The following is an 81,412-nucleotide window of genomic DNA, read 5'->3' on the forward strand; positions in this document are numbered from 1 at the left end:
GGTGGCCCTTGTCGTGGGCGAGTTACGACAGGACTCGCCGAGCACCTACATATGAGGTTGTACGGGGACCATCACGTGAGGGTGTACACCGATAAGGGTGTCAGAAAACGAAATTCGGCCGATTCCACAGCCCCGGCTTGCGCAACTTTCAAGGATTGTCCGATTCGGATTGCATCAGGAATGTCACCGGGGTGTAGAACCGGTTTAGCGCCGGGTAAGTGGCTTGTTTGCCATGCAATGCCAGTCGGAGCGTCGCCATACCAGTACAAAAGCTGAAGTGAATCGGGGTCAGCGATCGCGCGATACTCCGAGGGATCGGACAGCGACCGTGCAACCAGCGTATCCAGACCCGCGTTACGTCGATCGATGTGTTCAGTACCCTCCGAAGGACCAATATCCACAGACACTCCCCGAACAACCCGATGAGGTTCACCAGTAGGGCCGATGCCGTCGTGGAGAAAGTGTGCCGTGAACTGCATACGCCGATGTGCACCCGATGGACGGCATTCCACACCGACCTCTTGGAGCACAGTTCCCGGCCCACCGGAAACGAGCTGCGCCAGCACCGATGCTGTGGCGTCCCCAAGATCCAGCTTCGCCAAACCATCCGGAATCGGCCGACTCAGATCAACGCCGAGCTCAGCCCACGTCTGAGTCGCGCTCACGATCGGGCTGCGCCGGGCCACCCCTGAGGTCAAGTCCCACTCGAATGCCCACGCCGAGGGCCGATCACGCAGAGGAGCCAGACGATTAGCAACCTGAACCCACACGCCATGAACGCGACCAGACACATCGTCGGCAATCGGATCAACGCCAACCGTCCGCGAACCATGACTACACCGAACAGGGCTCCCATTTCGGCACACCTGCATGACAGCATCCAGTACGGCCTCGGAATCTCTACGCCAAGTATTTCGGTTGTCCTCATTCCTGGATATCTCGGAGTCGGACCCCGGTGTCATCGCGGGATCTCGTGGCGGGCCGAACCCCAGGGGAGGAAGAGGGAGTAAGCCGCTCAACAGCGGCAAGCGCCCGCATCAGCCGCGCGGGTGACCGCCTGCGGTCGCGTCGAAATGTCGCTATCTGTTGTCGGGCTGGTCTCGACCGGGCCGAGTTACGTCAGTGTGTACAACGCCTGGGGGCTGGCTGCGTAGGCGGTGTCGTAGTCGACCGCGGTCAATGCCTCGACGGACCCGGTTGCGGAACGCTTCTGCCAATCGGCGCCGTTGCGACTACGCCAGGCGTATCCGTCGGTGTCGATCCCCCACAGTGCATCGCCGGCACCGGCGAGCAATACCAAGTTCGGTGCGTCGAGGACAGGAGAGAATGTTCGGGCCGTGTCGGTGCTGTGCTGAAGTCCATCAGGTGTCACCGCCCATACTCCGGAGCTCGTAATCGCCAACGACGCCGCGGGCGCAGCGGCGCCGGGAGTCCAGGTGGAGCCGCTGTCGGCGGAGACGAGTAGACCGGTACTGCCATCGAATCCGACGAGGATGCGTCCATCGGCAGCCAGCGCGTGGAAGTCGACTTGTCCCTCCAGTGACCGATCCGACCACGACATTCCGCCGTCATTGCTGCTACGCAGTCCCAGTGGGTTCGCCGCCGTGCTGGATTCGCCGGGATGACCGGAGGTGAAGAGGGTATCGGTGGCCGGTACACCCGACAAACCCATGAAGTCATCGTCGGAAGAGCCGACCCTGGTCAGGTTTCCGGACGAACCGATGGCGAAGAGTCCTGTGTGGCTACCAGCGAGGACGGTGCCATCGGCGTTGACGTGCAATCCGTGCACATGAGCCAGTGAGGAGGTGAAGTCGACCACTGCCGGATCGGCCGCGCCGTCAGTCGCTGCCGGAGCGGAACATCCAACGAGGGACAGAGCTGCGATCAGAGACGGCAGCAGGATGCGGGAAAGCGAGATGGACATAAAGTGCGGTTCTCGTTCTGTCGATGAGGGCTCGGTGATGTAATCGCTTGAGCGTCAACGCCAAGTGATCTCCCGGTCAGGCGCGGTGAACATGACCGGATACGGCGGCTGAGGTGGACGTGACTGCTCGGGCGGTATGTGCGGGACGACGTAGACGCATCGACCTTCATCTCCATTCACTTAATCTCCAATCACTGAGGCGATGTACGAGCGCGGATCGTTCGGCGGCGAACAGCCGTGGCAGCGACATCGCACCGACGATCGGTATCGGCTGAGTGCGAACAATTCCGACACCTTCACCCGCCTCGCCGTGGCGAGCACTCAACTACTAACCAGCATAGTATTTCGGGCAGGTCAGGCCGAAGTGCCCATCCGGTTCGGTGTCATCGCAGATGCGCCGGTGCGTCGCCCGGGGTGATGCCGACGTGGACGTGGTCGCTGTGCACGTCGTCGGTGAAGAATCCTGGACGGTCACCGTTGAGGTCGGTCGGACCTCCGACCTCGGTTGCGCCCAGTAGGGCTGCCGCAGTGACGAATTCGGAGATCGTTGGGTTGTTGAAGGGATCGTCGACAACGCGCCGACCGTTGATTTCTCGGATGTCCACCGCTCGTCCCACTGCGTGGTTGGACAAGCGCGGGTGCGGGAAGACGGTCTGGATGTGACCGGTGTGCATCACCTGCACTGCGTAGGTGAATCGATCGGCAAGTCCGAGCATGATCTGGAGCACATTGTTGTTGATGCGTCCGGTTCCGATGTCGAGTCGTGCAGGCTCGGAGAGCGTGATGCGAGGGCTGCTCAGCACCGACGACGCAGCGGCGGTCAGTGGTACTGGGGACCCAAGAGAGGTCAAAGGGTTGATCTTTTCCACCGTCCAGGCCGCGCCAGCGGCGATGTCGCGCTTGAGCCGGATATCGAGTGCCATCTGCCGGGTCGTCTCAGCCGGCTGCGCGAGCGTGGGGCGTTGTAGGAGTTGGTCGAACAGCACGATCACTGCAGCACTCTCTGGACCGATTCCGGCGTACTGCGGATACACCACTCGCAGGGTGCTGGCGAGGGCCTCGTCGGGTTGAAGCAGTGCTGCCGTCGCCGCGACTTCGAGCGATACCCCTGCGGTGCGCAAGCTGTCGAGTACTCCTCCTCCCTCGCTCCAGCTGCCACCTGCTTCGAGGAAGCTCGTCGCTGCGCGTTTGATCTCGGGCATCACTTCGCCAGCTGTCGGCATCCACCGCCCCGGATTCACCGGGGCCGATGATCGACTGCTCGGTGCGCTCACGGCCGGGGACCGTGCGGGAGATGCGTTACTGCTCGGTGCGAGGCTGGGGGATTGTCTGTCGGCGGTGTTGATGGTGCAGCTGACTGTGAGCGGCAAAACCGCTGCGGCTGTGAGCAGTTGTCGACGGCTGACTGTGATGGCGTTTCCTTTCGTGCGCGGGGGTCTCAAGGGTGAGTGTCGTGGGTGATCACCGCGGCGGCGGTAGCGGCAGGCCGGGAATGTCGATACTGGGCGGCGCTGGCGTGGGCGTGCGGTCGGGGGCGGGGGAGCCGTCACTGATGTACAGCGTGATCAGCGATCCCGGGATCGCCGCGCCGGATGGGGATGTGCCGGTAGCGGTACCGCGAGCGCCCTGACCGGTGGTGGTGACGACGGTCACCTAGAATTCTGCTGCTTCCAATCTCGATGTGGCCGACGACTGGCTCATGCCGCTGACCTCAGGTACTTGGCCGTTGGCGGAGCCGCGGACGTATTTGTCGTCGACCGGTGGCAGCTCGATGGGGCCGAAGTTCGTGGCGATTGGGTCCATCGCGTCGTACCAGGTTCGTGCGGGTTCGTTACCGCCGTAGAGGTTCCCGGAGCTGCAGGGCCGCAGTGGGAAGGAGCAGATCTGGCCCGGTGTCGGTGAGTCACCGTAGGTGTAGACGGCGGCGGCGTAGCGGTTGGTGAAGCCGAGGAAGCCCGAGGATCGGTTGGATTCGGTAGTGCCGGTTTTCCCGGACATCGGCAGCGTCCAGCCCACGGACCCGGCCGCCGATGCCGAGGTTCCTCCGGGTTGGTCGTCCTTGCTCATCGCGTTGGCGAGTGTGTTGGCCAGGCCGGGTTCGACGACCTGCTCGCACGCTTGTTGTGTGACCGGTACAGCTACACCCTCGCGGTCGGAGATGGAGTCGATCGGGTTCGGCGGGCACCAAGTACCTCCCGAGGCGAGGGTAGCTGCGACGTTGGACAGCTCGAGCGGGTTGACCCAGGTAGGTCCGAGTGTGAACGAGCCGAGGCTTTGCTCTTTCTGGAGGTCGGCCATGCTCTGCTCGTCGAATCCAGACGAGCCGGGGAGGGTGTAGGAGCGAAGCCCTAGCCGCACTGCCATGTCGACTGTCGGTGTGACACCGACGGACTCGAGCAACTTCACGAACGCCGTGTTCGGTGATTGCGCCAGTGCGTCGGTGACCGTCAGCGCCGGTGGGTAGTTTCCGACGTTCTCCACGCAGTAAGCGCCCGCCGGGCAGTTACGCGCGCCGCCGTCGCCCAACCCCCTGACCTCGACGCGCCGGGGAACCTGCAGTGTGGCGTTGGTGCCGAGTCCGCGTTCCATCGCGGCGGCAGTGGTGAATATCTTGAAGATCGACCCGGCGCCGTTGCCTACGAGTGAATACGGTTGCGGCTGAACCGTTTCGTCGGCGTCGGCATCGAGTCCGTAGGTGCGACTACTGCCCATGGCGAGGATGCGGTGTTCGTCCTGTCCGGGTGCGACGACATTCATCACGGTGGCGACACCGTCGAGGTCGGGATCTGTGTTCGCGGTCAGTGCGGCCTGGGTCGAGTTCTGCACCGCCGGGTCGAGAGTCGTTTTGATCAGATAACCGCCCTCGTCGATCTGCTCGCGGCTGATACCGGCGTCCTCAAGATATTGGAGTGCGTAGTCGCAGAAGAACCCTCGATCACCGGCGGCGATGCATCCACGTGGGAGGGTGTTGGGCTCGGCCAGCACCCCCAATGGCTCGGATTTGGCGGCCTCGAATTCTGCGGCTCGGTTCGGGATGGTTTCGATCATGTTGTCCAAGACAAGGTTTCGGCGGCTTGTGACTCCCTCGACGTTGGTGTACGGGTTCAGTGCCGAACTGGACTGAACCATCCCTGCCAGCATCGCTGATTGCGTCGCCGTTAACTCGCTGGCATCGACACCGAAGTAGGTTTGCGCGGCGTCTTGGATGCCGAACGAGGCATTGCCGAACGGAACCAGGTTCAGATAGCGGGTCAATGTCTCGTCTTTGGTCAATTCTCTGTCCAAGGACAACGCCATTCGGATCTCGCGGATCTTGCGAGCCGGCGTGGTCTCGATCGCGGCACGCCGCTCGGCGTCGGTGTCAGCGACGACCAGTAATTGATAGTTCTTCACGTACTGCTGATCGAGTGTCGATGCGCCCTGCTCGACCTGCCCGCTGGTGGTGTTGGTCAAGAACGCTCGCAACGTTCCCTGCCAGTCCACGCCCTGGTGTTCTGCGAAGCGCCGGTCCTCGACGGAGACGATCGCAAGCTTCATCTCGTTGGAGATCTTCGCGCTCGGCACTTCGGAACGGCGTTGCTCGTATAGCCACGCGATCGGGTTGCCTGCCACGTCCGTCATCGTCGAGATGGCAGGAACTACGCCCTCGGCGAGTTCGCCGGAAACGTTGTCGTCGGTGTCAGCGGCGCGGTTCGAGACGTATCCCAGGCCACCGACGATGGGGAACAACACTCCTGCAAGCAGCACGCCTGCGAGCGCAGTGCATCCCACGAGTTCGAACACCGTTCGTCGGGTGCTTGACATCATCGTCTCGTTTCTGTCGACGGGGCAGTGCTCGCGGTCGTCCGGGTTGGTGGGACCGACAAGGGGAGCGGAGCACGGCCGCAGCGGCCGTCTAGCTCTCGCCGGTAGGTCTGCATGGTCCGGCCATCTCGATCGAGACGGTTTCCGCTTTTCTGCCATCCGAGGCGCTCGTAGAAGCCGCCTGCATTGTCGGCCACCCCGAGATCGGTGGACAGCTCGGCGCAACGTGCACCTGCCCGCGCAGAGTCGGATTCGAACCAGTCGAGCAACTGTGCACCCACTCCGATCCCTCGCACCCGTGGGCTCACCGCTATCGCAACGACGACGGCGACACTGTCGGCCGGGGGAGTCTCGGGTTCGCCGTTCGGCAGTGGGATGGGCCGAGCGCGCGCCACCGCTCTGCACCAGGGGCGAAGACGCGTACGAACGAACCGCATGGCGGTGCGCGGGCGGACTGCCATCGCCGCACCGGCGTGTGCAGCCAACGGCAGCACGGTCATCTTCTCGCGCAGTAGATCACCGATATGGGCATGGTGATCGAGGGTGCCGAGGAGGAATCCGACGACGGCGCCTTCGCTATCGGTTGCGACAAGAGCGATGGCGTGTCGTCGGTTGACGAAGCTGCGGTGCCACCGGCGCAGGAACCGTGCTCCCAGCTCGGGGAACAGGCCAATCGGTAGCTCGTCGAGGTGCAACTGCGCGCTCTGCGGTAGATCGTGCGGCCCGGCCTCGCGAAGGACGATCGCGACTCCGGGAGGAGGCGCGGCGGGGTTGGGATGAGGGAAACAAAGGTGCGGCGTAGACGATGAAACGTTGAAGAAGATATGCATGGCGTTGTCCTCGACGAGGCAGGCTCGCGCCCTCACCGCGGAGGCGGCGCGCGAGAAGAAAGGTGGACCGATCTGCGCAAACGCAGACCTCTCACACCCTCAGAAGGCATGCCGCGTCGAGCACGGACATCGGCGCAGGGGGAGAGACCGACCTCTCAGTTGGCGACGATCTCGATGCCTGTAGACCTCGAAGCTGGTGCAGTAGCACTGTCCATCCGGTCCGGCGCAGCAACATTGCCAGCCCTAGCGCAAGGATCGCCACCGCTATGTGGACGGACCCGATCAGGGATCCGTGATTGTCGTGATGACTGGACGCGCTACCGCCGATCCCCTCGTCCTGCTCCGGCGCCGACGTGTGCTCGATTTCCGGGACGCTCTCGATGACCGCAGCCAGCGGAGCGTGGCCGGGCTCTGCGGTGGTGTGTGCGACCTGCGACATCATCAGCACCGCCACTGCCGTGGCCGCCATGATGGACCAGAGCAGAATTCGGCGAATACACTCGCTCAACCGAATCGGACACACACGACGAAAATAGCAGATCCATGTCGCCGTCTACCCGCGCTAGCGACGAATACCGTGTGCGGTGACGCCTCCAGCGTTCCATGCGGGCCGCACCCTCAACTGCCAGGCATTGTTGGGTTCGACGTTGGCGCAGGGCCGTGGTGACCCAGAGGGCGGCGGGCCCGTCATCGAGCAGGTGCGCGGCGGCGCGATCCACGGTGACCAGTACATCCTCGTAGGCCAGTCGTAGTGGCGCTCGCTCATCGAGTTGGGACATCGCGACATCCTCGATCAACTGCAGAGGGAACCGCGCCGCTTCGTACTCGGCACGCAAAACAGCTAGTGCAAGTGTGCCTGATCTCACCGCACAGGTATTACTCCGCGGGATGAAACGCGTTTGGACGGCATGAGTAGAAGAACCGATCCGCGCCTACCGTGGGGCCGAAAGCGGCCTAAACCGAACCGCAGCCCGGCAGCGTTCCGGATGGACCAAGTACCACGTTTGTGGTTGCAGCACTTACCCTCTCGCCCAGGCGACTACCGCACACAACTGCACACGGCCCATCAACTACTATGTTGCATAGTAATTGAGATGCAATCGTCGAAAGGGTGTGGCGGTGTGACAGCTGATCAAACCCCGGCGCTCACATCGCAGGGACGGTTACGCAGAGCAATCGCTGCGGTGCGCAACAGGTGGCGGCAACTGACCTCGATGCGAACGGCACTGGTGCTGCTGTTTTTGCTCGCTATCGCAGCAATCCCAGGCGCCCTGCTGCCACAGCGCAATCTCAACACCCAGGCGGTTGATTCCTACATCGCAGCGCGCCCGGCTCTCGGGGCCGTCATGGACACGCTGGAATTGTTCGACGTATTCGGAAGCTTCTGGTTCACCGCCATCTACGTCCTACTGTTTGTGTCGTTGATCGGCTGCCTGACTCCCCGAATGATCGAACACGGTAAAGCCCTTCGCGCACAGCCAGTTCGCGTACCCCGAAACCTTTCGCGACTACCGCTTCATCATTCGGGCGCTCTCGCCGGTAGCCCGAAAACCGTCATCGACGACATCGCGCCCCACTTGAGAGGGTGGCGTACTGCCGTTAGGCCCGAGCCCGATGGGGCGCTCACCCTCTCCGCCGAGAAGGGCTATACCCGCGAAGCGGGAAACCTACTTTTTCATTTCTCGCTGATCGGTCTGCTCGCGGCCATCGCCATCGGCAAGCTCTTCGGTTACGAAGGATCGGTCATCGTCATCGCCGACAACGGGCCCGGTTTCTGCAACACCTCGCCCGCCATCTACGACTCCTTCCGGGCCGGCAACAGCACCGACGGAACCGGGCTGGAGCCGTTCTGCATCAGAGTCAAGGACTTCAACGCCGACTACCTTGAGAACGGCCAGGCAGAGATGTTCACCTCGAACATCTCCTACCAGTCCGCCGACGACATCGCCGCAGACACCTGGCGCGACTATCAACTCAAAGTCAACGAACCCCTCCGGCTCGGAGATGAACGCATCTACCTCACCGGCCACGGATACGCCCCGGAATTCACCGTGACCTTCCCCGACGGTCAGAGTCGAACCGAGGCCCTGCAGTTCCGGCCCGACGACGCCACCACGTTCCTGAGTAGCGGGGCGTTGCGTTTCGATCCACCCGGCGGGACCTATGCCACCGCCGATGAGCGACGCCGCGGCCAGATCGCCATCGAAGGCCTCTTCGCTCCCACTGCGCAATTCAACGGAACCCTGCTCTCCTCCCGCTTCCCGGACTTGGTCGATCCTGCTGTGGCAGTGGATATCTACAAAGGAGATACCGGCCTCGACACCGGCATACCCCAGTCGATCTTCTCCCTGGACCAGGAGATGATCAACCAGGGCCGACTTGTCAAGCAGGATCGGGTGAACCTGCGTCCCGGTGAATCGACGACCCTCACCGACGGCACCAACATTCGATTCAACGGCGCCAAGGAGTTCGCCAACCTGCAGGTCGGATACGACCCCGCACAGTTGTGGGTGCTCGTGTTCGCGATCACGATGATGACCGGACTGTTGGTCTCGCTGGTGATCAAGCGACGTCGAGTCTGGTTCCGTGTACTCCCGGCCGAAACAGGCCGATCGAGCGTGGAGATGGGCGGGCTCGCCCGTACCGATCACGCCGGATGGGGACCCGAATTCGAGACCCTCCGCACCGAAATCTGGACGCCGCGGACAAAGAACCACTCCGAGACCCTCGATACAGAAACGGTGTAGCGCCATGCCGATCGACGACAACCTCGCCCGCTGGAGCGACATCAGTTTCGAGACCGCCTTCGTGGTCTACCTTCTCGCCGCGATCCTGTTCATCGCACAACTCGCAACGACACGAACAGCGACTCTGAGCCGGGCCTCGAGTCTGCATCCGCAACTGATCGCAGCGACATCATCGACACCGGGATACGTGCCGGTCCCCGAGCGAAGAGCCCCGTCCGAACGCCTGGGCCGCACGGGACTCGCCCTGGTAATGCTCGCACTCACTTTGCATATCGGGTCGATCGTCCTGCGCGGGATCGCCACTGGCCGCCCGCCGTGGGGAAACATGTACGAATTCGTCTCCGTCACATGCGCGGCCGGCATACTTGCCGGACTGATCGTGCTGCGCTCGGAGCAACTGCGCACACTATGGTTGTTCGTCCTCGTGCCGACCTTGATCCTGCTCTTCATTGCCGGAACTGTGCTCTATGCCAACGCGGCGCCCGTCGTACCAGCCTTGCAGTCGTATTGGCTCCCCGTGCACGTCTCCGTCGTCTCGCTCGGCAGCGGGGTGTTCCTGATCTCCGGTGCAGCCAGCACATTGTTCCTGATCCGGATCCGATATCCCAACAACAACGCCGTCCCCGACAGCAGAGTGGGCCGGATCGTCGCTCGTCTCCCCTCGGCGCACTCGCTCGACGTGCTGGCGTACAAGACCACCATCTTCGCGTTTCCCCTGTTCGGAATCGGTGTCATCCTCGGCGCGATCTGGGCCGAGGCCGCGTGGGGTCGGTTCTGGGGCTGGGACCCGAAAGAGACGGTCTCATTCATCGCGTGGATCATCTACGCCGCGTACCTGCACGCCCGGGCCACCAGCGGGTGGCGTGACACCCGGGCCGCGTGGATCAACATCGCCGGATTCGTGGCCATGCTGTTCAACCTGTTCATCATCAACATGGTGGTCTCCGGACTGCATTCGTACGCGGGTTTGAACTGATGTCGCCTGCTAGCCGCCGCCCTGTGCTTCGGCGAGGTCATGCGGCACCGGTCGCGTCAATCCCGCGTCGACCCGGCCGGTGTTGCCGACCGGGTATCGACCGGACCAGGATCCAGGAGCCACGACCACGATCCGAATCAACTGACTGCCTCGTGTCCGTAGTGCATTCCGGAGAGGGAAGTCACAGTGCCCCGAGCTTCGTCACCGGCCAAGACTGGGGCATCGACCGCGTCACCGATCCCACGATGTTCGAGACATCGGCGCAGATCCGTACTGCAGCAAAGGCGTCGACTTCATGAGACTCGGCCGCCCTACGGGGGCTCGCACACGCGAACAGAGCAGTCTGCCCGCCACGGCAACGGCATCCATCCTTGCCGTTGTACTCCTGGTCTCCGGATGTTCCGCAGGCGCCGACGCCGTGCCCTCCGGAGGTAGCTTCGATTTCGTTGCACCCGGTGGTCAAACCGACATCGTCTACGATCCCCCCGAAACGCGCGGAACCATCGGTGAACTCGCCGGACCCGATCTGATGGAGGAAGGTAAGAACACCGCTCTGTCGGACTATGACGGCGAGGTGGTCGTGATCAATCTCTGGGGTCAGTGGTGCGGCCCCTGCCGCGGCGAAGCCGACGACCTCGAAGAGGTCTACGAAGCAACCCGCGAGCGCGGTGTGCAGTTCCTCGGTATCAATGTTCGAGATCCGCAGAAGGACAAAGCGCAGGACTTCGTTGTCGACAACAATGTCTCCTACGCCTCGATCTACGACCCCTCGATGCGGACGCTGATCGCCCTCGGCGGGAACTACCCGACCAGCGTGATTCCCTCGACGCTGGTACTCGATCGAGAGCACCGGGTGGCGGCAGTGTTCATGCGTGCCCTCCTCGCCGAAGACCTGCTCCCTGTCGTCGAACGGATAGCAGACGAATGACTGTTCTTCTTGCCCAAGGCGGCGTTGGCTCGACGTTCCAAAATCTGGCATCGAGCGGACCTCTGGTACTGGCGATCGCCGCATGTATGCTCGCCGGGCTGGTCTCGTTCGCGTCACCGTGCGTGGTGCCCCTGGTGCCGGGCTACCTGTCGTACCTGGCGGGCATCGCAGGTGCCGACGTGCCGTCGCTCGCCGCCGCCTCGACTGGTGAAGCACCGCCGAAGCTGGCAAGCCGCTGGCGCGTGGCAGGTGCAGCGGGGTTGTTCGTCGCCGGCTTCACCATCGTCTTCGTCCTCGCCACCGCCTCGATTTTCGGGGTCATCGGCACCCTGCGCATCAACGAACAGGTGCTTCAGCAGGTCGGCGGTGCCATCACGATCATCATGGGCTTGACGTTCATCGGGTTCATTCCCGCATTCCAACGCGACACTCGATTCGCGCCGCAAACCATCTCGTCTCTTGCTGGAGCGCCGCTGCTCGGTGGCGTGTTCGCGCTCGGCTGGACGCCGTGCCTTGGCCCCACGCTCGCCGGGGTGTTGTCCGTTGCCGCTGGCACTGAAGGCGCAACCGCAGCGCGCGGCGTCACTCTCATCGTCGCCTACTGTCTGGGACTCGGTCTACCGTTCGTGGTCCTCGCGTTCGGCTCGAGTTCGGCGATGCGCGGTGTCGGCTGGCTACGGCGGAACTCGCAGAGAATCAAAGTGGCAGGCGGAGTGATCATGATCGCCGTCGGTGTCGCCCTGCTGACGGGGGTGTGGGGTCTGTTCATTGCCTGGATACGCAATGAATTCGTCAGTTCGGTTGTATTACCCATCTGAGAAGGAAACCGAGCAGCCGCACGTGCAAGACCACGCCTCCCCAACTGCCAGTGCCGGTGGTATCGAACCCACTCTCTGTCGACGGCGCGCCCCCGCCGGGCCGCGATGACCCGATCCGAGAGCCGCCCCCTGTCCCTACCGCGGATCTGCGTGTCCCAAGGACCCCGCAGGCGGGTGCATCAGCAGGGGAGGGCATGTTTCCGGGGCCGTGTTGATCGGTGTGGCAGCTAAAAGGGCCAGGTCCTTCGAAACCGAAGGGCGGGGCTCGGTATTAGCCGAGCCCCGCCCTACGGTTGATAGTTCCCAGAATTGAGAGTTACTGGGCGAGCAAACTTTCCATTGTGGAGATTTCGCTCTGCTGCGCATCGATGATTGTGGAGGCAAGCTCCTTGGCATCAGCATTGGAGCCGTCGGCCAACTCGATCTGAGCCATCTCGATTGCCCCCTTGTGGTGCTCGATCATCATGGTGAGCCACATGGAGTCGAACTCCGCTCCGTTAGCGGCCGACAACATGTCCATGTCTTCCTGGCTCATCATGCCGGTCATGCCACCGCTCCCCATGTCCATACCGCCCATGTCCATTCCGCCCATGTCCATTCCGCCCATGTCGGCGGACGCTGCGGGCTGTCCCCATGCGGTGAGCAGGGCATTCATCTGCTCCATCTCCGGTGCTTGAGCTGCTTCGATGGCCTGGGCCAGCTCGATGACCTGAGCATTCTCGGTTCGGCCGTCGACAAGTGAAGCCATCTCCACCGCTTGTGCATGGTGGGGGTACATCCCTTCGACGAACGTGACATCGGCATCGTTGAATTCGGCCGATGCTTCGGCGGAATTCTCGGAGGACGACGAGGCCGGTGTATCGCTGCTCGACATGCCGGGCATGTTCATTTCGCCGTCGTTACTGCTGCAGCCAGCGAGAACTGCGGCGGCGACAGCGGAAGCCGCCGTTATCGCGATCGTGAAACGGGTAGATCGATTCGAACGCATAACAAACTCCTGAAATTATGGTGGGGTGGTTCGGATCGACAGGCACACTGACCCGTCGACATCTGTGTCTCACACAACGGTGAGTCACCTGTCAGATCCGAAGCACAGACAATTCGGAGAGAGTGAAAATGGTCCAGGGCGGCGGGTGCCCGGTTCGACGACGAACTGCCGACAGCCGCGCAGCGTGGACGAGAGAACCGGCGAAGCCCACAACGATTGCCCGTAAGACGGCCAACGCCGCGACAGCACCGATGATAGCCAGACACAGATGCATGACCGAGCTGTGATCGCCACAGCCGTTCCCGCAGTGTGCTGCGGAACCACTCTCCGATGCTGTCGCAGATGATGCTCCCGAATGCTCGTCGACGGCAGGTGGAGCGCTCACCGTCGAGGTCATCGAGTGTTCGCCGATACTCGTCGCCGTTGCGAACGACATCGGCGCAGAATGCATGAGAAGGACTCCGAACAGCACTATCGAAGCGCAAACAGCACCTAGGAGCCACTTCTGGTTCATAGGTTCCGTGGCTGAAGTCCTCACCGGTTCGATCTTACCGGTCTGCCACACGGGCATCCGGTCTCCTCGCAGTCGCGGCGTCCGGACCGTGGACATCGAATCAGGTGGCGATGGGCCGGTTGATTGCGGTCACTTCATCCCAGGGAACGGGCGCGACTTTGACGACGTCGCCGCCGGTGGGGGCGTTGACGTATTTCCCGTCGCCGATGTAGATCCCGATGTGTCCGATCGGTGAGTAGAGAGAGATGAAGTCACCCGGTTGCACTGATTCGCGGGAGACAGGTGTGCCCGCTCGTGCTTGGTCTGCGGCCACGCGTGGAACGGTCAGTCCCAGTTGTTTGTAGGCGAAGTAGATCAGTCCGGAGCAATCGAAGGACCCCGGCCCGGTAGCTCCCCAGGAATAGGGTTTGCCGAGTTGGTCGAGGGCGATGCGCATCGCCTCCGCTGATGTTCCACTCGCAGCCGAGACGGCGGCGGGTAGCTCGGAAGGATTCGTGGTGCCGGGGCTGACGATGGCAGCTCGATCCGCATCGGTGAGGGCGGCGAATTGGTCGGTGATTTTGGCGATCTGATCGGCCAGGTCGGTCTGGCGTTGCTCGAGGTCGCGTTGTGTACGTGCGGCGTCCGCCTCGGCTACCGCAGCGGACGCCTGTGCTTGCCGGGCTTGTTCGAGCTGGTCTCGCGCTTCGTCGTCGATCTGTGTCGAGTCGGCGAGTGCAGCGGCTCGATCGGCGAGGATCCGGTCCAACAACACCATCTGATCGAGTAGTTGCTGTGGGCTGTCCGCGACCAGAACGGCCCCGAGAGGGGACTGCGGTACACCTTTGTACGCGGCGTCGACAGCTGTGGCCAGTGCTCGACGGTTGGCAGATGCGGCCACTTCGGCTTCCCGAGCCGCCGCCGAGGTCTCGTGGGCGAATTGAACTGCGGTACTCAGTTCGCCGCGGCGACGATCGAGGGTGTCCTGCGCGGCGTACATGCTCTCGGTGAGAGTGAAGGCGGTCGCATTGAGTTCAGCGAGTTGTCGTACGGCTTCGGATGCGTTCACCGGGGGTGCAGCAGGGTCCGCCGAAGCTGGAGCATTTACCGAAAATGCCGCGGCAACAACGATGATCGAGGCGATCAGGGTAGCGCGGACACGCCGCGTCGGGCCTGAAAAAGAATGCACAGAAGAAATCCTCTGGGGTCGGTGTGGGTTCCCTGCGTCACCAGCGAAGGAAACGGAGCGCGGCGAGAGCCGCATGGGACTGTGTCCGGCCTCGCCGGTCACCATTGTCGGGTATCGGCAGTCGTAGACGGTTCCTCACGGTCGGCTGAGGCTCGCGTCGACGCTCGACGCCTGTGCCGTATGGGCGGCGAGTCGGCGTCGATTGACGCCGACTCACCGCACCTGCAAACTACTATCATTCATAGTAGATGGTGGGGTGGTATCCGCTGACCGGGAGAGGGATGACGACTGTGACGATGCGTGACTGGCCGGCGCGGCGTTGGGTGGCCGCGTTACTGGGCGCGACGGTGGCCGCGCTGGTCGTGGCGATCCCCACCGGGATCATCCACACTGCGTTCTACGTTCGAATGACCCCGGTGTTGTGGTGGAACTATCCGGTGTGGATTGCCACCGCAGTTCTCAGTGGCCTCATTCTTGCGACATACGTGAGCACTGGGCTGGCGTCGTCGGTTTCTTCCCGTGTAGGGGTCAGTGCGAATGCGTTGTCGTTGTTGGCAGTCGGATGTCCGATATGCAACAAACTGGTAGTGGTGGCGGTCGGGGTGAGCGGTGCTCTGGATCTATGGGCACCCGTGCAGCCCGTAATCGGAGTGATGTCGGTGGGGGTGATGGTGTGGGCTCTTCGACTGCGAATCCGCGGGGAACGCGCGTGCCCTACTTCTCGCGTAGGTCAGGAGTTCGGCAACTCCGCTGGCTTTGGCGGTGCAGGCGCAGCAAAATTGTAGGATTTCTCGCCACGTCCTATCCGCGGTCCGGCAGCAACAGACGACGAAGGCGACCGCTTCTCGATGCGCCATCTGCGGTGTTGGGCTGTGCCTGCGACACCGGCAGGCGGGCGTCGGCCAGCAATCCTGCCACCCCGGCGGCCACGCAGGCCGACGTCACCACTATCAATGCCGGATTCGTTCGCCCGGTCAAAGCGTCCCCGAACAGCACCGCGGCGATCGTACCGGGCAGAATCCCCACGACAGTGGCCGTCGTGTAGGGCAGCAGGCGCACCGCGGAGAGTCCGGAGCAGTAGTTGACCAGGGCGAACGGTGCCGGGGCAATGAGCCGTAAGGACCCGACGGCCAGCCACCCCCGCCGAGCCAACCGGGCATCGATGGACTTGACCGCAGGATTCGTCAGCCGCTCCTGCACCGCGGTGCGCCCGAGCGCGCGCACCAGCAGCAACGCCAGCACAGCGCTGACAGTTGTGGCGGCGATCGTGACGGCGACCCCGGTGGCGGGACCGAACAACAGTCCGGCGCTGAGGGTGAACACCGTGCGCGGTACCGGGGCAATCGTCAACACCGCCTGGGTCAGAAAGAACACCACCACGAACGACGGGCCCATCGACTCCGCCCACTCGCGCACCACAATGATCGACGGGCGGGGTACGAGGGCGGCAGCCACTGCCAGTATTGCCAGCGCTGCCACGGTGGCGAGGACTCGGCGATCGCGCAGAATCGCCGATACGGTTTCGGTCATGACGGTCTCTGCCTGCGCCGCCTCGCCGAGGTTTCCGACAAGCACGCGGGAGTGGACGGCGAGGAATGGCTTCGCACTGCCGGTGCTCAGGAGCGGACGAGCCGTGAGATCGCGTCGGTGGCCTCTTTGATCTTCGCGTCGGCTTGGGGACCGCCGGCGATGGCGGCGTCGACCACGCAGTGGCTGATGTGAGCTTCGAGCAGGCCCATGGCCACCGCCTGCAAGGCTTTGGTCATCGCCGAGACCTGGGTGAGGATGTCGATGCAGTACTTGTCTTCCTCGACCATGCGCTGCAGTCCTCGGGCCTGGCCTTCGATGCGCTTGAGGCGTTTGAGGTAGGCGTCCTTTTCGGTGATGTAGCCGTGCGCGGCGTGATCATGGCCGTCGGTCTCGGCGGGTGCCTGCGCGGCCGCGGGAGTGGCCATGGTGTCCTCCTGGAATCCGAGTGTCATGCCGAGCATCCTCGATTATGCCCGCCCGGGGTATGACGCGAGAGGGTCGGTCCGTCGAGTCGTCGCTGGGCCGCCGCCGCAGCGCACATCACCGCGCAGCGGGCCACCGCTCGGGTCGCCGGGTGCCGGGTGATCTGCACCAAGGTCGTTGTCACGAAGGACATGGCCCTCTCCTTTCGTAGGCTGCATCGGGGTTGTAGCGGTGGGGTGGGGTGGCGCGCCTGCATGCCACGCCCACCCCAGCCTTTTGGGTGCTTGTTCTACCCGCGCGGTTATCCGGTGAGGGACTTGAACCGGCGCAACCGCAAGCTGTTGCTGACCACGAACACCGACGAGAACGCCATCGCTGCACCGGCCAGCATCGGATTGAGCAGCCCGGCCGCAGCCAAGGGGAGGGCGGCCACGTTGTAGGCGAACGCCCAGAACAAGTTGCCCTTGATGGTGCCCAACGTTCGGCGGGACAGGCGGATAGCATCCGCTGCTGCGCGCAGATCACCGCGCACCAACGTCAGATCGCTGGCTTCGATCGCAACGTCGGTACCGGTGCCCATCGCCAGACCGAGGTCGGCCTGCGCCAACGCGGCGGCGTCGTTCACGCCGTCGCCGACCATCGCCACTACCTTGCCCTGCTCCTGCAGCCTTTTGACGACGTCCACCTTGTCTGCGGGCAGCACCTCCGCGATCACTTCGTGGATGCCGACCTGGTCGGCGATGGCACGCGCGGCGGCTGCGTTGTCGCCGGTGAGCATGATCGGCGTCAAACCCAGGCCCCGCAGCTGCTCGATCGCCTCGGCGGAGGTGGGTTTGACCGCGTCGGCGACGACCAGTACTCCGCGAGCCCGACCGTCCCAACCGACTGCGACGGCGGTCTTGCCCTCGGATTCGGCTGCACGCATCGCACTTTCGAGTTCGTCCGGCAGCTGCTGCGCCCGGTCGGCGAGGAGGCGGGCCCGTCCGACGATCATTGCGTGGTCGTCGACTATGCCCTGCACCCCGAGGCCTTCGATATTTATAAACTGCTCCACCGGTGGCAGGGCTCCGACCTTCTCGCGGGCACCTTTGGCGATGGCCTGGGCGATGGGGTGCTCGGACGAATCTTCGAGTGCACCGGCCAGGCGCAGCACCTGCGCGGTGTCCTCGCCGTCGGCGGTGATCACGTCGAGCAGAGTCATCTTGCCGGTGGTGACGGTGCCGGTCTTGTCGAGTACCACGGTGTCGACACGGCGGGTCGATTCGAGCACTTCGGGACCCTTGATCAGGATGCCGAGCTGAGCGCCGCGGCCGGTGCCGACCATCAGCGCGGTCGGGGTGGCCAGGCCGAGGGCACACGGGCAGGCGATGATCAGGACGGCGACGGCTGCGGTGAACGCGGCCGCGATCCCACCGCCGGTGCCGATCCAGAAGCCGAGTGTCGCCGCGGCAAGGGCGATCACGATCGGGACGAAGACTCCGGAGATCTTGTCGGCCAGACGCTGAGCTTGGGCTTTACCGGTCTGAGCGTCTTCGACGAGTTTCGCCATCTGTGCGAGCTGGGTGTCCGAGCCGATGCGGGTCGCCCGGACCACGATTCGGCCACCGACGTTGACCGTCGCGCCGACGACCAGATCATCGGGTCCTACCTCGACGGGCACGGATTCGCCGGTCAACATCGAATTGTCGACCGCGGAAGAGCCGTCGGCGACCACGCCGTCGGTGGCGATCTTCTCCCCGGGGCGGACGACGAACTCGTCACCGACGATGAGTTGATCGGTGGGGATGCGCTGTTCGACACCCTCGCGCAGGACGGAGACTTCCTTGGCACCGAGCTCGAGCAGGGCACGCAGGGCGGCACCGGCGCGTCGCTTGGAGCGTGCTTCGAAGTAGCGGCCGGCGAGGATGAAGGTGGTGACTCCGGCTGCGGCCTCGAGGTAGATGTTGCCGGCCCCGTCGGAGCGGGAGATGGTCAGCTCGAACGGGTGTGTCATGCCGGCCGTTCCGGCGGTGCCCCAGAACAGGGCATACAACGACCACCCCAGTGCTGCGATGGTGCCCATCGAGATCAGGGTGTCCATCGTTGAGGTGGCGTGCCGCAGATTGGTGAAGGCGGCCTTGTGGAACGGCCATGCCCCCCACACCACCACGGGTGCGGCGAGGGTCAGGGAAAGCCACTGCCAGTTGGTGAACTGCAGTACCGGAACCATGGCCATCGCGATCACCGGCACGCTGAGCACCAGCGATATGAGCAGGCGTTGGCGCAGCGAGGCGGTGGGGTCGATCTCGGCTGGCCCGGCCGCGTCGGGGTCGGTGGAGGAGGCGGCGGGCGCGGGGACCGTGGCGGTGTAGCCGGCCTGCTCGACGGTGCCCACGAGATCCTCGGTCGAGACATCACCGACGTAGTCGACGCGTGCTTTTTCGGTGGCGTAGTTCACCGTCGCGGTGACACCGTCGAGCTTGTTGAGCTTTTTCTCGATCCGGTTCGCGCAGGAGGCGCAGGTCATACCACTGATGTCGAGTTCGACCCGGCCGTCGGCGGTGGGGTGGTGCGTGACGGGATTCATCGTCGCTCCTCTCGGGGTGTGGTGGTGTGTCAGTGTCCGTGCCCGGCGGGCATCGGCTCCGAGGCGGCGGGCACCGCGGCGTATCTGCTGTCGGTGACCATCAATCCTCCAGGTCTCTGATTGGCGACGGGCCCGCCCGCAGTGGACACCGCGGCGGCGTCGTGAGTCGAGGTGTCGTGTGTGTCGGGTGGTGCGGCACCTTCGGGGCCGAAGGCGTCCCCGGCTCCGAAGGCGAGCCCGAAGACCGCGGCTAGGGCGATGGTGAATCCGACGAACTTCGATGATGCGTTCATCGTGCGAATCTCCTGTCCGGGTCTGGTGTCGATCAGGAGGCGAGCTGGTAGCCGGCCTCGTCGACTGCGTGGGCGATGGCCGTCTGCTCGATCGGGGTGTCCGAGTCGATATCGACTCGGCCGCTCGCGAGGTCGACATTCACGGCGGTCACACCGGGGATGCCGCTGATCTCCTCTCGGACCGAGGAGACGCAGTGCCCGCAGGTCATTCCGGTGACGGTGACGGTGGTGTTCATCGATGCCCTTCTTTCTTCGATTCGGAATGTGATCGAGGTCGTCGCGACCCACTTACAGATTTACCATACCCCCCTACGGTATGCAACGAGATGTGCCGCACCGGTGCTACGGCATGACCCTGGGCACTGACCGGAACACCGCCCTCGGATGCGGGAGCGGCACCCAGAATCGAACGTCGCACCAGAGCCTGCATCGGCGGGCGTCCTCGACTCCGGCTACTACGAACGCGGATTACGCGCGCGCAGAGATGCCCACAATCTTCTCGATGATGTCGCTTCCGTCCTTGCCGACGTCGAATCTCGTGCGGACAGAGTGTTCTTTGGGTGATGATCATCGTCATCGCCATACTGGCCACGATCATGCTCTTCGTATACGAGCGTTCGGCCATCACACCGGTAGTCGGTGCGCAGGCAATCCATTCGGCGTTCTGTCCTGGCTGCGGTCGGCGTCGCTGCGTTGACCGTACTGGCGTTCGACCTCGGGATGGGTGGTTGGATGCTGCTGCTGTACTACACCGAGACCATGCCACCGGCCACCGATGCTGCGTTCTGGATGCTCATGCAAATCGGTATCGTCCTCGGGGTGGTCACGGGTTACCCCGTCGTCCGTCGCCTCCAACGTCACCGCAGTACCCCCGCCTGAGGTGTGGGTGGCCCGCATTCGTGTGAATGCGGGCCACCGGTCGGTGGATAGTCGTGAACGGTGCCGCGTCGATACCCTCGTGTTCGGCAATCATCGTCGAGGTCTCGGGTGTGGGCAATGCAGGCCACTTCTCGGCGTGCACTGCCGCTAGCCGGTGGCCGGTACCTCGCCGCTTTCGGTCACCGTGGTCTCGGTGGGGGGTGGGGTGAGCCGGTCGGATCGATCGAGCGCATAGAGAGCGGCCACAGATGCCGCCCCGACCAGGGTCAGTATCGCCCAGATCAGTGCACCCAGATGCGCGTCGCTGAGAAGCCCGAAGACGGCTCCTGTACCCAGGTTGCCGAGCAGGATGCCGACCCCGACGATGGTGTTGTAGAACCCGTAATGGGTGGCCACCAGCTTCCCGCCCGACAGGGTCACCACCGTGTCCATCTCGAACGGAAACACCGCGGCGGTGCCGACCGCCAACAGTGCAGCGGTGAACACCAGGGCACCGGCGGCGGCCCACCCGCCCAGCGCGGCCGGGCTCGGCAGCACGATCAGCGGGAGGAACGCCAGCGCCATGATTGCCATACCGACCACCACGCTTCGCCCCGAACCCCACCTGCGGGACAACCAGGACGTGATCCGGAACTGCCCGGCGATCGCGACCACGCCGGAGACCACGAACAACGAGGTCACCAGAGCGGTGTCGGACCTGCCGTTACCGACTACCACCGCAGCCTGCAGCGGCAGCGCAAGATAGATCTGGAACGAAAGCACGTAGGATCCGATCATCGCCAGCGCGAACAGCACGAAGGGTCGGTTGGCCATCACCACCCGCCAGTCCTCGAGTACCGATGTCGTGGCCCCGGTCGTCTCGGCCCGGTGCGCGGGGAGCGTCCAAATCTGCACGATCGTCAGAACAGCAAAAATCGCGGCCGCTGCCAGTGAGGTGACTCGGAAGTCGAGGGTGGTCAGAGCGAGACCGATCAACGGGCCCAGCAGAATCCCGGCCTGATAGAACACGTTGAACACCGCGAACGCCTCGACCCGCCGTGGCCCTGCGTCGGCGGCCAGATACGCCCGCACGGCCGGGTTGAACAGCGCACCGGCGAACCCGGTCGCGGCCGAGGCGAGCAGGATCGCCGGCAGCGATTCCACGGCCGCGAGCAGTACGAAACCGGCAACTCGCAGCAGGCAGCCGGCGACGATCAGGGGTTTGTATCCGAGGCGGTCGGCGAGGGTGCCGCCGAGCAGGAACATCCCTTGCTGGGAGAAGTTCCGCATCCCCAGCACCAGCCCGACCGCCCACGCCGCCAGGCCCAGGGAACCGGCCAGATACCCGGCCAGGTACGGCATCAGCATGTAGAAACCGACGTTGATGGAGAACTGGTTGACCATCAACACCTGGCTGGGCCGGTCGAAGCTACGGAACTTGGTCAGAAAAGTTTTCATCGAACGCTCTCGGTGGGATCGACGACGGTGGGATCGACGACGGTGGCGCACCGCGTCCACGACGTCACAGTCTCATCGGTGGGGTGGGCGATGGTCGTCGGCTCGGTCGGCGGGTCAACGTCGAGCAGGCCGTGCTCGGTGCAGTAGTCGTCGTTGTAGATGGTGTCGAAGTAGCGCTGCGGTCCGTCGGGGAAGACGGCCGCGACCCGGGTCTCCGGCGGGCTGGTGCGAGCGATCCAGCCGGCCGCGAGGGCGACGGCCCCGACGCTCCAGCCGCCGCTGGCGTGGTGCGTCGCCGCCAGGGTGCGGCACGACCACACCGCTTCGTGCGGGGCCACCCAGTGCACCTCGTCGAAGGCGGGATAGTCGATGTTGTCGGGATAGATGCTCGAACCCAACCCGCGCATGAGCCGAGTGCTGGCGGGTTGCCCGAAGATCGTCGATCCGATGGTGTCGACACCGACCAGTTTCAGGTCGGGGCAGAACTGCCGGAGCACCCGGGCCACCCCGGCGGAGTGCCCTCCGGTGCCCACCGAGCAAACCAAGGTGTCGACGCGTCCGAGCTGGGCGATGAGTTCGTGAGCGAGCGACTCGTACGCCTCGACATTGTCCGGGTTGGTGTACTGATCCGGGCACCACGACCCTGGATGTGTATCGAGGAGCTCACGGACCTTCTCACGCCGGGCCTGCTGCCAGCCGCCGTCGGGGTGCGGTGTGGTGACCAGTTCGACGCGGGCACCGTACGCGGCGAGCATCCGGTGCACGATCGGTTCCAGTCCCGGGTCGGCGACGAGGGTGACGGGGTGGTGATGGGTGATCCCGGCCAGGGCCAGACCCAGGCCGAGGGTTCCGCTGGTGGATTCGATGATCATCGCGCCGGGAGCGAGGTCGCCGCGGGCCTTGGCTTTTTCGACCATGTGCAGCGCGGGGCGGTCTTTCATCCCACCGGGATTGCTGCCTTCGAGTTTCGCCCAGAAGCCGCGGCCGGAGTCCGCGAACGGTTCACCGATCCACAGAACGGGCGTGTTGCCGACCATTGTGCTCGGTTCCGGGCAGTTCTTGGCGGTCGCCAACATGTGGCCGGCGGAGGACGGTGGCACGAGTGTGGAGCGAACAGCACTGTTCATGATGAGTAGTCCCTGTATGTGATCTGCGAGGAGCGCAGTAAGTGAGTGATGGGCAGCACGAACTGGGCCATGAGAGGAGAAGTCCTCGGATGGCCCGCGGGCTGCTGATCAGCACCTGTTGATACAGAGTTCGTTCAAGACGGTTCGGCCGTGCCGGATCGGAATGGGTAGATCCGGTGGGGCTCGCGAAATGCGCGGGGCAGACATCGCCACCAACACCACAGCGAAGGCCATCGCTGCGACCGCGGCGATGGTCGATGGGCGGGGCGGGTTGTCGGATCGGGGCATTGCGATGACGGTGTTCGTATCGTGCGCCATGTGGGGCGATCCGTCGTCGATGTGCGCGTGGTTGGGGGAGAGTTCCGCGGCGGCCTGAGACGAGGACGAAACGATGTGTACGCCGTCGCTGTGATGGTCCTGTTCCCAGGCGATGCCGCATTGAGCGATGGTGTGAGCCAACAAATACAGGACAGCGGCGACTGCGATAACCGTCCGCAGGCGCGGCGGGCCCAGCGCAGAGATTCTCACAACGCCTCGACGGTAGCAGCCGGAAACTGGGTTGGCCCAAACCCATTCAGGGTGCCCCTGATGTGCCGCCGCCGAATCGGGCGGTCACACCGCCCGCCCGCAGGCACCACATGTTTCTGGTCACGTCGAACACGGCCAGGACGATCGGGGCGGTGATCATGATGGCCGCCAGAGCAGATGCACCCGCATATGTCGGCGTGCTGCGGCGCGGTAGAAGCCAGTCTCCATCCCGGGGTCCAGCACGCATCTTGTGCGAGCCGAGGGTGGTCCGTGCACCGGTCGATGCCCGGCCACGAAGGGCACCGCGAAGGACAAAGGGCACAGCGAAGGTGCGCGGTCGATATCCCGGGGTATGCATCGACGTCGCAGAGGCGCGGTGTCGGCGGGGGAGCCGGTCCGGGCTCACCGCTGTTACTACTATCGTGCATAGTAGTAACCGAGGGTGGTCAGGTGGCGCTATGCCGTACATGAGAAAAGAGCCATGCAGGCATGCTCGATATCGAGTCCAGCGCAACAACAGTGAACCGTCACCGACGAACCCGACGTCGCCGTGTGTTCACCGCGATAGCAGGCAGGTCATCGTGTGCGGTATCTGCTGGTGTGCTGTTGTACGCGGGCTTTCCACCTCGGTCGCTGTGGTTCCTCGCGCCGTTGGGTGTCGGGGTTCTTGTTCTCGTCATCCGCGGCCGTTCCATCCGGGCGGCATTCTTCTATGGGTATCTGTCGGGGCTTGCGTTCTTTCTGCCTCTGCTGCCCTGGGTGGGTGTCTACGTCGGTGCCCCGCCGTGGCTGGCGCTCGCGGCGATCCAAGCGATAGCAGTGGCACTGTTCTGCGCTGCAGCGGCCGCAGTGTCCGGGTTGCGCTTCGAAGCGCTGTGGATCGCCGCGATCTGGACCGCCACCGAAGGTCTGCGCGCACGGATTCCGTTCGGGGGATTTCCGTGGGGGAAACTAGCTTTCGCCCAAGCAGACGGCCCTCTGCTCTCGCTTGCCGCGTTCGCCGGTGCGCCCGGTGTATCTTTTGCAGTCGCAGTGATCGGCGCGGCACTGGCCAGTGTGGTCCGCCAGGTACGCTCGCCGACGTCGCGATTCGCAGTCGGGTCGGTGGCCACTGTGGTGATCGTGCCGGCTCTGGCTTTCGCGCTCACTCCCGCTGACGATGCAGGCGCAGCGCGTGCGACGGTCGCCGTTGTTCAAGGCAACGTTCCGCGGTCGGGTCTGGACTTCAACTCGCAACGTCGAGCAGTTCTCGACAATCACATCGAGCGAACAATGCAGCTCGGGGACGACATCACCGCCGGCAGGGTGCCCGCTCCCGACCTGGTGATCTGGCCGGAGAATGCATCCGATATCGACCCACTGCGCAACGCCGACGCCACTGCCGGGATCGACGCTGCAGCGCGGTCGGTCGGGGTGCCGATTCTGGTCGGAGCTGTGCTCGGTAACGACGACGGCACCTCGATGAATACCTCGATCGTGTGGGATCCGGTACTCGGACCGGGGGAGCGACACGACAAACGCAAACTTGTTCCTTTCGGAGAGTATCTCCCGATGCGATCTGTGATGACGAGGTTGTCCTCCTACGCCTCGCAGGCCGGTAACTTCGTTCCCGGGTCGGGCGACGGTGTCGTCGATATCGCCGGAATTCCGACGGCCGTCGCCACGTGTTACGAGGTCGCGTTCGATGACCTGGTCACTGAGTCCGTGCGTGCGGGGGCGCAGCTGATCACGGTCCCCACCAACAATGCGACGTTCGGGCGCACCGATATGACCTACCAGCAGTTGGCGATGTCGCGGCTGCGGGCGGTCGAGCACAACAGGACTGTTCTCGTTGCGGCGACCAGTGGGGTCAGTGCCGTCATCGACCCACAGGGGAAGGTCGCAGATCGTTCGGGCTTGTTCGCTGCGCAGACGTTGGTCGCTGATGTTGCCCTGGAAACGAGATCGACGTGGGCGACAAAGCTGGGACCGCTTCCGGAGTACGCCGCGGTCGTTCTTGCTGTCGTGGGGTGTGCTCTCGCATGGAGAAGGCAGCGTTCGCCGGCCGATGGTCTCCGACCGTCGACGTCCGGTGCTACCGCGCTGTGAGGCACGAAACCACTGCGGGGGACATCGAACTACTAACCATGATAGTAATTACCCCACTCGTCGTGTATCTTTTCGTTATCGCGTCGTGATCCGTTCGATACATCAGTGAGGTGCGCACGTCGATGATTACGCCTCGCTCCATTCGATTACCGAGGACTCTGCTGTGGCACAACACCGTATGACCCGCATGACCGACCGACGTCGACAGTTGTCGGACTGTGACGTGCAGGGAGTGGCGGTGACGCCGAGAGGGCGGCATCGCGCTCGGGCGCGCGCCACCGAGCGCCGCGGCAGTGTCGCTGTCGGTATTGCGGTGGCAGCGGGCGCTCTGGTCACGGCGGGTGCCCAATATGCGAGTCCCGCACAGGCGCAGGCAGTCCCCGTGCACGAAGCGACACCGATGCAGGACCCGGTGGCCGAATACTTGCCTCAGATCCTCGCCATACCGGAGATCTCCAATATCAACGATGCGATCGAGCGGTTGGCGAAGGGGCAACGAAGGGCAGAGGAGAGCGCTGCGCGTGATGCAGCGGCGCTGCGACCACTGTTCGTTCGTCCGGTCGCCGGGACCCTGACCTCGGATTTCGGTCCACGATGGGGGACTACGCACACCGGGCTCGACATCGCCAACGCTATCGGAACTCCCGTCTACGCGGCAGCCGACGCTACCGTGCTCGACTCCGGTCCTGCAGACGGTTTCGGCCTCTGGGTACGTCTTCAGCATGACGATGGAACGACAACGGTCTACGGGCACATCGATCAAACCTTGGTGACCGTGGGGCAACGAGTGCAAGCCGGTGAGCAGATCGCCACTGTCGGCAATCGTGGCCAATCGACCGGGCCTCACCTGCATTTCGAGGTCGTCGACGCGGCGGGGAGCAAGGTCGATCCTCAGGAGTGGCTCGCCTCTCGGGGTGTCGCGCTGTCCGACGCGGCTGTTCGGTCGTAGGCCCCCGTTTCACCTCTCGGGCTCGCAGTAGGTACGGCGAACTTACCGGAATGCGGGCGATCGTACTGCGCGCCCGCTGAACATGTCGAGGCACCGAGGGTTCAGGTCTGATGGTGAAAACGAGACCGCAGAGACGCATCCGAAGTCAGTGCAACAGTGCGGAATTCGTTCCCATCGGCGGGCCGTGCGGTCGAGGCTCGACTACGAGTCACGGTCCGAACCGGTGATGGTGGCTCCGCGTTCCGCGAGCCAAAGTCTGGGGTCGACCTTGTTGCCGGCGGGTGTGTCGACCTCGAAGTGCAGATGTGGACCGGTGGAGATACCCCGGTTTCCTACCGTCGCAATTTCTTCACCAGCAGTGACGCGTTGACCTACGGTCACGAGGTTGTCGTTGTTGTGCCCGTAGGTCGTTACGGTGCCGTCATCGTGGCGTATGCGCACCCAGAGTCCGAAGCCCTGGGCCGGTCCTGCGCTGATCACGTCGCCGTCCGCAACGGCGACGATCGGTGTACCGGTGGAGTTGGCGATGTCGATTCCTTGATGGGCGCGGCCGTCGCCGAAGGTCGAGGTCAACGTTCCTGTTGTCGGCGCACGATACTTTCCGTTGCTCGACCCTGTTGTGCCGGTAGGGGATTGCGGGGCGGCCGACGGATGATCGCCCGCCTCGGGTGTCGTGGTTTCGGGTGTCGTTGTTTCAGATGACGTGCCGGGTGCCGACGTTTCAGGCACAGTGGCGTCGGGTTCGAGCGCGGGCAGTTCGGGCGTCGACGGGTCGGCGGCCGACTCGGGGTCCTGAGTGTCCTGAGTGTCCTGAGTGTCCTGGGTGCCTTGGGCGGTCGGTTGTTCGGTCGAGGGCTCGGCGTTCGACCTGCCGGGTGGGACCGCCGCATGTCCGCGCGACGAGGTGTGCGGGGTGGCCGGATCGTGGGGAGTCTCGGCGGCCGCGAGTGTGGATGCAAGTGTGGCGACGTCCATCGACGACACCAGTCGGGGGAGAACTGTGGGGTCGATGTCGTCGATCGGCGCGAGACAGGGGATCAGTCGCGAAAGGGCTCCCGTTGGTCCGTCAGCTGTATCGGTGGCTCCGATCGTGCCCACGAGGCAGGAGACGATGCGGCTCTGTGGGCCGGCCAGGTCGTCGAGAGCGCCGTTGGCGCGAATCTCGCGTAGTGCGCCGACGACGAGATCGAGGACCTCCTGTTGGACGTGCGGGTCCGATTGGGCCTGCGCGGGGAAGGCAGGCGGCGGCGCAGCCGGATCGGCGTCCGGGGCTGCAGACGCCGTGGGTGCCAGCGCGAGGATGCCTCCCACGAACGCGGTACCGACGAGGATGCGAGTACCCCACCGAGTTCGGTGCGCCATGTACGAGGACGAGGGCAGAGGTCTCATGTCGGTGGTCCTCCTGGACGGCAACTGCATACCTGGCAGTAATTCAGGTCGCCTTCGAGTCAAGGCGACACGCCGCATCACTATTACACCCTTTCCGCACAAGCACCATCAGTCACAGTGAATTACATCGGTAACATTCGCACCCTGCGACCCATTTCGATCGTCGGGTTGTTTCTCGGGAGCCGAAGTTCATGTACGTAATATCTTCTGCGCCAGAAGGACTCGGCGTCGCTGGACGGCCTTCATCGTGCGCCTCGATGGGGACGGTCGTCTTCGGCGAACGGCCGGAGAGCTGTGTGCTGGCACTGTGAGGCCCGAGGGTGAAGGGGCCGCGAAAGCGTTGACGGCGTGCAGGATCCACGTTGCTACTATCGAAGATAGTAGATCGTGTAGTATGACGCTGACAGACCGGAAGACATCGTCGAGGTGAACGAGACAGAGGTGCAGGGTGCAGCGGGTGACGACACGCTGGTCCCTACTTGCGATCATCGTCATCGTGACAGTTGTTGGAGCGCTGGCATTGTGGTCTCGAGATCCCTCGACCCAGTCGGTGGGGTCCGCAGGATCGGCACCTCACGTCGAGGACGAGGATCTCCCGTCGGCAGTGATCGCTACCCGTGCTGCCCTCGAGCCGTGCCCGACCTCGTCGCCGGTTCCGTCCCCCGTAACTGGCGAGCTCGTCGGTACGTCCGCACGATGCTTGGGAACGTCGGACTTATCCGATCTGGGGACCTCCCTGGCTGGGCAACCCACATTGCTCAATGTCTGGGCGTCGTGGTGCGGTCCGTGTAGACAGGAGATTCCGGTTCTGGCCCAGTACGCCGCAGAACCGGATGCGGTTCGGGTCGTCGGTCTCAACGTCCAAGACGATGCCGATGCGGCATTGAGCCTGCTCACCGAGCTGGGAGTGCACTATCCCTCGTTCGATCAGGCCGACGCGGCGTTGCAGACACTTGACGCGCCCCCTGTCCTGCCCCTGAGTTTCTTGGTCCAGAGCGATGGAACGATCGAGCGCATCACCTCGACGCCGGTGTTCTACGACCCGAGTCAGGTGCGGGAGGCGGTAACAGCGCTTGTGCGCTGATCTCAGCACGAGCACGAGCACGAGCACCAGCACCAGCAACGCGGCGAGGATCGAACGCCCGCCGGCGGACGGACTTCTACAGAATTGGGAGATGTGTATGACCAGGCAGCGGGCAGGTGCGTTCTCGCTCACGCGCCGCAACTTTCTCGCGCTGAGCGCGGCCGGAACGAGTGCCGTCGTGTTGGCGGCATGCGGCAATGGCTCGTCCGCAGCGACAGTTGTCGGACCGGACTCCGATGTGGTGGGACAGGCCGAGGACGCGCGGCGCTCGGCCGTCGGCAGACAAGTCGATATTTCCTTGAGAGCTCAGTCGAGCACGATCGACCTCGGCGGAGTGCAGGTACAGACCTGGACTTTCGGCGACAGACTCCCCGGTGCCGAGATTCGCCTGAGCCGAGGTGATGTGTTGCGCGCACAGCTCGACAACCGCCTCGAGCAGGAGACGACGATCCATTGGCACGGAATCGCCTTGCGCAACGACATGGACGGAGTGCCGGGCCTGACTCAGCCGGCTGTGGCTTCCGGTGACTCGTTCGGCTACGACTTCACCGTGCCCGACGCGGGCACGTACTTCTTTCACCCTCACGTCGGTACCCAACTCGACAGAGGACTGTATGCACCGCTGATCGTCGAGGACCCCGCCGACGGCTCGGACTACGACCTCGAAGCCGTCCTGGTCCTGGACGACTGGCTCGACGGGGTAGCCGGCGACCCCGATCGAGAACTCGAACGGCTGCGCAGCGAGGGCATGTCGATGGGCGGCATGTCGATGAGCGCGCCCACCGCCCAGTCGCCTCTCGGTGGCGACACCGGCGACGTGAGCTACCCGTACTACCTGATCAACGGCAAGATCGCCGCCGACCCCATCGTGCTCGGCGGACGGCCGGGCCAGCGGCTGCGCCTGCGCATCATCAACGCAGCTGCCGACACGGCCTTCCGTTTCGCAGTGGGGGGGCATCCTCTCACTGTTACTCACAGCGACGGATTTCCGGTTCAGCCCGAGCAGGCGCAATGCTTGTTGATAGGGATGGGAGAGCGTTACGACGCAATCATCACCTTGCAGGACGGGGCGTTTCCGATTGTCGCCGCCGCGGAAGGTAAGGACGGGAGCGGGTTCGCTGTGTTGCGTACCGGGCCAGGCGCCGCGCCGCAGTCCTCAGTCCGGCCTGCCGAACTCTCTGCAGCCCCGGTGATGGCTGATCGACTGAGGTCGCTCGATACGGTCCGCTTGTCCGCACGCGAGCCGGATCGCACGTACGACATCGCTCTCGGGATGGAGATGGGCGGGTACACCTGGACGCTCAACGGTGAGACGTACGAGCAGCACACCCCCCTCGACGTTCGCGAAGGCGAAAGAGTACGACTTCGCTTCGTCAACGCCACCACGATGTTTCATCCCATGCATCTGCACGGACACACCTTCGAGGTTGTCAACGGTGCCGGATCAGGCCCCCGGAAGGACACCTCGCTGGTCTTGCCGAACCAAACTGTCGAAGTCGACTTCGACACCGACAATCCCGGCCAGTGGCTTCTGCACTGCCACAACCTCTATCACGGGGAAGCGGGAATGATGACATCGGTGTCCTACCTGGCGTGAGCCTACGGCCGCATTCGTATTCGAGGCATGCAAACCTCTCGGACCAGGGTGCTCGCTACCGAAGGATCACGTAGCTGGCTCGTTCGACGGGATAGAGTGAACACGCGCCTAGGAGGCACTCATGCAGGGTTTGGGAGAGCTCGAAGCTCTGGTGATGGACGTGGTGTGGAATACCAGCGCCGCAGTCCGGGTTCGTGATGTCATCGATCAACTCGAGGACGGTCGAGAACCGGCGTACACCACGATTCAGACGGTGCTCGACAATTTGCACCGTAAAGGCTGGGTACACCGACAACGCAACGGACGGGCATATTGGTACGAAGCCACCCGAAGCAGGGAAGAAGCCGCCTCCGACGCCTTGCGAATACTTCTCGAATCGACCGGCGACCCGACGAGCGTGCTGCTGCACTTCGCCCGCGGCGCTTCCGATGACGAATCGAAGGTGCTCACCCGCGGTCTGAAAGAGCGTCAGAGGTGACTGCCGTACTCCTGTGGGCCCTCGGTGGGCTGTTGGTTGCGGCTGCCGCGCCATTGCTGATGAGGTCGATGATCGACAGAGGTATCGATGCGCACGTCACGCTCTTGACGTGGTCGGCGCTCGTTGTGGGCACCTTGGTCAGCATTGCGGTACCGGTCGTGCTCAGTGCGATCCCCAGTCATGGGGGCGTGACGACCCTGGTCGACATCGCACACCAATGCTGGCTCGCCCTTCAGGGCGACATACCTGCCCGCGTCGAGGCCATCGTCGGGGTTGTCGGGATTGCGATGTTGGGCTGCGGCGCAGTCCGCTGGATCGTCCACCTGAGGCGCGCAGTGTGTGAGCGACGGCGAGTGTACGAGCGGCACATCGATCTGCTGCGCATCATCGCTGGAGGCGTCGGGTTTTCCGGTTCGAATCAACCCGCGTCGACCTTGTGGCTTCCGTTGGACAGTCCTCTCGCGTACAGCGTCGCGGGACGACCGGCGATGGTCGTGGCCAGCGAGGGGCTGCGTACGCAGTTGACGCCTGCTGAAGTCGAGGCGGTCCTCGCACACGAACGTGCACACATCGATGGCCGGCATCATCTGCTCGTAGGCATTGCCGAGTCGGTGGCCTATGCGTTTCCGTGGCTACCGATCATGCGAGCGTCACCTTCGCTCGTGCGCGCTCTGGTCGAACTCGACGCGGACGCCCGCGCAGCCCGCTCGCACGGACGAGACCCCGTGCGGCGCGCTCTGACTTCGCTGCGCCCGCACCCTGTTCCTCTGCCCGCCCTCGGTATGGTTTCCGATGCCACCGTTGTGCGGCTCGATCGTCTCGCCGTGGACCGAGTGATCCCGCATGCTCCCCTCCGGTGGGCGCGGGCGTTCGTAGCGTGCACCGCCGTTGCCCTGCCTGCGTTACCAGTAGTGGCCCTGCTGGGGGCCATGACGTTGGCATCCTGCGCGGTGGGATGAAATGCCCCGCGCGGCACTACAGATCACGGGAGCGAGTCCGCAATACTCGCCCCTCGGCTTTCGGGTGCGGGAAGCGATCATCATGAGACCGACGAGCGCGAGGACCATCGCCATCGGATAGCCGACCGCGAGATCCTGCCATCCGGCGCTCGGAAGAAACCGAAGCTGCCCGAGATGAATTACGACGTGGGTCGCACCGATCACGACACCCGCCATCAGGACCACCCAACCCGACCTTGACGGCGGCGCTCACGCTTGTACGCCTCGGTGTAGAGCGCCCGCGTCCTCCGACGACCGGCCGTCTCGTTCTTCGCCTGACATCGCGCGCTGCCAGCACGTCCATACGTTGTCGATCGTGAGCGAGTCGGCCGACGGAGCCGAACCACCGCCGAGGAGAAGGCAACCTGGGGCGAGGGCACGCCTGCGCTGGTAGCACTGAGCGGGACAGCATGCGCGAGAGGTTCTGATTCGGCGGTACGGGGAGGGGGCCCGTTCGACTCCGTTGCGCCCGGTGGCAAACCGATATCGACTACTTCCCGGCAGCAGCGGGAACCATCGGCGAATTGTCCGGTCCCGACCTGGTGAACCCCGAACAAGACGATCTCGGCATCCGATTTCATCGGACACGTTCTGGTGATCAACCTCCGGGGTCGGCACTGCGGAAGGTGATTGATCATTCTTCGATGGTTCGTCCGGTGTGTCGCCACGCGAGCATGCCGCCTTGTAGTTCGACGACATCGGTATAGCCGAGAGCGGCCAGGTCTTTCGCCGCGGTGGCGCTCATTGTCCCGGTACGGCAGTAGATCGCCAGCGGTGTGGTCCGGTCGGGCGGCAACGTCGCGGCCTGTTGTCGGATCTGGTCGAAGGGAAGACTCGAATCGGTTCCAGGGAGCTGGCCCTCGTTGGGGGTATGGACGTTGATCGTGACTCGGCCGGGATCGGCAATCGCGGCGGCGAAGTCAGCGGGATCGAGCAGTTCTGCCCGCGTAGCGACGGGCATCGACGCACTGGGCTCAGTGGCCTCGCCGCCGGTACATCCAGCGAGTGCAAGGACGAGGACAGTCAGTATCGATGCCGGACTACGGAGCGTCGATCGGGACACCGAATGCGGTGCCATCGCATCGAGGTGATCACCGAAAGGCACACGCATAAAAATACGTTCGGTGATCACGAGAGCACCTGCGACGCTGCGAGGACGCCGATGAGGACCGCGCAGCAGATGAGCGAGACAGTGAGTCGGCCTCGACGAGTGTGCGCGTCCACTCGAAACAGAAACAGGCCTTGCCGGACCAATGTGTATGCGGCAATACTCCCCAGGAAGACCAGCCCTCCGACGGGAAGGTCGACCTGAAGTACCGCGGCGAGCGCAACTCCCGCGATCAACAGGGCTGCAGCGGCCTCGTAGAGCTGAACCGGAATCCTCCTCGTCGCCAGGGTGCGATCGGACGAAAACAGGCCCCACCGAGATCGAGTCGGACGCCCCGAACAGCAGCCCGCCAAGAAGCATCCCGGACGACCGATCGCCATGCCGAGAAACAATCCCGGGGTGGTTGCATCCAGGACTGCGCCGACGTCCATACCCCCGAGTGCTCCGCCGATGACCAAGGTGCCGAGCGAAACGAGGAGGAAGCCTTGTATGCACGCTCCTGCGCGGATGAAAGTAGATATCGGTCGACGGTGCAAGATCAAGTACCAAACCTTGGCACCGATATATCCCAGAATGCAACTCAGAGCTGAAATTGCAACAGCAGCAGCAACATTGGCATCCATGCGTGAGAGCAGGAATCCCTGAACAATCAATGCAACCACCGCTCCCGCGGCTACCAACGCCGGCCAACTCCACACCCGCACAGCGGGACCGTATGTCAGTAGCGCAGTGCGCGCGGTGAGCACAGAGTTCTGCTGCCGTTCGCTACTGTCTGCGCCCCCGTCGATGCGTCGCGCACTCACCTCCCACTCCCCGCTGGCAATGCCCTGAATACGGGTGGTCGCGGCGAACCGGCCTCCAGCGGCAGGACGTGATTTCACGACCAGAGTCCGATCGAAACCGACCTTCTCGGTCGATGCATGGCCCTCGACTTCCACCCGCGATCCAGTGAAGCGAATCGCCACGTCGTGGCTGGGCTCGGCATCGGCCCCGCCGACACCCCAGTACGTCACCGCAAGCCCCAGCGGCTCGACCTGGGAAATCTCATCGGTACAACTGGTGGCTGGTGAGCGCTTGGGTGCGTAACTCTGCGGTGCGGGCGCAACAGCTTCAGGCGTGCGGGCACGTGGGCGCTCCGGCGGCGCTGCAGTATCGATCGTCGGATCTGCGGCCTGGGCCGACGCTCGCGGTGGGGTAGTGGAGGCCGGCGCGAAAGCCCGGGCGACAGTGGGATGGAGTGCACCGCTGCCGGGCGAGTGGCCCCTGCTTCGAAGATAATCGGCGGCGGCGACGCTGACCGCAGAATGTGGGGCCACCGCTGAGAGGGGATGCCTTGGCTGGGGCTCAGTACGTATGGCACCGGGGTGGGGAGCCGGTGGGCCGCCCCCGGATCGTGTCGCCGTGGTTCGTCGTTTGTGCGCTTTCGATCGCGACTTGCTGGATTTCTTTCCCACAGGTTGCCTCCATCATCGCCTGTCCGGGCGACGGCGTCTCGACAGCAGTCAACTACTATGCTCGATAGTAGCTGAACTACTAAGCGTTATAGTAGGAGCTGCGGGATGACCACACTCCGCAGGTCAGCAGGTGGCTGGTGCGAGAGTGAGGAGCAGCAATGATGAATATGGGCACCATGAGTGGCGGATGGACGATGATGGCAGGAATGGCCGCGTTCTGGCTGGTCGTGATCGCTCTGTTGATCTGGGGTGCGGTTCGGCTGATGTCCGCTCGCCCGCAATCGGGGGAGGACGCGCAGGAAATCCTCGATCGTAGATTCGCGGCCGGGGAGATAGATCGAGATTTCTATCGCGCAGCGGTCGCAGAATTGGCGACCGCTGCGCTGCGCAAGCGTGCCGACACTCGGTAAAGAGCAACTGCGGTGTGACGGGCAGGCATTTTCACCGCATGTGACCGAGTTTGCGGACTGGATATGTCGGTGCGCGCCGGCTGGCCGGTAGGGCAGGGCTCGCCCGGGGCCGGTGAGCGGCAACTGTCGGCGCGTTCGAAGGCGCACCGAAACGATCAGATCGAAAGTGGAACCGAACGTGAGTGATACACCCATCTACGACTTACTCAACGCTACATCGGCGTCGCCGCAGCCCCATGGTGAACGAGACAGTATCGCTCCACCGTCCGATCTGCGGCGTCAGCGATCGACCGAACGAGCAGTTCCGCGATCTTCGAGAGTCGACACGCGGGCTCGCCATGCGCGCCGTGACACGGCGTAATTCGCCCTGCCCTGCCTCCAGTCGGTGAGAAGACTCGTAACGGAAATCGCAGCGAACGCCGATGATCCACGCGCGTGTGCAGGTACGCCCGTCGCTGTAAGGCTCAGCTGTGCCGCGGATGCATGCGCCCCTTGACCGAATCGGTATTGACATCCATGCCCGTCCGTGAGCATGACAGCGACCGCGGGTGCACCTGGTGGCCAGCCGACTGGCGCTCACGCGTTGACAACACCCTGACGGTTCTTCCCAATGAGATCAGGAAGGGGTATGGTTCGACTTGATCGACATATACCCCTATGGGGTATATGTTGTCCGAGATGTCGAAAGCTACGCATGATCATCACGCACTGTCAGTTACGCCGGTATCGATGTACGGCCACTGTGAGCCGTCGGTCCGCAACGACGTCAACGCCGTGATCGGAATGGACACTGTCGCGTTATCGGCGGCGGCAGGGACATTCACGGTCACCAGTGCAGCCGCGCTCGTCCAGGCGCAGATCATTGTCGCCCTCGACGCCGAATACACAGCCGAACCAGAACCCACGAGTTCATGGGATGAATGGATATCGAACTCGATGGATGAGAGGACAGCACGATGAACGATCACACACACTCCGACGTCGACTCCGCGCGGACGGATCCGCCGAACAGACTGCAGCACAGCGGGCATGAAGAAGGACCCGAAATGCACACGGACGGGGCAGAGAAGGCGACTCCGCAGTCGGACCACGACACCGGCGGGCACAACGCAGAGCACGGCGGGCACACCGGTCACGGTGATCACGTCGGTATGTTTCGTCGCCTGTTCTGGGTCATGCTGGTCCTCGCCCTTCCGGTGATCGTTGCCTCGAACATGTTCGCGATGCTCCTCGGATACTCACTGCCCGACTCATCGTGGATCGCCTGGGTCTCCCCGGTGCTCGGAACGGTGATGTATGCCTGGGGCGGTTCCCCGTTCCTCTCCGGAGCAGTCAGCGAAATCCGTTCACGTGCACCGGGAATGATGCTGCTCATCGCCCTCGCGATCACCGTCGCATTCGTCGCGTCGATGGGAGCAAGCCTCGGCCTGCTCGATCATCAGCTCGACTTCTGGTGGGAACTGGCCCTGCTGATCGTGATCATGCTGCTCGGGCACTGGATCGAAATGCGATCCCTCGCGCAGACCACCTCCGCTCTGGACTCGTTGGCGGCGCTGCTTCCGGACACCGCCGAACGCGTCGACGGCGACGATGTGGTGCCGGTGCCCCCGTCCGAGCTGCAGCTCGGTGATGTCGTCGTCGTGCGCCCCGGCGGCCGCGTACCGGCGGACGGCACCATCGTCTCCGGATCGGCGAGCATGGACGAATCGATGATCACCGGCGAATCACGCACCGTCCGCCGCAGCGGCGGCGACCAAGTCGTCGCCGGCACTGTCGCCACCGACTCCGGTCTCCGCATCAAGGTCACCGCAGTAGGGGAGGACACCGCCCTCGCCGGCATCGGCCGCCTGGTCGCCGACGCCCAGAACTCGACCTCGCGCGCTCAGCGCATCGCGGACACCGCCGCTGGCTGGCTGTTCTGGTTCGCTCTCGGTGCCGCGATCATCACCGCTGCGGTGTGGACTCTGGCCGGGATGCCCGACGACGCCGTCATCCGCACCATCACCGTGCTGGTCATCGCCTGCCCGCACGCACTCGGACTGGCGATTCCGCTGGTGGTCTCCATCGCCACCGAACGCGCCGCCCGCGGCGGTGTTCTGGTCAAGGACCGGCTCGCACTCGAAACCATGCGCACGGTGGACACCGTGCTGTTCGACAAGACCGGGACCCTCACCAAGGGTGAACCCACCGTCACCGCAGTCGAGGTGACCGGCGGGCGCACCGCCGACAACGTTCTCGCGCTGGCCGCTGCCGCAGAAGCAGATTCCGAACATCCACTCGCCCGTGCCATCGTCGAGGCCGCACGCGCGCGGAACCTGACGGTCCCGGCTGCAGCCGGCTTTCAGTCGTCCCCCGCCGTCGGGGTCGCAGCCGACGTCGACGGCGTCCGGATCCAGGTCGGCGGGCCGGCACTGCTCGAGCAGGAACACGGATCCGAACTCGCTGTCGCCGACCGGTGGCGCGGGGACGGGGCGATCATCCTGCACGTCCTCGCCGACGGGGCCGTGATCGGTGCCCTCGCGCTCGCCGATGAGATCCGGTCCGAGTCACGCACTGCGGTAGACGCGCTGCACGCGCGAGGAATCGCGGTCGTGATGATCACCGGTGATGCCGACGCCGTCGCGAAGTCCGTCGCCACCGAGCTCGGTGTGGACCGCTACTTCGCCGGGGTGAAACCGGAAGACAAGTCGCACAACGTCGCTGAACTCCAGAGCGAAGGCCGTACGGTGGCGATGGTCGGCGACGGAGTCAACGACGCCCCGGCTCTGGCGCAGGCCGATGTCGGTATCGCGATCGGGGCCGGCACCGACGTCGCAATCGCATCGGCCGGAGTGATCCTCGCCAGCGACGACCCGAGGTCGGTGTTGTCGGTGATCGAACTCTCGCGCGCCTCGTACCGAAAGATGAAGCAAAACCTCTGGTGGGCAGCGGGATACAACCTCATCTCGGTTCCGCTCGCGGCAGGAGTGCTCGCGCCGGTCGGGTTCGTGCTGCCGATGTCGATCGGCGCGATCCTGATGTCGCTGTCGACGATCATCGTCGCTGCGAACGCACAATTACTGCGTCGACTCGACCTCACACCCGACACCATCACCGGAGCGGTGAACGAGGGGAGTTCCAACCCTCCGTCGCAGCGCACACCGTCACTGTGAGAGCTGATCTCGTACCGGGAACGCAGCCCTGACAATTGTGGAACGTTGATGGCCGCACCTTCTCCGCCGGAGAGGATGCGGCCATCGTTGTCTATAGCGGGCCGGGTCAGCCGAGCAGCCGCTGCATGGTGTCGATTTCCTGCTGCTGGGTGGCGACGATGGTGCGGGCCATCTCCAGGGCGTCAGGATTGGAACCGTCTGCGATTTCGGTGTTGGCCATCTCGATGGCGCCGGTGTGGTGGGCGATCATCATCGTCAACCACTGGCGGTCGAATTCCGGTCCCGACGCTGCCATCAACGCGTCCATGTCCTGAGCGGTCATCATGCCGCTGCCGGAGCTGTGGTCCATCCCGCCCATGTCACCCATGTCACCCATGTCACCCCTGTCCATGTCGGGCATGGGCTGGCCCCACTCGGTGAGCCAGGTGGTCATCTGGTCCATCTCGGGCTGTTGCGCGGCGGCGATCGCCGATGCCAGCGACAGCACCTCCGGGTTGTCGGTGCGGCCGTTCGCCATGTCGGCCATCTCGACTGCTTGGGCGTGATGCGGGTACATCATCTGCGCGAACATCACGTCGGCATCGTTGAACTCTGCGGACGCGCTTGCTTGGGCCGAGGACATCGGTGCCGAGGACATCGATCCCATCGCATGGCCGTCCATCGACGAATCGGCCGCGTTGTCGCTACAGCCGACGACGAGGAACGCGCTCGCGGCGGCAGCAGCGATCGAGGCAATGACTTTGGTACGCATGAGGAAACTCCTTGCAAGAGTGGGTAGTGCAGAGAATTGGATGTCGTTCGATCCGCCGACAGACACGCGTCTGCCGGGCTCCCTGTCACACTCGCAAGGTCACCGATCTGTCCAACTCCCATAACGTCCACGGCGGCGCACGCTCAAGCGTGGAGTCGGCCCGTCCAATGATCCGGTTCACCGATGTCGGCGCCAGGTCGAGGGCTGCGCTCATCGCCGGGACCGTCAGCGCGGGCCACGACACCGTCGTGCCGACGCAGGGATGCATCATCTGGTGCCCCGACGGGCAGTCATGTTCCCCGGTCATCACCGGAACCGTGGCGTCCGTGTGGGACGGTGCTGCGAACGAGGCATGGCCGCCGCTCATCGATGTGGACATCGAGCCGGTCACGGGCATCGACATCGGTGTCACCGAATGCATCAACAGGACACCGAACACCGTCAGTGCAATCAGTAAAGCTGCCGTCGGAGCTGTGCCCCGTCGACCGTGCCGATTCACTGAGTGCATGCGGCCGATGATACCAACATATACCCCCTGGGGGTACGCCTGTCTCGTCGCGTTCGGTCGTCGAAGCATTTCGTCATGTCTTCGAGGTGTCGAGTCCGAGATCTGTTGCGCGGTTGTAGTCGTCGTCGATGAGCACCACGCTGCGATGTTCCCGGTCGAGTAGTGAGGCCGCGATCGAGGCGCGATAGCCGGAGGCGCAGTGCACCCACACTTTGCCGTCGGGAACTTCTGCGAGTCGGTGTGGCAGTTCGTGGAGGGGAATGTTGATCGCACCGGGGATGTGGCCGTCCGCGTATTCGGACTGTTGACGGGTGTCGAGCACTGCAATGTCCGAGTCCTCTGCGGCGAGTCCGGCGAAGTCGGACACTTCGTAGGACCGTACGCGCCCGTCGCTGGCGAGCGAATGAATCTCTCCGACAGCGGAGCCGGAGGGGTGGTCGATGCCGATACGTGCCAACTCCCTTGTGGCCTCGTCGATTTGATCGGATGTGTCGCCGATCAAGGTCAGCGGCGCACCCCACTGGTAGAGCCAGCCGAGGTAGGTGACGAATGTCGTCGACAGCTCGAAGCCGAGGGAACCGTCGAGATGTCCGGCAGCGAAGGCGGTGCGTGCGCGGAGGTCGACGACCCATTGTCCGTCGTCGATGCGGCGGCGTAGTTCGTCGGGGTCGACGGGTTCTGGGGTGGACAGGTCGATCGGTGCGGGGCCTTCGGTGTTGATGACGCCCATGTGGGCGTAGTACGCGGGGTAGGCCGACAGTCCTGCGATCAACTCGTCGACGTAGGTTTGTTCGTCCTGGGTCAGCGCGGGATTGGACTGTTGCTGTTCACCGATGGTCGACGAGTCGCCGCTGGTGGGGGTCGCGGAGCAGAAGCTACCGAATCCGTGGGTGGGGTAGACCTCGACGTCGGCGGGGAGTTCGGCGGCGATTCGACGGACCGAGTGGAACTGGGCATGGGTGAGCTCGTCGGTGTGTTCGGAGCCGAGTAGGTCGGTGCGGCCGGTGGATCCGTAGAGCATCGAGCCGCCGGTGAAGATCGCGATCGGTTCGTCTCCGAGTTGCAGTACGTAGCTGACGTGATGATGTGTATGGCCCGGGGTGTGCATGACCTGAAACGTCGCCGATCCCGCGTCGACGACATCGCCGTCCCCCACTGCCCGTCGCTCGAATTCGACCGGGTCACCCTCGGGCACAACGTATTCGGCTCCGGTGGCGCGTGCGAGTTCGAGTCCGCCGGTGACGTAGTCGTTGTGGATGTGGGTTTCGAGTACGTGGGTGATCGCGGCGTTCTTCTCCGTAGCCAGTGCCAGGACGCGGTCGATGTCACGTTGGGGATCGATCACGACGGCGATGCCGTCGTGGCTGATCAGGTAGCTGCGGTCGCCGAGGCTCGACGTTTCGATGATGGCGATGTCTGGATCGGTGGTGCTCACGGGGTACTCCTACGGTGTAATCGGGTCGGCCTCGTTTCTGACGTGAAACGTCCTCGTTCAGGCCAGTGCGAGGAAGAGCTTTTCCAGTTCTGCTTCGGTCATGGGCTCTTTGTTGTCTGCGGTGTCGCCGGTCATGCATTCACGAAGGCCGGTGGCCACGATCTTGAATCCGGCTTTGTCGAGGGCGCGGGAGACGGCGGCGAGTTGAGTGACGACGTCTTTGCAGTCGCGTCCGTTCTCGATCATGCCGATCACACCGGCGAGTTGGCCGTGTGCGCGGCGCAGACGGTTGAGTACCAATGCGATGCTGTCTTCGTCGCCGATCATTGCGGTCTCCTGAGGGTGTGTGATGGTGGTAGTCCTTCCAGATTACCCCCGGGGGCATCGGTTCGGTGTGTGCAGTCGGTCATGAAAGAACGAGGGTGTCGACAAGTACATAGCCCGCGACGGCGAACACCAGGTAGGCGAACCACGTGCGCAGCTTGTCGGTGTCGATGCGTGTGCTCAGTTTTCCGGCGACCAGCGAGCCTGCGATCGCCGCACCGGCGAACGCGGCTGTCAGTGGCCAGTTCCCGCCGAGCCCGTCGGCCTGAGCGATCAGTCCGGCGGCGGAGTTGGCGACGATGACCACCAGCGACGTTCCGACAGCGACACTCATCTCGATTCCCAGCAACAGCACCAGAGCGGGGATGATCAGAAATCCTCCGCCGACGCCGAACAGTCCGGTGAGGACACCGACCCCGAACCCGGTCGGTATGGACCGTGGTGCGCATCGCCGCCAATCGATCCCGGAACTTCCTGTCTTGCAAGCGGTTCCGACATCGTCGGTGCTGCGCAGCATCCGCGCCCCGGCGATGATCATGACGATCGCGAAGCCGATCATCACTGCGGCCTCGGGCAGATGCCTGCCCAGGACGCTGCCGACCAGCGTGCCGACGATACCGGTGGCCGCGAAGATCGCCGCCAGTCGCCATTCGACGAGCTTCGCCCGCACCTTGGGGATGGCCCCGGTCGCCGAGGCGACACCGATCACCAGCAACGATGTCGGTATCGCCTCCGACAGGTCCATTCCCAGGGCGTAGACGAGAACCGGGACGGCGAGGATCGACCCGCCGCCTCCGAGGAGACCGAGCAGGATGCCGACGGCGACGCCGAGGACCAGTGCCAGCGTCAGGGTCATCAGCTGTGGGCTGCGTCCTGGCCACCGAGTGCGTCGATGGCGGCCTGGAGCTTGGTGGTGGCCTCGGCCGCGACGTCGGACAGTGCTGGCTCGCCGGTCGCTTGGACCATGATGTCGGGGTTCATCGCTTCGACAATGACCGATCCGGATGCGGAGGTGTCGGCGCGGACGACGACATTGCACGGCAACAGCAAGCCGATCTGGCGCATGACCCCGACGGCGCGGTGCGCGAGGGACGGATTGCAGGCACCGAGGATCAGATACTGCTCCATGTCCTCGCCGAGCTTGGCCTTCAACGTGGCCTGCATGTCGATTTCGGTGAGAACACCGAAGCCCTGATCTGCGAGGGAGGCTTTGACGGCGTCGACTGCGGTGTCGAAGTCGGTGTCGGTCAGAGTGGTCGAGAGTGCGATGTTCATAAGGGAAGTTCCTTTCGGTCGTCGAACTGCGGTGATCTGGGCCTACCCGATTCGGGGCTGGCGAATACTCGGCACGCCCACCCTGGTGAGAAGCGCGCTGGCCGGGCACCAGCCGACCGCTGCGTAAAGGGCGAGGTTCGCGGCAGCGAACGCGCTGAGCAGTCGCCACTGCGGTGCGTGGAGTTCGCCGAGGGCCAGGCCGGTGGCGGTGACGCCGGCGGCGAGGGCGGGGACGATACGTTCGATCGGCCAGCCCGCGAACGCGGACGAGCGAGTGGTGTTCGGATCGATCATGATTGCTCCGTTCGGGTTGTAAGGGTGGTCAGTGCGAGAAGCTGATCGAGGGCAACACCTTGCGCAGCCAGGCCGGTGACCACCATGCGGCGTGTCCGCTCAAACGCAGCAGGACCGGCAGCAGGATCAGCCTGATCAAGAAGGCGTCGAGCAGTACCGCGACGCCGAGGATGATGCCCATCTCCTTCGGTGGGAGCGGATCGGAGAGTGCGAAGGTGAAGAACACTGCGACCATGACCGCGGCGGCGGCGAAGATGACCCGGCCGGAGTGGGCGAGGCCGTCGACCTGAGCGGCTTTCGGGTCCCCGGTCTTCTCGTAGTGCTCTTTCGCGGTGGCGAGCAGGAACACTGTGTAGTCCATGGCGATGGCGAAGATCATCGCGAAGAAGAACACCGGACCCCAGCCGTCGAGGAAGCCTTGCGGGGTGAATCCGAGCAGTGATGCGCCGTGCCCGTCCTGGAAGATCAGCTTCGCGACCCCGAACGCTGCGGCGGTCGAGAGCAGACTGACTGCGGTGCCGAGGATCGCGATCAGCGGTGCTTGGAGGGCGACGAGCAGCAGGATGAAACCGAGCGCCAGAATGATACCGATCACCAGCGGTAGGTAGTCGTTCAGTGCTTGCTGCAGATCGAGGTTCTCCGCCGGGGCACCGCCGACCAACGCCGACTCCGGGAGTTCGGCGCGCAGGTCACCGAGGATGGTGCCCATTCTCTCGTCCGAGGGGTCAACGGTGGGAAGTGCTTGTAGCAGTGAGTAGTTTGAGCCGTCCGCGGCAGGCTGGGGCGGAGTGACCATCGAGATCCCGTCGACGGTACTGGCTGCCGTGGCGGTCGCGGCGGCATCCGCGGACGGGACGACGATCTGCAGTGCGCCGGGTGCGCCGGCACCGAACTGGGCCTGGACGAGCTCGTAACCCTGGCGAACCGGTGCGTCTTCGGGGACGACGGCGATCGAGGGCATCGCCACTTTCAGTCCGAGGACCGGAAGGGCCAGCGCAATGAGGATGCCGACGGAGACCAGAGCGAACGGCCAGGGGTGCTTGTGGAGCAGTTCACCCCAGGCTGCGAATTTCGGGGAGCGGTGCTGCTGGCGCTTGGCGTAGGGCAGGGAGGCGGCGTTGACCTTGGAACCGAGTGCACCCAGGGTTGCGGGGAGCAGGGTCATGGTGGCGATCAGCACGAAGGTCACGGCGAGCATGATGCCGACGGCCATGGTGCGCACCGCCGGTGCGGGAACGAGCAGGACGGCCGAGAGGCTCACCAAGACCGTCAGACCGGACAGGACCACGGCTTTGCCTGCGGTGTCCATGGTTTCGGCGACCGCGGCACGTGGATCGGCGTTGCGCAGTGCGTCGCGGAACCTGGCGACGATGAACAGGGCGTAGTCGATTCCGAGGGCGAGGGCGAACATCATCGCGAAGTTCATCGCCCACACCGAGATCGGCGTGACGCCGTTGAGCAGAACGAGTCCGCCTGCGGATGCGACCAGGCCGGCAACGGTGAGTAGCAGCGGCAATCCCGCGGCGACGAGGGAGCCGAACGCGAGCACCATGATCGCCAAAGTGACCGGCCAGGAGAACAATTCGGCCTGAATCATGGCGTCGTGGTTGGCCTTGTTGAAGTCCGACCACAGTGCGGAGGATCCGGTCGGGTAGACCTCGATGCCGTCGCCGGAGAGTTCGGTCAGCTCGCCCTTCACCTCGTCGACGGCCTTGACCATGTCGTCGGTACTCGCGTTTGCGCCGGCGATCAAGATGCCGGTGTGACCGTCGGGACTGATCGTCATGCCCGGCTGGGGGGCGATGACCTCACCGAAGCGAGTGTCACCGTCGAATACGGCCGCGACGTCGGTGAGTGTCTGCTGCATCGCTGCGTCTTCGATCGTGGCGGTGTCGGAGTGAACGACCACCTGCACTGCTGCAGAGGAATTGCCGCCGAAATGCTGCTGGGCGAGCTCGCGGACCTGGACGGATTCGGAACCGTTGGCCTGCCAGCCGGCCCCGGCCAAGGATGAGAACACCGATGGTGCAGCCGATCCCAGTGCAACGAGGGCGATCAGCCAGATGCCGAACACCCACCGGCGGCGGGCGACCATCGTGCTTCCCAGGCGGCCTAGTGCGCCGGGTGCCGGTGGCCGATGGCGGTCGTGGCGGCCGGTGGCCGCCGCGGTAGCGGGAACGGACATAGCATTCTCCTAAATACGGGTGGGGGTATATGACAAGGCCACGAAGGCCCAAAAGCTTCCTCGAAGACTTAAAGGTGAGGTGTCAGCGATGAAACAGGGAGTGAAAAAAGCCGGTGCGCCTAGCTGGATCGGGTGCCTCGCTCGACGAGCAGGTGCACTGCTGCGGCCGTGGGACATTCTTCATGACGCTGTCGATGTGGCGCCCGCAGCCGGCCCAGGTGGTCTTACCGCATGTCGGGCATGCGACGGGGTAGCACATGGCAATCCTTCCTGGCGGGGTGTACCTACTGTTGCATATACCTAGGGGGGTATGCAAGTACCCCTAGGGGTATAAATCATCGATGCGAGGGTGATGAATGGGAAGGTTCACCGCCGCGGGCGAAAGGGGAACGTTCGCATTTCGTGTAGGAAGACCGCGACTGCTCGAGACGGACTACAGGTCTACCTTTAACAGTGGCTGTATGACACCCACTTCTGAACAAGTGCAGCTGACTTCTGAAACTGACACGAGTGATGTCAGTTTCAGAGACTGGGCCGACTACCTGCTCGCTCGTTCCGAAGAGCAACAAGACGAATCATGAACGCCAAGCTGAAACAGTGAATGTGCACTTACACAACACATTCAAGGTCCTACCATCGAGCATTTCGACCAGGTTCGATCCGGGCATCGGGTCTCGACTACCTGTCCCTGTTTTCGGATACACCGACGAGTGGGCAGGTTACGTCGCCGGTGGCCCCCAAATGGGGTTGCGTCTACGATTCGGCGCTTGGGTAGGAAGCGACTGCTTCGACCTCGAACAGGATGTCGGGCATGGCCAAACCCGACACACCGATTACGGTCTGTGTCGGTGGCAGCTCCCCGCAGCTGTCATGGACAACACTTCCGATGATTCCGAGCTTCTCGAAATCCGGGCCGACGACGTAGGTTCTGAGTTGGACGATGTTGCTGTGGTCGAGCCCGTGCGAAGCCAGGGCCACGCCGAGGTTGGCGAATGCTTGTTTCACTTGGCCGGCGAAGTCGGCAGAGACGACCATGCCGTCCTTTCCGGATCCGTACTGACCGGAGACGAACACTAGGCCAGTACCGGCCGGCACTGCCGCAGTGTGACTGTAGCCGTAGGGAATTGGGTCGTGGAGCTCACTGGGGTTGATGACTGAGTGGGACATGGGTGTCACCCTTCTTGATCGCCGAGCGCCGGCGGGTTGCCGGAAGTTTCGTGGGTATCGACTTGGAGGACGTACGCCAACTGGGAGATGACTACGTCGCGGTAATTCGTTGCAGGAAGAGGCAGGTGGCCGAGTACCGTTGGGTACAGCACGCCGACGATGTTTGCCACTGCGACTTCGACGATGGACTCGACATCGAAGCGCGGGTCGAATTGACCGCTCTCCACTCCTCGACGAACAGCGTCCGCGAAGGGTTCTCGGTACTGGGTCGCCAATGCTGTGGCGTGCTGCCGGAGTTCGGTGTCGTGGGCGGCTGCCGTCCAGAATTCCATGAGCATCCGCCAGGTCGGAACATCCGTTGCAAGGCCACGGTCCACCATCGCCACCAGTTGTTTCCATGGGTCATCGAATTGCGCCGTGAATTCGCGCATGGCTTCAACGGCAACGGAAGTGGCGCGTTGGAAAGCTTCGATCAACATGTCCTCGCGAGATCCGAAGTAGCCCTGCAAGGTGCTTACTGCGATACCGGAGGCCTCGGAGATATCTGCGTACCTGGTGCCGCTGTATCCGCGGACCGCCATAGTCGATATCACCTGATCGAGCACGAGGAGACGCTTGGGGCCACCTGCTCGTCGGTTGCGCACTGCGGCTTCGCTCATAGCCATACCGTATCACAATACGGTATGGCTAGCCGGTTCAACATCCGCCTTCGATCACGTCCACCGCCGCAACGAGCCTCCGATTGACGTGACGGTGCGAATGGACGGGCTCGTACGGAACGGTTTCGCGCCCGCTGGCGGACGGCGGGCAGATCTGAAGATGCTTGGGCTACGGGGGCGTCCACCTCGGCTCGACGTCACCAAGGCTGGGCGAGCGGTGCCTAAACTGTTGTAACAGCCAAACCGGGGAGGAAGTGTCACCGTTTCCGAACACTGCAACTTTGAATATCGACACTCCGCCAGTCACGCGGATGGGCCAGCGAGCGGCGGGCCGACGGGGATCGACCCAGATGCTGACCACGACGTCCGCGGCCGTTCGATACGAGCGTCGAACACCATCAAAGTAGCTCTACCGGAGCGGGATCGACACATCTGGTCACTGTTCGAGGACTGGTGCACCGCCCACGATCACTTGGCACTACCGGCCCCACCAGAATCACTCGCGCAGTTCCTCCGTGCTCACCCTGCCGCGCCGGCAACCCAACGCCGCCGTATCGCGGTCATCGACGCCGCCCACCACCGGCACGCCCTACCGCCACCGGGACGCGCAGAGACCGTACGAGCTGCTCTCGACGAAGCCCGCACCACACGCCTGCACGGTCTCGCTGCCCTGACCGGCGGCATCATCGCCAGTCTGCCCGAATCCGGTTGGCCAGCTGCACTGTTCGCGCGCCGAGACGCACTGATCCTTACTCTGGCGTCGACCGGCCTGCCCTACACGCAGATTGCAGCCCTGCGGGTATGCGACATCACCGCCGACCTTGAGATCGATACCCTTCGCATAGAGACAGACGACGGCATCCGCACCAGCACCGCACAGGAACCCGGGGAAGCAGGCGCGTCCCCAAAGCGGGTGTATCGACGCTGGTGCGAGGTGTTGGGCCACCATGACCGCTATCCGAGCAACCGCATGCTCGCAGACGCCATCGACGCGGTGGCCGGCACTGCACTCACCGGATACGAGCAGTATCTTGATCCGGACGGTGAACAGCCACTGCTGACTCCGATAGACCGGTGGGGCCACACCCCGCTGCCCATGACCCCGCTCACCGCGCGTGCAATAGCCGACATCGTGCGACTGCACCTGGACGGGCGCGCACCTGACCACACACGCTCCCGGGTGAGGACACAGCTCTCAGACTCGTGCATCGCACCAGAGCCCGCATCGACGGTCGTACTCGACCCCGGCTACTACGAACGCGGAACACGCGCACGCAGAAACGCCCACGACCTTCTCGGAGACATCGATTCCACCCTCGCCGACGTCGAGGCTCGTGCGGATACCTTATTGGAGGATCTTCTCGAGTTCATCGGGTCAGAGACGGGTAGTGCCCTGACCGATCTCATCGAGTGACAAGCAGCTGCCCATGGCGAGTCCCCATCTCGATGTGGACGCGTGAAGACAGACGTGCGGTTGCCCACAGGTGCAGTCTTTCCAGCCACCTCTGCCTACGTCAGACTCGCGAACTTCGGGGGAGAAGACGTCGATGAATTAGTCCGACATCACCAACCATCGGTGCGTCATCGACACCCATACAGACATTCAGGGGGTTCGCCCGATCCGTTCACTGGTTCGACCGCGTCGTTTCTCTTTCGCATCCGACTACCGCATCATTCGGGTGGATCCGTTTGGACACGAGTGCGCCGGCGGAAATGTGCACCTCGTCCTCGAACGGATCAGCCATCTCAATCATCCCAGTTGTGGTCTCGCCGCACGGCCGGTGGGTGCTTCCATAACGAATGCGGTGACACCGGCGACGTACGCACAGTGTGTCCACTGGCCGAGCCGGCTCACCTGGCCTGAGCGTTGACCAGTAACCGGCCGTCGACGATTTCCACGACATCGTCCATGTCGGAGAGATGTGCGCGGTCGTGGGTGACCACCACCGTCGCAGTGCCGTTGGTGCGGGTCAGAGTGGTGATGAGATCGAGAATCGCCGCTCCGCGCTCGTGGTCGAGAGCGCTGGTGGGTTCGTCGACCAGCAGCACCGCGGGGTTGCTCATCAAGGCTCGAGCGATATTGACCCGCTGTCGTTGCCCACCGGAGAGTTGATGCGGCCTCTTGTGCGCGTGATCGCCGAGGCCAACAGCGTCGAGCAGCGTGAGCGCGTGCATTGCTGCGCCGCGGGGAGAGTGCCCATCGAGGTGGGCGATGACCTGCAGTTGCTCAACGGCGGACAACGACGGCAACAGATTGGGCTGTTGAAAGACCGTCCCGATCTTGGTGCGCCGCAATGTCGTCAATTGTCCGCGGGTCATTGCGACAGTGGATGTTCCGTCGATGACGACGCGTCCGGTATCGGGTGTGATCAAGGTGGCCGCCACGGCGAGCAAGCTGGATTTGCCGGAGCCGGACGGGCCGATGACGGCAGTCATCGTGCCTTTCTCGACGTGTAGGTCGACGCTGTCCAGCGCGGTCAGCCGGGCGTCGCCGTCGGGGTAAGTGAGGGTGATGTTGGTCAGATGCAGGCTCATCGTGCGCTCCAGAGTGCGGTGAGGGGGTCAACGGAGGTGATTCGGTTTATGGATAGTCCGGCGCCGACTGCGCCGAGGACGATAATGATCAGCGCGGGTAGCGCCACGGTGCCGATGTCGAGCACGAACGGCACGGTGCCGCCGACGAGTGCGCCCACTCCTGCGGCCAACCCCGTTCCGACGACGGTGCCGATGGTCAGCAGTACGACGGCTTGACCGAGCGCATCTCGAAGCAGATATGCGGTGGATGCTCCGAGAGCTTTGAGTACCGCGACGTCGCCGCTGCGCTGGATGGTCCACACGGTGAAGAACGCCCCGATGACAAGTGCAGAGATAGCGAAGAGGAAGGCGCGCATCAGTTGCAGCGAGCCGTTTTCCGAGCTGTAGGAGCCGACTGCGGACTTGGCGTCTGCGGTGGGCACCGTGTCGGTGCCGATCCGTTCGTCGGCCGCAGGGAGGTCGGCGTCGGCGACAGTGCTCAACCCGACCACTGTCGCTCGCAGCGGGCCGTCGGACGCTCCGCCGGACAGGGTCTGCCAGGCCTGCAAGTCCATGTAGATCACCGGGGTGTGGCTGTAGGAGGCGTCGCCGTCGACACCAGCGACCGTCAGCCGCTGTCCACCGAGGACGAAGTCTTCGCCGACTCCGACGTCGAGCTCGTCGGCGGCCGACGTAGACAGTACTGCGCTGCCGGTGCGGATTCGGTCCGATTCCGGTGCCAGAGTCGAGCCTGGCTGCACGCCGAACGCGGAGATCGAGGCGCTGCGCGGGCCGGCCTCGGCTTTGGTGGTCGTGATGCCGAGTGGTTCGGCTCGCTGAACTCCATCCACTTGTGCCCACTGCTGCCAGGTGGATTCGGTGACGGTGCTGTCGGTGAACGACACCGCCTTGCCCCCTGTCGGTGCCGAGAATGTCAGATGGTCAGCCGGCAGGTCGGTGATAGCCGACGTGCTTTCTCTGCCCAATCCTGCGGTGAGTCCGGACAACAGGCCGACCAACATGGTGATCAGCACGATGACGGTTCCCATCAGGGCGAACCGCCCTTTGGCGAATCGTAGGTCTCTCCAAGCGACGAACACGTCTTTTCTGCCTTTCTTGCAGACGACCGGATCAAGTACCCGGTGACTGAGTCCAACTCTCGCCGCTGCCTGGGTGCGGGGGCATCGACCGGGAGAGTGCATCCTGAGAGCCGGAAGGATCAGAGCCGGTTACACCTTTCGGCCGATGCCGGCCGAGTGCGAACCGCATAGCCTGGACACTGATATGGATCCGTCGTCGCTCACCCCTGTCATGCGCATCCTGCGCGGCTGCCTACATCTGTTGCTGGGGGCATTGCTGACGCTGTCGATCGTGCGTGCGGTCCAGGAGCGCGTACCGCACCTGATGGCGGTCGTCGTTCTTGCCGTGGTCCTGGGCGTGGTGTACGCGGTGGGCGCAACCTGGCCGAGAGTGCGTCACTCCGGGTCGATCGCCGCGGGATGGCTCGTGGCTGTCTGGGCGGTGTGGACGGCGTTGCTCGTGGTGAGCCCCGAGGCCGTGTACCTGGCGTTCCCGTTGTTCTTTCTCGAGCTCCATCTCCTGCAGACGAAGTGGGGCATGACGGCCGTTGTCGTCACGACCATCACGGCGATCGCTGGGTTCAGCTGGCATCAGAGAGGTTTCGCGGTCGGAGCGGTAATCGGACCCTCGCTCGGTGCCGCGGTCGCAATCGCGGTCGTACTCGGCTACCAGGCGCTCTATCGAGAGAGCGAACAGCGGCGCGCGCTCATCGAGGAGCTGACGGCTGCCCGCGGAGAACTGGCGGCGGCGGAACACGAGGCCGGGGTCCTCGCTGAACGTGAACGGCTGGCCCGTGAAATTCATGACACCCTGGCTCAGGGGTTGTCCAGCATCCATTTGTTGCTCCGCGCGGCCGAGCGCCTGCTCCCGGCGGGTTCCGACGAGGCGAACAGGCATGTCGTCCAGGCCCGAGAGACAGCGTCGAGCAACCTCGAAGAGGCCCGCCGCTTCGTTCGTGCGCTCACACCGCCGGATCTGGAGAACGGCTCACTTCCCTCGGCGTTGGAACGATTGTGCGCCCGCACTTCTACAGCTACCGGACTACCGGTCGACTGGCAGTTGTCGGGTGTTCCGGTACCTCTCCAGACAGCACACGAGGTTGCGTTGCTGCGCATCGCTCAGTCTGCTCTGGCGAATGCCACGCAGCATGCTGATGCCACCCGGGTGGCGGTCACCCTGAGCTACATGGACACCGAGGTGGCGCTCGACGTCGTCGATGATGGTGGGGGCTTCGATCCCGACACCGTCAGCACTGGGGATCGTGGTTTCGGGCTGCCCGGGATGAGGGCTCGCGCTGACTCACTGCGCGGCACCCTGGCGGTGGAATCGAAACCTGGCGAGGGCACAGCCATCGCCATCACTGTGCCGTTGGAGGTGCGAACATGATCCGCCTCCTCATGGCCGACGACCATCCGATAGTTCGCGCAGGATTGCGCGCGGTACTCGAGACCGAGCCGGACTTCGTGATCATCGCCGAAGCGACGACAGCCGAGCAGGCGATCGAACTGTCAGCCGAGCTCGAGGTCGACGTGGTGCTGATGGATCTGCAGTTCGGTCCCGGAATGCACGGCGTCGACGCCATCGCCCGCATTGCCGCCCTCCCCAGCGCACCGTATGTCCTGGTATTGACGACCTACGACACCGATGCCGACATTCTCGCTGCCATCGAAGCCGGCGCGGTGGGCTACCTCCTCAAAGACGCACCGCCCGATGATCTCTCTGCAGCGGTGCGCACGGCAGCAGCAGGAGGGTCGGCGCTCGCGCCTGCCGTCGCATCGCGGTTGATGGACCGGATGCGGACACCCGGCAGCACACTGACGTTGCGTGAGATCGAAGTGCTGCAGTTGGTGGCAGACGGACATTCCAACGTGCAGATCAGCCAGCAGCTGTTCCTGAGTCAGGCCACCGTCAAGTCCCATCTGGCCCACATCTACCCGAAATTGGGCGTCGACTCACGAACCTCGGCCGTGGCAGCAGCAACGTCCAGGGGCCTGATTCGGCCTGGGCAACAGCAACACTGACCCGGCACGCGTCAGTTCGGACCCGGCTCGCACACTTCGAGGTGGTCGTCGGGCGTACTTACAGCACCGTCATCGAAACATTGTTTCCCCCCGACTCCTTTGCGCGATACATGTGAGCATCCGCCGTTCTGGCCATTCGCACAATGGTCGAGGCCCCGATACCGGGCGACATCGAACTGACTGGGAGCACTGCTGCGCCGATGCTTGCTGTCACAGGTACCGGATCTGTCGGATGATACAACCCTGTTTTGACCAGATGGATCAATTCATGCAGATCGCATTCCGCGCCAGTGGACGCCACCAGAAATTCCTCGCCGCCCGTTCGTGCCACAACGCCTCGTCTACCTGCCAGTGCGGCCAAACGATTTGAAACCAGTTGAATGACCTCATCCCCACGGGCATGCCCATGATTGTCATTGACCCGTTTGAACTTATCTATATCGACTACGAGAACTACAAGAGAAAGCTGTTTTTCCTCGGCCTCCGCCCACAAATCGAGTAGTGCGTTGTCTGCGCCTCTCCTGTTGAAGACGCCAGTGAGGGGGTCGAGTGTCGACTGCCGGGCGTCGCGCGAGATCAGGGTCCACACAACTTGAGCGAATACCGGTGTGCCGTTGGTAGCCACGAGTACGGTGCATGTCGTAGCTAGAATCGTTGCTGGGTCCTCATTTTGACCAAGATATGCCAGATAGCCGAAAATTAGTGTAAAAACACTTGACCATGTGAGGTGCGCCGCCAGCCATCGCGGGCTCATGAGATATCCAACAAACGCCCCCGTCACCGAGAAGAGAACACACCCGGTCAAACGCCCGAAATCATCGTAGAAGGCCAGAACGGAGGTCAATCCTACGTCCCCGAAAATGGCGAACATAACAAAGACTTGTACCAGCCTTTTCCGACCATTGGGCAGAGGCAGCACCAGCCAGGCACCTGCAACCGCGACCTGAATTCCCAGCATCACGACAATCCAGGTTCTACCGCTCTCGCTCGTGGGACCATGGAAACTGAACAACATGACCGTCGAGATAAAAGCGATGGACAGAGTCCCCGCTGCGATGACCCCACCGAGAAGTCCGCGCAAATGACGGGTGGAGTGATGAAGTACTATCCAGTCGTAGTCGAACGGTTGCGTGAACCAGTCCGACAGTGCCGCGGAGGCTCGGCCGAAAGAGCTCTTGCGATGCCGACCCGACCGCGGTGGCTCACCGTAACGCTGCGACCGGATCGTATGCACCCATCCCCATTCCGTCGACCGTTGCCAGCTTCACTAGAAGGCCCAGTCCGGTCGATGCGCAACCCCGACTGCACAGGTGGAGCAAGGCTCTTACCCGCCTGTGCCGACCTCACAGCTACTTCAAGTTCGATGAAGCGGCTCGGCCCACAAAGCCGGAGTCATACCGTCATGTTCGTCTTACGCTTGTCGCGACCGGAACGCAGGTGGTTCGCCGGCGCAGAAACACAGACTTGTGATCTGTTGCGTAGGAATGGTAGCCATCCGGTCGAACAAGGTCCATAGCCTGCGCTGCTCAATTCTGAGGAAATGGACAGACATCGACGACGATGGTTTCCGATTGAACCAGCACAGGTTACGGGTGCAGGCGGAGTCAACAATCATCAGAGCCTGATCCACCCTCGCCGACGTCGAAATCCGTGCGACCGATTACTGGCGGATCTCCTGGCGCGCCATTTGGGTCGAAAGCGGACGGTGCATCGACACTGCCACTAAGTGACGTGCAGGTCAGAATCATGTGCACTTACGTGGCTCTTCCCAGATGACGGTGTAGGTCGGCCGGGCGCGTCGGTCCGCAGATAGACGTCGAGGTCTCCCGACGATGGAGGTTCCTACGCCATCCATCCGAAAGACCTCGACGTGTCCGACGCTACCCCGCCGGCCGGCTTCGGCCGCCCTGACCTGACCGCCTTCGCGGCTCATCCCAATCGACCCTGATCGGGTCTGCTGACCCCCTCGACGAGAACGCAGCGACATCACAGCCACCCAACCCCGACCGCCCGGGAAGCCGGGGCACGTCACATGGCCTGTGCTGCGGGCGTGTCGAGTGGGTCGTCCAGGGGCGACGCAGGAGAGTCGACGCGACGTGCTGAGAGGTGGTTCCAACCGAGCGCTAGGACACCGGCTACAGGCATGGCGATAGGTCAGGAACGGCGTCGCTCCCTGCGCAGGAGGGAGCGCAGAGTCTCGGCGTTCGCATAGCCGACCCGTAGCGCGATCTCGGCGGAGGTGAGGTCCGTGGTTGCTGAGAGGTGCCGCGCTCGTTCGATGCGAAGCCGTTGGACGAAGCCGAGCGGAGTGAGGTTGAGCGCCGCACGGACTCGTCGTTCGAGGGTGCGCCGGCTGGTGCCGAGCGACTGCGCGACGAAGGCGACGTTGAACGGTTCGTCCAGGCGGGCGCGCACGAAGCGTTCGAACTCGACGACGATCGGGTCCTCGTGCCGGAGATGTTCGTAGGCGACGAAGGCCGCCTGCGACGGACGCTCGTCGATGATGAGGAGCTTGGCGACATGTTGGGCCAGGTCGGGGCTGATCGATCGCACGAGTGAGAGCGCGAGGTCGATGTGGGCGAACGCGGCGCCGGCGGTGACGAGGTTCCCGTCGACCACGACCATGGTGTCGAGATCGAGGGCGACGGTCGGATAGCGCTTCAGGAACTCCGGCCCCAGGAACCAGCTGGTCGTCGCCCGCCGATGATGCATCCGTCCAGTCTCGGCGACGGCGAACACGCCGGTGCACGCCGCGGCGATCCGGGTGGTCGCGTCGTCGAGGCGCCCGAGTGAGGCGATGACCGAACGTGCATCTCGGCTCTGGAGGGCGTCGTTGGTAGCGGCGGCCGTGAGGGTTCCAAGCGCAGGGACGACGACCACGTCGAACTCTCCGGACTCCGACAGCGGGTGGTCTACCGACAGGGTCATCGATGCCGTCGTGGTCACTCGCCGTTTCGGTCCGAGGATGGCGAGTTCGATCGGGTCGATCCGCGGGTCGACATCGCCGCGGGCTCCGTCGGCCACCCGCACGATGTCGATGACCGACGCGACAGCCGAACCGAAGCAGCCGTCGATCGCGATCAGTCCGATACGCATGGCGCGAACAATAGCAATACTGTCGTATACGCCACTCCCCACCGGCCCTCGCTCGTCATACGCTGAACTCGCCCCACGAAGAACCCCGACTTCAAGGAGAACCCCTCATGTCCACACCCGCATCACTTCCGTATGCCTTCGTCGCCAAGATCGTCGCGGCCGATGGACAGCACGACGCGCTCGCCGATCTGCTCGCCGGCGCTGTCGCACTCGCCAACGAAGAAGTAGGAACGATTGTCTGGTTCGCGGCTAGGACCCACGCCGACACCTTCTGGATCTTCGATGCATTCCCCGACGAGGCCGCTCGCGACGCCCACGCCAACGGCGCCATCGTCGCAGCCCTGATGGCCAACCAGCACCTCCTCGGCGCAGCACCCGAGATCCTGGCGGCCGACGTCCTCGCGTCCAAGCTCCCGTAGTCCGCCAACGCACGAGACGATCGCGCCCCGCCGAGCCGTCGGACCCGACCGCCTCGACACCCGCACCACGTTGACGATCCCCGACGGGCCGATCACGAGGAGGCCAGGCAACACCAGGCGCAAGCCTGGAGCGGCACTGTTTCACCGGTGGTCATCGAGAGAGCCAGCGCGGCTCCATGGCAGCGCAACTGTGTCAACTTGCCCTCCGTCCCGCGAGGCGCCGTGGGCGGGGTCGTGGTTGCGATCCGTTGCCGTGACGGGAGACGCGTTGCGCGTCGCAGCGATGACGGGTCGTTGGCGTTCCGGGGCGTTGCGTTCGTGCGCGCCGCGCGTGCGGCATGGAGCATCTCGCTGCGCACACAACGATCGTTGCGCCGACGCACCGTTGACACCTCGCACGTCCAGGTCGCGACACAACGCCACGCTGCGTTGCCGAGCGGAGCGAGGCCTTTCGGCACACGGACAGGATGCCGGCCGCGAGCGCTCAGCCGGCGAGGGGTCCGTCGCAGAGGAGAGCGACGTCGGTGTCGGGCAGAGCCGTGAGGCCAGCGCATCGCGCGACCACCAGAACCGAACCGACGACCTAATCACGTCGGCTCTGCGTCTATCGCTTGATGCGCCCACTGGGTGAACGAGCCGCTGACCTGCACAAACGCCGAGCGTGGGGGACGCTGCCATCCGGTGGTGACCGACGACGACCGACCAGTACCGACCGTTTTACCGGAGTTTCACCGGAGCTCGCGGCGGCGTCGAAGCCGAGCAAGCTCCATTCTTTAGCTCACCGCGCCTTGCTCCTCGCCGGTCCCGTCGTCGTCGAAGACGTCTCTCAGGGCTCTTCCCAGATGAGGGTGTGGGTCGGCCGGGCGCGTCGGTCCGCAGATAGACGTCGAGGTCTCCCGACGATGGAGGTTCCTACGCCATCCATCCGAAAGACCTCGACCTGTCCGCCGCTACCCCGCCGGCCGGCTTCGGCCGCCCTTACCTGACCGCCTTCGCTCGACTCGACGGCCTCGGTCTGAGCGTGACCGGGCAACGACTTGAACCGGATCGTGCGGTCCTCGCGTGCCGCGTGGTGGAACCAGATCAGTGGTGCCGACGGTGCGGCAGCGAAGGCGCTGCTCGTGACACCGTGATCCGGCGGTTGGCCCACGAGCCGCTGGGCTGGCGACCGACCGTGCTGGAAGTTGTAGTGCGCCGCTACCGCTGTGCCGACTGCGGACACGTGTGGCGCCAAGACACCAGCGCCGCGGCGGAGCCACGCGCGAAGCTCTCGCGCACCGGGTTGCGGTGGGCGCTGGAAGGGATCGTGGTCGCACACCTCACCGTCGCCCGTGTCGCCGAGGGACTCGGGGTCGCGTGGGACACCGCCAACAACGCGGTCCTGGCCGAAGGCAATCGGCTGCTGATCAACGACCCCACGCGGTTCGAGGGCGTGAAGGTCATTGGCGTCGATGAGCACGTCTGGCGCCACACCAGGCGTGGCGACAAGTACGTCACCGTGATCATCGACCTCACCCCGGTCCGCGATGGCGCCGGCCCAGCAAGGCTGCTGGACATGGTCGAGGGCCGGTCGAAGGCGGCGTTCAAGACCTGGCTCGCCGACCGCGACGACGCCTTCCGTGACGCGGTCGAGGTGGTCGCGATGGACGGCTTCACCGGGTTCAAGACCGCCGCTGCGGAGGAGATCCCGGACGCGGTCACGGTGATGGATCCCTTCCACGTCGTGCGCCTGGCCGGTGACGCCCTCGACAGGTGTCGGCGCCGGGTCCAACTCGCGATCCACGGGCACCGTGGGTTCAGGGACGACCCGCTCTACAAGTCGCGGCGCACGCTGCACACCGGCGCGGACCTGCTTACCGACAAGCAGAGCGACAGGCTACGCGCGCTGTTCGTTGATGACGCTCACGTCGAGGTCGAGGCGACCTGGGGTGTCTACCAGCGCATGATCGCCGCCTATCGCCACGAGGACCGGCAACGTGGCCGCGAGCTCATGGAGAAGCTGATCACCGACCTCAGCGCCGGCGTCCCCAAGGTGCTCACCGAGCTCACCACCCTGGGCCGGACCCTGAAGAAGCGAGCCGCCGACGTGCTCGCCTACTTCGAACGACCCGGCACCAGCAACGGGCCGACCGAGGCGCTCAACGGACGGCTCGAACACCTGCGCGGCTCCGCACTCGGGTTCCGCAACCTGACCAACTACATCGCCCGAAGCCTGCTCGAGACCGGCGGATTCAGACCCCAACTCCTACACCCCCGATTGGGATGAGCCACTTACGTACGACATAAAGAGAGTCTCTCAGTCGAAACACGCGGCGCGGGGTCGTTCATATTCAGCTGTCCGACGACGCCGTTGTCCGAGTATCGCCGCGCGGCCTGCTTCCGGGGAACGACTTCGGCTTTGGCAGACGACGCGAGCGCGCCGCTGGGACTCGGAATGGGCCGACGGGGTCTTCGAACGCCGGGATTCTGCCCATCCTGCTGTTCGATTTCGCGGTCGGTGGAAGCGACAGATTACGCGGGGGAGCTACACCCCGGCCTGGGGTACAAGGCCGCACCCAATTCGCCAGAGCATGTCGGTAAGCCTTTATCTGGGGATCCCGCGCATAGTCTTATGCCCGCGGTGTCGATCGCCCCCACCCGGCGTCGCTCGTGATCGCCTGCAGCAGTGGCTGAGTGCGGTAGGGGAGGGGCGTCGTCAGCGCCACGGTGGTGCTCGAGTGCCACACCCCGACTATGCCGAGCACCTTCTCGATGAGCTCCTGCAGACTCGCGTGATCCTGCGTCGCGACGCGAACGAGCAGATCTTCCCTCCCGGTCGTCGCGTGGATCTCGAGCACTTCGGGGATATCCCTCAGCGCCGCTACGACGGAACTGAGATACCCCTGTTCGAGTTCGAGCGCGAGGAAGGCCTGAACGTCGATCCCGGCCAGAGCCAGATTCAACTCGGGCCGAAAGCTCCGGATCAGCCCGGTGTCCTCCAACCGCTTGATCCGGGACTGAACGGTGTTGCGCGTGACTCCGAGGGTTGCCGCGAGCTCCACGATCCCGGCGCGGGCGTCCGTCGTCAGAAGCCCGATGAGCTTGGCGTCCAACTGGTCGATGGTGAGCATTTCGTAGACCTCCGAAGGTGTTCCAGATCACTGTCTGCGCGTTCTGCTTAGTTGTACTCGCATCAGTTGACCGTGGTGCTGGGCAGGTACATGGTTGCGGGACCGATAGGTCAACTAGAGCAGCTTCTTGTGCCAGATGTGAGGTAACCGTTCGATGACCCAGCTCGACGACGTAACGACGGTCCAGCCTGATTTCGATCCCACGGATCGCTACCGGACCGATTCCGGGCCCACACTCATGACCGGTGTTCAGGCCATCGCCCGGCAGCTGGTGGAGCAGCACGCCCGCGACCAGCGGGCCGGCCGCAAGGTAGCGACGTTCGTCTCCGGCTACCAGGGCAGTCCGCTGGCCGGCCTGGATCGACTGCTCGCCGGCATCCCCGAGCTCGGCTCGGTCCACGACGTCCGGCTCGTACCCGGCATGAACGAAGAGCTCGCCGCGACGTCGGTGTGGGGCAGCCAACTCGAGCTCCCCAGCGGAACCGCGACCCACGACGGCGTCGTCGGCGTCTGGTACGGCAAAGGCCCTGGCCTCGACCGCGCCAGCGACGCACTGCGCCACGGCGCGATGTACGGCGCACACCCGGCCGGAGGTGCGTTGGTACTGGTGGGCGACGACCCGGCGGCCAAGTCGTCGACCGTCCCCGCTGCCAGTGAACGCTCGCTCGCTGCACTGTCCATGCCGATCTTTTTCCCGCGCAACGCCGAAGAGATCATCGCCTTCGGGTTGTACGGCGTCGCCCTGTCCCGGCTGTCCGGTTGCTGGTCGGCCATGAAGATCAACGCCGACGTCGCCGACGGGTTGTGGACGCTCGATCGCAACTTCTCCGACTTCGAGATCGTCTCCCCGTCGATCGAGTGGGAAGGGCGGCCGTGGACCTACCGTCAACGTGTTCCCGGTCCGCCGCCGGACAGCGTTCTCGCAGAAGCCGACCTCTACGGCCCGCGGTGGGCGATGGTCGAAGCATTCAACGCCGCCAACGACGTCGACTCGATCGAGATCGATCCGGACAACGCGTGGCTGGGCATCGTTGCCGTGGGAACCGCCTACGATTCGGTTCGACAGGCCCTGCGCGAACTTGGTCTCGACGACGACAAGCTCGTCGACGCCGGGATCCGCATTCTGCGTGTCGGAATGCCGTACCCGCTGGGTTCGGCGAAAGTCCGGCAGCTCGCACGTGGCGTCGAGACCGTGCTCGTCGTCGAGGACAAGACGTCCTTCGTCGAGGCACAGGTCAAGGATGCGCTGTACGGCTCAGGCCATGCCCCGGCAGTCGTCGGCAAACGCGCGTCCTCCGGCACCGTATTGATCCCCGCGGACGGGGAGCTGACCGCTGCGCGGCTGCGAAAGCCGTTGCGCACGCTGCTGTCCGGTCGTGTGGAGATCATCGTTCCACCGCCGCCGCCGCTCGAGCTGACCGTTCTGTCTTCGAAGCGGACCCCGTACTTCTGTTCGGGGTGCCCGCACAACCGATCGACGGCTGTTCCGGAAGGCTCCCTGGCAGGCGGCGGAATCGGTTGCCACACCTTGGTCACGATGTCTTCGCGTACCGACTCTCAGGTGACAGGTCTGACGCAGATGGGCGGCGAAGGGGCGCAGTGGATCGGACAATCCCCGTTCACCGACGTCGGGCACATCTTTCAGAATGTCGGTGACGGAACGTATTTCCACTCCGGGCAGCTTGCTGTGCAGGCCTGCATCGCCGCCGGGGTGAACATCACCTACAAGATCTTGTTCAACTCCGCCGTCGCCATGACCGGCGCTCAGGACGCGGAGGCGGGTCTGAGCGTGCCCGACCTGACCCACAAACTCGCCGCCGAGGGCGTCGCGAAGATCATCGTCTGCGCCGACGAACCCGAGCGCCACCGGGGTGCGTCGTTCTCCGTCGGGACCGTGCTGTGGGATCGGGACCGGCTCGACGAGGCGCAACGGCTCCTGCGGGACACCACGGGTGTCACCGTCCTGATCTACGACCAGCAGTGCGCCGCGGAGGCGCGTCGTAAACGCAAGCGGGGCACGTTGCCGGCGCGACGGACGCGCGTGGTGATCAACGAGGCCGTGTGTGAGGGCTGCGGCGACTGCGGTGTCAAGAGCAACTGCCTCTCGGTGCAACCCGTCGACACCGAGTTCGGCCGCAAGACCCGTATCGATCAGGGCAGTTGCAACACCGACTACTCCTGCCTCGATGGCGATTGCCCGTCGTTCGTCACCGTCGAGCTCCCCGAGTCGCCGGTGGCGACGGTGAAGAAGGCTGTGGCACAGCCGCCGTCGGTATCGGACGTCGTGCTCCCGACAGTCGAGGCGACGCACAACATCTTCCTCGCCGGCATCGGCGGGACCGGCATCGTCACCGTCAACCAGGTGCTGGGCATGGCAGGCTTGCGCTCGGGTCTGCACGTCGAGGGGCTGGACCAGACCGGGTTGAGCCAGAAGGCAGGTCCGGTCACCTCGCACCTGCGACTGAGTCCACACCGCGCCGAACCGTCCAATCGCATCAGCCCCGCCTCGGCGGACTGCATCCTGGCGTTCGATCTGCTCACCGCGGCCGATGGCAAGAACGCAGGCGTCGCCGATCCCGCACGGACGGTCACGGTTGCATCGACCAGCCGGACGGCGACGGGCGAGATGGTCTACGACCCGTCCGTCTCGTACCCGGACGAGAGCGGTCTGCTCGACCGACTGGACGTGCTGTCCAAGCAGCTCGTGAGCTTCGATGCGCTGGCGGCTGCGGAGACGCTGTTCGGCAATACCGCCGCAGCGAACTTCCTCCTCGTCGGAGCGGCCTACCAGGTCGGCGGACTGCCGATCCCGGCCGACGCTATCGAAGAAGCCATTGCGATCAACGGTGTTGCGGTGCAGGCGAACCACGCTGCGTTCCGTTGGGGTCGCGTCGCCGCCGACGATCCTGCAGCGTTCCGAGCCGCGATGACGCAGGCGGCTCCCCTGGCCACTCGGACGATCACACCGGCGCCGGAGCGGCTACTGAACTCGATCACTGTCGACGGTGTGGTTCGCGAACTCGTCGAGCGCCGCGCCGGCGAGCTCGTCGCCTACCAGAGCGAGAAAATTGCCTCCAGGTATCTGGCCGTCGTCCAGCAGGTATGGACCGAGGAGCGCACGGTCGGTGACCGCACCGAGTTCAGCGAGGCCGTGGCACAGGGATTGTTCAAGTTCATGGCCTACAAGGACGAGTACGAGGTGGCCCGGCTGCTGACCGACCCGGCGTTCCTCGCGTCGGTGTCGTCGGAGGTGCCCGGGGGAGAGAAGCTCACCTACAAGCTGCATCCACCTGCGCTGAAGGCCCTTGGACGCACCAAGAAGATCGGGCTCGGCCCCAACCTGCATCTACCCATGCGCGTTCTCGCCAAGGGGAAGAAGCTGCGCGGCACGGTCTTCGACCCGTTCGGGTACGCACACGTTCGGCGGCTGGAACGAGCACTGATCGACCACTACGAGTCGATGGTGCTCGACGCCGCCGATCATCTCACCGAACAGAACTACGACGCGGCAACCCAGGCCGCGGCGGCAGCGGACATCGTGCGCGGCTACGAGGACGTCAAGCTCGGGAACGTCGATCGTTACCGCGCCCGCCTCACCGAATTGTCCATCGATACAACAGCTCTCCCGACGACCCGCTAGTACACCGACACAGGACAGGAATCATGACACTGATCGACGATCACCGCACGAATACCTTCGGATCGACGGGAGTATTCGGTCGTCCCGATTTCGCCGACGATTCGCCGCACGAGCAGGTGGTGTTCTGTCAGGACGCCGCAACCGGCTTGAAGGCCATCATTGCCATTCACTCGACGGCACTCGGCAATGCCCTGGGTGGGACGAGGTTCTTCCCGTACCGGGACGAGCAGTCGGCTCTGACCGATGTGCTGCGGCTCTCGCGCGGCATGACGTACAAGGCGGCTGCTGCCGGCCTTCATCTCGGCGGCGGCAAAGCGGTCATCATCGGCGACCCCGCGACCGTCAAGACGCCCGAGCTGCTCGAAGCGTACGGCCGATTCGTCGAGACGCTCGGCGGCCGGTACATCACGGCAGGTGATGTGGGAACCACCTCCGACGATATGGATGTCATCGGACGCTCGACCGATCACGTGGTGTCTCGGACGACGGCAGCGGGGGGATCGGGCGACAGCGCACCGTTGACCGCACTCGGTGTGTTTCATTCCATGCGTGCGGCCGCCCAGGCCAACTGGGGATCGACGGATCTCGGGGGCCGCCGCGTGGGCGTCGAAGGCACCGGGAAGGTCGGCTACAACCTCATCAAGCTACTGGTCGAGGCCGGTGCGACCGTCACTGCGACCGACGTGAATGCCGCTGTGCTGCAGCATGTGCAAGCAGAATTCACCGACGTGCGGATCGCCGATCGGGTCATCGACACCGATATCGAGATCTACGCACCCTGTGCGATGGGAGCGACGCTGACGGACGAGAGTGTCCGCGCCCTGAACGCTGTAATCGTATGCGGCGCAGCGAACAACCAACTCATACAGCCAGGCGTCGAGGAGACACTGCGTCAGCGTGGGGTCGTGTGGGTTCCCGACTACGTCGCGAACAGCGGTGGTCTCATTGAGGTAGCGGGCGAGATCGACGGTAGCTCGCGCTCCGAGATCACGGCCCGGGTCGAACGTGTCGGGTCGACGGTCGCCGAAATTCTGCGTCGCCAGCGCGATCAGGGAGTGCTGGCGGGTCATGCTGCGCACAGCATCGTCCAGGAGCGCCTCGCCGCCCGCTGAAATCTATTGGTTTCTTCGAAAAGCATTGCATCAGAACGGAAGTCGGATAGAATGTGATTACCAACACAGTTCGAGTGGATGCCGTGCGAGACCCGCGTGGACTAGGTGCTCGAACAACTCGAAGTCGACAGGTAGAACACAACAGTGGATGAGAAGCGTTCTTCGAGCTATGCCCGAAAGACCGGGATCTTTCGAACCAAATCGGTCGAGCAGTCCATTCGGGAGACCGACGAACCCGACACCAAGCTCCGCAAGGACCTGTCGTCCTGGGACCTCACGGTGTTCGGCGTAGCCGTGGTCGTCGGAGCGGGCATTTTCACGCTCACCGCGAGAACCGCAGGCAACGTGGCGGGTCCGTCGGTATCTCTCGCATTCGTCCTTGCCGCGATAGCGTGCGGACTCGCCGCGTTGTGCTATGCCGAGTTCGCTTCCACCGTTCCGGTGGCCGGCAGCGCATACACGTTCTCCTACGCGACATTCGGTGAGTTCGTCGCCTGGATCATCGGATGGGATCTCATTCTGGAGTTCGCCCTCGCGTCGTCCGTCGTGGCGAAGGGTTGGTCGTTGTATCTCGGTGAAGTTCTCGGCTCCGCGTCGCCGATCGTGACGATCGGTGGTGTCGACATCGACTGGGGTGCCTTACTCATCGTCGTCATCATCACCGGCCTTCTGGCCAGCGGTACCAAACTGTCCTCCCGCGTGTCGCTGATCATCACCGCCATCAAGGTCGCGGTAGTGATACTGGTCGTCGTCGTCGGCGCGTTCTACATCAAAGCCGAGAACTACTCCCCGTATATTCCGCCCGCTGAGGGGGGGACGACGACGGAAGGCGTTCACCAGTCGCTCTTTTCCTTCGTTACAGGTGCAGGCGGCAGCACATTCGGGTGGTACGGCCTCCTAGCCGCAGCGAGCCTGGTGTTCTTCGCGTTCATCGGGTTCGATGTCGTGGCGACCACGGCCGAAGAAACCAAGGAGCCGCAAAAGGCTCTACCCCGCGCGATCCTGGGCTCGCTGGCGATCGTGACGGTCCTCTACGTCGCCGTCACCCTCGTGCTGACCGGAATGGTGAACTACACCGAACTGGCCGGAGACGACTCCACATTGGCGACGGCGTTCGAGCTGAACGGCTTGACGTGGGTGAAGAACGTCATTTCGTTCGGCGCACTGGCCGGCCTGACGACCGTGGTGATGGTGATGATGCTGGGCCAGACTCGCGTGTTGTTCGCGATGTCGCGCGACGGCTTGGCGCCCCGCAGTCTGGCCCGTACCGGCAAGCGCGGCACGCCGCTACGCATCACGCTGATCGTGGGATTCGTTATCGCAGTTCTGTCCGCGTTCTTCCCGATCGGCGTACTCGAAGAGATGGTCAACATCGGAACGCTGTTCGCCTTCGTGCTGGTCTCGATCGGCGTCATCGTCCTCCGGCGAACCCGCCCCGACTTGAAGCGCGGGTTCAAAGTACCGCTGATGCCGTGGATTCCTATCGTTGCTGTCATCGCGTGCCTGTGGTTGATGGTCAACCTGTCCGTCGAGACCTGGCTGCGGTTCGTGATCTGGATGGCAATCGGTGTGGTCATCTACTTCACCTACAGCAAAGGCAACGCAGACAAAACAATTCGCGAACGCGAGCAGGAAGATATCGAGCGGGAAGCGGCGCGTTCGGAGGTAGTCGAGTAGCAAGCATCGAGAGCGCACCCGAATCGACGGGCCCCGTTGTCACACCTCGGCCGACGGGCCCGTCGTTTCGGGGGTCGTGCGCGCCGCCGACCCGTCGAATCTTCCGGCTCGTGTGGCACGTTCTTTGGCTCGCCGATCGGGCCTGAGTGGCCGCACGCCTCCGGTTCGCAGCATTCGAGGCCCACATCAGCGCGCCTGCCAGCGGCTGAGCATGAGCCGTACTGCTGTACGCAAACGTTTTGATTGACAGTGGAGGTGAAGTGCCGTGCTCGAGTACTGGACGATTCCAACCAGCGACTTCTGGAGACGATGCCCGGCCTGCGGCAATAAATGCACCGCAGAAAGGGTCCGGCGCACTCTGTCCAACCACGAACAGGTTACCAATGACTACGCTGCCTGCTGTGCATGTTCATGGGAGGGCTTCGCGGACATGACACGGGGCGAAGGCGTCCAGTCTCAATGATGCCAGTGCGCCCGGGTTGCGGTGGTGACGGCGCGGACTGCCTATCGATTTCAGACGTGGGCGTCATGATTTTTCTGGGGTTTGACCTCCGGTGCAGTCGTCTTCCGGCATTCTCAGTGCAGAAGATGTAGCGCGCCAATCGTCGTCACCGCCGTACGGCGTCTGCTCACTTTCGGGGAAGTCCTAGCAGGCTCCGCACGGTCTCGTCGACGCTTTGCACAGTCGCGGCCGGGTCAGCTCCCACGAAACTGGGAACAGTGCTGATGTCGCAATACGGTCGCTCGGGTGCGGGTTCGCTCGACACGGTGTCGAGCCAGTCCATGCTCAGCGCGAGCCCGGACACGGCGGTGGTGAGATGCAGCCCCAGCTCTTCTCGTCGGACGGTCAGACGCGCACTGCGTTCGCACTCGGCGCGCACGTACGAGTCGAGGTCGGTCACGGGTACCGCTTCGTCGTTCACGCTGTGATAGAGCAGACGGGGGACATCAGTGGCCGTGGTACCGAGGCGGGCGCGGTCCAGTACGGTGCGAATCTCAGGTTTGCCCCACACCGATGCGAAAGGTTCGGTGAACAAGGTGTCGTACTGTCGGGCGATGTTCGTGAGCTGGTTCGATGTCGAGCATGCAGTGGCCATGGCATCGAGGGTCGTGCGGCCCAGCGGTGTGAGGTACGGGTCCAGTCGTGCTTTCAGATCGGGGTAGGTGTTGCGAAGTCCGGAGACGATGAACAGTCCCGTTCCTGCCTGGGCGGAACCGTCGAGGTTGTACGGCGATTCGGCGAGATCGACTGGTGTACCGCCCATTGCTGCGCCGACGAGGTTGATCTCCGGGGCGTACGTCGCGTGTTCCTCAGTGGCCCATCCTGTGGCGAGCGCGCCGCCGGAGTATCCGGCGGCGCCCACGGGTACCGATTCGGGGAGACCCAGTGGGGCGAAGTCCCGCGCTGCTCGAATACCGTCGAGCACTGCACGACCCGGCTCGACCGTGGCTCCGAATTCGGACAGTGGCCCGCCGTGGTCGGGTATCGACACCGTCCAGCCCCGATACAGAGCGGACTGCACCAGGGCGAGGCCCGCCGAGATCGCCGTGACCCCGTCCAGGGCGGGGTTAGTGGACAGGTTCCTCGACGGTGCACACTGCGGTGCGGTGGCGTCCTCGAACACCTGGTAGGACAACAGTCGATGCGTCGAGGTCCCTTCGGGCGGAGCCAGGACGGTGGTGACCGTGGTGCTGGGTGCCCCCTGTTCGTCGGTGGTGCGGTACAGAAGCTGCCACGCCGTGACCCCCACCGGTACGGGGAGTCCGGACAGGGCGACCGGGGTTGCTCTGGATCGGAGCACTGTTCCGGGCGCTGAGTCTTCGAAACCTGCAGGCGGAACGTAGAATTCCGGCGGCGGCGCATCGGCACCGGCATGGGCGGTCCCCCACAGCGCGGTCGAGGCAAGTGCCATGAGTATCGTTAGGCCGAATATCATGAGGCGGCGACTTACGTTCGACGTCCGCACAATTCGAATGATCACTGTGTGTCCTTGTTCGGTATGCGGCCCGCTGCGTGGCCGCCCTCGGCGGGGCGGGGCGCGGCGCGGCTGTTGTGGAATGGCTGTTCCTGGTCGGAACTGGAATGCCGGACCCTGATCGGGTGCGAGGCAGGGGCCACGGTACGTGCCTGCGGCGTATTGCTCAGCATAATCGCCGAATCGACCGATCTCAGGTCCGTTTTGGCCGCGATCGTTCTCCCCTCATCTTCGAATACGTCGACCCGAAGGTGGAGCCCCCGCTGTGGTGCCTCTCATCACCACGGCCGACTGCAGTTGCAGTGAAACGACGTCCACAATCTGTGTGTTCTGGACGCGCAGCACGGTTTTCGGCCACAGAAACGCTGACCGACTTATTCCTCTTGAACCTGGGCTGTGTAATGCCCGACCAGTACGGTGAACAACTCTGCACGCCGCACGCAGGCCGCCTTGGCATCGTCTTCGATCAGACACTGCACCAGGGTGCCGTCGTGTGCAGCGACCAAAGCTGGTCCCAACGCCGCTCGGTCGGTGATCACGAGCCCGAGCTGGTCGAGTAACTGGTCGAGTAATGGCATCAGTGTGGCGAGAATCCCTTGCTCCCGCGCGATAATCACCCGTTTGAGTGAGGGGTTGCGCAGCGCGTGGGCGGTGAACTCGGCGTTGACCCGATACCACTTGTCGTCAATTGGCACCACCGCTAAAACGCATTCGACGATGTCGCCTAGTGAGTCGACCCGTGGTTGCTTACCGGGGGAGGAGAGCAACGCCTCGACGTCGGCCAGCATTTGAGTCGACCGCTGCTCCCACATCGCAAGGAACAGCTCCTCCAGGGAGGTGAAATTGGAATAGAAAGCACCCCGGGTGAAGCCAGCGCGCTCGCACACATGTTCGACACTGCTGTTACCGAATCCTCGTTCCGCATACACCTCCAATGCGGCATCGAGTAGCCGCTGGCGGGTCTGAGGTCGCCGTCGTTTCACCGGTCCGGTGGTGAGGGCCATGTAGGCAGCGTAGCGAACGCGATGCATCTCTGTTTTCCGTACGTTCATGTATTGAATGCGTTACTGTATCGAACGGGGTCGCCGCTCGCAGCACCACGCCCACGGGCGAGGGCTTCGAGTGAAGCCTGCGCGCGAGCTGGGCAACCCGTAGTGGACGAAACGTTGTAGCCGAGTTGTTGCCTGACTCGCATCCCAGGACCGTGAGAAGGACAAGAACGCAGATGATGGACGCCGATGTAATCGTGGTCGGAGCAGGACTGGCAGGCCTGGTGGCGACAGCGGAACTAGCCGATGCAGGCAAGCGGGTGTTGCTACTCGATCAAGAGCCCGAGCAGAACCTGGGGGGGCAGGCATTTTGGTCCCTCGGAGGTCTGTTCATGGTCGATACCCCCGAGCAGCGGCGAATGGGTATCAAGGACTCCGCGGAGTTGGCGTGGCAGGACTGGATGGGCAGTGCCACGTTCGATCGCGGTATCGACGATCCCGCTGGTGAAGACTATTGGGGCGGCCAGTGGGCACGGGCGTATGTGGACTTCGCGGCGGGCGAGAAACGATCCTGGCTGCACGCCCAAGGCGTGCGGTGGGTTCCGATCGTGGGCTGGGCCGAGCGCGGAGGTTATTTGGCCGAGGGTCATGGTAATTCGGTTCCACGATTCCACCTGACCTGGGGAACCGGTCCCGGTGTCCTCGCGCCTTTCGAGAAACGTGTTCGCGAGGCCGCAGACAAGGGTGTGGTGCAGTTCGGGTTCCGTCACCGCGTCGACGAGTTGACTACGACCAATGGCGTCGTCGACGGAGTCCGGGGCGCAATTCTCGAACCCAGCGCATCCGAGCGCGGCGCAGGCAGCAGCCGCGCCGAAGTCGACGATTTCGAACTACATGCAGGAGCGGTGCTGGTCACTGCGGGTGGTATCGGCGGAAATCACGATCTGGTGCGGGAGAACTGGCCTGCGCGGCTCGGTGCGGCCCCGGCGTCGATGATTTCCGGAGTCCCCGAGCACGTCGACGGCCGCATGCTCGGCATCACCGAACGCTCCGGTGGGCGCCTGGTCAACAAGGACCGAATGTGGCACTACACCGAGGGCATCAAGAATTGGGATTCCATCTGGAAAAATCACGGGATTCGGATCATTCCCGGTCCGTCGTCAATGTGGTTCGATGCCCGCGGCCAGCGGTTTCCCGTACCGAACTTCCCAGGATTCGACACCCTCGGAACCTTGAAAGCCATTCAGGACAGTGGATTCGACTACTCGTGGTTCGTGCTCACCCAGAAGATCATCGAGAAAGAGTTCGCCCTGTCGGGATCTGAGCAGAACCCTGACATCACCGGCAAAAACCTCAAGTTGGTGCTCGGGCGGGTCCTGCCGGGCGCAAGTGGACCGGTGGAGGCGTTCAAGAAGCACGGTGAGGACTTCGTCGTCGCCGATACCCTCGCCGAACTCGTCGACGGGATGAACAAGATTACCGGGGACGATCTGATCGACCGAGTCGAGCTGGAACGTCAGATCGTGGCCCGCGACCGCGAAACCGAGAACCCGTTCACCAAGGATTTGCAGATATCTGCAATCCACAACTCGCGTCGCTCGCGTGGTGAACGACTCGCGCGAACAGCGTCCCTGCACAAGATCCTCGACCCCAAGTCCGGGCCGTTGATCGCGGTGCGACTTAACATCATCACCCGAAAAACACTGGGCGGCATACAAACCGACCTCGATGGGCGCGTGTTGAGTACCGGCGGTACGGCAGTGCCGGGATTGTGGGCAGCAGGGGAAATCGCCGGCTTCGGCGGCGGCGGTGTACACGGCTACCGCTCCCTCGAAGGCACCTTTCTCGGCGGCTGTATCTTCAGCGGACGGCAAGCCGGCCGAGCCCTCGCCAAGCAGGCATGACGATGCGACTGCGATGGGGTCGACCCAACCTGCGCGCACACGAGGCAATGGCCCCGGCAGCATCGTCGTCGCCCGACTCTGCGGTCACCGTGTCATTCCTCGGCGTCACCACCCTGCTCTTCGACGACGGCGAGTCAGCCATCCTGACCGACGGATTCTTCTCCCGCCCATCGATGACGCGGACGCTGCTGACACCGCTGCGAACGGACCCCGCTCGGGTCGACTACGCCCTCAAACGAGCAGGTATCGACACTCTCGATGCGGTGGTCTGCGCACATTGCCACTACGACCACGCTCTCGATTCGGCCCACGTCGCGCAACGCACCGGCGCGGTGCTCGTCGGGGATGAATCGACCGCACTGATCGGTCGCGGAGCCGAGCTACATCCGAGCCGGATCGCCACGGCTCAACCAGGCGATGAACTGGAGCTGGGGCATTACACTCTGACGTTCGTCGAATCAGAGCACTCGGCCCCGAACCGGATGCGCGGGACGGTCGGTCGCGCTCTCGCTCAACCCGTTCGGGTCAAAGCGTACAAGTGCGGTGCGGCATGGTCGATCCTCGTCGCCCACAACAGAAGCGGTCAGACCGCGCTCGTGCACAGCAGTGCAGGCTTCCGGTCGAACATGCTCGCGGGTCGCACAGCCGACGTCGCATACCTGGCCGTCGGGCAACTCGGTCACCAGTCTCGCAACTTCATCGAAAAATACTGGTCCGAGACGGTCGCAGCAGTGGGCGCACACACTGTGGTCCTCACCCACTGGGACGACTTCTTCAGACCCTTGACCGCACCACTGCGGGCGCTTCCGTACACGTTCGATGACCTCGACGCCTCGTTGAGGACACTGTCCGATTGCGCCCGGCGTGACGGTGTACACCTCGTCGAACTACCCACCCTGTGGCGGCGAACGGACCCGTGGGCCACTCGATAGATCCAGCGGCGCACGCGAACCGCATCGTGTGTTCGACAACCCTCCCCGGCCACGACAACGCAGTGCGCCGTCCACTACCAGCTCAACAGACAGGTGACACCGTGCTCCGCAGAACTCGTTCGCTCCTGATCGTCAGCCTCGCCGCCGCCGCCCTCACCCACGGCGCAGCGGCGGTGTCCGCGCAGCCGGTCGATGATGCATTCTTCCGCTACACCGGTGCGGCCCCACTCGAGAGTTACCCGCCCGGCTCCGTACTCGGTGTGCGCACTCTCCCGTACCACCTGCTCAACGTAGCTACGCCTCTTGATGCAATGCAGATCCTGTATCGGTCCACCGATGCGCAGGGGCGACCGTCCGCCAACGTCACCTCGGTGCTGCGGCCCCCGAACGCCCAACCCGACAAGGTCATCTCCTACCAATCGGCATACGACTCACTCAACCCCGACGACGGCCCATCCCGAGCTATCGCCGGCAACACGCCCCTGCTGTCGCTGACACCGAGCGGGCGGAACGTAGACGTCGGCGGCGCTGCCGCATCCGGGGAGGGCGCTGTCATCGCACCCTTTCTGGCTCTCGGTTACACCGTCGTCCTCGCCGATACCCAAGGCCCCACAGCAGACTTCGCAGCAGGGCCCGAATACGGAATGATGACTCTGGACTCGTTGCGAGCCGCCCAACAGGTGCCGGGCAGCGGCGTCACCGACAATTCCCGTATCGGACTGCTCGGATACTCGGGTGGCGCCATCGCCACTAATTGGGCGTCGATCATGGCGGCCGACTACGCACCCGAAATCGCGGACAACTTGCTCGGCGCAGCCCAGGGCGGCTTGCTGGTCAACCCAGCGAACAATCTTCGATACGCCAGCGGCAGCATCAGCTGGGGCGGAGTGGTCGGAATGGCCATCGTCGGCATCGGACGTGCATACGGTATCGACTTCGACCCGTACATCAACGACTACGGCCGCGAGATCATGGCAAAGCTCAACGATGCTTCCATCCTCAACGTCCTTCTGCAGTACCCCGGATTGCGGTGGACCGACCTGGTCAAGCCGCAATACGCTGACCCGAACACAATCCCCGAGTACGTCGACGTGGTCAACAAGATCAACATGGGTCAAGCCGCCGTCCCGACCGTCCCGATGTTCGTCGCGCAAGCATCCAACGGAATTCTCGAAGGCACCCAACCGGGCCCGATCGGCACCGGGCCCGGCGACGGCATCATGGTCGCCGGCGACGTTCGCGCCTTGATGAACAAGTACTGCGCCGCAGGTGTGAGCGTGCAATACGACGAATACGACACCATCAGCCACATTCCTGGAGCCGCACTGTGGCTCCCGGGTGCCGTCGAATGGCTGATCGACCGCTTCTCCGACAAGCCGGCACCGACGAATTGCGGGCGCATCGCCCCCGGAAACTCACTGGCACCTCAACAACACGCATCGCGCTGACAAGCCGCCGCAACGACCTGCACCGCTGCAGAGGAGTTGCCGCTGACGTGTCGATGCGTGAGCTTGCGGACCCGGACTAATTGCAATCCGTTCGCCTGCCATCCCGGGCCGGGCAAGTGCCGTCGAACAAGGCGCGGCAGTCCAGTCGGACAGCGCGTTCCGACACTTTTTACGATCGCCCGGCCGCCTGGACGTGAACTAATCGGCAGGCGCAGTACTGAACGAATTTACAACGGAGGTCATGTGAGAGCGCGTCAAGTTTCCGGCCGGATGTTTTTGACGACCATGGGTCCGATGCACGCTCGAGTCGACGGGCCGACTCACGGACCGGCAATCGTTCTGATCCATGGATTCGCCGGATCCGTTCACTGGTTCGACCGCGTCGTGGCCTCTCTCGCGTCCGACTACCGCCTCATTCGAGTGGATCTGTTCGGACACGGCTGCACGGGTGGAGATCGATTTCTCGACGCGAACTTCCAAGCACGGGCGGTGATCGACATTCTCGAGGCTCTCGGCCTGACGGACGCCACAATCGTGGGGCACTCCTTCGGCAGTGACGTCGCACTGGAAGCGGCTGAATCGTCGTCCCGCATCACTCGGGTGGTCCTGATCAACCAGGCCCCCGACCTGGAATCCGGCCACTTTCCCGCCGGGAACGCGGTCATGACCATCCGATGGTTCGCGCAACTTGCACGTGTGTGCGCGGTCCCTGCGCTCGTATCCCGGATCGGGCACCACGCATTCGCCGACGGCTTCGACGCCCGCACGGGATTCAACAACCCACAACAATCGTTCCACGACTTCACAGCCACAAGCGCGGCCATGTATCGAACCGTGTTGATCGATCGCCGCCGACGCCTGCAGAACAAGCCACTCGACTCCCTTGTCCGGACCATCGACAAACCGGTAACGGTGATTCACGGTCGCGGCGACAAATTCTACGATTGGGAACCGACGCTGGCGCGGTATTCCACTGCCGGTGCTCACACAGTCCTCATAGACAACGCTGGTCATTCGCCGAACGTCGAGCAGCCGGACGAAGTCAGCGCCGTCCTGCGCCGGGCCTCGCGTGCTTGACCTCGACGACTCACCTTGCACGAGCGAGTTCAGCAATCGGACGTGCTCGGCTGTGAGTCGCTGGATGAGGTAACGACAGGGAAGCCTAGGCGCAGGCCGACGTCACTCGCGGCGGCGCGAGACGTTGTCTAAGAGCGACACCGTCTCCGTTGTCGCTCTTGTGTCTCGCTGGTCGACCGTCGACCGAGTTGGTGATTCACTGCTGCATTCAGACGACTACGTCGATATCCGCCACTGCCCACTGCCCACTACCCAGTCCATAGTCCTACCAAGAGGCCCTCGATCCGCATGCTCCACATCGACCACGGTTCGCCCTTGCCGGAGCCGTACATGGGTCACGATCGCTCGCGTGTGGTCGACGTGCTCGACGTGCTCGACGCCCGACCCCGCGCGCCACAAGCTGCTGACCGACCTCCGGGGCTTCTTTCGAACCCGACATGACCTGGCGGCGAACCGATCCAGCGAGGTTCACGCCGAAAGCTACTCATCGGTACAATACGTGAACCTACGGTCACGTAGGTTACCCAGCGACGGAGGTCATCGAATGACGATGTTCGGCATCGACGAGCTACCGGTCAAGCCTCGCATGCGCGGATGGATCCATCTCTACGCGTTCGGCGTCGCGGTCGTGGTCGCAATCATTCTCGTCACAGTGGCGTTCAGCCTGGTGTCCGGCACCGCCGGTGTGGCAAGCGCCGTGTATGCCGTCTCCGTGTGCGGGGTGTTCGGCGTGAGCGCTGCATACCATCGAATCCACTGGGCCACGACGACAAGCCGCACATGGATGAAGCGCGCCGACCATTCGATGTTTTTTTATTCATTGCCGGCAGTTACACACCGCTCGTGGTACTCGGACTCCCCTCCGACACCGGACGCACACTGCTGATCGTCGTCTGGCTCGGCGCGCTCGGCGGCGTCGCCCTCAAAATGCTCTGGCCGCAGTCACCGAGTTGGGTCGGCGTGCCGCTGTACATGATTCTCGGCAGCGCCGTAGTCCCCGTCGCGCCGACGCTCATCGAGCACGTTGGCCATGCGCCGTTCCTGTTACTTCTCGTGAGCGGCATGCTCTATAGCGCGGGCGCAATCCTGTACGCGACTAAATGGCCCAACCCATGGCCCAACACATTTGGCCACCATGAGTTCTTTCACGCTGCCACTGTGCTAGCAGCGATCTGCCACCTCGTAGCAGTTGGGCTCGTAATGTTCTAAGCGTGCGCTTGCTCTGCGCCTAGCCTTGTGCGCGGTCGAGCAGTGGGTAAAGTTGGCTAGTGCAGTGCACTTCTGACATTGTGCAGTCGTCTTCTGAAACTGACAGCCACTAAGGAACATCCATGCGTGATTTCATCTGCCGCAAGTGCGGACAGAAGCTGTCGTTCGAGAACTCACTGTGTCTGAGCTGCTCGAGCGCACTCGGCTTCCATCTGCCGAGCAGAGCCCTCCTGGTGCTCCCGGACAAGGAAGACGGCATCTCCGAGGCCGAGGTGGACGGTGCCGTCTGGAAGACGTGTGCCAATCTCAACACCGCGCGCTGCAACTGGCTGGTCGACGCATCCGATTCCGACGACCTCTGCCTGTCCTGCCGGCTGACGCGGACTCGCCCGGCCGACGACGACCTGGACGCGATGGCCGCCTACGCGGACGCGGAGACCAACAAGCGTCGCGTCATCCTCGAGCTCACCGAGCTGGGCCTCCCGATCGTCGGCCGGGACGAGGACGCGTCCACGGGTCTGATGTTCGATCTGCTCTCCAGCGCCAACCAGCAGGTGATGACCGGGCACAACAACGGTCTGATCACCCTGGACCTCGCCGAGGGCGACGACGTGCACCGCGAGCAGCTCCGCGTGGAGATGTCGGAGCCCTACCGCACGCTGGTCGGGCACTTCCGTCACGAGATCGGCCATTACTACCAGATGGTGCTGGTCGGAGACGGTGAACACCGCGCGGCGTTCGAGGAACTGTTCGGCGATCCGGATTCGAGCTACCAGGATGCGCTCGATCGCCACTACAGCGAGGGCGCACCGGAGGGCTGGGAGGACACCTACGTCTCGTCCTACGCCACCATGCACCCCGCCGAGGACTGGGCCGAGACCTTCGCCCACTACCTGCACATCCGCGACACCCTCGACACGGCCGCGGCATTCGGGATGGCACCGGCCGGATCGACCCTCGAAAGCCCGCTGCCCGGCGAGGTCGGCTTCGATCAGATCATCGACTGGTGGCTGCCGTTGTCGTGGGCACTCAACCAGATCAACCGATCGATGGGTCACCAGGACCTGTACCCGTTCGTGCTGCCGGCGACCGTCGTGAAGAAGATCGGCTTCGTGCACTCTCTGGTGGCACCCAGCGCTCTGTGAGCCTCGCTTACGGTCGTTGAGCTCAGCGCCCAGGGGCGTATCCTGTGTTGTCGGCATCCGCCGATACCGGGTACGCCCCCTGCGCAATAGTGGGCAGAGTGCAGTCGCGGGCAGAGTGCAGCAGTAGGACGAGGTGACCACCATCAGCGAGCAGACACTGAACGCGTCGGGCGCCCTCCCGCGGGTTACCGACTTCCAGCTGAGTCGCCGGCTGGCCGAGGTGGCCGAGAAGCTGCGGCGTCAGCATTCCGATCCCGATCGCGTCCTGGCCATGATCACCGAGGCCGCGGTCGCTCAGGTCCCCAATGCCGAGTACGCATCCATCACGACGGTCATGCAGGGCAAGTTCGTGCACAGCGCCGCTCTGTCGGGAGAAATTGCCGGGCACTGCGACAAGATTCAGGAGCAGCTGGGCGAGGGGCCGTGCCTCGAGTCGGCGATCGAACAGACGACCATCCGTATCGACGACATGGACAGCGAGACCCGCTGGCCACAGTTCACCGATGCAGCGTCTGCGCTCGGGGTCAAGAGCATGATCTGCTTTCAGCTCTACGTCGAAGGGTTCAACTTCGGCGCACTCAACCTGCATTCGACGCGAACCGGCGCGTTCTCGGCCGAGGCCGAATCCATTGGTTCGTTGTTCGCTGCGCACGCGGCCATCGCGTTCTCCAGCGCCCGGGAAGAACAGCAGATCAGGGCCGCGCTGACCAGCCGGGATCTGATCGGGCAGGCCAAGGGCATGCTGATGGAACGCTACAACCTCAATTCGCAGGCGGCATTCGCGTTGCTGGCCAAGCTCTCTCAGGACACCAACGTCAAACTGGCCGATCTCGCCGTGCAGTTGGTCGACGACGCGGCGAAGTCCACCGAATAGCGACCGGAGCCTCGGGCCTCATCGCACGTCGAGTCCGTCGGTGCTGGCAACCGATACGGCGGGAACATCGGTGGCGATGAACACCTCGATCCGCACGTCCTCGTCCAGATAGCGGCTCAGTGCAGCCAGTCCGGTTGTGGCAGCGATGATCTCGTGAACCCGGTCGCCCGAGATGGGATAGTCGTCCACGTCGTGACGCCAATGCGCGGCCACCAGTGTGCCTCCGGCCTCCAGTTGCCCGACGATGCGGCTCATGGCGGCCGCCAGGTCGTCGTCGTCGAGGTAATAGCCCACCTCGCTGACGACGATCAGATCGAACTTCTCGTGGGGATTCGGTAACGCAGATACGTCGTCGGAGAGGGACCACAGTGCGAAATCGACTGCAGCACTCTCGCCTACGCGCGCGCGAGCCGTATCCAGTGCGCTCTGCACCACGTCGGTCGACACCAGATGCTCGCAGCGGGCAGCGAGCTGTTCGGTGAGCACACCGATGGAGCAACCGGGTTCGAGGCCGCGTCGATAGTGCGGCTTGGGCAGCGATGCCAGGGTGAGGGCATACTTGCGACGCTCGTACCACTTGCTGTCGAGCATGAACGGATCCTCGTGCGCGGCATACACATCGCGGAAGTATTCCGGACTCAAGCTCATGCGGACAGCCTACTCATGCGAAGACGACTTCGAACGGACGTCGGAACCGCGTCAGGATGTGCGGTGGCAACACTGCGCGATCCGCCGGGTGATCGGACAGCGGTCGAATCTGAGATTCGAAACGCTCGATCGACGCCCGTTTCGCCTCGACGGCGTGCGCGGGCAGGTCGATGCGGCGACTGCGTGACCACGGCACCGCCCGGTGTTCGGGAGTTGCCCAGTGCCACATCCAGATCGGATATTCCACCACCGGTATCCCCACGACGGCGGCCGCGGTGAGGCAGGCACGCGCCGTGGCTTCGTGATCGGGGTGGCCGTCCCCGCGCCACGGCGTCAGGCACCAGGTACCCGGAGTGGCGTCGAGCAGCGGTACCAGCGCGCGGGCCAGAGCGTCCTCGTGCTTTTCGACCTCGCCGTCGGTGAACTGCAGCCGCGTCGGCGGCTGAACGATGCCCAGTTCGGCGAGGGCACGCTCGGACTCGACGGGCCGCAGGGCGCGCAGGTCCTCGGCCGACACCGTCGGAGATCCCGGATGCGAACCGTCGCCGTCGGTGACCGCGACGACCCGCACGTCGACGCCCGCAGCTGCGGCCATCGACAGCAACCCGCCGACGCCCAGTACTTCGTCGTCGGGATGGGGTGCCACGACGACCATGGTGACGACGTCGCTCCAGTGCAGACCGGGAATGGACCAATCTGCGGACAGCCAGTCCGATTCGGCGGTACCGAGGTCGACTTCGGCGTCGAATACGTTCTCTACCAAGGGTTGTCTTCCTGTGCGATGTCGTGTCCGAGGGCTTCGAGGTCGCGTTCGGCGTGGCTCTGTCGCAGATAGACGGTGAGGTCGGCAACGCGTCGAGCATGCTCCGCATCTGCGCACAGCGGGCCGGCACCGAGCGCTCGCCCGACGCGGTCGATGCACTGCGTTGCGGCATCCTCGACGACGGCGCGCACGATGCGAGCACGGATCCGAGCGCGGCCGGAGCGGTCGAACGGATCTGCGTCGACCTCGGCCGCCGCGGTCGTCAGGGCACTCGACGCGGCTCCGAGAGCCGATGCGATGGCACCGAGGTGAGCTGCGCGATGTGGGTCGGGGCGCGAGCGCACGGCCGCATGCAGGGTGTCGGCCACCGCGCAGGCGCTACCGAACCAGACGGCCGACACTCCGATCGCGCCATGCCAGAAGCCCGGCCTGGTCAGGTAGTCCGTCGGACCACCGACCACGACCGCGGGGACACGATCGAATGCCACCGAGCCCGAGTCGCTCTCGCGCATTCCGACGGCATGCCACGTGTTCGGCACCGGGGCAGCACCCGGATGCGTCAGATCCACTGCGAACAATCGCGGCTCGCCGTCGACGCGAGCGGTCACGAGTGCGTGGGTGCAGACGGACGCCCCCGAACACCACGGCTTGGTCCCGGACAGGAGCCACCCCGAATCGCTGCGTACCGCTTCGAGAATCGGAGCCGGGGGTTCCGCAGCCCACACGCCCCAGATCTGGCCGCGCTCGGGCGTCGGGCCGTCGAGCTCGTGCAGAATCGCGATCGCATCGGTGTGTGCCTCGGCCCAGCGGCCCAGAACGGTGTCGTGCCGACCCAGCGCAGCCAGCGACTGCCACCGGTGGTCTGTGTTTCCCGAGCCGGGGAGAGCCAGATCCAACCGCCCATCCGCCTCGAACGCGAGAAACTGCGCGCGCAACGCCGACTCGAGATCGGTGGTGCGATCGGGGGTGTCGACGAATCCGGTGTCGGTCATGCAGAAGGCTCCAGAGAACGAAGGAAGCCGGCCATACCGTCGGGGGCTCTGCCGCGCAGGCGGCCCGAAGTATCGACCGGAATGTCACACACCCTGCGGCACACGGTGCCGCCGAGCTCCAGACGACGGACCAGGTCGTGATCCTCGCCGGTGGCGAGCGGCGCGAACCCGCCGACCGCCCAGTAGTCCGTCGCGCCAACACCCAGGTTGGCGCCGTGGACGTGGGGATGGCCCGCCTCGTCGACGTACTGAGCGTCATAGGAGGAGCGCAGTGCTTCGTTGTCGACGATGTGGTCCTCGAATCGCACCGACACCGTCCCGACCACGGCCCGGGCACCCTCGGCGGCGTGCCGCAGATGCCCCACCAGCCACTGCTCGCCCACCGTCGAGTCGGCGTCGGTGGTGGCGTACCACGTGTCGGCGCGGCCCAGACCGCCGTTGAGGTCCGCTGCGAATCCGGCCGCCCGCGCGGCTCCCACGTTGCGATGGGCCACCGTCACGACCGAGACCGACGGGTGACGCGCCGCGACACGCGCCGAACCGTCGGTGCACGCGTCGAGAACGACCGTCGTGGATACCGTCACCGGGGCGACGTCGGCGACCCGACGTGCGGCCTTCGCCAGGGCATCCAAGCAGGCGTCGAGCAGATCCTGTTCGTCGTGTGCGGGCACGACGACGACGATGCGACGGACTGGAGTGCTGGTATCGACAGTCACGAGCCACCCTTTCGGACACCGGGCCTCGAGCCCGTTGCGGAACCGCCGGTGGCTGGACGGAGTACGTTGCATGCGACATACCCGTTCGCAGACGATCGACACCTACGGCTCGAAGAAGGGGCTCGGGTGGCGGGAAGCTACTCGTATCCGTGGATTCCGTCGTCGTTTTCGGCAATATCCGATTAGCAAAAGTCCGGGTGGTATGTGTTAATGGGCGTTGCCCCGCGGCAGCACTGCTACTGGGCATCACGACGCAGTACGAAGGATGGTCGGGTCACATGGCAACACAGGTTCGCACACGCAGGTTCGCCCGCATCGGGGCAATTCTCGCAGGTACGGCGCTCGCAGCCTCTGCAGCATTCGGGTCTGCCCAGGCGGCTCCGCTGTGGCCGGGCGGCCCCGACGTGTCGATCCCCGGCGTGCCCGGATCCTCGGACCCGGCGGCACCGGCACCCGCCCCGCAGCAGCGGGTGGCCCCGTTGGCACCCGCGAACTTCGCCGATCCCAGCATCAGCCCGTCCGGCGGCGAGGTCGTCGGAGTGGCGCAACCCATCGCGATCCGCTTCGACGAGGCCATCGGAGATCGCGACGCCGCACTACGCGCCATCCGCGTCACCACGAACCCGTCCGTCGAAGGCCACTTCTACTGGATCAACGACACCCAGGTGCGGTGGCTGCCCAACGAGTTCTACCCGGCGCACACCCAGGTGACCGTCGAAGCAGGCGGCGCGAAAGCCGAGTTCTCCACCGGCGACTCGATCATCACCACGGCCGACGACAACACCAAGCAGATCACCGTCACCCGCAACGGCGAGGTCGTTCGCACGATGCCCACCTCCATGGGCAAGGTCGGCCACGAAACCCCGAACGGCACCTACATCGTCGGCGAGCGCTTCCGCGACATGTACATGGACTCCTCCACCTACGGGGTGCCGGTGGATTCCGAAGAGGGCTACCGCACGTACGTCGAGTACGCCACGCGTATCTCCTACAGCGGCATCTTCGTCCACGCCGCGCCGTGGTCCGAGTCGCAGCAGGGCTACTCCAACTCCTCGCACGGCTGCCTCAACGTCAGCACCGAAGACGGCAAGTGGTTCTTCGAGAACGCCCAGAAGGGTGACCCCGTCATCGTCGTCAACACCGACGGCGGCACCCTCAGCGGATCCGACGGCCTGGGAGACTGGAACCGCTAGACGGTATGGAGGTCTTGGCTGGGGCCCCTCCGCATGTAAGCGTGGGTTGCCGACAGGAGTGGGTCCTGGCCGGTAGAGCCACAGATGTGGGA

The 81,412-nt window shown here is 64.1% G+C and carries 73 protein-coding genes and 4 pseudogenes; 31 read left to right on the forward strand and 46 right to left on the reverse strand.

Annotated elements, in window-relative coordinates:
- Window positions 1–71 precede the first annotated feature (71 nt).
- The 6 genes and pseudogenes from AB0O58_RS21175 to AB0O58_RS21200 all read right to left on the reverse strand — a co-directional run bounded on the left by AB0O58_RS21175 (window position 72) and on the right by AB0O58_RS21200 (window position 7,027).
- The gene (locus AB0O58_RS21175) at window positions 72–665 is read right to left on the reverse strand and encodes a hypothetical protein (RefSeq protein ID WP_366238757.1); all 594 of its coding nucleotides are present in this window, start codon (window positions 663–665) and stop codon (window positions 72–74) included.
- A gap of 449 nt (window positions 666–1,114) precedes the next feature.
- A complete protein-coding gene (locus AB0O58_RS21180; RefSeq protein ID WP_032401329.1) occupies window positions 1,115–1,924 on the reverse strand; it encodes a F510_1955 family glycosylhydrolase in 810 nt (269 codons plus the stop codon).
- A 383-nt stretch (window positions 1,925–2,307) separates the two neighbouring features.
- Complete coding sequence (locus AB0O58_RS21185; RefSeq protein ID WP_094656082.1) at window positions 2,308–3,147, reverse strand: hypothetical protein; 840 nt, start codon at window positions 3,145–3,147, stop codon at window positions 2,308–2,310.
- A 238-nt stretch (window positions 3,148–3,385) separates the two neighbouring features.
- Window positions 3,386–5,707, reverse strand: a pseudogene (locus tag AB0O58_RS21190) (transglycosylase domain-containing protein).
- 20 nt (window positions 5,708–5,727) lie between these two features.
- On the reverse strand, window positions 5,728–6,558 hold the full coding sequence (locus AB0O58_RS21195) for a GNAT family N-acetyltransferase (RefSeq protein WP_128645572.1): 831 nt from the start codon (window positions 6,556–6,558) through the stop codon (window positions 5,728–5,730).
- Between the two features lie 91 nt (window positions 6,559–6,649).
- A complete protein-coding gene (locus AB0O58_RS21200) occupies window positions 6,650–7,027 on the reverse strand; it encodes a hypothetical protein (RefSeq protein WP_155288774.1) in 378 nt (125 codons plus the stop codon).
- A 115-nt stretch (window positions 7,028–7,142) separates the two neighbouring features.
- On the opposite strand from AB0O58_RS21200, the gene AB0O58_RS21205 reads away from it, so the two are divergent.
- The gene (locus AB0O58_RS21205) at window positions 7,143–7,310 is read left to right on the forward strand and encodes a hypothetical protein (RefSeq protein ID WP_155288775.1); all 168 of its coding nucleotides are present in this window, start codon (window positions 7,143–7,145) and stop codon (window positions 7,308–7,310) included.
- On the opposite strand, the pseudogene AB0O58_RS21210 reads toward AB0O58_RS21205, so the two are convergent.
- A pseudogene (locus tag AB0O58_RS21210) lies at window positions 7,233–7,424 on the reverse strand (hypothetical protein); the annotation flags it as partial. The gene AB0O58_RS21205 and the pseudogene AB0O58_RS21210 overlap by 78 nt on opposite strands.
- Window positions 7,425–7,679: 255 nt before the next feature.
- On the opposite strand from AB0O58_RS21210, the gene AB0O58_RS21215 reads away from it, so the two are divergent.
- Complete coding sequence (locus AB0O58_RS21215) at window positions 7,680–9,305, forward strand: cytochrome c biogenesis protein ResB (RefSeq protein ID WP_032375698.1); 1,626 nt, start codon at window positions 7,680–7,682, stop codon at window positions 9,303–9,305.
- Between the two features lie 4 nt (window positions 9,306–9,309).
- Window positions 9,310–10,281 (forward strand): c-type cytochrome biogenesis protein CcsB, encoded by a 972-nt coding sequence (gene ccsB, locus AB0O58_RS21220; protein WP_032375699.1) that lies wholly within the window; start codon window positions 9,310–9,312, stop codon window positions 10,279–10,281.
- A 9-nt stretch (window positions 10,282–10,290) separates the two neighbouring features.
- Here ccsB and AB0O58_RS21225 read toward each other — a convergent pair.
- Window positions 10,291–10,425, reverse strand: a pseudogene (locus AB0O58_RS21225) (DUF3703 domain-containing protein); the annotation flags it as partial.
- 151 nt (window positions 10,426–10,576) lie between these two features.
- On the opposite strand from AB0O58_RS21225, the gene AB0O58_RS21230 reads away from it, so the two are divergent.
- Window positions 10,577–11,209 (forward strand): TlpA disulfide reductase family protein, encoded by a 633-nt coding sequence (locus tag AB0O58_RS21230; protein ID WP_080736598.1) that lies wholly within the window; start codon window positions 10,577–10,579, stop codon window positions 11,207–11,209.
- Window positions 11,206–12,027: a cytochrome c biogenesis CcdA family protein gene (locus AB0O58_RS21235; protein ID WP_032375700.1), complete on the forward strand. Its 822-nt coding sequence runs from the start codon at window positions 11,206–11,208 to the stop codon at window positions 12,025–12,027. Before AB0O58_RS21230 ends, AB0O58_RS21235 begins: the two co-directional genes overlap by 4 nt.
- A gap of 316 nt (window positions 12,028–12,343) precedes the next feature.
- Here AB0O58_RS21235 and AB0O58_RS21240 read toward each other — a convergent pair whose 3' ends face one another.
- The 3 genes from AB0O58_RS21240 to AB0O58_RS21250 all read right to left on the reverse strand — a co-directional run bounded on the left by AB0O58_RS21240 (window position 12,344) and on the right by AB0O58_RS21250 (window position 14,577).
- The gene (locus tag AB0O58_RS21240) at window positions 12,344–13,015 is read right to left on the reverse strand and encodes a DUF305 domain-containing protein (protein WP_032375701.1); all 672 of its coding nucleotides are present in this window, start codon (window positions 13,013–13,015) and stop codon (window positions 12,344–12,346) included.
- A gap of 91 nt (window positions 13,016–13,106) precedes the next feature.
- On the reverse strand, window positions 13,107–13,625 hold the full coding sequence (locus tag AB0O58_RS21245) for a DUF6153 family protein (RefSeq protein ID WP_353852273.1): 519 nt from the start codon (window positions 13,623–13,625) through the stop codon (window positions 13,107–13,109).
- A 4-nt stretch (window positions 13,626–13,629) separates the two neighbouring features.
- On the reverse strand, window positions 13,630–14,577 hold the full coding sequence (locus AB0O58_RS21250; protein ID WP_032375702.1) for an NlpC/P60 family protein: 948 nt from the start codon (window positions 14,575–14,577) through the stop codon (window positions 13,630–13,632).
- 401 nt (window positions 14,578–14,978) lie between these two features.
- Here AB0O58_RS21250 and AB0O58_RS21255 point away from each other — a divergent pair, with 401 nt between their 5' ends.
- Window positions 14,979–15,482, forward strand: a complete 504-nt coding sequence (locus AB0O58_RS21255) for a hypothetical protein (RefSeq protein WP_176457804.1) — start codon at window positions 14,979–14,981, stop codon at window positions 15,480–15,482.
- Window positions 15,483–15,498: 16 nt separating this feature from the next.
- Here AB0O58_RS21255 and AB0O58_RS21260 read toward each other — a convergent pair whose 3' ends face one another.
- The 6 genes from AB0O58_RS21260 to AB0O58_RS21285 all read right to left on the reverse strand — a co-directional run bounded on the left by AB0O58_RS21260 (window position 15,499) and on the right by AB0O58_RS21285 (window position 19,745).
- Entirely contained in the window at window positions 15,499–16,227 is a 729-nt protein-coding gene (locus tag AB0O58_RS21260) for a TVP38/TMEM64 family protein (RefSeq protein ID WP_045841173.1), read from the reverse strand.
- Between the two features lie 86 nt (window positions 16,228–16,313).
- Window positions 16,314–16,652 (reverse strand): metal-sensitive transcriptional regulator, encoded by a 339-nt coding sequence (locus AB0O58_RS21265; RefSeq protein WP_032375786.1) that lies wholly within the window; start codon window positions 16,650–16,652, stop codon window positions 16,314–16,316.
- A gap of 23 nt (window positions 16,653–16,675) precedes the next feature.
- Window positions 16,676–16,843, reverse strand: coding sequence for a hypothetical protein (locus AB0O58_RS21270; protein ID WP_155288777.1), 168 nt, complete (start codon window positions 16,841–16,843; stop codon window positions 16,676–16,678).
- 108 nt (window positions 16,844–16,951) lie between these two features.
- Window positions 16,952–19,216, reverse strand: coding sequence for a heavy metal translocating P-type ATPase (locus AB0O58_RS21275; RefSeq protein WP_032375703.1), 2,265 nt, complete (start codon window positions 19,214–19,216; stop codon window positions 16,952–16,954).
- Window positions 19,217–19,245: 29 nt separating this feature from the next.
- Window positions 19,246–19,509 (reverse strand): hypothetical protein, encoded by a 264-nt coding sequence (locus AB0O58_RS21280; protein WP_032375704.1) that lies wholly within the window; start codon window positions 19,507–19,509, stop codon window positions 19,246–19,248.
- A 32-nt stretch (window positions 19,510–19,541) separates the two neighbouring features.
- Window positions 19,542–19,745 (reverse strand): heavy metal-associated domain-containing protein, encoded by a 204-nt coding sequence (locus AB0O58_RS21285; RefSeq protein WP_032375705.1) that lies wholly within the window; start codon window positions 19,743–19,745, stop codon window positions 19,542–19,544.
- 403 nt (window positions 19,746–20,148) lie between these two features.
- On the opposite strand from AB0O58_RS21285, the gene AB0O58_RS21290 reads away from it, so the two are divergent.
- A complete protein-coding gene (locus tag AB0O58_RS21290) occupies window positions 20,149–20,388 on the forward strand; it encodes a DUF4396 domain-containing protein (protein WP_032375706.1) in 240 nt (79 codons plus the stop codon).
- A 147-nt stretch (window positions 20,389–20,535) separates the two neighbouring features.
- Here the strand turns inward: AB0O58_RS21290 and AB0O58_RS21295 are convergent, their stop codons facing one another.
- The 4 genes from AB0O58_RS21295 to AB0O58_RS21310 form a co-directional block, all read right to left on the reverse strand.
- On the reverse strand, window positions 20,536–21,825 hold the full coding sequence (locus tag AB0O58_RS21295) for an MFS transporter (RefSeq protein WP_032375707.1): 1,290 nt from the start codon (window positions 21,823–21,825) through the stop codon (window positions 20,536–20,538).
- The gene (locus AB0O58_RS21300) at window positions 21,822–22,901 is read right to left on the reverse strand and encodes a PLP-dependent cysteine synthase family protein (RefSeq protein WP_230558241.1); all 1,080 of its coding nucleotides are present in this window, start codon (window positions 22,899–22,901) and stop codon (window positions 21,822–21,824) included. The genes AB0O58_RS21295 and AB0O58_RS21300 overlap by 4 nt, the downstream gene beginning before the upstream one ends.
- Window positions 22,902–23,060: 159 nt before the next feature.
- Complete coding sequence (locus tag AB0O58_RS21305; RefSeq protein WP_230593569.1) at window positions 23,061–23,480, reverse strand: hypothetical protein; 420 nt, start codon at window positions 23,478–23,480, stop codon at window positions 23,061–23,063.
- A 46-nt stretch (window positions 23,481–23,526) separates the two neighbouring features.
- Complete coding sequence (locus tag AB0O58_RS21310; protein ID WP_141215005.1) at window positions 23,527–23,727, reverse strand: hypothetical protein; 201 nt, start codon at window positions 23,725–23,727, stop codon at window positions 23,527–23,529.
- A gap of 305 nt (window positions 23,728–24,032) precedes the next feature.
- On the opposite strand from AB0O58_RS21310, the gene lnt reads away from it, so the two are divergent.
- On the forward strand, window positions 24,033–25,568 hold the full coding sequence (gene lnt / locus AB0O58_RS21315; RefSeq protein WP_259468177.1) for an apolipoprotein N-acyltransferase: 1,536 nt from the start codon (window positions 24,033–24,035) through the stop codon (window positions 25,566–25,568).
- Between the two features lie 187 nt (window positions 25,569–25,755).
- A complete protein-coding gene (locus AB0O58_RS21320) occupies window positions 25,756–26,517 on the forward strand; it encodes a M23 family metallopeptidase (RefSeq protein ID WP_366238758.1) in 762 nt (253 codons plus the stop codon).
- A gap of 201 nt (window positions 26,518–26,718) precedes the next feature.
- On the opposite strand, the gene AB0O58_RS21325 is transcribed toward AB0O58_RS21320, so the two are convergent.
- Window positions 26,719–27,906, reverse strand: a complete 1,188-nt coding sequence (locus AB0O58_RS21325; protein ID WP_230593571.1) for a M23 family metallopeptidase — start codon at window positions 27,904–27,906, stop codon at window positions 26,719–26,721.
- A 496-nt stretch (window positions 27,907–28,402) separates the two neighbouring features.
- Here AB0O58_RS21325 and AB0O58_RS21330 point away from each other — a divergent pair, with 496 nt between their 5' ends.
- The 4 genes from AB0O58_RS21330 to AB0O58_RS21345 all read left to right on the forward strand — a co-directional run bounded on the left by AB0O58_RS21330 (window position 28,403) and on the right by AB0O58_RS21345 (window position 32,024).
- On the forward strand, window positions 28,403–28,990 hold the full coding sequence (locus tag AB0O58_RS21330) for a TlpA disulfide reductase family protein (RefSeq protein WP_080733473.1): 588 nt from the start codon (window positions 28,403–28,405) through the stop codon (window positions 28,988–28,990).
- Window positions 28,991–29,081: 91 nt separating this feature from the next.
- A complete protein-coding gene (locus tag AB0O58_RS21335) occupies window positions 29,082–30,587 on the forward strand; it encodes a multicopper oxidase family protein (protein ID WP_052061723.1) in 1,506 nt (501 codons plus the stop codon).
- A 121-nt stretch (window positions 30,588–30,708) separates the two neighbouring features.
- Window positions 30,709–31,065, forward strand: a complete 357-nt coding sequence (locus AB0O58_RS21340) for a BlaI/MecI/CopY family transcriptional regulator (protein ID WP_032375711.1) — start codon at window positions 30,709–30,711, stop codon at window positions 31,063–31,065.
- Entirely contained in the window at window positions 31,062–32,024 is a 963-nt protein-coding gene (locus AB0O58_RS21345; protein ID WP_032375712.1) for a M56 family metallopeptidase, read from the forward strand. Before AB0O58_RS21340 ends, AB0O58_RS21345 begins: the two co-directional genes overlap by 4 nt.
- Before the next feature lie 673 nt (window positions 32,025–32,697).
- Here AB0O58_RS21345 and AB0O58_RS21350 read toward each other — a convergent pair.
- Together AB0O58_RS21350 and AB0O58_RS21355 are read right to left on the reverse strand one after the other, a co-directional pair.
- Window positions 32,698–33,195 (reverse strand): rhodanese-like domain-containing protein, encoded by a 498-nt coding sequence (locus AB0O58_RS21350; RefSeq protein ID WP_230593572.1) that lies wholly within the window; start codon window positions 33,193–33,195, stop codon window positions 32,698–32,700.
- Window positions 33,192–34,487, reverse strand: a complete 1,296-nt coding sequence (locus tag AB0O58_RS21355; protein WP_230593573.1) for a prolipoprotein diacylglyceryl transferase family protein — start codon at window positions 34,485–34,487, stop codon at window positions 33,192–33,194. The genes AB0O58_RS21350 and AB0O58_RS21355 overlap by 4 nt, the downstream gene beginning before the upstream one ends.
- A gap of 296 nt (window positions 34,488–34,783) precedes the next feature.
- Here AB0O58_RS21355 and AB0O58_RS21360 point away from each other — a divergent pair, with 296 nt between their 5' ends.
- Window positions 34,784–35,035 (forward strand): hypothetical protein, encoded by a 252-nt coding sequence (locus tag AB0O58_RS21360; RefSeq protein WP_032401334.1) that lies wholly within the window; start codon window positions 34,784–34,786, stop codon window positions 35,033–35,035.
- 701 nt (window positions 35,036–35,736) lie between these two features.
- On the opposite strand, the gene AB0O58_RS21365 is transcribed toward AB0O58_RS21360, so the two are convergent.
- On the reverse strand, window positions 35,737–35,940 hold the full coding sequence (locus AB0O58_RS21365) for a hypothetical protein (RefSeq protein ID WP_155288778.1): 204 nt from the start codon (window positions 35,938–35,940) through the stop codon (window positions 35,737–35,739).
- 141 nt (window positions 35,941–36,081) lie between these two features.
- On the opposite strand from AB0O58_RS21365, the gene AB0O58_RS21370 reads away from it, so the two are divergent.
- A complete protein-coding gene (locus tag AB0O58_RS21370; RefSeq protein WP_366238761.1) occupies window positions 36,082–38,187 on the forward strand; it encodes a heavy metal translocating P-type ATPase in 2,106 nt (701 codons plus the stop codon).
- Window positions 38,188–38,293: 106 nt separating this feature from the next.
- Here the strand turns inward: AB0O58_RS21370 and AB0O58_RS21375 are convergent, their stop codons facing one another.
- The 10 genes from AB0O58_RS21375 to AB0O58_RS21420 form a co-directional block, all read right to left on the reverse strand.
- The gene (locus AB0O58_RS21375) at window positions 38,294–38,938 is read right to left on the reverse strand and encodes a DUF305 domain-containing protein (RefSeq protein ID WP_008720034.1); all 645 of its coding nucleotides are present in this window, start codon (window positions 38,936–38,938) and stop codon (window positions 38,294–38,296) included.
- 85 nt (window positions 38,939–39,023) lie between these two features.
- The gene (locus AB0O58_RS21380) at window positions 39,024–39,446 is read right to left on the reverse strand and encodes a DUF6153 family protein (RefSeq protein ID WP_027494146.1); all 423 of its coding nucleotides are present in this window, start codon (window positions 39,444–39,446) and stop codon (window positions 39,024–39,026) included.
- A gap of 73 nt (window positions 39,447–39,519) precedes the next feature.
- Complete coding sequence (locus tag AB0O58_RS21385; protein ID WP_008720030.1) at window positions 39,520–40,881, reverse strand: MBL fold metallo-hydrolase; 1,362 nt, start codon at window positions 40,879–40,881, stop codon at window positions 39,520–39,522.
- A gap of 57 nt (window positions 40,882–40,938) precedes the next feature.
- The gene (locus AB0O58_RS21390) at window positions 40,939–41,208 is read right to left on the reverse strand and encodes a metal-sensitive transcriptional regulator (protein ID WP_027494148.1); all 270 of its coding nucleotides are present in this window, start codon (window positions 41,206–41,208) and stop codon (window positions 40,939–40,941) included.
- 79 nt (window positions 41,209–41,287) lie between these two features.
- The gene (locus tag AB0O58_RS21395) at window positions 41,288–42,061 is read right to left on the reverse strand and encodes a sulfite exporter TauE/SafE family protein (protein ID WP_027494149.1); all 774 of its coding nucleotides are present in this window, start codon (window positions 42,059–42,061) and stop codon (window positions 41,288–41,290) included.
- Window positions 42,061–42,480 (reverse strand): DUF302 domain-containing protein, encoded by a 420-nt coding sequence (locus AB0O58_RS21400; RefSeq protein ID WP_027494150.1) that lies wholly within the window; start codon window positions 42,478–42,480, stop codon window positions 42,061–42,063. Before AB0O58_RS21400 ends, AB0O58_RS21395 begins: the two co-directional genes overlap by 1 nt.
- A 42-nt stretch (window positions 42,481–42,522) precedes the next feature.
- Window positions 42,523–42,774, reverse strand: coding sequence for a YgaP-like transmembrane domain (locus AB0O58_RS21405; RefSeq protein WP_027494151.1), 252 nt, complete (start codon window positions 42,772–42,774; stop codon window positions 42,523–42,525).
- Window positions 42,775–42,802: 28 nt separating this feature from the next.
- A complete protein-coding gene (locus AB0O58_RS21410) occupies window positions 42,803–44,869 on the reverse strand; it encodes an MMPL family transporter (protein WP_027494152.1) in 2,067 nt (688 codons plus the stop codon).
- Between the two features lie 843 nt (window positions 44,870–45,712).
- Window positions 45,713–46,126, reverse strand: coding sequence for a Rid family hydrolase (locus tag AB0O58_RS21415; RefSeq protein WP_006898173.1), 414 nt, complete (start codon window positions 46,124–46,126; stop codon window positions 45,713–45,715).
- Window positions 46,127–46,131: 5 nt separating this feature from the next.
- Entirely contained in the window at window positions 46,132–46,785 is a 654-nt protein-coding gene (locus AB0O58_RS21420) for a TetR/AcrR family transcriptional regulator (RefSeq protein ID WP_230593575.1), read from the reverse strand.
- A 472-nt stretch (window positions 46,786–47,257) separates the two neighbouring features.
- Here AB0O58_RS21420 and AB0O58_RS21425 point away from each other — a divergent pair, with 472 nt between their 5' ends.
- Window positions 47,258–48,199, forward strand: coding sequence for a hypothetical protein (locus AB0O58_RS21425; protein WP_052061716.1), 942 nt, complete (start codon window positions 47,258–47,260; stop codon window positions 48,197–48,199).
- A 437-nt stretch (window positions 48,200–48,636) separates the two neighbouring features.
- On the opposite strand, the gene AB0O58_RS21430 is transcribed toward AB0O58_RS21425, so the two are convergent.
- Both AB0O58_RS21430 and AB0O58_RS21435 read right to left on the reverse strand, forming a co-directional pair.
- Complete coding sequence (locus AB0O58_RS21430) at window positions 48,637–49,320, reverse strand: ABC transporter ATP-binding protein (protein WP_032401344.1); 684 nt, start codon at window positions 49,318–49,320, stop codon at window positions 48,637–48,639.
- The gene (locus AB0O58_RS21435; RefSeq protein WP_197077432.1) at window positions 49,317–50,348 is read right to left on the reverse strand and encodes an ABC transporter permease; all 1,032 of its coding nucleotides are present in this window, start codon (window positions 50,346–50,348) and stop codon (window positions 49,317–49,319) included. Before AB0O58_RS21435 ends, AB0O58_RS21430 begins: the two co-directional genes overlap by 4 nt.
- 235 nt (window positions 50,349–50,583) lie before the next feature.
- Between AB0O58_RS21435 and AB0O58_RS21440 the strand changes: the two genes are divergently transcribed.
- Both AB0O58_RS21440 and AB0O58_RS21445 read left to right on the forward strand, forming a co-directional pair.
- Window positions 50,584–51,765 (forward strand): sensor histidine kinase, encoded by a 1,182-nt coding sequence (locus AB0O58_RS21440; RefSeq protein WP_283542032.1) that lies wholly within the window; start codon window positions 50,584–50,586, stop codon window positions 51,763–51,765.
- Window positions 51,762–52,400 (forward strand): response regulator transcription factor, encoded by a 639-nt coding sequence (locus AB0O58_RS21445; protein ID WP_045840988.1) that lies wholly within the window; start codon window positions 51,762–51,764, stop codon window positions 52,398–52,400. Before AB0O58_RS21440 ends, AB0O58_RS21445 begins: the two co-directional genes overlap by 4 nt.
- 58 nt (window positions 52,401–52,458) lie before the next feature.
- On the opposite strand, the gene AB0O58_RS21450 is transcribed toward AB0O58_RS21445, so the two are convergent.
- Window positions 52,459–53,358, reverse strand: coding sequence for a GGDEF domain-containing protein (locus tag AB0O58_RS21450; protein WP_230593580.1), 900 nt, complete (start codon window positions 53,356–53,358; stop codon window positions 52,459–52,461).
- 1,196 nt (window positions 53,359–54,554) lie between these two features.
- Window positions 54,555–55,496: a helix-turn-helix domain-containing protein gene (locus AB0O58_RS21455; RefSeq protein WP_027504856.1), complete on the reverse strand. Its 942-nt coding sequence runs from the start codon at window positions 55,494–55,496 to the stop codon at window positions 54,555–54,557.
- A gap of 107 nt (window positions 55,497–55,603) precedes the next feature.
- Here AB0O58_RS21455 and AB0O58_RS21460 point away from each other — a divergent pair, with 107 nt between their 5' ends.
- Both AB0O58_RS21460 and AB0O58_RS21465 read left to right on the forward strand, forming a co-directional pair.
- Window positions 55,604–55,915, forward strand: a complete 312-nt coding sequence (locus tag AB0O58_RS21460) for a putative quinol monooxygenase (RefSeq protein WP_006247389.1) — start codon at window positions 55,604–55,606, stop codon at window positions 55,913–55,915.
- 940 nt (window positions 55,916–56,855) lie between these two features.
- A complete protein-coding gene (locus AB0O58_RS21465) occupies window positions 56,856–58,181 on the forward strand; it encodes an ISL3-like element ISPfr2 family transposase (RefSeq protein ID WP_366238762.1) in 1,326 nt (441 codons plus the stop codon).
- Between the two features lie 343 nt (window positions 58,182–58,524).
- Here the strand turns inward: AB0O58_RS21465 and AB0O58_RS21470 are convergent, their stop codons facing one another.
- Complete coding sequence (locus tag AB0O58_RS21470; RefSeq protein WP_032375666.1) at window positions 58,525–59,025, reverse strand: Lrp/AsnC family transcriptional regulator; 501 nt, start codon at window positions 59,023–59,025, stop codon at window positions 58,525–58,527.
- Between the two features lie 154 nt (window positions 59,026–59,179).
- Here AB0O58_RS21470 and AB0O58_RS21475 point away from each other — a divergent pair, with 154 nt between their 5' ends.
- The 3 genes from AB0O58_RS21475 to AB0O58_RS21485 all read left to right on the forward strand — a co-directional run bounded on the left by AB0O58_RS21475 (window position 59,180) and on the right by AB0O58_RS21485 (window position 65,454).
- Entirely contained in the window at window positions 59,180–62,665 is a 3,486-nt protein-coding gene (locus AB0O58_RS21475; protein WP_032375665.1) for an indolepyruvate ferredoxin oxidoreductase family protein, read from the forward strand.
- Window positions 62,666–62,688: 23 nt separating this feature from the next.
- Window positions 62,689–63,777 carry a Glu/Leu/Phe/Val dehydrogenase dimerization domain-containing protein gene (locus AB0O58_RS21480; RefSeq protein WP_366238759.1) on the forward strand — a complete coding sequence of 363 codons (1,089 nt, stop codon included), beginning with the start codon at window positions 62,689–62,691 and terminating at the stop codon, window positions 63,775–63,777.
- 144 nt (window positions 63,778–63,921) lie between these two features.
- Window positions 63,922–65,454, forward strand: a complete 1,533-nt coding sequence (locus tag AB0O58_RS21485) for an amino acid permease (protein ID WP_219520289.1) — start codon at window positions 63,922–63,924, stop codon at window positions 65,452–65,454.
- A 629-nt stretch (window positions 65,455–66,083) separates the two neighbouring features.
- Here AB0O58_RS21485 and AB0O58_RS21490 read toward each other — a convergent pair.
- The gene (locus AB0O58_RS21490; protein ID WP_366238760.1) at window positions 66,084–67,367 is read right to left on the reverse strand and encodes a lipase family protein; all 1,284 of its coding nucleotides are present in this window, start codon (window positions 67,365–67,367) and stop codon (window positions 66,084–66,086) included.
- Between the two features lie 437 nt (window positions 67,368–67,804).
- The gene (locus tag AB0O58_RS21495) at window positions 67,805–68,434 is read right to left on the reverse strand and encodes a TetR/AcrR family transcriptional regulator (protein WP_032375683.1); all 630 of its coding nucleotides are present in this window, start codon (window positions 68,432–68,434) and stop codon (window positions 67,805–67,807) included.
- Window positions 68,435–68,658: 224 nt separating this feature from the next.
- On the opposite strand from AB0O58_RS21495, the gene AB0O58_RS21500 reads away from it, so the two are divergent.
- From AB0O58_RS21500 to AB0O58_RS21530, 7 genes and pseudogenes are all read left to right on the forward strand, one after another.
- On the forward strand, window positions 68,659–70,323 hold the full coding sequence (locus AB0O58_RS21500) for an FAD-binding dehydrogenase (RefSeq protein WP_032375682.1): 1,665 nt from the start codon (window positions 68,659–68,661) through the stop codon (window positions 70,321–70,323).
- Window positions 70,320–71,255 (forward strand): MBL fold metallo-hydrolase, encoded by a 936-nt coding sequence (locus AB0O58_RS21505; protein WP_308102637.1) that lies wholly within the window; start codon window positions 70,320–70,322, stop codon window positions 71,253–71,255. The genes AB0O58_RS21500 and AB0O58_RS21505 overlap by 4 nt, the downstream gene beginning before the upstream one ends.
- A gap of 101 nt (window positions 71,256–71,356) precedes the next feature.
- The gene (locus AB0O58_RS21510) at window positions 71,357–72,703 is read left to right on the forward strand and encodes a lipase family protein (protein ID WP_032375680.1); all 1,347 of its coding nucleotides are present in this window, start codon (window positions 71,357–71,359) and stop codon (window positions 72,701–72,703) included.
- A gap of 294 nt (window positions 72,704–72,997) precedes the next feature.
- Window positions 72,998–73,780, forward strand: coding sequence for an alpha/beta hydrolase (locus AB0O58_RS21515; protein WP_196249617.1), 783 nt, complete (start codon window positions 72,998–73,000; stop codon window positions 73,778–73,780).
- A 544-nt stretch (window positions 73,781–74,324) separates the two neighbouring features.
- Window positions 74,325–74,989 (forward strand): annotated as a pseudogene (locus AB0O58_RS21520) (hemolysin III family protein).
- A gap of 122 nt (window positions 74,990–75,111) precedes the next feature.
- Entirely contained in the window at window positions 75,112–76,134 is a 1,023-nt protein-coding gene (locus tag AB0O58_RS21525; protein WP_032375660.1) for a putative zinc-binding metallopeptidase, read from the forward strand.
- 133 nt (window positions 76,135–76,267) lie between these two features.
- Window positions 76,268–77,008, forward strand: coding sequence for a GAF and ANTAR domain-containing protein (locus AB0O58_RS21530; protein WP_080733447.1), 741 nt, complete (start codon window positions 76,268–76,270; stop codon window positions 77,006–77,008).
- A gap of 18 nt (window positions 77,009–77,026) precedes the next feature.
- Here the strand turns inward: AB0O58_RS21530 and AB0O58_RS21535 are convergent, their stop codons facing one another.
- The 4 genes from AB0O58_RS21535 to AB0O58_RS21550 are packed head-to-tail and all read right to left on the reverse strand — an operon-like array spanning window position 77,027 to window position 80,127.
- A complete protein-coding gene (locus AB0O58_RS21535) occupies window positions 77,027–77,656 on the reverse strand; it encodes an SAM-dependent methyltransferase (RefSeq protein ID WP_032375659.1) in 630 nt (209 codons plus the stop codon).
- Window positions 77,657–77,669: 13 nt separating this feature from the next.
- Window positions 77,670–78,419: a PIG-L family deacetylase gene (locus AB0O58_RS21540; protein ID WP_032375658.1), complete on the reverse strand. Its 750-nt coding sequence runs from the start codon at window positions 78,417–78,419 to the stop codon at window positions 77,670–77,672.
- Window positions 78,413–79,411 carry an acyl-CoA dehydrogenase family protein gene (locus AB0O58_RS21545; protein WP_052061719.1) on the reverse strand — a complete coding sequence of 333 codons (999 nt, stop codon included), beginning with the start codon at window positions 79,409–79,411 and terminating at the stop codon, window positions 78,413–78,415. Before AB0O58_RS21545 ends, AB0O58_RS21540 begins: the two co-directional genes overlap by 7 nt.
- The gene (locus AB0O58_RS21550; RefSeq protein ID WP_032375657.1) at window positions 79,408–80,127 is read right to left on the reverse strand and encodes a glycosyltransferase family 2 protein; all 720 of its coding nucleotides are present in this window, start codon (window positions 80,125–80,127) and stop codon (window positions 79,408–79,410) included. Before AB0O58_RS21550 ends, AB0O58_RS21545 begins: the two co-directional genes overlap by 4 nt.
- 278 nt (window positions 80,128–80,405) lie before the next feature.
- On the opposite strand from AB0O58_RS21550, the gene AB0O58_RS21555 reads away from it, so the two are divergent.
- Complete coding sequence (locus tag AB0O58_RS21555) at window positions 80,406–81,320, forward strand: L,D-transpeptidase (protein WP_206498334.1); 915 nt, start codon at window positions 80,406–80,408, stop codon at window positions 81,318–81,320.
- The last annotated feature ends 92 nt before the right edge of the window (window positions 81,321–81,412 follow it).

This window comes from Rhodococcus sp. NPDC080181 (assembly GCF_040702225.1).
GTDB lineage: Bacteria > Actinomycetota > Actinomycetes > Mycobacteriales > Mycobacteriaceae > Rhodococcoides > Rhodococcoides fascians.

Excerpts from the sequence above, each read along its gene's own strand:
- AB0O58_RS21440 (WP_283542032.1), top strand. The coding sequence starts at position 50,584 with ATGGATCCGTCGTCGCTCACCCCTGTCATGCGCATCCTGCGCGGCTGC.
- AB0O58_RS21515 (WP_196249617.1), top strand. The coding sequence starts at position 72,998 with ATGCACGCTCGAGTCGACGGGCCGACTCACGGACCGGCAATCGTTCTG.
- AB0O58_RS21410 (WP_027494152.1), bottom strand. The coding sequence starts at position 44,869 with ATGGTCGCCCGCCGCCGGTGGGTGTTCGGCATCTGGCTGATCGCCCTC.
- AB0O58_RS21470 (WP_032375666.1), bottom strand. The coding sequence starts at position 59,025 with ATGCTCACCATCGACCAGTTGGACGCCAAGCTCATCGGGCTTCTGACG.
- AB0O58_RS21185 (WP_094656082.1), bottom strand. The coding sequence starts at position 3,147 with ATGCCGACAGCTGGCGAAGTGATGCCCGAGATCAAACGCGCAGCGACG.
- AB0O58_RS21445 (WP_045840988.1), top strand. The coding sequence starts at position 51,762 with ATGATCCGCCTCCTCATGGCCGACGACCATCCGATAGTTCGCGCAGGA.
- AB0O58_RS21245 (WP_353852273.1), bottom strand. The coding sequence starts at position 13,625 with ATGTCCACGGTCCGGACGCCGCGACTGCGAGGAGACCGGATGCCCGTG.
- AB0O58_RS21545 (WP_052061719.1), bottom strand. The coding sequence starts at position 79,411 with ATGACCGACACCGGATTCGTCGACACCCCCGATCGCACCACCGATCTC.
- AB0O58_RS21415 (WP_006898173.1), bottom strand. The coding sequence starts at position 46,126 with ATGTCCCACTCAGTCATCAACCCCAGTGAGCTCCACGACCCAATTCCC.
- AB0O58_RS21370 (WP_366238761.1), top strand. The coding sequence starts at position 36,082 with ATGCACACGGACGGGGCAGAGAAGGCGACTCCGCAGTCGGACCACGAC.
- AB0O58_RS21525 (WP_032375660.1), top strand. The coding sequence starts at position 75,112 with ATGCGTGATTTCATCTGCCGCAAGTGCGGACAGAAGCTGTCGTTCGAG.
- AB0O58_RS21400 (WP_027494150.1), bottom strand. The coding sequence starts at position 42,480 with ATGAACATCGCACTCTCGACCACTCTGACCGACACCGACTTCGACACC.
- AB0O58_RS21285 (WP_032375705.1), bottom strand. The coding sequence starts at position 19,745 with ATGAACACCACCGTCACCGTCACCGGAATGACCTGCGGGCACTGCGTC.
- AB0O58_RS21460 (WP_006247389.1), top strand. The coding sequence starts at position 55,604 with ATGTCCACACCCGCATCACTTCCGTATGCCTTCGTCGCCAAGATCGTC.
- AB0O58_RS21495 (WP_032375683.1), bottom strand. The coding sequence starts at position 68,434 with ATGGCCCTCACCACCGGACCGGTGAAACGACGGCGACCTCAGACCCGC.
- AB0O58_RS21235 (WP_032375700.1), top strand. The coding sequence starts at position 11,206 with ATGACTGTTCTTCTTGCCCAAGGCGGCGTTGGCTCGACGTTCCAAAAT.
- AB0O58_RS21240 (WP_032375701.1), bottom strand. The coding sequence starts at position 13,015 with ATGCGTTCGAATCGATCTACCCGTTTCACGATCGCGATAACGGCGGCT.
- AB0O58_RS21265 (WP_032375786.1), bottom strand. The coding sequence starts at position 16,652 with ATGGCCACTCCCGCGGCCGCGCAGGCACCCGCCGAGACCGACGGCCAT.
- AB0O58_RS21300 (WP_230558241.1), bottom strand. The coding sequence starts at position 22,901 with ATGTTGGCGACCGCCAAGAACTGCCCGGAACCGAGCACAATGGTCGGC.
- AB0O58_RS21535 (WP_032375659.1), bottom strand. The coding sequence starts at position 77,656 with ATGAGCTTGAGTCCGGAATACTTCCGCGATGTGTATGCCGCGCACGAG.
- AB0O58_RS21490 (WP_366238760.1), bottom strand. The coding sequence starts at position 67,367 with ATGGCACTTGCCTCGACCGCGCTGTGGGGGACCGCCCATGCCGGTGCC.
- AB0O58_RS21430 (WP_032401344.1), bottom strand. The coding sequence starts at position 49,320 with ATGAGCCTGCATCTGACCAACATCACCCTCACTTACCCCGACGGCGAC.
- AB0O58_RS21270 (WP_155288777.1), bottom strand. The coding sequence starts at position 16,843 with ATGTCCTTCGTGACAACGACCTTGGTGCAGATCACCCGGCACCCGGCG.
- AB0O58_RS21420 (WP_230593575.1), bottom strand. The coding sequence starts at position 46,785 with ATGAGCGAAGCCGCAGTGCGCAACCGACGAGCAGGTGGCCCCAAGCGT.
- AB0O58_RS21280 (WP_032375704.1), bottom strand. The coding sequence starts at position 19,509 with ATGAACGCATCATCGAAGTTCGTCGGATTCACCATCGCCCTAGCCGCG.
- AB0O58_RS21380 (WP_027494146.1), bottom strand. The coding sequence starts at position 39,446 with ATGCACTCAGTGAATCGGCACGGTCGACGGGGCACAGCTCCGACGGCA.
- AB0O58_RS21555 (WP_206498334.1), top strand. The coding sequence starts at position 80,406 with ATGGCAACACAGGTTCGCACACGCAGGTTCGCCCGCATCGGGGCAATT.
- AB0O58_RS21455 (WP_027504856.1), bottom strand. The coding sequence starts at position 55,496 with ATGCGTATCGGACTGATCGCGATCGACGGCTGCTTCGGTTCGGCTGTC.
- AB0O58_RS21435 (WP_197077432.1), bottom strand. The coding sequence starts at position 50,348 with ATGGGAACCGTCATCGTGCTGATCACCATGTTGGTCGGCCTGTTGTCC.
- AB0O58_RS21375 (WP_008720034.1), bottom strand. The coding sequence starts at position 38,938 with ATGCGTACCAAAGTCATTGCCTCGATCGCTGCTGCCGCCGCGAGCGCG.
- AB0O58_RS21295 (WP_032375707.1), bottom strand. The coding sequence starts at position 21,825 with ATGAAAACTTTTCTGACCAAGTTCCGTAGCTTCGACCGGCCCAGCCAG.
- AB0O58_RS21340 (WP_032375711.1), top strand. The coding sequence starts at position 30,709 with ATGCAGGGTTTGGGAGAGCTCGAAGCTCTGGTGATGGACGTGGTGTGG.
- AB0O58_RS21275 (WP_032375703.1), bottom strand. The coding sequence starts at position 19,216 with ATGAATCCCGTCACGCACCACCCCACCGCCGACGGCCGGGTCGAACTC.
- AB0O58_RS21230 (WP_080736598.1), top strand. The coding sequence starts at position 10,577 with ATGAGACTCGGCCGCCCTACGGGGGCTCGCACACGCGAACAGAGCAGT.
- AB0O58_RS21180 (WP_032401329.1), bottom strand. The coding sequence starts at position 1,924 with ATGTCCATCTCGCTTTCCCGCATCCTGCTGCCGTCTCTGATCGCAGCT.
- AB0O58_RS21390 (WP_027494148.1), bottom strand. The coding sequence starts at position 41,208 with ATGATCGGCGACGAAGACAGCATCGCATTGGTACTCAACCGTCTGCGC.
- AB0O58_RS21480 (WP_366238759.1), top strand. The coding sequence starts at position 62,689 with ATGACACTGATCGACGATCACCGCACGAATACCTTCGGATCGACGGGA.
- AB0O58_RS21260 (WP_045841173.1), bottom strand. The coding sequence starts at position 16,227 with ATGACCGAAACCGTATCGGCGATTCTGCGCGATCGCCGAGTCCTCGCC.
- AB0O58_RS21200 (WP_155288774.1), bottom strand. The coding sequence starts at position 7,027 with ATGGCGGCCACGGCAGTGGCGGTGCTGATGATGTCGCAGGTCGCACAC.
- AB0O58_RS21195 (WP_128645572.1), bottom strand. The coding sequence starts at position 6,558 with ATGCATATCTTCTTCAACGTTTCATCGTCTACGCCGCACCTTTGTTTC.
- AB0O58_RS21310 (WP_141215005.1), bottom strand. The coding sequence starts at position 23,727 with ATGCGTGCTGGACCCCGGGATGGAGACTGGCTTCTACCGCGCCGCAGC.
- ccsB (WP_032375699.1), top strand. The coding sequence starts at position 9,310 with ATGCCGATCGACGACAACCTCGCCCGCTGGAGCGACATCAGTTTCGAG.
- AB0O58_RS21505 (WP_308102637.1), top strand. The coding sequence starts at position 70,320 with ATGACGATGCGACTGCGATGGGGTCGACCCAACCTGCGCGCACACGAG.
- AB0O58_RS21360 (WP_032401334.1), top strand. The coding sequence starts at position 34,784 with ATGATGAATATGGGCACCATGAGTGGCGGATGGACGATGATGGCAGGA.
- AB0O58_RS21255 (WP_176457804.1), top strand. The coding sequence starts at position 14,979 with ATGACGACTGTGACGATGCGTGACTGGCCGGCGCGGCGTTGGGTGGCC.
- AB0O58_RS21450 (WP_230593580.1), bottom strand. The coding sequence starts at position 53,358 with ATGCTGGGAATTCAGGTCGCGGTTGCAGGTGCCTGGCTGGTGCTGCCT.
- AB0O58_RS21405 (WP_027494151.1), bottom strand. The coding sequence starts at position 42,774 with ATGATCGATCCGAACACCACTCGCTCGTCCGCGTTCGCGGGCTGGCCG.
- AB0O58_RS21325 (WP_230593571.1), bottom strand. The coding sequence starts at position 27,906 with ATGAGACCTCTGCCCTCGTCCTCGTACATGGCGCACCGAACTCGGTGG.
- AB0O58_RS21500 (WP_032375682.1), top strand. The coding sequence starts at position 68,659 with ATGGACGCCGATGTAATCGTGGTCGGAGCAGGACTGGCAGGCCTGGTG.
- AB0O58_RS21395 (WP_027494149.1), bottom strand. The coding sequence starts at position 42,061 with ATGACCCTGACGCTGGCACTGGTCCTCGGCGTCGCCGTCGGCATCCTG.
- AB0O58_RS21335 (WP_052061723.1), top strand. The coding sequence starts at position 29,082 with ATGTGTATGACCAGGCAGCGGGCAGGTGCGTTCTCGCTCACGCGCCGC.
- AB0O58_RS21320 (WP_366238758.1), top strand. The coding sequence starts at position 25,756 with ATGACCGACCGACGTCGACAGTTGTCGGACTGTGACGTGCAGGGAGTG.
- AB0O58_RS21475 (WP_032375665.1), top strand. The coding sequence starts at position 59,180 with ATGACCCAGCTCGACGACGTAACGACGGTCCAGCCTGATTTCGATCCC.